This is a genomic window from Actinomadura sp. GTD37, from assembly GCF_041951365.1.
Lineage (GTDB): Bacteria > Actinomycetota > Actinomycetes > Streptosporangiales > Streptosporangiaceae > Spirillospora.
This window is the reverse complement of record NZ_JBGNUS010000001.1, coordinates 2408033-2523375: the sequence shown is the minus strand read 5'-3', so window position 1 is coordinate 2523375 and position 115343 is coordinate 2408033. Positions and strand designations below refer to the sequence as shown.

General features: G+C 73.3%; 100 protein-coding genes, 2 pseudogenes and 1 riboswitch (2 of these 103 running past the window's edge). Of the genes and pseudogenes, 36 read left to right on the top strand and 66 right to left on the bottom strand.

Features of this window, described 5'->3' with window-relative positions; translation table 11 throughout:
* Window positions 1-118, top strand: the final stretch of a protein-coding gene (locus ACA511_RS12075) for a helicase-associated domain-containing protein (protein ID WP_375024231.1). Its footprint begins 1922 nt before the window's first position; 118 of the gene's 2040 nt are visible here — the last part of the coding sequence; its start codon lies off the left edge, out of view; it ends in the stop codon at window positions 116-118.
* A gap of 41 nt (window positions 119-159) precedes the next feature.
* Here the strand turns inward: ACA511_RS12075 and ACA511_RS12070 are convergent, their stop codons facing one another.
* From ACA511_RS12070 to ACA511_RS12040, 7 genes are all read right to left on the bottom strand, one after another.
* Window positions 160-1698 (bottom strand): LCCL domain-containing protein, encoded by a 1539-nt coding sequence (locus ACA511_RS12070; protein WP_375024230.1) that lies wholly within the window; start codon window positions 1696-1698, stop codon window positions 160-162.
* 154 nt (window positions 1699-1852) lie between these two features.
* The gene (locus ACA511_RS12065) at window positions 1853-3295 is read right to left on the bottom strand and encodes an integrin alpha (protein ID WP_375024229.1); all 1443 of its coding nucleotides are present in this window, start codon (window positions 3293-3295) and stop codon (window positions 1853-1855) included.
* A gap of 130 nt (window positions 3296-3425) precedes the next feature.
* The gene (locus tag ACA511_RS12060) at window positions 3426-3932 is read right to left on the bottom strand and encodes a DoxX family protein (protein ID WP_375024228.1); all 507 of its coding nucleotides are present in this window, start codon (window positions 3930-3932) and stop codon (window positions 3426-3428) included.
* Between the two features lie 61 nt (window positions 3933-3993).
* Window positions 3994-4317, bottom strand: coding sequence for a hypothetical protein (locus tag ACA511_RS12055; RefSeq protein ID WP_375024227.1), 324 nt, complete (start codon window positions 4315-4317; stop codon window positions 3994-3996).
* A gap of 9 nt (window positions 4318-4326) precedes the next feature.
* On the bottom strand, window positions 4327-5667 hold the full coding sequence (locus ACA511_RS12050; RefSeq protein WP_375024226.1) for an amidohydrolase family protein: 1341 nt from the start codon (window positions 5665-5667) through the stop codon (window positions 4327-4329).
* Between the two features lie 44 nt (window positions 5668-5711).
* Window positions 5712-6131: a Zn-ribbon domain-containing OB-fold protein gene (locus tag ACA511_RS12045; protein WP_375024225.1), complete on the bottom strand. Its 420-nt coding sequence runs from the start codon at window positions 6129-6131 to the stop codon at window positions 5712-5714.
* On the bottom strand, window positions 6128-7291 hold the full coding sequence (locus ACA511_RS12040) for a thiolase family protein (protein ID WP_375024224.1): 1164 nt from the start codon (window positions 7289-7291) through the stop codon (window positions 6128-6130). Before ACA511_RS12040 ends, ACA511_RS12045 begins: the two co-directional genes overlap by 4 nt.
* Window positions 7292-7585: 294 nt before the next feature.
* On the opposite strand from ACA511_RS12040, the gene ACA511_RS12035 reads away from it, so the two are divergent.
* Window positions 7586-9112, top strand: coding sequence for a class I adenylate-forming enzyme family protein (locus ACA511_RS12035; protein ID WP_375024223.1), 1527 nt, complete (start codon window positions 7586-7588; stop codon window positions 9110-9112).
* 44 nt (window positions 9113-9156) lie between these two features.
* Window positions 9157-9471, top strand: coding sequence for a hypothetical protein (locus ACA511_RS12030; RefSeq protein ID WP_375024222.1), 315 nt, complete (start codon window positions 9157-9159; stop codon window positions 9469-9471).
* A gap of 2 nt (window positions 9472-9473) precedes the next feature.
* Here the strand turns inward: ACA511_RS12030 and ACA511_RS12025 are convergent, their stop codons facing one another.
* From ACA511_RS12025 to ACA511_RS12005, 5 genes are all read right to left on the bottom strand, one after another.
* Window positions 9474-10223, bottom strand: coding sequence for a hypothetical protein (locus tag ACA511_RS12025; protein WP_375024221.1), 750 nt, complete (start codon window positions 10221-10223; stop codon window positions 9474-9476).
* Between the two features lie 145 nt (window positions 10224-10368).
* Window positions 10369-12768 (bottom strand): CoA transferase, encoded by a 2400-nt coding sequence (locus ACA511_RS12020; RefSeq protein WP_375024220.1) that lies wholly within the window; start codon window positions 12766-12768, stop codon window positions 10369-10371.
* A gap of 229 nt (window positions 12769-12997) precedes the next feature.
* Complete coding sequence (locus tag ACA511_RS12015) at window positions 12998-14494, bottom strand: MFS transporter (protein WP_375024219.1); 1497 nt, start codon at window positions 14492-14494, stop codon at window positions 12998-13000.
* A gap of 260 nt (window positions 14495-14754) precedes the next feature.
* Complete coding sequence (locus ACA511_RS12010) at window positions 14755-15810, bottom strand: enoyl-CoA hydratase/isomerase family protein (RefSeq protein WP_375024218.1); 1056 nt, start codon at window positions 15808-15810, stop codon at window positions 14755-14757.
* Between the two features lie 111 nt (window positions 15811-15921).
* On the bottom strand, window positions 15922-16293 hold the full coding sequence (locus ACA511_RS12005; protein WP_375024217.1) for a hypothetical protein: 372 nt from the start codon (window positions 16291-16293) through the stop codon (window positions 15922-15924).
* Between the two features lie 308 nt (window positions 16294-16601).
* On the opposite strand from ACA511_RS12005, the gene ACA511_RS12000 reads away from it, so the two are divergent.
* Both ACA511_RS12000 and ACA511_RS11995 read left to right on the top strand, forming a co-directional pair.
* On the top strand, window positions 16602-17366 hold the full coding sequence (locus tag ACA511_RS12000; protein ID WP_375024216.1) for an ABC transporter ATP-binding protein: 765 nt from the start codon (window positions 16602-16604) through the stop codon (window positions 17364-17366).
* Window positions 17367-17369: 3 nt separating this feature from the next.
* The gene (locus ACA511_RS11995; RefSeq protein ID WP_375024215.1) at window positions 17370-19898 is read left to right on the top strand and encodes an FtsX-like permease family protein; all 2529 of its coding nucleotides are present in this window, start codon (window positions 17370-17372) and stop codon (window positions 19896-19898) included.
* 24 nt (window positions 19899-19922) lie between these two features.
* Here ACA511_RS11995 and ACA511_RS11990 read toward each other — a convergent pair whose 3' ends face one another.
* The 11 genes from ACA511_RS11990 to ACA511_RS11940 form a co-directional block, all read right to left on the bottom strand.
* The gene (locus ACA511_RS11990) at window positions 19923-20576 is read right to left on the bottom strand and encodes a response regulator transcription factor (RefSeq protein ID WP_375024214.1); all 654 of its coding nucleotides are present in this window, start codon (window positions 20574-20576) and stop codon (window positions 19923-19925) included.
* A complete protein-coding gene (locus ACA511_RS11985) occupies window positions 20564-21841 on the bottom strand; it encodes a sensor histidine kinase (protein ID WP_375024213.1) in 1278 nt (425 codons plus the stop codon). Before ACA511_RS11985 ends, ACA511_RS11990 begins: the two co-directional genes overlap by 13 nt.
* A 435-nt stretch (window positions 21842-22276) precedes the next feature.
* Window positions 22277-24805 carry an NACHT domain-containing protein gene (locus ACA511_RS11980; protein WP_375024212.1) on the bottom strand — a complete coding sequence of 843 codons (2529 nt, stop codon included), beginning with the start codon at window positions 24803-24805 and terminating at the stop codon, window positions 22277-22279.
* A 13-nt stretch (window positions 24806-24818) separates the two neighbouring features.
* Entirely contained in the window at window positions 24819-25490 is a 672-nt protein-coding gene (locus tag ACA511_RS11975; protein WP_375024211.1) for a hypothetical protein, read from the bottom strand.
* Window positions 25481-29071 carry an AAA family ATPase gene (locus tag ACA511_RS11970; RefSeq protein ID WP_375024208.1) on the bottom strand — a complete coding sequence of 1197 codons (3591 nt, stop codon included), beginning with the start codon at window positions 29069-29071 and terminating at the stop codon, window positions 25481-25483. Before ACA511_RS11970 ends, ACA511_RS11975 begins: the two co-directional genes overlap by 10 nt.
* Window positions 29072-29103: 32 nt before the next feature.
* Window positions 29104-30012, bottom strand: coding sequence for a BTAD domain-containing putative transcriptional regulator (locus ACA511_RS11965; protein WP_375024207.1), 909 nt, complete (start codon window positions 30010-30012; stop codon window positions 29104-29106).
* Window positions 30013-30183: 171 nt separating this feature from the next.
* Entirely contained in the window at window positions 30184-31017 is an 834-nt protein-coding gene (locus ACA511_RS11960; RefSeq protein ID WP_375024206.1) for an ABC transporter ATP-binding protein, read from the bottom strand.
* Window positions 31014-32078 (bottom strand): FecCD family ABC transporter permease, encoded by a 1065-nt coding sequence (locus tag ACA511_RS11955; RefSeq protein WP_375024205.1) that lies wholly within the window; start codon window positions 32076-32078, stop codon window positions 31014-31016. Before ACA511_RS11955 ends, ACA511_RS11960 begins: the two co-directional genes overlap by 4 nt.
* Window positions 32075-33118, bottom strand: coding sequence for a FecCD family ABC transporter permease (locus ACA511_RS11950; protein WP_375024204.1), 1044 nt, complete (start codon window positions 33116-33118; stop codon window positions 32075-32077). Before ACA511_RS11950 ends, ACA511_RS11955 begins: the two co-directional genes overlap by 4 nt.
* The gene (locus ACA511_RS11945; RefSeq protein WP_375024203.1) at window positions 33115-34149 is read right to left on the bottom strand and encodes an iron-siderophore ABC transporter substrate-binding protein; all 1035 of its coding nucleotides are present in this window, start codon (window positions 34147-34149) and stop codon (window positions 33115-33117) included. Before ACA511_RS11945 ends, ACA511_RS11950 begins: the two co-directional genes overlap by 4 nt.
* Before the next feature lie 146 nt (window positions 34150-34295).
* Window positions 34296-35084 carry a helix-turn-helix domain-containing protein gene (locus ACA511_RS11940; RefSeq protein ID WP_375024202.1) on the bottom strand — a complete coding sequence of 263 codons (789 nt, stop codon included), beginning with the start codon at window positions 35082-35084 and terminating at the stop codon, window positions 34296-34298.
* Window positions 35085-35130: 46 nt separating this feature from the next.
* On the opposite strand from ACA511_RS11940, the gene ACA511_RS11935 reads away from it, so the two are divergent.
* On the top strand, window positions 35131-35763 hold the full coding sequence (locus ACA511_RS11935) for a pyridoxamine 5'-phosphate oxidase family protein (protein ID WP_375024201.1): 633 nt from the start codon (window positions 35131-35133) through the stop codon (window positions 35761-35763).
* 30 nt (window positions 35764-35793) lie between these two features.
* On the opposite strand, the gene ACA511_RS11930 is transcribed toward ACA511_RS11935, so the two are convergent.
* From ACA511_RS11930 to ACA511_RS11915, 4 genes are all read right to left on the bottom strand, one after another.
* The gene (locus tag ACA511_RS11930) at window positions 35794-40593 is read right to left on the bottom strand and encodes a caspase family protein (RefSeq protein WP_375024200.1); all 4800 of its coding nucleotides are present in this window, start codon (window positions 40591-40593) and stop codon (window positions 35794-35796) included.
* A 6-nt stretch (window positions 40594-40599) separates the two neighbouring features.
* Window positions 40600-40872 (bottom strand): hypothetical protein, encoded by a 273-nt coding sequence (locus tag ACA511_RS11925; RefSeq protein WP_375024199.1) that lies wholly within the window; start codon window positions 40870-40872, stop codon window positions 40600-40602.
* Between the two features lie 198 nt (window positions 40873-41070).
* On the bottom strand, window positions 41071-42255 hold the full coding sequence (locus ACA511_RS11920; RefSeq protein WP_375024198.1) for a cytochrome P450: 1185 nt from the start codon (window positions 42253-42255) through the stop codon (window positions 41071-41073).
* Window positions 42255-43064 carry an SAM-dependent methyltransferase gene (locus ACA511_RS11915; protein ID WP_375024197.1) on the bottom strand — a complete coding sequence of 270 codons (810 nt, stop codon included), beginning with the start codon at window positions 43062-43064 and terminating at the stop codon, window positions 42255-42257. The genes ACA511_RS11920 and ACA511_RS11915 overlap by 1 nt, the downstream gene beginning before the upstream one ends.
* A 120-nt stretch (window positions 43065-43184) precedes the next feature.
* Here ACA511_RS11915 and ACA511_RS11910 point away from each other — a divergent pair, with 120 nt between their 5' ends.
* Together ACA511_RS11910 and ACA511_RS11905 are read left to right on the top strand one after the other, a co-directional pair.
* Window positions 43185-43625 (top strand): SRPBCC family protein, encoded by a 441-nt coding sequence (locus ACA511_RS11910; protein WP_375024196.1) that lies wholly within the window; start codon window positions 43185-43187, stop codon window positions 43623-43625.
* A gap of 40 nt (window positions 43626-43665) precedes the next feature.
* Window positions 43666-44205: an NUDIX hydrolase gene (locus ACA511_RS11905; RefSeq protein WP_375024195.1), complete on the top strand. Its 540-nt coding sequence runs from the start codon at window positions 43666-43668 to the stop codon at window positions 44203-44205.
* A gap of 13 nt (window positions 44206-44218) precedes the next feature.
* Here the strand turns inward: ACA511_RS11905 and ACA511_RS11900 are convergent, their stop codons facing one another.
* The 8 genes from ACA511_RS11900 to ACA511_RS11865 form a co-directional block, all read right to left on the bottom strand.
* Window positions 44219-45700, bottom strand: a complete 1482-nt coding sequence (locus ACA511_RS11900; protein ID WP_375024194.1) for an NADH-quinone oxidoreductase subunit C — start codon at window positions 45698-45700, stop codon at window positions 44219-44221.
* The gene (locus ACA511_RS11895) at window positions 45700-47169 is read right to left on the bottom strand and encodes a proton-conducting transporter membrane subunit (protein ID WP_375024192.1); all 1470 of its coding nucleotides are present in this window, start codon (window positions 47167-47169) and stop codon (window positions 45700-45702) included. The genes ACA511_RS11900 and ACA511_RS11895 overlap by 1 nt, the downstream gene beginning before the upstream one ends.
* The gene (locus ACA511_RS11890; RefSeq protein ID WP_375024191.1) at window positions 47169-47828 is read right to left on the bottom strand and encodes a hypothetical protein; all 660 of its coding nucleotides are present in this window, start codon (window positions 47826-47828) and stop codon (window positions 47169-47171) included. The genes ACA511_RS11895 and ACA511_RS11890 overlap by 1 nt, the downstream gene beginning before the upstream one ends.
* Window positions 47825-48769 (bottom strand): respiratory chain complex I subunit 1 family protein, encoded by a 945-nt coding sequence (locus ACA511_RS11885; RefSeq protein ID WP_375024190.1) that lies wholly within the window; start codon window positions 48767-48769, stop codon window positions 47825-47827. The genes ACA511_RS11890 and ACA511_RS11885 overlap by 4 nt, the downstream gene beginning before the upstream one ends.
* Entirely contained in the window at window positions 48766-50781 is a 2016-nt protein-coding gene (locus ACA511_RS11880; protein ID WP_375024189.1) for a proton-conducting transporter membrane subunit, read from the bottom strand. Before ACA511_RS11880 ends, ACA511_RS11885 begins: the two co-directional genes overlap by 4 nt.
* Window positions 50778-51263: an NADH-quinone oxidoreductase subunit B family protein gene (locus tag ACA511_RS11875; RefSeq protein WP_375024188.1), complete on the bottom strand. Its 486-nt coding sequence runs from the start codon at window positions 51261-51263 to the stop codon at window positions 50778-50780. The genes ACA511_RS11880 and ACA511_RS11875 overlap by 4 nt, the downstream gene beginning before the upstream one ends.
* 90 nt (window positions 51264-51353) lie before the next feature.
* Window positions 51354-51710, bottom strand: a complete 357-nt coding sequence (locus ACA511_RS11870; RefSeq protein WP_375024187.1) for an ArsR/SmtB family transcription factor — start codon at window positions 51708-51710, stop codon at window positions 51354-51356.
* Between the two features lie 141 nt (window positions 51711-51851).
* Window positions 51852-52574 (bottom strand): hypothetical protein, encoded by a 723-nt coding sequence (locus ACA511_RS11865; protein WP_375024186.1) that lies wholly within the window; start codon window positions 52572-52574, stop codon window positions 51852-51854.
* Window positions 52575-52723: 149 nt separating this feature from the next.
* On the opposite strand from ACA511_RS11865, the gene ACA511_RS11860 reads away from it, so the two are divergent.
* The 7 genes and pseudogenes from ACA511_RS11860 to ACA511_RS11830 all read left to right on the top strand — a co-directional run.
* Window positions 52724-53005 (top strand): FmdB family zinc ribbon protein, encoded by a 282-nt coding sequence (locus tag ACA511_RS11860; RefSeq protein ID WP_375024185.1) that lies wholly within the window; start codon window positions 52724-52726, stop codon window positions 53003-53005.
* A gap of 35 nt (window positions 53006-53040) precedes the next feature.
* Window positions 53041-54288, top strand: coding sequence for a formamidase (fmdA, locus tag ACA511_RS11855; RefSeq protein ID WP_375024184.1), 1248 nt, complete (start codon window positions 53041-53043; stop codon window positions 54286-54288).
* Between the two features lie 378 nt (window positions 54289-54666).
* Entirely contained in the window at window positions 54667-55056 is a 390-nt protein-coding gene (locus tag ACA511_RS11850) for a hypothetical protein (protein ID WP_375024183.1), read from the top strand.
* Between the two features lie 311 nt (window positions 55057-55367).
* Window positions 55368-56897, top strand: coding sequence for a cellulose binding domain-containing protein (locus ACA511_RS11845; protein ID WP_375024182.1), 1530 nt, complete (start codon window positions 55368-55370; stop codon window positions 56895-56897).
* A gap of 78 nt (window positions 56898-56975) precedes the next feature.
* Complete coding sequence (locus tag ACA511_RS11840) at window positions 56976-58406, top strand: hypothetical protein (RefSeq protein ID WP_375024181.1); 1431 nt, start codon at window positions 56976-56978, stop codon at window positions 58404-58406.
* A 25-nt stretch (window positions 58407-58431) separates the two neighbouring features.
* Entirely contained in the window at window positions 58432-58587 is a 156-nt protein-coding gene (locus tag ACA511_RS11835; protein ID WP_375024180.1) for a hypothetical protein, read from the top strand.
* Window positions 58581-58661, top strand: a pseudogene (locus ACA511_RS11830) (hypothetical protein); the annotation flags it as partial. The gene ACA511_RS11835 and the pseudogene ACA511_RS11830, both read left to right, overlap by 7 nt.
* Window positions 58662-58832: 171 nt before the next feature.
* Here the strand turns inward: ACA511_RS11830 and ACA511_RS11825 are convergent.
* The 11 genes from ACA511_RS11825 to ACA511_RS11775 all read right to left on the bottom strand — a co-directional run bounded on the left by ACA511_RS11825 (window position 58833) and on the right by ACA511_RS11775 (window position 69331).
* Complete coding sequence (locus ACA511_RS11825; RefSeq protein WP_375024179.1) at window positions 58833-59636, bottom strand: hypothetical protein; 804 nt, start codon at window positions 59634-59636, stop codon at window positions 58833-58835.
* A 16-nt stretch (window positions 59637-59652) separates the two neighbouring features.
* Complete coding sequence (locus ACA511_RS11820) at window positions 59653-60951, bottom strand: MCE family protein (RefSeq protein ID WP_375024178.1); 1299 nt, start codon at window positions 60949-60951, stop codon at window positions 59653-59655.
* A complete protein-coding gene (locus tag ACA511_RS11815; protein ID WP_375024177.1) occupies window positions 60948-61949 on the bottom strand; it encodes an MCE family protein in 1002 nt (333 codons plus the stop codon). Before ACA511_RS11815 ends, ACA511_RS11820 begins: the two co-directional genes overlap by 4 nt.
* Complete coding sequence (locus ACA511_RS11810) at window positions 61946-63019, bottom strand: MCE family protein (RefSeq protein ID WP_375024176.1); 1074 nt, start codon at window positions 63017-63019, stop codon at window positions 61946-61948. Before ACA511_RS11810 ends, ACA511_RS11815 begins: the two co-directional genes overlap by 4 nt.
* The gene (locus ACA511_RS11805; protein ID WP_375024174.1) at window positions 63016-64047 is read right to left on the bottom strand and encodes an MCE family protein; all 1032 of its coding nucleotides are present in this window, start codon (window positions 64045-64047) and stop codon (window positions 63016-63018) included. The genes ACA511_RS11810 and ACA511_RS11805 overlap by 4 nt, the downstream gene beginning before the upstream one ends.
* Window positions 64038-65105, bottom strand: a complete 1068-nt coding sequence (locus ACA511_RS11800; RefSeq protein WP_375024173.1) for an MCE family protein — start codon at window positions 65103-65105, stop codon at window positions 64038-64040. The genes ACA511_RS11805 and ACA511_RS11800 overlap by 10 nt, the downstream gene beginning before the upstream one ends.
* Entirely contained in the window at window positions 65105-66133 is a 1029-nt protein-coding gene (locus ACA511_RS11795) for an MlaD family protein (RefSeq protein ID WP_375024172.1), read from the bottom strand. The genes ACA511_RS11800 and ACA511_RS11795 overlap by 1 nt, the downstream gene beginning before the upstream one ends.
* Window positions 66130-66996: an ABC transporter permease gene (locus ACA511_RS11790; protein WP_375024171.1), complete on the bottom strand. Its 867-nt coding sequence runs from the start codon at window positions 66994-66996 to the stop codon at window positions 66130-66132. Before ACA511_RS11790 ends, ACA511_RS11795 begins: the two co-directional genes overlap by 4 nt.
* Window positions 66996-67781 carry an MlaE family ABC transporter permease gene (locus ACA511_RS11785; RefSeq protein WP_375024170.1) on the bottom strand — a complete coding sequence of 262 codons (786 nt, stop codon included), beginning with the start codon at window positions 67779-67781 and terminating at the stop codon, window positions 66996-66998. The genes ACA511_RS11790 and ACA511_RS11785 overlap by 1 nt, the downstream gene beginning before the upstream one ends.
* A gap of 328 nt (window positions 67782-68109) precedes the next feature.
* Window positions 68110-68760 carry a nitroreductase family protein gene (locus ACA511_RS11780; RefSeq protein ID WP_375024169.1) on the bottom strand — a complete coding sequence of 217 codons (651 nt, stop codon included), beginning with the start codon at window positions 68758-68760 and terminating at the stop codon, window positions 68110-68112.
* 28 nt (window positions 68761-68788) lie between these two features.
* Window positions 68789-69331 carry a VOC family protein gene (locus tag ACA511_RS11775; protein WP_375024168.1) on the bottom strand — a complete coding sequence of 181 codons (543 nt, stop codon included), beginning with the start codon at window positions 69329-69331 and terminating at the stop codon, window positions 68789-68791.
* 153 nt (window positions 69332-69484) lie between these two features.
* On the opposite strand from ACA511_RS11775, the gene ACA511_RS11770 reads away from it, so the two are divergent.
* The gene (locus ACA511_RS11770; protein WP_375024167.1) at window positions 69485-70756 is read left to right on the top strand and encodes an acyltransferase family protein; all 1272 of its coding nucleotides are present in this window, start codon (window positions 69485-69487) and stop codon (window positions 70754-70756) included.
* 57 nt (window positions 70757-70813) lie between these two features.
* On the opposite strand, the gene ACA511_RS11765 is transcribed toward ACA511_RS11770, so the two are convergent.
* On the bottom strand, window positions 70814-72232 hold the full coding sequence (locus tag ACA511_RS11765) for an MFS transporter (protein WP_375024166.1): 1419 nt from the start codon (window positions 72230-72232) through the stop codon (window positions 70814-70816).
* Window positions 72233-72528: 296 nt separating this feature from the next.
* On the opposite strand from ACA511_RS11765, the gene ACA511_RS11760 reads away from it, so the two are divergent.
* The 6 genes from ACA511_RS11760 (at window position 72529) to ACA511_RS11735 (ending at window position 82876) form a co-directional block, all read left to right on the top strand.
* A complete protein-coding gene (locus ACA511_RS11760) occupies window positions 72529-72993 on the top strand; it encodes a hypothetical protein (protein WP_375024165.1) in 465 nt (154 codons plus the stop codon).
* Between the two features lie 11 nt (window positions 72994-73004).
* A complete protein-coding gene (locus ACA511_RS11755) occupies window positions 73005-74201 on the top strand; it encodes a hypothetical protein (protein ID WP_375024164.1) in 1197 nt (398 codons plus the stop codon).
* A complete protein-coding gene (locus tag ACA511_RS11750; RefSeq protein WP_375024163.1) occupies window positions 74174-76555 on the top strand; it encodes a lanthionine synthetase LanC family protein in 2382 nt (793 codons plus the stop codon). Before ACA511_RS11755 ends, ACA511_RS11750 begins: the two co-directional genes overlap by 28 nt.
* A 180-nt stretch (window positions 76556-76735) precedes the next feature.
* Window positions 76736-80167, top strand: a complete 3432-nt coding sequence (locus ACA511_RS11745; protein ID WP_375024161.1) for an NACHT domain-containing protein — start codon at window positions 76736-76738, stop codon at window positions 80165-80167.
* A 486-nt stretch (window positions 80168-80653) separates the two neighbouring features.
* Window positions 80654-82162 (top strand): OmpA family protein, encoded by a 1509-nt coding sequence (locus ACA511_RS11740; RefSeq protein WP_375024160.1) that lies wholly within the window; start codon window positions 80654-80656, stop codon window positions 82160-82162.
* A 54-nt stretch (window positions 82163-82216) separates the two neighbouring features.
* Complete coding sequence (locus ACA511_RS11735) at window positions 82217-82876, top strand: hypothetical protein (protein WP_375024159.1); 660 nt, start codon at window positions 82217-82219, stop codon at window positions 82874-82876.
* 260 nt (window positions 82877-83136) lie between these two features.
* On the opposite strand, the gene ACA511_RS11730 is transcribed toward ACA511_RS11735, so the two are convergent.
* The gene (locus ACA511_RS11730) at window positions 83137-83757 is read right to left on the bottom strand and encodes a TetR/AcrR family transcriptional regulator (protein ID WP_375024157.1); all 621 of its coding nucleotides are present in this window, start codon (window positions 83755-83757) and stop codon (window positions 83137-83139) included.
* A 115-nt stretch (window positions 83758-83872) separates the two neighbouring features.
* Here ACA511_RS11730 and ACA511_RS11725 point away from each other — a divergent pair, with 115 nt between their 5' ends.
* On the top strand, window positions 83873-84892 hold the full coding sequence (locus ACA511_RS11725) for a hypothetical protein (RefSeq protein WP_375024156.1): 1020 nt from the start codon (window positions 83873-83875) through the stop codon (window positions 84890-84892).
* A gap of 13 nt (window positions 84893-84905) precedes the next feature.
* On the opposite strand, the gene ACA511_RS11720 is transcribed toward ACA511_RS11725, so the two are convergent.
* Together ACA511_RS11720 and ACA511_RS11715 are read right to left on the bottom strand one after the other, a co-directional pair.
* Window positions 84906-85367: a macro domain-containing protein gene (locus ACA511_RS11720; protein WP_375024155.1), complete on the bottom strand. Its 462-nt coding sequence runs from the start codon at window positions 85365-85367 to the stop codon at window positions 84906-84908.
* 238 nt (window positions 85368-85605) lie between these two features.
* Complete coding sequence (locus ACA511_RS11715) at window positions 85606-86634, bottom strand: helix-turn-helix domain-containing protein (RefSeq protein ID WP_375024154.1); 1029 nt, start codon at window positions 86632-86634, stop codon at window positions 85606-85608.
* Window positions 86635-86730: 96 nt separating this feature from the next.
* On the opposite strand from ACA511_RS11715, the gene ACA511_RS11710 reads away from it, so the two are divergent.
* The gene (locus ACA511_RS11710; RefSeq protein ID WP_375024153.1) at window positions 86731-87660 is read left to right on the top strand and encodes an alpha/beta hydrolase; all 930 of its coding nucleotides are present in this window, start codon (window positions 86731-86733) and stop codon (window positions 87658-87660) included.
* A gap of 62 nt (window positions 87661-87722) precedes the next feature.
* A complete protein-coding gene (locus ACA511_RS11705) occupies window positions 87723-88454 on the top strand; it encodes a class I SAM-dependent methyltransferase (protein WP_375024152.1) in 732 nt (243 codons plus the stop codon).
* Here the strand turns inward: ACA511_RS11705 and ACA511_RS11700 are convergent, their stop codons facing one another.
* The 3 genes and pseudogenes from ACA511_RS11700 to ACA511_RS11690 form a co-directional block, all read right to left on the bottom strand.
* Window positions 88455-88649 (bottom strand): DUF397 domain-containing protein, encoded by a 195-nt coding sequence (locus tag ACA511_RS11700; RefSeq protein WP_375024151.1) that lies wholly within the window; start codon window positions 88647-88649, stop codon window positions 88455-88457.
* Window positions 88646-89212, bottom strand: a complete 567-nt coding sequence (locus ACA511_RS11695) for a DUF5753 domain-containing protein (protein WP_375024729.1) — start codon at window positions 89210-89212, stop codon at window positions 88646-88648. Before ACA511_RS11695 ends, ACA511_RS11700 begins: the two co-directional genes overlap by 4 nt.
* Window positions 89213-89254: 42 nt before the next feature.
* Window positions 89255-89482, bottom strand: a pseudogene (locus ACA511_RS11690) (helix-turn-helix domain-containing protein); the annotation flags it as partial.
* 80 nt (window positions 89483-89562) lie between these two features.
* On the opposite strand from ACA511_RS11690, the gene ACA511_RS11685 reads away from it, so the two are divergent.
* Complete coding sequence (locus tag ACA511_RS11685; protein ID WP_375024150.1) at window positions 89563-89991, top strand: ATP-binding protein; 429 nt, start codon at window positions 89563-89565, stop codon at window positions 89989-89991.
* A gap of 54 nt (window positions 89992-90045) precedes the next feature.
* Here ACA511_RS11685 and ACA511_RS11680 read toward each other — a convergent pair whose 3' ends face one another.
* The 7 genes from ACA511_RS11680 to ACA511_RS11650 form a co-directional block, all read right to left on the bottom strand.
* Entirely contained in the window at window positions 90046-90315 is a 270-nt protein-coding gene (locus ACA511_RS11680) for a hypothetical protein (protein WP_375024149.1), read from the bottom strand.
* Complete coding sequence (locus ACA511_RS11675; protein ID WP_375024148.1) at window positions 90312-91313, bottom strand: hypothetical protein; 1002 nt, start codon at window positions 91311-91313, stop codon at window positions 90312-90314. Before ACA511_RS11675 ends, ACA511_RS11680 begins: the two co-directional genes overlap by 4 nt.
* Before the next feature lie 250 nt (window positions 91314-91563).
* Window positions 91564-92463: an SRPBCC family protein gene (locus tag ACA511_RS11670; protein ID WP_375024147.1), complete on the bottom strand. Its 900-nt coding sequence runs from the start codon at window positions 92461-92463 to the stop codon at window positions 91564-91566.
* A gap of 303 nt (window positions 92464-92766) precedes the next feature.
* Window positions 92767-93660, bottom strand: a complete 894-nt coding sequence (locus tag ACA511_RS11665) for a hypothetical protein (RefSeq protein WP_375024146.1) — start codon at window positions 93658-93660, stop codon at window positions 92767-92769.
* Between the two features lie 170 nt (window positions 93661-93830).
* Window positions 93831-95153, bottom strand: coding sequence for a HEAT repeat domain-containing protein (locus tag ACA511_RS11660; protein WP_375024145.1), 1323 nt, complete (start codon window positions 95151-95153; stop codon window positions 93831-93833).
* Window positions 95154-95169: 16 nt separating this feature from the next.
* On the bottom strand, window positions 95170-97674 hold the full coding sequence (locus ACA511_RS11655; RefSeq protein WP_375024143.1) for a multicopper oxidase domain-containing protein: 2505 nt from the start codon (window positions 97672-97674) through the stop codon (window positions 95170-95172).
* On the bottom strand, window positions 97671-98864 hold the full coding sequence (locus ACA511_RS11650) for a hypothetical protein (RefSeq protein WP_375024141.1): 1194 nt from the start codon (window positions 98862-98864) through the stop codon (window positions 97671-97673). The genes ACA511_RS11655 and ACA511_RS11650 overlap by 4 nt, the downstream gene beginning before the upstream one ends.
* Window positions 98865-98920: 56 nt before the next feature.
* Between ACA511_RS11650 and ACA511_RS11645 the strand changes: the two genes are divergently transcribed.
* Window positions 98921-99709: a DUF2249 domain-containing protein gene (locus tag ACA511_RS11645; protein ID WP_375024140.1), complete on the top strand. Its 789-nt coding sequence runs from the start codon at window positions 98921-98923 to the stop codon at window positions 99707-99709.
* A 67-nt stretch (window positions 99710-99776) separates the two neighbouring features.
* Here the strand turns inward: ACA511_RS11645 and metH are convergent, their stop codons facing one another.
* The gene (gene metH, locus ACA511_RS11640) at window positions 99777-103379 is read right to left on the bottom strand and encodes a methionine synthase (RefSeq protein WP_375024139.1); all 3603 of its coding nucleotides are present in this window, start codon (window positions 103377-103379) and stop codon (window positions 99777-99779) included.
* Between the two features lie 23 nt (window positions 103380-103402).
* Window positions 103403-103483: riboswitch (S-adenosyl-L-homocysteine riboswitch) on the bottom strand.
* 85 nt (window positions 103484-103568) lie between these two features.
* Between metH and ACA511_RS11635 the strand changes: the two genes are divergently transcribed.
* Window positions 103569-104216, top strand: a complete 648-nt coding sequence (locus tag ACA511_RS11635; RefSeq protein ID WP_375024138.1) for a uridine kinase — start codon at window positions 103569-103571, stop codon at window positions 104214-104216.
* Here the strand turns inward: ACA511_RS11635 and ACA511_RS11630 are convergent.
* The 4 genes from ACA511_RS11630 to ACA511_RS11615 form a co-directional block, all read right to left on the bottom strand.
* Window positions 104195-104569 carry a DUF6221 family protein gene (locus ACA511_RS11630; RefSeq protein WP_375024137.1) on the bottom strand — a complete coding sequence of 125 codons (375 nt, stop codon included), beginning with the start codon at window positions 104567-104569 and terminating at the stop codon, window positions 104195-104197. The two genes, ACA511_RS11635 and ACA511_RS11630, sit on opposite strands and share 22 nt — an antisense overlap.
* 59 nt (window positions 104570-104628) lie before the next feature.
* Entirely contained in the window at window positions 104629-105882 is a 1254-nt protein-coding gene (locus ACA511_RS11625; protein ID WP_375024136.1) for a lipase family protein, read from the bottom strand.
* Window positions 105883-106058: 176 nt separating this feature from the next.
* Entirely contained in the window at window positions 106059-106832 is a 774-nt protein-coding gene (locus ACA511_RS11620; RefSeq protein WP_375024135.1) for an SAM-dependent methyltransferase, read from the bottom strand.
* 84 nt (window positions 106833-106916) lie between these two features.
* Window positions 106917-108128 carry a glycosyltransferase gene (locus ACA511_RS11615; RefSeq protein ID WP_375024134.1) on the bottom strand — a complete coding sequence of 404 codons (1212 nt, stop codon included), beginning with the start codon at window positions 108126-108128 and terminating at the stop codon, window positions 106917-106919.
* A 4-nt stretch (window positions 108129-108132) separates the two neighbouring features.
* Between ACA511_RS11615 and ACA511_RS11610 the strand changes: the two genes are divergently transcribed.
* The 8 genes from ACA511_RS11610 to ACA511_RS11575 all read left to right on the top strand — a co-directional run bounded on the left by ACA511_RS11610 (window position 108133) and on the right by ACA511_RS11575 (window position 115285).
* Window positions 108133-109500 carry a type I restriction-modification system subunit M gene (locus ACA511_RS11610; protein ID WP_375024133.1) on the top strand — a complete coding sequence of 456 codons (1368 nt, stop codon included), beginning with the start codon at window positions 108133-108135 and terminating at the stop codon, window positions 109498-109500.
* On the top strand, window positions 109493-110521 hold the full coding sequence (locus ACA511_RS11605; RefSeq protein WP_375024132.1) for a hypothetical protein: 1029 nt from the start codon (window positions 109493-109495) through the stop codon (window positions 110519-110521). Before ACA511_RS11610 ends, ACA511_RS11605 begins: the two co-directional genes overlap by 8 nt.
* Window positions 110522-110656: 135 nt before the next feature.
* Window positions 110657-111076 (top strand): hypothetical protein, encoded by a 420-nt coding sequence (locus ACA511_RS11600; protein WP_375024131.1) that lies wholly within the window; start codon window positions 110657-110659, stop codon window positions 111074-111076.
* 7 nt (window positions 111077-111083) lie between these two features.
* A complete protein-coding gene (locus ACA511_RS11595) occupies window positions 111084-111863 on the top strand; it encodes a methyltransferase domain-containing protein (RefSeq protein WP_375024130.1) in 780 nt (259 codons plus the stop codon).
* A 276-nt stretch (window positions 111864-112139) separates the two neighbouring features.
* Window positions 112140-112625 carry an ATP-binding protein gene (locus ACA511_RS11590; protein ID WP_375024129.1) on the top strand — a complete coding sequence of 162 codons (486 nt, stop codon included), beginning with the start codon at window positions 112140-112142 and terminating at the stop codon, window positions 112623-112625.
* Window positions 112626-112852: 227 nt separating this feature from the next.
* Window positions 112853-113899, top strand: a complete 1047-nt coding sequence (locus ACA511_RS11585; protein ID WP_375024128.1) for a hypothetical protein — start codon at window positions 112853-112855, stop codon at window positions 113897-113899.
* 59 nt (window positions 113900-113958) lie between these two features.
* Complete coding sequence (locus ACA511_RS11580) at window positions 113959-114693, top strand: class I SAM-dependent methyltransferase (RefSeq protein WP_375024127.1); 735 nt, start codon at window positions 113959-113961, stop codon at window positions 114691-114693.
* 10 nt (window positions 114694-114703) lie between these two features.
* Complete coding sequence (locus ACA511_RS11575) at window positions 114704-115285, top strand: methyltransferase domain-containing protein (RefSeq protein ID WP_375024126.1); 582 nt, start codon at window positions 114704-114706, stop codon at window positions 115283-115285.
* Here the strand turns inward: ACA511_RS11575 and ACA511_RS11570 are convergent.
* On the bottom strand, window positions 115282-115343 hold the 3' portion of the coding sequence (locus ACA511_RS11570) for a hypothetical protein (protein ID WP_375024125.1). 67 nt of this gene lie beyond the right edge of the window; only the last 62 of its 129 coding nucleotides appear in the window; its start codon lies beyond the right edge, outside the window; it ends in the stop codon at window positions 115282-115284. The two genes, ACA511_RS11575 and ACA511_RS11570, sit on opposite strands and share 4 nt — an antisense overlap.

The following is a 115343-nucleotide window of genomic DNA, read 5'->3' as shown; positions in this document are numbered from 1 at the left end:
GGGCAAGAAGAAACTGCTCAAGGCGGTCTGCGAATTGCGCAGCGCGGAGGCGGGGCATCCGGAGGAGAGAGCCTTTCACTACTCCCGCATCCTGTCCGTCGCGGCGGCGGACGACTGACCGGACGCCGCGCCACGATCAGGGACGGGCCTGTCATCTGCTCAGGCGATGAACACGAAGCTGCCCGACCAGGGGCCCCAGCGGGAGCTCTTGACGCCGTTGCGTTTCGCGGAGCCGTAATACATCCGTCCGGGGCGGATCTGGATGGTGACGCGGCCACCGTATTCGAAGGTGATGAGGCCGGCGTGGACGGCGGCGAGACCGATCGAGGAGTCGTCGCTGTAAATGCCGTCCCCCCATACTCCTCCGTCGTAGTGGCTTCCGCCGGGCGGCAGGTCGAAGGTGAAGATCTCGTTGTCGCGGCCCCGGAACGCCGCCGCCGTGGCGTTCCAGTTCGCCAGGGGCACGGCGGCCGTCCCCGGCGCCGGGGACGGCCTTCTCAGCTGCTCGGGGAAGACGAAGCTGCCTGACCAGCGTCTCCAGCGGGAGGTGCTGACGCCGTTCCGGCTCGATGCGGCATAGGACCTCTGGCCGGGGCGGATCTCGAAGGTGACGGGGCCGCCGTACTGGAGGGTGATGATTCCTGCGTGGACGGCGGCGAGCCCGACCGACGAGTCGTCGGTGTAGACGCCGTCCCCCCACACGTTCCCGTCGTGGAGGGCTCCTCCCGCCGGGAGCTCGAAAATGAAGACCTGGTTGTCGCGGCCGCGGTAGGCCGACGCCGTTGCGTTCCAGTTCGTCAGGCCGAGGAAGATCGCGTCCGCCGCCTGAAGGGCCGGGGCGTCCGTCGTCGCCAGGCTCGGCGGCGCGGCGGGATGGGGCCGGCCCAGGGCGCGCAGCCGGGCGGCCACCGTGCCGGCGTCCTGCGGGCGCTGGGCGGGAGTCTTCGCCAGCAGTTCCATCAGCAGCGCGTCCAGTGTGGGAGGGATCCCGGCGCGCAGCGAACTCGGCGGGGCGGGCGTCCTGGACAGGTGCCCCGCCAAGATCGCCACGTGGGTCTCTCCGGAGAACGGCGGGCTCCCGGTCAGCAGGTGGTAGAGGGTGCAGCCCAGCGAGTACAGGTCCGCCCGCCCGTCCACCGCCTCGTTCGAGATCTGCTCGGGCGCCGCGTAGGGCAGGGACGCGAACCCCTGCGCGGTCACGCTGGCGGTGGACCCGGCGGCCCGCGCGATCCCGAAGTCGCAGACCTTGACGCGCCGGTCGTCCAGCAGCATCAGGTTCGCGGGCTTGATGTCGCGGTGCACGATGCCCGCGCCGTGCGCCACCGCGAGCGCGTCCGCGACCTGCGCGCCCCACTCGATGACCTCGGCGACGTCCAGCCCCTGCGGGGCGGCGTCCAGGACGGCCGCCAGGCTGCGGCCGGCGAGCAGTTCCATCACCACGAACCGGCAGGACGCGTCGACGCCGACATCGTGCACCACGGTGATCCCCGGATGCGCCAGCCTGGCCCCGAGCTTGGCCTCGCGTTCGAAGAGCCGCGCGGCCCGGCCGTCGCCGTCGACGGCACCGAGCAGGACCTTGACCGCCACCGGGCGTTCGAGGCGCTCGTCCTCGCCGCGCCAGACCTCCCCGAAGCCGCCCGCGCCCAGCCGGTCGACCAGCCGGTACCGTCCCGCCAACACCCGACCCGGCTCGATCATGCGCCACCTTCCGCATCCGGGCCCGAACCGCCCGCCACCGCCCCACGCTAGGACATCCGGCCGGACGTCACGAGCGGCGGCGCGGAGGGCGGTGCGGACGGCGGCCGGGCCCTGGCCGGTGCGGTCCTCGGCACCGGCCAGGGCCCGGCGGAGGTCACCCGGCGGGGTCCGCGGCCACGGCCGAGCCGAACGCCGAGCCCGCCGGGACGCCGTCGCTCCCGGCGAACCAGTTGTCCGCCACCACGGCCGTGCCGAACAGCGCCCGCCACGGGATCGCGTGGGCGGCGCCCTTGCCGTCGTGCCCGGGGGCGCCGACGGCGACGCTCGACGCGCCGGGCCCGAAGGCCAGCGCCGCGCCGAAGCGGGCTCCCGCCCGCGGCCGGCCGCCCAGGCCGTCCGTCTGCTGGCCGACGGTCCCGTCGACCCGCGGGTCGGGCACGACCTGCACGCCGTGCACCCGTCCCGCGTCGGTCAGACCGTCCACGTCCTCGCCGGGCGCGCCGATCGCCACCGACAGCACCGGGCCGGGCGCCGACGCCGACCGGACGGCGCCGGCGGCCACGCTCGCGCCGAACGCGTCGCCGGCCTCGTTGGCCCCCGGGACGCCCGCGGTGCCCTGGTGCAGGGCCAGCAGCTCGGTGACCTGCCGCCCGTCATAGCCGAGGACGGTCACCATCCCCGCGTCCGCCGCCCCGCCGACGTCCTCGCCGGGCGCGCCGACGGCCACGCCCAGCGGCAGGGACGGGTCCCAGGCCGCGGAGACGCTCGCGCCGAACCGGTCGCCGGCCTCGGACGCGCCGCTCACCCCGGCGGAGTCCTGCCCGATGGCCGTCTCCTCGATCGCCACGACCGGGTCCTCCACGATGTGGATCATCCCGGCGTCCTTCTTGGTGGAGATGTCCTCGCCGGGCACCCCGATCACCGCGGTCGGCTTGTCGAACGAGCCGGCCGCGAGCGACGCGCCGAACCGGTCGCCGGCCTCCACGGTGCCGTCGAAGTCCTGCCGGTCCTGGGTCAGCTCGGTGACGCCGCCGACCCGTCCGCCGCTGATCGACACGACGTGGACGGAGCCCGCGTCCGTCTTGGCCTCGTCGTCGCCCAGGTCCTCGCCCGGCGCGCCGACGAGCACCGTGCCGCTCATCGCGGCCACGGCCGATCCGTAGCCGTCGCCCGCCTCGGAGCGGTCGGGAATGCCGCCGCCGCCCTGCCGGAGGACGATCGGCGCGGGCTGCCCGTCGTTCCCCGGGCCGAAGACGACGTGCACCGCGCCGGCGCCCGAGTCCTCGCCGGGCGCGCCGACGATCAGGTCGGGGGCGCCGTTCCGGTCGAGGTCGGCCACGGCGACCGACGCGCCGAACCGGTCGCCCGCCTCGGGCTGGTCGGCGACGCCCGCCGCGCCCTGCCGCACCGTCAGCCACCGGTCGCCGCACCGCACCTGGACCGATCCAGCACCGGCCTGCCCGGCGACCGTCGCGGCGGGGTCGCCCGCCACCGCCCGCAGGTCGCAGCTCTCCGCCGCCTCGGCGATCCCGATCGGCACGGGCGCGAGCAGCGCGGCCGCCGCCACCACTCCCACGGTCCTTCGACGTTTCGTCATATACGCCTCTCCTGCGGGGATTTGCTGGTGAAGCTCGCCTCTACGGTGGGACGCCCGATGACCTTGAACGGATTACCGTGATCTTCCCGCCCGGCCGGTGCGGGACCGCGAGGGCGCGGCGCGTCGGCTCCTACGGGGCGGCCCGGGGGGCGGGGCTGCGCCGGTGGCCGAGGGTCATGAGGGCGAGGCCGGCGGTCAGGCCCGCCAGGACGGCCGCGGCGGCCCACCAGGCTCCCGACAGGTCCAGGCCGAGCAGTTCGTCCGCCGACCAGCCGCCCGGTCCGGTGGCCGCGAGCCCGGCGGCGACCATGGCGATCAGGACGGTGTACTCGCAGCCGCCCTTGAAGACGAAGTAGCCCTTGCCGCGGTGGTCGGTGAGGGCCGCGACGGTCATCAGCCCGACGAACGCCGCGGCCGTGAGGCCGGTCAGGAAGCCCAGCGTCAGCGCGAGCCCGGCGGCGAGCTCGGCGCCCGCCGCGAGCCGGGCGTGCAGCCGGGCGGGGCGGAGGCCGAGGGCCTCGAACCACCGGGCCGTCCCGGCCAGCCCGTCCGGTCCGAAGGTCTTGTTCCAGCCGTGCGCCATCAGCATCGGCCCGAGGGCCAGCCGGATGATCAGGACGCCGATGTCGTGGTCCATGCCCGGTCTCCGCTCCCGTCCCCCGGCGGTGCGCTCGCGGCGCCGCCGGGATCGATGGCCGCTAGTTCTCGTCGGCGACGACGCCCAGGTAGGTGCCGTACACCTCGGCCGGCTCGCCGCCCCGCCGCACCGTCCCCAGCAGCACGGACCGCGCCGTGGGCCGCGCCCCGGGCCGGACGACGTCGAAGCGCACGTCGATCGGCCGCGACGTCTGCGGGTCCGTGATCTCGACGCGGACGACGACCTCGCCGCCGTCGCCGGTCTCGACGCCGGTCACCCGGTGCCGGGACGTCAGCTGCTGCGTCGAGTGGTCGCCGGGCAGCCGCAGCCGGACGGGGGCGCACAGCTCGCCCGGCCTGGGCGGCACGCACAGGCTCAGCGCCATCGGACGGCCTCAGACCGTCTCGCCGAGCTTGTCGGCCCGGTCGGAGATGTCGGCGTTCGCGGTGGCGCCCTGCTGCCCGGCGAACTGCGTCATCCGCGCCCAGGCGTCCAGGTCGCGCTGGCTGGCCTCCCGGCCGACGCGGGTGACGACGTCGACGTCGGCGGCCTGCGCCCGCAGGCGCCCGGCGGTCGCGTCCTCCCGGGGGACGTGCTCGAACGGCGCGAAGGAGTAGGCCTCCATCGCGTTCAAGTGCGTGATCTTGTTGATGAGCGCGTCGTCGAGGTGGCCGAGGTTCTCGGCGACGTCCTCGGGCGCGAACGGCCAGTTGCTGTCGGAGTGCGGGTAGTCCGACTCCCAGCAGACCATGTCGGTGTTGAGCCAGTCGAGCACCCTCGGGCCGACCTTGTCGCTGATGAAGCACGTGTAGACGTGCCGGTTGAACACGTCGGACGGGCCGTCGTAGCCCTTGGGGAAGGTGTGCTTCGTCCAGCCGGAGTGCCGGTTCTGGACGTGCTCGGCGCGCCACAGGAAGTAGGGGATCCAGCCGATGTCGCCCTCGGTGAGGGAGAACCTCAGGTCCGGGAAGTCGCCCCAGAACTCGGCCCACATCAGTTCGAGGACGGTGTAGGCGCTCATCAGCGACGAGCCGGTCATGTTGACGCTCGCCGGGGCGTCGGTGGAGAACATCGGCGCGCGGGACGACGACCCGATGTGGGTGCACAGCACGGTCTTGCACTCGCTGGCGGCCTCGAACAGCGGATACCAGTACTTCGTGTGGATGCTCGGCATCTTGAGCGCCTCGGGGTTCTCCGAGAAGGTGACCGCGTGGCAGCCCTTCGCGGCGAGCCGGCGGATCTCCTTCGCGGCCTCCTGGACGTCGTACAGCGGCAGGATCCCGCAGGGGATGAAGCGGCCGGGGTGGGCCCCGCACCACTCGTCGATGTGCCAGTCGTTGTACGCCTTGATCATGATCAGGTTGAGGTCGCGGTCGGGGCCCTGGTTGAGCACCTGTCCGGAGAAGCCCGTCCAGTTGGGGAAGTTGAGCCCGGCGAGCTGGCCGCCGGCGTTCATGTCGCGGACCCGCTCGTCGACGTTGAAGCAGCCGGGCCGCATCTCGTCGTAGCTGCTGGCGTCGATGTTGTACATCTCGCGGGGCTTGCCGGCGACGGCGTTGAGGCCCATGTTCCGGCCGCGCAGGTCGCCGTAGTACCACTGCTGGACGCCGTCGGGTTCGAGGACGACCCGCGGTGCCCGGTCCCGGTACCTCGCCGGGACGTGGGCCTCGAACATGTCGGCCGGCTCGGCGATGTGGTCGTCGACGCTGATCAGGATCAAGTCGTCCTTGTGCACGGTGAGCCCTTCGCTCGGTGTCGGGGTGGGACGCGTCCAGCGGGTCAGGCGGGGGTGAAGTACGGGAGCCAGGGGCCGGTCCCGGCCCGGTGGAACGACACCCGCACGGGCAGGTCGGCGCGGAGCAGGCCGGGCGAGGTGCCGATGATGTTGGTCAGCATCTGGTAGCCCTCGTCCAGGGTGACCACGGCGGCGGCGTAGGGGGTCTCGAACGCGGGGGTGACCGGCCGGTGGACGATGGTCCAGCTGTAGAGGACCCCGCGTCCGGCGCTCGCCTCCCAGCGCTGCTCGCGGGCCTGGCACTCGCGGCAGTGCTCGCTCGGCGGGAAGGCGGTGGCGGCGCACCGGCCGCACCGCTGGAAGAGCAGCTCGCCCCGGGCGCAGCCCTCCCAGAAGGGCCGGGTGACCGGGCCGGGCACGGCGTGCGGGACGTCCCCGGTCTGGGGGCGCAGCAGAGCGGTCACGGAAGATCGTCTCCCAACAGGGTCACGGTGGTGAACAGGGCGCCCGCCCCGCCGTTCGAGCAGAGCGCCACGCGGGCGCCGGGCACCTGGAGCGGGCCGGCCTCGCCGCGCAGCTGCTGGACGCCGCGGATGACGCGCTGCATCATCTGCGGGTTCGATCCGGCGTGGCTGAAGGACATCAGGCCGCCGTCGGTGGTGATCGGGTGGCTGCCGGACAGCTCGATGCGGCCGTCCTCGACGAAGGCCCCGCCCTCGCCCCGGGGGCAGAACCCGAAGGCCTCCAGCTGGCGGATGATCTCGAAGGAGAAGGGGTCGTAGAGCTCCAGCACGTCGACGTCGTCGCGGTCCAGTCCGGCGTGGCGGAACGCCATGTCGGCGGCGCGGGCGCCGGCCCATCCGTTCGGTGCGCCGTCCCGCCGGCCGCGCAGGTCCCAGCTGGGCGGGTACTGGTAGGACGGCCCGTAGAAGTCGGCCCCGCCGCCGAGGATGTGGACGGGCTTGCGGCGCAGCGAGCGGGCGCGTTCGGCCGTGGTGACGACGGCCGCGCAGCCCCCCTCGGACGTCATCGCGCAGTCGAGGAGGTGGAAGGGGTCGGCTATGGGCCGGGAGGCGGGGATGTCCTCCGGCTTGAAGGGGCCCCGGCCGTGGTAGACGGCCTCGGGATTGCGGTCCCCGTTGTTGCGGATCGTCGCCGCCACCCGTGACAGCTGGTCGCGCGTCGTCCCGAAGACCTCCATGTGCCGGCGCGCGATGAGCGCGAACTCGACGGCGGTGAACATGCCCCACGGGGCGACGAACTCGTTCTCCGGCCGGGTCCACGGCGCGGTCGCGGCATGGTCGGTGTACTCGCCGGCCTGCGCGGCCACCACGACGACGACGTCGGCGAGGCCCCGTTCGACGGCGGCCGCGGCCTCGTCGAACATGCCGATGCCGAACGCGCTGCCCTGCCAGGCGGGGCCGAGGCGCAGGTCGTAGATCAGCGAGGTGCCGTCCGCGCCGGAGCCGACCCCGTCGACGTCGGACAGGTCGAGCCCGGCGTCGTCGAGGGCGCCGCGGACGGCCTGGACCATGAGACTCCGGGAGGTCTCGCCCTCCAGTCGCCGGGCCTGGCGGGTGTTGCACACCCCGGCGATGACGGCCCGGCGATTCGATGCGCCCACTCGTACTCCCATGGGTCGATTCGCTGTGGTGCAGATCACCACCTTGTACGACTATTAGACTTACGAGCCCATCGACTGTCAAGGGGATCGGACGAACAACCGTCCCGCTTGAGATGCGGCACCGACCACAACATGGACCCCGTCCATGCAGGGAAGAATTCGTATACGTCGACTGACCGTCACGTCCTGGCACGGGGAAGCACCCCGGAGGGTCTGGCGCAGATCCGGACAGTATGTGATCCTCGTTATGGACTATTAGTTACATCCACCTGGACAACGGAGCGTGGAGTTCAGATGACCCTCCGCCTGATCTTGGACATGGCCGCGCAGGCCGGGCCCGACCACGCGGCGCTGGTGTCCGGCGCGGACGAGTCGGCGACCACCTTCGGCGGCCTCGCGGCGCTCGCGGACTCCGGAAGCGCGCTGCTGCGGCGCTGGGGCGGCCGGTCCGTGGCCTTCATCGGCGTCAACTCCGAGGCGGTCCCCGCGCTGCTGTTCGCCGCCGCGGGCGCCGGCGTCCCGTTCGCGCCGCTGAACTACCGGCTGCCCGCGCCCGCCCTGCGCGAGCTGATCGCCCGTCTCGACTCGCCGGTGCTGGTCACCGACGCGGCCCACGCCGTGGAACCGCCCGGCAACGCGGTCAGGTCGGTCACCACCCGGGAGTGGTTCGGCCTCCTCGCGGCCCAGGACCCGGACGCGGCGGCCCCGGACGCGGGCGGCGCGCAGGCGACCGAGGAGAGCCCCGCGGTGCTGCTGTTCACCAGCGGCACGACGGCGGAGCCCAAGTGCGCGATCCTCCGCCACTCGCACCTGCTGTCCTACGTCCTCGGGACCGTCGAGTTCGGGGCGGCGTCGCGGGACGACTGCGCCCTGCTCAGCGTCCCGCCGTACCACATCGCCGGGATCGGCTCCGTCCTCACCAACGTCTACTCCGGCCGCCGCGTGGCCTACCTGCCGGACTTCACCCCGGACGGGTGGCTCGACCTGGTCAGGAGGCAGCGGGTCAGCCACGCCATGGTGGTCCCGACGATGCTCGCCCGGATCGTCGAGCACCTGGGGGGCCGCCCGGCGGGCTGCCCGAGCCTGGTGTCGCTCGCCTACGGCGGCGCCCGCATGCCGCTGCCGGTGCTCACCCGGGCACTGGAGGCGTTCCCCTCGACCGGCTTCGTCAACGCCTACGGCCTCACCGAGACCAGCTCCACGATCGCCGTCCTCGGGCCCGACGACCACCGCGCGGCCCTCGCTGCGGGAGAAGCGCACCGCCTCGGCTCGGCGGGCCGGATCGTCCCGGGCGTCGAGGCCCGGATCCGCGACGCGGACGGCGCGGCGCTGCCCGCCGGCGCGACCGGCGAGCTGTGGGTCCGGGGCGCGCAGGTCTCCGGCGAGTACGCGGGCACGGGCTCCGTCCTGGACCCGGACGGCTGGTTCCCCACCCGCGACCGCGCCCGCATCGACGGCGACGGGTACCTGTACATCGAGGGACGCGCCGACGACACGATCATCCGCGGCGGGGAGAACATCGCGCCCGCCGAGATCGAGGACGTCCTGCTCGCGCACGAGGCCGTCCGCCAGGTCGCCGTGGTGGGCAGGCCCGACCCCGACTGGGGCGAGCGCCTGGTCGCCGTCGTGGTCCTCGACGCGGGGGCCCGCTCCGCCGGCGCGGACACGGCCGCCGAGCTGCGCGCCTTCGTCCGCGCCCGGCTGCGCGGGTCCCGCACCCCCGACGAGGTCGTCTTCCGGGACGACCTGCCCTACACGCCGACGGGCAAGCTGCTGCGGCGCGAGGTCGCCGCCGCCCTCGCCTCCCCCGCCCGTCCCTGACGGGCGCCCCCGCCCGACCGTTCCCTCCCGGACAGGAGAAGGATTTGACCGACATCATCAAGCCCGGCATGCGCCTGCACAGCAAGGTGTGCGGCACCGGCGTCATCGTCATCCGGCCGGGCGCGCGGACGTTCGATCTGCGGTGCGGCGGGGTCCCGGTGTCCCCGTCCGGCGACCGGGATCCCGCGAGCGCGCCGCTGAGCCCCTACGACGGCGGATCGCAGCTCGGCAAGCGCTACACCCACCCGGACGACGACACGCTCGAACTGCTGGTGACCAGCCCGGGGGCGGGCACGCTGTCGGACGGCGACACCCCGCTGGTGATCAAGGAGGCCAGGCCGCTTCCCGCCAGCGACTGAGGCTAGGCGCCCTCGCCCTTGTCCTCGCCCTTCTCCTCGCCCTTCTCCCTGTCGCGCTGCGCCCTGCGCCGCAGCTGGGTCGTCGGGTGGTCGCGGTGCCGCTCGTAGGCGTCCCCGATGCCCCAGTCGATCTCGTCGCGCAGCTGCCGGATGATGGCGATCTCGGCGTACAGGGAGCGCAGGGTGTAGTGCGACACCAGCTGCGAGTACTTGCGCGCCGGCTCGCCGAGGAGGCCCAGCTCCCTGCCCCGGGCCTGGCTCCACTGCAGTTCGTCGATCGACTTCTGGACGGTCTCCAGGTAGCGGTCGATGGCCTCCAGGAGCCCGGCCGGCTCGGCGTCCCCGGCGAGCCAGAGCTTCAGCATCAGGGGATGCTTGAGCATCACCGGCTCGTCCCCGGGGAGGGCCTCGGACCAGGCGCGCAGCGCGCGTTCGCCGCGGGGCGTGGCCTCGTAGACCGTCATCTTGCGGCGTCCGACATGGATGGCGCGCTCGACCGCCATGCCGTGCTCGATCAGGCGCGCCAGCTCCCGCCGGATGTGGCTCACGGCGGGCGCCCAGTAGAAGTGGCCGACGGTGTGCTGCGCCCGGACCTTGATCTCGCCCGCGGTGAGCGACTCGTCGGTGACGATGAGCACCCCCAGCACGAGGTACGCCGTCGTCGGCAGCCCCAGCTCGCCGCTGCCGGGCGCGGCCGGATCCCGCTCGGCGGAAGCCTCGCCGCCCGCTTCCCCTGCCGATTCGAATTGCACGCCGTCCCCGTCGATGTCCCCGTCGATGCCCCGTCGATCGCCGTTTCCTCGCGGCCGATCGTAGCCCTCCGGCGCGCGGTTCAGCGTTCCGATACGCCGGGCCGGCGGGACGAGTTCCCGCCCGGCCCGCGCGATCGGGACGCCGTCAGAGCCCGGCGGGACGGGCCGCGATGACGCCGTCCCCCTCCAGGGCCCGGATGTCGCTCTCGCTGAGGCCGATCTCGGCCAGCACCTCGTGGTTGTGCTCGCCGTAGAGCGGCGCCGCGTTCCGCAGCCACCCGTCCCGCACGGCAGGGGTTCTGTAGGGCATGCCCGTTGTGAGGAAGTCGCCCGCGACCGGGTGGCGGATCCGCTCCCAGAAGCCGCGGGCGTGCAGTTGCTCGTCCGCCAGCAGGTCGGCGGGCGGCGTCACCCTGGCGGACGGGACGCCCGCGGCCCGCAGTTCCCGGACGGCGTCCTCGACCGGCACGCCCGCCGCCCACGCCCTGATCGCCTCGTCGATCCGCCCGGCCCGCGCACGACGCGCCCGCCGGGTGGCCAGGCCGGGGTCGCCGGCCAGTTCCGGGCGGCCGATGAGCGAGGCGAGCGCGGGCCACTGCGCGTCGTCCGTCACGGCGATCGCCACCCACTCGTCGCCGGCGGCCGCCGGGTACACGCCCTGGGGCGAGGCGTCCGGTCCGCGGTTGCCGTCGCGGCGCAGCGTGACGTCGCGGACGGTGTGCTCCATCAGCGCCTCCGCCGCCACGTTGAGGGCGGCCTCCACCATGGTGGCCTCGACGTGGACGCCCCGTCCCGTGGCGTCGCGCTCCTCCAGGGCGAGGACGGCCGCGAACGCCGCGTGCAGGCCGGCGATCGGGTCGCAGACGCCGCGCGGGATGACCGGCGGCCCGTCCGCGTGCCCGGTCATCCAGGCCATGCCGCCGGCCTGCTCCATCGTCTGGGCGAACCCGACCCGGTCGCGCCAGGGGCCGTCCAGCCCGAAGGCGGGCATCCGGACCATGCAGGCCCGCGGGTTGGCCCGCGAGACCTGCGGCCACTCCAGCCCGAAGTTCGCCATCACGCGCGGCGAGAAGTTCTCGATGACGACGTCGCTCCGACCGATGATCTTCAAGGCCAGGTCCCGCGCCCGCTCCCGCGCCGCCGGATCGCTCAGCTCCAGGGTGATCCCGCGCTTGCCGGCGTTGCTCGCGAGGAACACCGGGCCCCACTCCCACCACCGGTCGACGCTCGGCGGGCGGCCCCCGGAGAAGCGCATGCCGTCCGGGCGGCGCACGCCCTCGATCTTGACCACGTCGGCGCCGAACGCCGCGAGGAGCTGCGTGGCGGTGGGGCCGGCCCAGAAGGCGGTGAAGTCGGCCACCCGGACCCCGTCCAGCGGCCGCCGGCCCGCCGGAGCGTCCGGCCTGGCCGCGCGCTCGCGTTCCGGCCAGTGCACCCGGCCCGTGTCCCGGCCCAGTTCCGGCACCCTGCCGGGCAGGGGCGCCTCGAACGCGTCCGCCCGGTAGGGGACGCGCGGCTGCAAGTGCCCGAGCGCGTTCTTGACGAAGACGCCGCGCTCCTGGAACTGGTCGATCCCGGCCACGGTCTCCGGCGTCCCGATCGGGGCCACCGGGATCCGCAGGGCGGCCGCGAACTCCACGATCTCCGCCGTGGTGCGCGTGGCGGCCCACGCGTGGACCATCCCCAGGAACTCCTCGCGGCGCCGCGCGCGCCCGGCGAACGAGGCGAGGTCGGCGTCGTCGAGCAGGTCCGGCCGGTCGATGAGGACGAGGAAGTCGGAGAACTGCTGGGCGGTGATGGTGCAGAAGCCGACCAGTCCGTCGGCGGTCGGCACGATCGACGGCATCTCCAGGCTCCGGCCGGGCATCGGCGCGTCATCGCCGAGCACGCTCGCGGTGACGGCGCCGAGACCGCCCATGGTGACGATCATCGCCTCGTAGACCGACAGGTCGAAGACGTCGCCGCGCCCGGTGCGCCGCAGCGCGCGCAGGCCGGCCGCCGCGGCGAGGGCCGCGTACGCGCCCGCCACCCACTCGCCGGGCCTGCCGCCGGCCTGCAGCGGCTCCTCGCCCGGCCAGCCGCGGCTGCCGATCGACCCGCACAGCGCCTGGAGGATGAACTCGTTGGCCTGGACGCCCTCGTCCACGTAGGGCCCTTCGGCGCCGAACGGGCTGATGCCGACGACGACGGTCCGGTCGGCGGCGGCCGTGCGGGACCGCACGGCCGCCAGATCCCAGCCCCCGGTCCCGTCGACGAGCACGACGTCCGCGCCCCGGACCAGGTCTAGGGCCGCGCCGGACGCGACGCCGTCCGCGACGACCGACCGCTTGCCCGCCGCCAGGAACTGGAAGAGCGGCGCGGGCTCCGCCGGGCCGGTCGCGGGGGCGTCCGCCGCGCGCCAGGCGCGCAGCGGGTCGCCGCCCGCCGGCTCCAGCTTCACGACCTCCGCACCGGCGTCGACGAGGAGCTTGCCGCAGTACGCGCCGGGCACGCCCCCGGTGCACTCCAGTACGCGGACATCGGCGAGCGGGAGGGTGGCGGCCATCGGAACCTCGTCTCGTCGATGTGACCTGAGTCTCTCAGTCATGAGACTATTAGACTCATCTGCAAGTGCGGTAGTCAAGACGATGCATGGCATTTACCAGGTTATAGCGCGTTTGCGATGGTGATTCTTGCGAGACTAATAGATCGGTAGTTTGGGCTGCTGTCGCGTTCCGGGATGGTCGACGGCCGAGGCCGGCGCCCCTCGCGCGGGGGCGCCGGCCTCGGGATCCTCAGTCGAGCCGGGCCGCCGGCGCGAGCCCGGCGGGGGCGGGCTCCCCGCCGCGCCCGGCGAGCGTGGACTCGCGGTACCGCGACGCCGCGACGGCGAGCAGGAGCCCGATCACGGACGCGGCGATCGCCACGACCACCGTGGTCCGCAGCCCCTCCTCGCTCAGGAAGGCCAGCTCACCGACCTTGATCTCGCCCCGGGCGAGGAACACTCCCGAGAAGGACGCGGCGACGCCCTGGAACGTCGTCCGCACGACCGCCTGCATGCCCACGGCCGCGCTCGTCTCCTCCTCCGGGACGCACTCGACGATGAGCGTCGGCAGCGCGCCGTAGCAGAAGGTGACGGCGATCGAGCTGACCAGCGTGAAGGCGATGAACCCGCCCACCGTCGTGTGCAGCTGGAGGACGGACCAGAACGCCACCACGGCGACCACGGACCCCAGCAGGACCGTCCGGGCCGCGCCGTACCGCCGCGAGATCCGGCCGGGCAGCGGCGACAGGAGGAACCCGACGAGCGCGCCGAGGCCGCCCACCAGCCCCGCCGCCGTGGCCGTCAGCCCCAGCCCGACCGGCAGGTCGATCGGCGCCCGGCCCGGGACCGGGATCTCCGTCGGGGTGCGCATGACGGCCGTCGGCATGACCTGGCTGAGCCCGAAGACGCCGAAGGCGATGATGACGGTGGCCAGCATCCCGATGGCGAACTTCGGGTTGGCGAACCGCCGGACCTCCATCATCGGGTGCGCGACGCGCAGCTCCCACACCGTCCACAACGCGAGCAGCACGAACCCGGTGCCGATGAAGCCCACCGTCCGCGAGTCGGCCCACGTCCACTCGCTCGACCGGGTGACGCCGAACAGGACGGTGCCGACCGCCGCCGAGAACAGCACGGCGCCCAGGTAGTCGACCTTTCCGCGGTCGGCCGGGTCGGCGGCGGACCGGGGCACGACCGCGCGGACGCCCAGGATCGCCAGCGCGGCCAGCAGCACCGCCGTCCAGAAGATGTACCGCCACTGGAAGTGGTCGAGGATGAAGCCGGACACCAGCATGCCCGAGGCCCCGGCGATCAGCGCGGACGCGCTGACGACCGCGATCCCGACGGTGACCTTCTCCTTCGGCAGGACCTCGCGCGCCAGCCCGATCACCAGCGGCAGCACGGCGCCGGACACGCCCTGGAGGCCGCGGCCCGCGATGACGACCTCCAGGTTGGGGGCCACCGCGCTGACCATGGAGCCGACCGCCGAGACCAGCAGGACGACGTTCAGGACGCGGGTGCGCCCGAACTGGTCCCCGAGGCGGCCGCACACGCCCGTGGCGGCGGCCGCCACCAGCATGTACGCGGTCACGATCCAGGTGAGCTTGCTGATGTCGGTTCCGAAGAAGGGGTTGTTCGCGTACAGCAACTGGACGGCCATCGTCGTCTCGAAGGCCGACACCGTCTCGGCGAGCACCAGCACTGCGATCAGTAGCGCGGCGGGTCTCGCGGACCTCGTTCCGGGCATGGCTGGACCAACTTTCCGCTGGAGGGGGGGTGGAACTGCGTCGGAGTCCCCGCCGGGCGACGCCCCGCGGGAGCGTCGAGAGTCGGAGGGACGGGCCATGCGCGTCGCGTCGGCGCCGGACGCTTCCTCGCGTGGTCTAGATCACATCAGCATGTGACTATTAGATGTTAGTTCTCGGCGACCGTCAATAGCTTGACCAGAGGGCATCGAGGCAGAGGGCCCGCAAGGCTGAGAACTTTAGACTCACACCGATGGCGCCGTCAGCCGTCGATCAGGTGCCACTCCCGGGCGGTGGACGCGCCGATCGCGGAGCCGGTCACGGAGAGGTAGAGCGTGCGCCAGCGCCCGATCCGGCGCGGGACGCTCACCGTCCCGCCCGCTCCGGGGATGAGGCCCATCGACACCTCCGGCAGCCGGAACGTGGCGTCCGGATGGGCGCGCAGCGTCCCCGCGAACGCGGGTATCTCGATGCCCGCGCCCACGCAGGCGCCGTGCACGCGCGCCTCGATCCGGCCGCGCAGCCGGTGCACCAGGCGTCCGGCTCCGCCGCGCGTCCGGACCTGGTGGGCCGTGACGAGGTCGGGCGCGGTCCCGAACTCGTCGAGATCGCCGCCGGCGCAGAACGACGGGCCGGCGCCGTCCAGCAGCACGCGGCCGGCTCCGGGGTCGAGGAGGGCGATCTGGAGCGCGTCGACCAGCGCGTCCCGCACCTGGCGGCCGTAGGCGTTGCGCCGCTCCGGCCGGTTCAACGTGATGTGCAGCCCGGCGTCCCCGGTCCGTTCCACGAGGACCGGGTCGCGGACCTCGGGGGGCAGCGGGCGCGGCCCGCGCGCCGCGAGCCAGCGCGCGAACTCCGGGCCGCCGAGCAGGGTCGAGTAGGCGTAGGACTCGACGTCGAGCGCGGCCTCGACGGGCAGCAGCGGGGTCGTCCTGAGGACGCCGCGCAGCACCAGCGCGGCCTGCGGGTTGCGGGTCACGGCCTCCCACAGGTCGCGGAGCGCCCGCTCGGGGTCGGCGGTGGCGACCGACGGCGGCCCGGCGTCCAGGCCGGGGCCGGTGAAGGTGAGGTCCAGGGCCTCCGTCAGCTCGCGGTGAGGCGGCCGGGCGTCCGCGCCCGGCGGGAGCACGCCGATCAGCAGCCGGTCGGCCGCACGCGCGTGGCGCACCGCCCGCTCCACCGTCGCGCCGTCGGGTTCGCCGCCCAGGTCCACGGCGACGAGCGGGTCGCGCACCGAGCCGTCCTCGCCGAGCAGGGGGACGCCCACGCCGCTGGCGTCGGCGAGGTCGGCCGGTGAGACGCGCGGCGGTCCGCCCATCGCCGCCCTCCCTACGATCGCAGTGTTCCGCGAGGGCGGAGTTTATCGTTCGCGGCCGCCGCCGCGGCCGGGCGCACCGCGCAGAATGGGGGGCCGGGAAATCGGGCGGCCTCAGTTGATGTTCAGGTCGCCCTGGACGTCGCGAAGCTGGACGACCTTTTCGGCGGGCCCGTTGTGGACGTTGACGACACCGTCCCCGGACGCCGTCGCGGCCGTCTGCGCCTGGTTCCAGATCGCCTCCAGACGGGCGCCCCACTCCGGGTCCTCGTCGAGCAGCCGCCGGACGGCCGCCTGGAGCTCCCCGATCCGCCCGTCGTCGGCGATGGCCCCGGCCAGCGCCGCCTCCTCGGCGGGACGCCCGCGGAACCGCTCCCGCACCCGCTGCGCCAGCTCGGCGACGGCCGCCCGCACCGGTTCGCCCGCGACCTCGACGGCTTTGCCCGCCATGGCGGTGGCGATGGCGATGGTCATCGGATCTGCCATGGCAATAGTGGACCACGTCCGTCCCCCAATGGCCAGATCCGCGGCACGGATGGCGCCAAGGGGCGGGCCGTACATGATCAGTGAAATGCGGCCCGCACCGAATAGCGGCGCAGTATGTCTCACAATTTCCGGAAACGCGACCAATTCCTGCCGATGCAGGGACCTCGGCGTCGGGTACCGCCACGGGACGGTCGGCGGTACAGCCTGCACTACCTCGCATGGGCAACTGGCTGCATTGCCGCGGGCCGGCGGCGTTCCTAACGTCGGAAGCCGTCGAATTCGAACGATCTCCCGGAGGACCGCTCCCCATGCCAGTGACCCCGCTCGACGACGTCGTCGTCGTCGAACGCGTCCAGAAGACCTACGGCGACGAGCACCCCGTCGTCGCGCTCGCCGGAATCGACGCGCGGTTCCGCCGAGGGACGATGACGGCCGTGATGGGGCCGTCCGGCTCCGGGAAGAGCACCCTGCTGCACTGCGCGGCGGGGCTGGACCGGCCGACCTCGGGCCGTGTCGTGCTCGGCGGCACGGACCTGTCGTCGATGTCGGAGAAGGAGCTGACCGTGCTGCGCCGCAGCCGGATCGGCTTCGTGTTCCAGGCGTTCAACCTCGTGGGCGCGCTCACCGTGGAGCAGAACATCCTGCTGCCGTCGCGGCTGGCGGGCGCGCGGCCGGATCCGGCGTGGGTCGCCGAGGTGGTCGAGCGGGTCGGGCTGGCGCAGCGGCTCCGGCACCGTCCGGCGGAGCTGTCCGGCGGACAGCAGCAGCGCGTCGCGATCGCCCGCGCGCTCGTCACCCGGCCGGAGGTGATCTTCTGCGACGAGCCGACCGGCGCGCTGGACACGCAGACCGCGGCGGAGGTGCTCGCGCTGCTCGGCTCGGCGGTCGAGCAGTCCGGGCAGACGATCGTCATGGTGACGCACGACCCGGTCGCCGCGTCCTACGCCAACCGCGTCATGGTGCTCGCCGACGGCTCGATCGTGCGGGACATGCCGCAGCCCGGCGCGCCGCGGATCGCCGAGGAGCTGGCGATGCTCGGCCGCCGCCGGCCCGTCGCGAGCCGGGAGGGCTGAGCGGTGCTGCACCTCGCACTGCGGATGCTGCGGTTCCGCAAGGGCAATTTCGTGGCGACGTTCATCGCGCTCTGCGCCGGTGTCGTCGTCCTGACCGTCTGCGGGCTCCTCACGGAGTCCGGGCTGCGCTACAACGGCGTGACCGACCGGTACTCCGCGGCGGTCGCCGTGGTCGCCAAGCGCGACCTCACCGTCGCCGGGCCGGAGAAGTTCGGCGAGAGCGAGCGCACCACGGTGGTGCTGCCGGAGCGCGGCGGCGTGCCGGAGTCGCTCGTCCCGCGGCTCGCCGCGATCCCCGGCGTGCGGAGCGCGGTCGGGGACCGCTCGATCGTGGTCGCCGCGGCGGCCGCGCCGGACGTCCCGGTGACCGGCCACGGCTGGGCCAGCACGGCGCTGGCCGGGCACCGCATGGTGTCCGGCGCGGCGCCGCGGGCCGACGACGAGATCGCCGTCGACGCCCGCCTCGCCGAGGCCGGGCGGCTGAAGCCCGGCGCCGCCGCGCAGCTCCTCACCGGCGGGACCGTCCAGCGGTTCCGGGTGAGCGGGGTCGTCGGGACGGACGGCGCGTCCGGGACGGGGGCCGCGCTGTACTTCACCGACGCGCGGGCGTCCGCGCTCGACCCGCACCGGGGCCGCTTCGACGCGATCGGCGTGCTCGCCGCGCCGGGCGCCGACCGGGACGCCGTGACGGCCGCGGTGCGCCGCGTCGCGGACGGCGCGGACGCGACGGCGTACACCGGCGACGAGCGCGGGCTGGCCGAGGAGCCCGCGGCGGTCGCCGCCAGGGACCTGGCCGTGCAGGCGGGCGGGGCGTTCGCCGGCTACGCCGCGGTGATCATCATCTTCGTGGTCGCCGCCACGGTCGGCCTGTCGGTGCGCCACCGCCGCCGCGACCTCGCGCTGCTGCGGGCCATCGCGGCGACGCCCGGCCAGGTGCGGACGCTCATCCTCGGCGAGGTGGGGCTGCTCGCCGTGCTCGCCGCGGCGGCGGGCATCCCGTCCGGCTTCGCCGCCACCGCCTGGCTCCGGGACGAGCTGGTCGCGCGGGGCTTCGTCCCCGCCTCGTTCACGATGAGCGGCGGCGTCCTCGCCGCGTCGGCGGCGACCGCGTCGGTCGCCGCCGTGGCGCTGCTCTCCGGCTGGATCGCCGCGCGGCGCACCGGCCGCATCCGGCCGACCGAGGCGCTCGGCGAGGCGGCCGTCGAGCGGGGCCTCGGCGGCAGGGTCCGGATCGTGTCCGGCCTGGTGTGCCTCGGCGGCGCGGTGGCCATGATCGGTGTCACCGGAGCCGCCACCGGCCAGACGGCCATGGGCGCCGCGGTCGGCATGCTGTACATGTTCGTGCTGGCGATCGCGCTGCTCGCCCCGTGGATCAACCGGGGCGCCGCGCTGGCCCTCGACCCGGTCGTGCGGCGCGTCTGGGGGAGCAGCGGGTACCTCGCCGCCGCGAACCTGCGGGTGAACGCGCGCGGCATGGTGGCCGTGCTGACCGCGCTCGTCCTGTCCGTGGGGCTGGGCGGCACCGTCTGGTTCCTCCAGGACAACCTGGACCGGCAGACGGTCGCGCAGAGCCGGGACGGCACGATCGCCCAGCACGCGCTGGTCGGCGCCGCCGGGCTGCCCGCGTCGGCGGCGGCGGACGCGCGCCGGATCCCGGGCGTGGTCGCCGCGACCGGCGTCCGCCGCACCTCCGTCGTCACGCCCGCGGACATGGGGGCCATGGCGGTCGTCGCGCAGGGCGTCGACCCGCAGGGCGCCGAGCAGACCATGGACCTCGGCGTCCGGTCCGGGAGGCTGGCCGACCTGCGCGGCGGGACGGTCGCGGTGTCCGCGTCCGCGGCGGACTCGGCGGGCTGGAAGGTCGGGAAGGACGCGAAGCTGTGGCTCGGCGACGGCACGCCGGTCACCCTGCGGGTCGTCGCGATCTACGACCGCAACTTCGGGTTCGGGGACGTCACGCTGGCCAACGAGACGCTCGCCGGGCACACGGCGAGCGGCCTCGACGACCGCGTCCTCATCCGCACGGCGCCGGGCGCGAACGCGGCCGGCGCCCTGGCGGGGCTCGCGGCCGAGTATCCGGCGAGCACCGTGACCGGCACGAGCGAGCTGACCGGCGAACTCGCGCAGGACCTGGCGATCAGCGCCTGGCTGAACAAGATGCTGATCGCCGTCCTGGTCGGCTACGCGGTGCTCGCGGCCGCCAACACCCTGGTCATGGCCGGGCTGTCGCGGACCCGGGAGCTGTCGCTGCTGCGCCTGGTCGGGATGACCCGCGGGCAGGTGCGGCGGATGGCCTACGCCGAGCAGGCGGTCCTGCTGGGCGTGGCGCTCGCCATCGGCGGCGGCATCGCGGCGTTCACCCTCTCCTCGATCGTCAACGCCCTCGTCGGGCAGCGCGTCCCGTACGTCCCGGCGCTCGGCTGGATCACCATCGGCGGCGGCAGCGTCCTGCTCGCGCTGACCGCCGCGGTGCTGCCGGTCGCGCGGCTCCTGCGCACCCCGCCGGTCGAGGGCATCGGCGTCCGCGAGTAGCCGGCCGCCCCCGCCGTCCCGGCCTCACCGCCGGGCGTCCTCCAGGTAGCGGAGGACGGCGGCGACCCTGCGGTCGGCGCGGTCGGCGGGGGCGAGGCCGAGCTTGGCGAAGATGCTGCGGATGTGCTTGTGGACGGCGCCGTGGGTGACGAAGAGCCGCTCGGCGATGGCCGCGTTGCCCAGCCCCTCGGCCATCAGGGCGAGCACGTCGCGCTCGCGGGCGGTCAGCCGCTCCAGCCCGCGGTCGCGGCGGCCGCGCGTGAGCAGCTGCGTGACGACCTCGGGATCGATGGCGGTGCCGCCCTCCGCCACCCGGTGCAGCGCGACGAGGAACTGCTCGACGCGGCCGATCCGCTCCTTCAGCAGGTAGCCGAGCCGGTCGGCGCCGCCGGCGAGCAGCTCCCCGGCGAACGCCCGCTCGACGTGGGCGGACAGCACGAGGACGGCCAGTCCGGGCCGGCGGCGCCGCGCCTCGACCGCCGCCCGGATCCCCTCGTCGGTGTGCGTCGGCGGCATCCGGACGTCGACGATGGCGACGTCGGGCTCGCCGGCGTCCACGGCGTCCAGGAAGGCGTCCGGGGAGCCGGTGGCCGCCACCACGTCCAGGGACTCGGCGCGCAGCAGCAGCGCCATGCCCTCCCGCAGCAGCGGGTCGTCCTCCGCGATCACGATCCGCACGGCAGCTCCATCCGGAGAATCGTCGGCCCGCCGGGCGGGCTGGTCAGGGTGAGCCGGCCGTCGTGCGCCTCGATCCGGCTGCGGATCCCCGCGAGCCCGGAGCCGGCGCGCTCGTCGGCGCCGCCGACGCCGTCGTCCTGGACCCGCAGCAGCAGCCGGTCGCCGCGGCGGCGGACGGTCAGGACGGCGTGCCGGGCCCGGCTGTGCCGGGAGACGTTGGTGAGCGCCTCGGCCATCACGAAGTAGGCGGTCGCCTCGACGGAGACGGCGCAGCGGCCGGGTATGTCGACGTCCGCCCGGCAGGGGACCCCGCAGTCGGCGGCGAGCCCGTCCAGCGCCCCGGCGAGGCCCCGGTCGGCCAGGACGGGCGGCAGGATGCCGCGCACGACCGCGCGCAGCTCGGCCAGGGCCTGCTCCGCGGCGTCCTGGGCGCGGTCCAGCAGCGCCTCGGCGTCGGCGGGGTCGCGGGCCAGCGCGCGGCGGGTCGCGCCGAGCAGCAGGGTGACGCCCACCAGCCGGCTCTGCGCCCCGTCGTGCAGGGAGCGCTCGATGCGGCGCAGTTCGGTCGCGTGGGCGTCCAGCGCCGCGGCGCGGGTGGCGGACAGGTGCGCGACCCGCAGCGACAGGTCGGCGTCGGGCGGCGGGGCGAGCAGGCGCCGGCCGGGCCACGCCTGCAACCGCGCGAGTTCCGGCCCGACGACGGTGAACGCCGCGGCCATCAGGACGCCGAGGGCCGCGACCGCCAGGGCGTCCCGGTCCTCGGTGACACTCCAGAAGACGAGCGTCGGGGCGGCGTCGTCCGGCGGAAGCAGCCGCCACCACAGCGGGTAGGTGACGTTCTGCGCCGCGTTCACCACGAGGGTCGCGCCGACCGCGCCGACGAGCAGGCCGAGCGTGCCGTGCACCGCCAGCCAGCCCAGCTCCCGCCGCAGGGCCCGGTCGCCGAGCACGGCCCGGCCGCGGCCCGGCGCGGGACCCAGCGTGATCATCTCGGGTCCCCACCGGGACAGCCGCGTCCGCTCCCGCTCGGCGATGGCCCGGACGACCCGCGGCAGGGCGGGCGCGAGGACCAGGCCGACGCCCACGGCGCACAGCAGCACGATGAGGAGGACCGACAGCAGCGCGGCGAACGACAGCAGGGCGGTGCCCATCCCCTGGATGAGGTGGTCCAGCGCGTCCAGGACGGCGCGGGCACGCCGGACGGCGACCGTCCTCCGGTTCCGCCGGGGGCCGGCCGCTCCGGGGTCGTCCGCCGGCGTACGCACGCGGTGACACTATGGCACTCAAACGATCTTTGCCGCATGGTTCCGGAGAGCGCGGCCCGTGGACGCCGCCGGCGTGGCGAGGATCACCCCCGCGCGCCGGACGGCGGGGATCGGCGCCAGGCCGTAGTCGTAGGGCGTGCCGGTGACGCGGGTGCTGTTCGTGGGCGGCGTGGACCGGCGTCCCGCGTACCGGCAACGGCCGCTCGGGCGTGGCCGGGAAGGTGTTCCCCTCCCGGGTGGGGCCAGCCAGGAGGGGAACGGTTCCGGGTCCGCGAACCGGGTGTTCCCGGGGCGGCCCGGCCGGGCCAAGCTAACGCCCGGACGCTTCGGATCGGCTTCGCCTCCGCTTCACGCGCGGCGGCGAAGGCCGCGGCGCGTCCTGCGCGGCGGCGCGTCCCGGGCGGCGGGCGGTCATTCGGGCGGGTCAGCGGGCGGTCATTCGGGCGGGGTCAGGAAGTCCTGGAGTTCGCGGTGCCGGAACTGGTAGGTGGCTCCGCTGACGCGCAGCAGCCGGGCCTCGCACGCCCAGTCGAGGAAGATCCAGAGCCGCAGCGGGAGCAGGCCGCGCGCGGCGGCGACGAGCAGGCCGATCATGGCGCGGCACCAGGCGATCGCGCCGAAGGCGAGGCCGAAGGCGACCCCGCCGACGAGCGCGTACGCCAGCGCCGTGCCCGCGTCGCGGTTCAGCGCGAACACCAGGAAGGCGGCGACGCCGCCGGTGAGGCCGAAGGCCGTGCCGATGGCCGGGTTGCGGTGCAGGGCCTCGCGCGGGTGGGCCAGTTCCGCGTCCCGGTTCCAGCCGCCTGTGGTGATCTTGAAAACGACGCCGAGCGCGAAGGCCAGGGCGAACGCCCCCGCGACGCCCAGCGCCAGGAACACCGGGCCGGCGTGGGCGAGCCGCAGCGGCGGCAGCCCGGTGAGCGCGCCGCACAGCCCGAAGCCCAGCAGGGTGAGCGGTTCGGCGCGGACCGCCTCGGCCGCGGTCATGTGCTCGGCCCCCCGCCGCCCGGCGGCGGTCAGCCCGATGACCGCGCCGAGCACCGCGCCGCCGGCCGCCCCCGCGGCGACGGCGTAGCCGGGGCCGAAGACCCGGCCCCCGGTCAGCCCGAGCCCGGCCAGCCCGCCGAGCACCCCGGCCGGGAGGCCCGCCAGGGCGCCGAGCAGGCCGCCGATCGCCCGCCGCCCGCGCGGGACGTTCGCGCGCCCCCCGGCGGCGGACGGCCACGGCGACAGCGACAGGCCGGCGGCGATGCCCACCCAGCCGGCCATGAGCGCCAGGGTGAGGCCCTCGCCGCCGTCGAGGCCGTCGCGCAGATCGCCGGGGCCGTCGACCGCCGACCCCGTCCAGAACGCCAGCATGGCGATGACCGCGAGGACGAGGCAGGCGGCGAAGTGCAGCGCCCGGACCCGGCGCCGCCCGCCGATCGGCCACAGCAGGTGCGGGACGACGTCGATCCCGGTCAGGCCGGGCGGCCGGGCGGGCCCGGCGGCCCCCGGGCCCTGCCGGCGCAGGTGCTCGGCCAGGTGGACCAGCCATGCCCGCACCTGTTCGGGCTGGTACGGGGTGCCGTGGGCGGTGCGCGGGGTGAGCCGCGTCGCCGCCGGGACGTACGTGGCGAGCAGCCGCCGGGCGATCCGGGCCGCGGCCTCGCGAGGGTCGTCGCCCGGGTCCGCGTCCAGCAGGTCGGCGGGACGGGCGCCGGACTCCGCCGCCGTCGCGATCAGCAGCAGCCGCCACGGTGTGGCCAGCGCCATGTGGACGGCCGTCCCCGACGGCCCGGAGAGCGCGGCGCGGACGCCGTCCCGGTGGACGGCGCACGGGTGGCCGTCCGGCCAGCGGGCCCGCAGGTACACGCCGATCTGCTCCCGCGTCAGGTCGCGCAGATGGATCCGGGCGGCGTCCGCCAGGCCGGTCCGGGCCTCGAACAGCTCGGCGTGGCGGTCGGCCCGGCAGGTCACGACGACCGGGCCCGGCCGCCGCCCGGACAGGTCGCTGTACCGGTTGAGCTCGGTCAGCAGCCCGATCGCCCGGCGCGGCGGCCCGGTGGACGGCTCCGGGTCCAGCTCGTCCAGCCCGTCCACCACCGGCAGCACCCGGCGGCCGCGCACCAGCCGCAGCGCGTCCCCGGCCGCGAGCCCGTAGTCCCGCCGCAGCTGCTCGGCCAGCCACGGCTCGAACGGGCTGCCCAGCGTCCACCGGGCGGCGTTGAGGCGCACCGGCACCATCGGCAGGTCCTCGGGGCGCCCGTCGCCGGTCAGGAACGGTTCGAGCAGTTGCAGCACCAGTTCGACGGCGAGGACCGTCTTGCCCGCGCCCGACTCCCCGACGACCATCAGGCGCCGCGGGCGCAGGCCGCGGAAGAACCCGCCGATCGAGTCCAGGTCGCCGCCGGCCTCGCCGCCGGACACGGCGTCCGCGTCCGCGCCGAAGGTGACCGGCGCCATGCGGTAGCCGCCGAGCATCCCCTTGCGCGCCCGGTCCTCCTCCCGCGCCACCCGCCGGGCCAGCAGCTCGACGGCCGGGTCCAGCCCGGGAACGCCGTCGGTGCTCCCGGTTTCGGCCGCGCTCGGCACCTCGGCGAGCGGCGCCGGTTCGTCCGCCGCGTCCGCCGCAGGGGGTTCCGGCGCCCCCGCCAGGGCCGTGCGGGCCGCGCGCCAGCGTTCGAGCTCGCCGGGGATCAGCTCCGCCGGGTGGTCGCAGTAGCGGAGGCAGGCGGTGACGAACGCCTTGACGAAATCCCAGCGCGGCAGCTTGCCGGTCTGCCGCAGGACGTGCGAGACCGTGCTCTTCGGCAGCGCGTCGACCGTCGTCCCGTCCGAGGCCGCGGCCTGGCCGCCGAGGGCGCGGAGCCTGCTCAGGGACGGCTCGCCCGCCCACCGCCTGAGCCGGACCAGCGCCCGCACGAAGTCCTCCGTGCTCCCTGCCCCGGCCGGGCCGGGCGGACGGAGGTCGTCCGCGGTCATCGCCCCGTCCCCATCACTGCCCACTCGAGACCAGCGCCCATGTGAACGCGGTCCTGCCGCGCCGCGGCCACCGGCCGTCCGCGCAGACGCCCTCCAGCGTCTGGACGTGCCGCGCTTCCATCAGGTAGTTGCGCGCCTCGTCCGCCTCGACCAGGTCGCGGCCGACCGCGATGGGGACGAAGCCGTGCCGGGGGATGTAGACCCACCGGCCGCGGTCCCAGTCGTAGGGATCGAACCAGTGGTGGCGGACCGTGCCCGACACCTTCACCTCCCGGCCGGTCCGGGTCAGGACGAACGAGCCCTGCGAGCGCAGCAGGCTCATCCGGCTGACGTAGAACAGCTCCGTGCCGATGAACGCGTTGATCCGCGCGTCCCAGTGGTCGTTCAGCCAGGTGGAGGCGCCGTCCTCCAGCCGGCCCGCCGCGGCCGCGAGCTGCCGCTCGAACCTGCGCTGGTTCTTGCGCTCGGCGCGCCGGATCGCCCGGAACGAGCGCAGCCAGCGGCGCGGCAGCGTGCGGGTCGCCCCGGCGCCGTCCATGAAGTGGTCCAGGAAGTCGGCCGCGACCGGGTGGACCGTCCGGCTCTCGGCGACGATCGAGCGGAACAGCGCGGACAGCTCCGCCGCCGGCCGGCCGGTCCGCCGCCGGAAGCCGCGCAGGAAGCCGCGCAGGAGCATCACGGGCACGTCCGCCGGTAGTCCTCCTGCGGCACGTAGTTCTCCCATTCGTCGCGGGTGAGCGAGCGGCCGGCGTTGGCGCACGCCGCGGCCACCGGGTCGGCGGGCGTCCCGGCGTCCCACAGCCGGGCGGTCCCGTCGCCGGCGACCGTGGCGAGGACGCCGCCGTCCCGGCGGTAGGCGAGCGCCGTCACGCCCCGGGTGTGGCCGGTCATCGGGCCGCCGAGCGGCCGGTGGGCGCGCAGGTCCCACAGCTGCACCTCGTCCTCGGTGGAGCCGGTGGCGATGACCTGGCCGTCCGGGCTGAACGCGAGCGCGGTGATCGCGCCCGTGCGGATGACCAGGGCGAGGCCGACCGGGCGGCGGCGCGGCACGTCCCAGAGCCGGACGGTGGAGTCGGCGGCGGTGAAGGCGAGGGTCCGGCCGCCGGGCCCGAACGCCAGGTCGTTGACGAACCCGCCGCCGGCCCCGGCCCGCGGCGCGGCGAGCTGCCGGCGGGACGCGACGTCGAACAGCCGCACCCGGTTGTCGAAGCCCGCGGTCGCCAGCGTCGCGCCGTCGGGGCTGAGCGCCATCGCCGTGACGACGTCGGTGTGCCCGGGGACGCGGAGCCGCGGCCCGCTCTCCCGGCGGCGCGCCACGTCCCAGAAGGCGATGGCCCCGTCGTGCTGGACGGCGGCGAACCTGCCGTCCGCGCTGAGTTCGGCCGCGCCGCCCAGCGTCGCGTCATGGGCGATCTCCCGGCGGCTCGCGACGTCCCAGAGCCGCAGGCCGTCCGGACCGGCCGTCAGCAGCGTCCGCCCGTCCGGCAGGAAGGCGATCGTGGCGACCGGGCGGCGCGCGCCCTCGGGTTTCAGCGCGGGTCCGGCGGGACGCTGGGAGGCCACGTCCCACAGCCGGACCGCGGGGTCGTCGCCGCCGGGCGCCCCGGCGGCGAGGGTCCGCCCGTCCGGGCTCAGCGCGACGGCGCCCTGCGCGGGCATCGGGGTCCCGATCTGCTGGTGGGTGCGGGGGTCGGCGAGCCGCACCACGCCGTCCCCGCCTGCGGCGGCGAGCAGGCCCCCGTCCGGGCTGAACGCGACGCGCTCGACGGGGCTGACGTTGTCGGAGAGCGCGAACACCTGCTTCCGGGCGGCCGTGTCCCACAGGACGGTGCGGCCGCTGTCCCCGCCGGTGGCGACCCGCGTCCCGTCGGGGCTGAACGCGATCGAGTCGAAGCCGGCGCGGCGGTCCTTGAGGGCGCCCTTCTGCCGCCGCGTCGGGACGTCCCACAGCCGGGCGGTCCTGTCCCAGCTCACGGTCGCGAGGGTGGTGCCGTCCGGGCTGATGGCGACGTCGACGACGTCCTGGGTGTGGCCTTCGAAGGGGGCTCCGAGGGGACGGGACGCGGCGGTGTCCCAGAGCCGCGCGGTCCTGTCCTTGCCCGCGGTGGCCAGCGTCCTCCCGTCCCGGCTGTACGCCACCGCGTGGAGCATGGTCGAGTGCTCCAGCCCGGTGTCGGCGCGGCCCATGGGTGGCCCGTGCGGCCGGTGCGACACCGCGTCCCACTGCCGGACGACACCGCTGAAGTCCCCGGTCGCGAGGGTCTTCCCGGCCGGGTTGTAGGCGAGCGCCGACACGACCCCCTCGGCCTCCAGGGGGGCGCCGACCTCGCGGCGGGTGGCCACGTCCCAGAACCGGACGGTGCCGAGGCACGCGGTCGCCAGCGTCCGGCCGTCGGGGGCGAAGGCCACCTCCCGGACGCCGGACGCGCCCGAGCACTCGTCCCGCGGAGGCTCGATCGGGGCGCCGAGCTGCCGCCGCGACGCCGCGTCCCACAGCCGCGCGACGCGGTCGTGGCCGCCCGTCGCGATGACCGAGCCGTCGGGGCTGAACGCCAGTGCCGTGACGCCGCCCGCATGCCCGGCCAGGGTGCCCCGGCCGGTGCGGGCCGCCGCGGTCAGCACGCGGTTGCGGGCCTCGTCGGTGGGGGCGATCCGCCACGCCGCCACGGCCAGCATCGAGGACAGCGCGGCGTCGCCGGTGGCCTCGCTCTGCGCGGCGAGCTGGCGGGAGACCGCCACGCCGCGCTGCCGGCCGGCGTCGTCCGCCGCGTGGACGGCGACGCCGGCCGCGGCGAGGGCGAGGACCGACAGCGTCGCGAGCCCGGCCTGGACGAGGCGGCGGCGGCGGCCCGCCCGCCGCGCCGCCCGGGACGACGCGGCGAGGAACCCCGCGGCGGTCGGGCCGGTTGGCGGGAAGCTGACGGGGTCGCGGTCCCAGCGCGGCCGGACGTCGTCGACGGCCAGCAGCCGCGCGCCCCGGTAGAGGAAGGCGGAGTCGCGGTGGTGCTCGTCCCACTCCGCGGCGTCCTCGACGAGCGCGTCGTACACGGTCTGCGCGGTGAGGTCGGGTTCGAGCCACTGCCGGAGCGTCGGCCACGCGGTCAGGAGCGCGTCATGGGCGATCTCGACGGCGTCCTCGTGCAGGGTGAGCAGGCGCCGGTCGGCGAACGAGGACAGCAGCGCGTCGACGCGGGCCCGCTCCTGCGCCGAGTCCGCCGACGCGGCGGCGTGGGCCTCCTTCAGGGTCACCCTGCGGCGCGCCACCCGCCCGCCCGCGGTGATCACCGTCATCCGGCGGAGGAGCCTGAGCGCGGTCTTGCGGTCCGCCGGGTCCAGTCGCGCGAGGACGTCGTCGGCGGTGCGCCGCACCGAGTCGTGGACGCCGCCCGCCTCCTCGTACCCCCGGACGGTCAGCCGGCCGTCCTCCCGCCTCTCCCAGGTGTCGCTGAGGGCGTGCGACAGCAGCGGCAGGGCCCCGGCCTCGTAGCGGTCGCCTGCGTCGCGGCCGGCGCGCAGGTCCGCGAGGACGGTCTCGACCAGGGCGGGTTCGATCTCCAGGCCCGCCGCGGCGGCGGGGCCCGCGACGGCCAGCCGGAGGTCCGGCTCCGCCATGGGCTCGACGATGACCTGGCCGTCCTGGATGGCCTCGGCGAACTGGGGGTAGGCGGCGCAGCGGTCCCAGTAGTCCGCCCGCACGCCGACGATCACCGCGGCGCCGCTCGGCCGGCCGGCCATCGCGTGCAGCGCCCGGACGAACGCCTGGCGCTCGTGCTCGTCGGCCACCAGCGTGAACAGTTCCTCGAACTGGTCGACCACGAGGACGAAGCGGCCGGGCGGCGGGACGGCGCCGGCCAGCGCCCCCGGATCGTCGCGCAGCCGCTCCCGCACCCGTTCGGCGTCCCCGCCGAACGCCTTCGCCCATTCGCCGGCGAGCGCCCGTAACGGCTCCGAGGTGGGGCTGACGAGCAGCCGCGGCCACCGCGAGGATCCGTCGACCGGTAGTTCGCCCGCCGCCAGCGCGGGCATCAACCCGGCCCGTAACAGCGACGACTTGCCGACCCCGGAGGCCCCCGAGACCAGCAGGACGGAGCCGCGCTCCCGCAGCCGCGGTGCCAGGCGGTCGAGGAGGTTGCGCGTCGCCGACGCGCGTCCGAAGAACAGGCCGGCCTTCTCGGCCTCGAACGGCACGAGGCCCTGGTACGGGCACACGTCGGACGGCGGCGGGGCATGCGCTCGGCGGCGGCCGCCCACGTCGCCTTCGCCCATGGCCTACATTGTGGCCATCGCGGAGGTCTTGATCAATCGCTGCGGGCGGCCTCCTGGAGACTCGGCGTTCGCCGCGCCAGCAGATCCGCGTGGATCCGCCGGAGCGTCGGATCGGGATCGGCGCCGATCTCGGCGGCGATCCGCACCCGGACCTGCTCGTACCGCGCCAGGGCGTCGGCCTCGCGGCCCGACCGGCACAGGACGATCAGCAGCCGCGCCCACAGCGACTCGCGCAGCGGATACCGCGCGGTCAGCTCGCTCAGCTCCACCACCAGTTCGCCGTGCCGGCCGGCGGAGATGTCCAGGTCGACGCGCCGCTCCAGTGCGGCGAGGTAGCGCTCGACGAGCCAGGGCGTCTCCGACTCCCGCAGCGGGCCGGACGGCACGCCCTCCAGCGGCCGGCCGCGCCACAGGCGCAGCGCCTCCGCGAGCCGCGCGCGCTCGCCGGCGGCGTCCGGCGCGGCCGAGGCGGCGCGCAGGAGGCGGCCGAACCGCAGCGCGTCGACGCGGTCCGGATCGGCGTGCAGGACGTAGCCGGTGGGCCTGGAGCCGATCGACTCCGGGCCGAGCGCGCCGCGCAGCCGCGCGATGTAGGTCTGCACGCTGCGCCGGACGTTGCCCGGCAGCTCCTCGTCCGCCCACACCGCCGCGGCCAGGCGTTCGACCGGCACGACCTGGCCGGCCGACAGCGCCAGCGCCGCCAGCAGGGTGCGCAGCCTGCCCGCCGTCAGCGGGACCGGGCGTCCGTCCACGGACACGTCGAGCGGGCCCAGCAGCCCGATGGACAGCACCGCCCGCCGCGGCCCGTTCCACCGGTCGCCGGACGCCGGTTCCGCGCCGAGCGCCATCGTCCCGTCGCGCGTCACCATCCCGTCGCGCGTCGTCATCCCGTCGCGCGTCGTGGCCCTGCCGCGCGTCGTCGCCCTTCTTCGCGTGATCACATCGCCCCCGTGCTGCCCGTCGCCCCGTGATGCCCGATCCGGCCGGCCGGCGCCCCCGCGCGCCGGCCTCCGCCGAAGTGATCGGCGCCTACATCGAAGGCGCGTCCGAGCCGTCCCGGCAACACCTCGGACGAAAGCGAACGGAATCGGACGCCCGGCGGCGGCCGCCGTTCAGGAGGTCCGCCGCTGAGGCGGGACCCGCTCCGCGCGGACGTGGTGGCGGCCGATGGGGAGCATCAGGGGACGTCCGGAGACGGGGTCCTCGATGATGCGGCTCTCGAGCTCGAAGACCGCCCGGACGACGTCCTCGGTGAGGACGCCGGCGGGGGCGCCGGAGGCGTGGACGCGTCCGCCGGCGAGGGCGATGAGGTGGTCGGCGTAGCGGGCGGCGAGGTTGAGGTCGTGCAGGACCATCACGATGGTGGTGCCGCGCGTCCGGTTCAGGTCGGTCAGCAGGTCGAGCACCTCGATCTGGTGGCTGGCGTCGAGGAAGGTGGTGGGCTCGTCCAGCAGGAGCAGGTCGGTCTGCTGGGCCAGCGCCATGGCGATCCAGACCCGCTGGCGCTGCCCGCCGGACAGCTCGTCGACGGCGCGGTCGGCGAGGTCCGCGGTCCGCGTCGCCTCCAGCGCGGCGGCCACGGCGGCGTCGTCGGCGGCCTTCCACCGGGAGAAGACGCCCTGGTGGGGGTGGCGGCCCCGGCAGACGAGGTCGAGCACGGTGATGCCCTCCGGCGCGATCGGCGACTGGGGCAGCAGCCCGAGCGTGCGGGCCAGTTCCTTGGCGGGCGTGCGGTGGACCTCCCGGCCGTCCAGGACGACGCGGCCCGCGCGGGGCGCGAGCAGCCGGGACAGCGAGCGCAGCAGCGTCGACTTCCCGCAGGCGTTGGCGCCGACGATGGCCGTCATCCCGCCGGGCGGCACGGCCAGGTCGAGGGAGTCGATGACGGAGCGGTCGCCGTAGCCGAGGGTGAGGCGCTCCGCCGCGAGGGTGTGGGACGTGGTCACAGCGAGCCTCCGGCACGGTTGGTGCGGACGATCAGGTAGACGAGGTAGGGGGCGCCGAGGACGCCGGTGACGACGCCGACCGGGTAGCGGGTGCCGAACGCGAACTGGCCGGCGAAGTCGGCGACGAGGACCAGCAGCGCCCCGACGAGCCCCGCGGGCACGAGCAGCGAGCCGCCCGTCCCGGCGAGCCGGGCCGCGATGGGGCCGGACAGGAACGCCGCGAACGCGATCGGCCCCGCCGCCGCGGTGGCGAACGCGATCAGGCCGACGGCGGCGACGATCACCGCGATCCGGGTGCGCTCGACGCGGACGCCGAGCGCGGACGCGGTGTCGTCGCCGAGGCCCAGCGCCGACAGGTCGCGCGCGAGCAGCAGCAGGACGGGCGTGCAGACGGCGAGCGCGGCGAGGGTCGGCAGCACCTGCTCCCAGGTCGTGCCGTTGAGGCTGCCGGTCAGCCACCGCGTGGCCTCTTGCAGGTCCCACTCCCCGGCCCGGGACAGGACGTAGGAGGTGACGCTGTCGCCGATCGCGGCGGTGCCGATGCCGATCAGGATGAGGCGCGTGCCGACGACGCCGTCCCGGAACGCCAGCACGTACATCAGCAGGGCGACGGCGAGGGCGGAGGCGATCGCGAAGACCGACACCTGCGTCCCGCCGAGGGAGAACACGACGATCGCGACGGCCGCGGCGGCGCTCGCCCCGGAGCTGATGCCGATGATGTCGGGGCTGGCGAGGGGGTTGCGGAGCATCGTCTGGAACGTGACGCCGCCCAGCCCGAACGCGAACCCGGCGGCGACGGCGAGGACGGCGCGCGGCAGCCTGAGCCGCCCGACCGTGAAGGACGCCCCGGGGACCTGCTCGCCGAGGACGACGCGGAGCACGTCGCCGGGCGGGTAGAACGTCTGCCCGGCCATCAGCGTGACGGCGAACCCGGCGGCGACGAGCGCCCCGAGCGTCCCGATGATCAGGCGGCGCCGGGCGGCGCGCCCGCGGCGCCCGCGGGCGACGGCCCGGGCCGTCGCCGGCCCGGCGGCGGGGAGGGCGGGGGCGGGCGGGCTCACAGCTCACGCACCTTCTGGCGGCGGACGATGTGGATGAAGAACGGGGCGCCGATGACCGCCGTCACGATGCCCACCTCGATGTCCTCGGGCCGCGCCACCACGCGTCCGACCACGTCGGAGGCGGTGAGCAGCGACGCGCCGGCGAGGACGGACGCCGGGAGCAGCCAGCGGTGGTCGACCCCGACGAGCAGGCGGCAGGCGTGCGGGACGACGAGGCCGACGAAGGCGATCGGCCCCGCGACCGCCGTCGCCGCGCCGCACAGCACGACGGCGCCGAGGGACGCGGTGAGCCGGGTGACGGCGACGCGCTCGCCGAGCCCGGCGGCGACCTCGTCCCCGAGGGCCAGCGAGTTCAGCGCCCGCGCGGACAGCAGGCACACGGCGAACCCCGCGGCGAGGAACGGCAGGACCTGCCCGATGCGCTCGTAGGACGCGCCGCCGACGCCGCCGATCTGCCAGAGCCGGAAGCCCCCGGCGATGTCGTTGCGGGGCAGGACGACGGCGCTGACCAGGGACGCGAACGCCGCCGACGTCGCGGCGCCGGCGAGGGTGACCTTGAGCGGCGTGGGCCCGCCGCGGCCGAGCGCCCCGACGCCGTAGACGAACGCGGCGGCGGCCGCGGCCCCCGCCATCGCGACCCAGATGTACCCGGTCGGCGACGTCAGCCCGAAGTGGGCGACGGCGACGACGATCGCGAGGGACGCGCCCATGTTGACGCCCAGGATGCCGGGGTCGGCCAGCGGGTTGCGGGTCACGCCCTGCATGACGGCGCCGGACAGCGCGAGCGCCGCGCCGATCAGCGCCGCGAGCAGGGTGCGCGGGATCCGCTTGGCGACGGCCGCCTGCCCGAGGGTGTCCTCCGCGCCGCCGAGCGCGGCCCGGACGTCGGACCAGGCGACGTCCCGCGAGCCGAGCGCGACGGAGGCCGCCATGGCGGCGGCCAGCACCGCGACCGCGGCGAGCAGCCACAGCACGCGGACGCGCGCCGGACGCCGCACGAGGGCGGCGTCCGGCGCGCGGTCGGTGTGGACCGCTGTCACTTGACCTTGTCCGCTGCCGCGGCCAGCGCCTTGACGTAGTCGTCCAGCACCCACGAGATCGCCAGCGGGGTCGGGTTGGCGGCGGTGCCCGCCGGCGTCGTGCCGGACATCAGGTACATCGAGCCCCGCTCGACGGCCGGCATCTTCGACAGCAGCGGGTCCTCGCGGATCTGCTCGGCGAGCTTCCCGTCGCCGTAGCCGACGATGATGTCGACGTCGTCGAAGTCGTCGATCTGCTCGGTGCTGCGGGTGAGCGCGAACTTGTCGGTGCCCTTGGACGCCTCGGTGACGCTCTTCGGGAACGCCATCCCGAGGTCCTCGAAGAACAGCGTGCGGGTGTCGTGCGTGGTGTAGAAGCCGATCTTGCTCACGTCGCCCGGGTCGATGTGCGTCATGAACATCGCCGTCTTGCCCTTGAGCTGCGGGTACTTCGCGACGGCCGTCTTGATGCCGCCGTCGAGCCCGGTGATGAGCCGCTCCCCTTCGGCGGCGAGCCCCAGGGGCTTGGCGTTCATCCGGACGACCTCGCGCCACGGCGTCGCCCAGGGGGCGTCCGGGTAGGCCACGACGGGAGCGATCTCGCTCAGGGTGTCGTAGTCCTGCTTGGTCAGGCCGGAGTAGCCGGCCAGGATGACGTCGGGCCTGGTGTCGGCGACGGCCTCGAAGTCGACGCCGTCCGTCTCGTCGAACAGGACGGGCGTCTTGGCGCCGAGCTCCTTCAGGCGCTTCTCGACCCAGGGCAGGACGCCGTCGCCGTTGTCGTCGCCGAAGTTCGCGGCGGCCATGCCGACCGGGACGACGCCGAGCGCGAGCGGCACCTCGTGGTTGGCCCAGTTGACCGTGGCCACCCGCGTCGGCTTCGCCTTGACGGTGGTCGTCCCCAGCGCGTGCTTGATCGTCATCGGGAAGGCGCTCGCCGGGCCGCCGCCCGCGCTCGCCTCCTTGGTCTCCGTCGAGTCGCCGCAGGCCACGATGCCGCCCAGCAGGACGGCCAGCACGGCGAGGAGGCGAAGGCTGTGTGGGCGTTTCAATCCGTACTCCACTGTCAGGGTCCTGCGACGCGGCAAGAGAGTTAGGTAAGGCTTGCCTTGGTCGGAACCCTAGAGCGGATGACCGGAATGTCGCAATCACCCGTTTGGGACATCCGTTATCGAGATCGGGACACGGAAGCGCCGGGTCAGCCCGCCCGGAACGCGCCGGGCGTCAGCCCGGTCGTCCGCCGGAAGGCCGCGCCGAACGCGCTCGCCGACCGGTAACCGACCTCCTCGGCCACGACGTCGATCTCCCAGCCCCGGCCGAGCAGCGCGACCGCGTGCTGGGCGCGCACCGCGGCGACCCACCGCGCGAAACTGGTCCCGGTCTCGGCGTTGAACGCGCGGGTGATCGTCCGCGCGCTGACGCCGAGCCGGGACGCCCAGTCGGCCAGCGTCCGCCGGTCGCCCGGATCGGCGCGCACCGCGTCGGCGATCGGCCGCAGCAGGTCGGAAGCGGGCATCCGCAGCAGCAGTTCGCGCGGGGACGGGACGAGCACGTCGAGCACCATGGCCTCGGTCAGCGTCCGCGAACCGGCCGGGAGCGCGGCGCCCGCGAGCCGCTTCAGCAGCAGCCGGAGCAGCGGGGTGATCTCGACGCCGACGGGCGTGCCGGAGATCGACGGCACCGCGCCGAAGCCGAAGAAGCCGGCGCGGCACCAGGTGCCGGCGGTCGCCGAGCCCGAGTGCAGCGTGCCCGCCGGCATCCACAGCCCGAGCGCCGGGGTGACCGTCCAGACCCGCGGCCCCACCACGGCGGTGGACGCGCCCCGCTCGTTCCAGAGCAGTTCGTGGAAGGGGTGCGAATGCTCGTTCCACGTCGTGTCGCGGGCGAACTCCTCGCTCCAGCCCATGATCGCGTGCGGCATCTCGACCGGCCCGGCCGCGAGGGCGGGCAGCGTGCGCGTCTCCCCCGCGAGCCGCGATTCCGTCACGAGCCTCGATCCCCCCTTGAAGTTAGGCTTACCTTATATTCGGACGATGCATCCTTCTGAGATCCGTGCGGTGCGGACCGAGGCCGAGCTCCGGGAGATCGTCCAGGAGCCGTCGCAGATCATCTGGGACAAGGACATCGCCCGGATCGACGCGCACGCGCGCACGCTCATCGCGCACTCGCCGCTCGTCCTGCTGGCGACCTCCAACCCGGACGGGACCTGCGACGTCTCCCCCAAGGGAGATCCCGCCGGGTCGGTGCTCGTGCTGGACGACCACCGGCTGGCGATCGCCGACCGGCCCGGCAACCACCGGGTCGACAGCTTCCGCAACGTGCTGCGCAACCCCGGCGTCGGCCTGCTGTTCATCGTGCCGGGCATGAACGAGACGCTCCGGGTGAACGGCCGCGCGACGCTCGTGTCGGACGCGCCGTTCTTCGACGACCTCGCGGTCAAGGGCAGGCGCCCGCGCCTCGCCCTCCTCGTCGACGTCGAGGAGCTGTACATGCACTGCGCCAAGGCGTTCCTGCGCTCGTCGCTCTGGCGGCCCGACACCTGGCCGGACCGCGCGTCCCTGCCCACGCTCGGCCGGATCGTCAAGGACCAGATCGGCATCAAGGACTTCTCCGCGGAGCAGATCGACGAGGACCTCGACCGGGACGCCGCAACGAACCGCTACTGACCCCCGGTCGGCCGCCGACAGCCTCCATCCTCAGCCGGGGCGCTCCAACACCTCGGGCAGATCCGCGATATCGGGGACGTCGAACCCGAGGGCGCGCAACCGGTCCGCGGCGGAGGCGACGGAAATACCGGCCTGCACGGCGCCCGCCACCAGGTTCCAGAGCGGCACCGGAGCCTCCTGGTCAAGCCACCAGCCACAGTCGTCGTATTGCCGCATGTAGAGCATCTCGGGTGGAGGAAGGATGGCGAGTTCACGGCTCATCAGGGTGAGATCGATGGAGTCGAAACCTTCATCCGGTAGCGGCGGAATGGTGAACCCGAATTCCTCAAGGCGCCGGGCCACCTCTTCCGGACGGCGGCCGCATCGCCCGGCACCCGTCAGAATGTGCCCCAGCGGTACGACACCGCCGACCGGCCATGGCCAGTTTCCGGTCATGTCCCTGCTGGTCAGCAGCCTGTCCCCAGGTTGCGGGGCACCGAGCCGGGTGAGCCCGGACGGGACGAGGAAACCGAACTGCGACAGGCGCCGTGCGGCCTGGCCGATCGAGCATCCGAGTTTCTCCGCGGCCGTGACGACGTGCCCGGCCGCGACGGGAACGAGGACATCGTCATCGTCCCACTGGCGCAGGGCGAACCCACTCCGCTGCAAGTATCTGGTGAGCAGCAGATCGTCGCCCGGCTGGACGTCCCCGGCGTCGAGGATCGCCTGCGGAAGGTCGAAACCGAGGTCCGCCAGTCTGCGGGCCACATCACCCACCGGGCGCCCGCACTCGATCGCGGCATTGACGACGTGGCGGGAACGGACCCATCCCCGCATGCCCAGCCATGGAGCCTGGCCATCGAAGTTCAGGCTGAGGATTCCCAGATCGCCGGCGTTCCCGCCGGCGAATGCCCCGGGCAGGCGGAAGCCCAGTTCGCCAAGACGGCGCGCGATCTCCTCAACGCCCTTTCCCAGCCGTTCGGAGGCGAAGAGAAGGTGTCCCAGAGGGACGGTCGCCGCTCCGGGGACCATCGGCGGAAGGCCGTTCAAATGCAGACTGAGCAGCCTTCGATCGTCCGGACCGAGCCGACCCTGCACGGGCAGCGGCTCGGGAACCGTGAAGCCGAAGCCCGCCAGGCGATCGGCCACGCGGACGGCGTCGCGGCCGAGTTGTGCCGCCGCCGACATGATGTGGCCCGCCGGGACCGGTACCGGATCACCCTCCTCGTCGAGCGGTCTCAACCAGGGCGGGTTGCCGTCGAGATCCTGGCTGAGCAGGATGCGGTCGGCCGGCTCGGCGATGCCGGCGTCCAGGAGGACGCGCGGCACGGTGAATCCGAGGGCGACGAGCCGCTTGGCCACTCTGGAGATCGGCCGGCCGGTCTGCGCCGCGCCCGCCACGATGTGTCCCGTGTCGACTTCTGCCGCGGCTCCCGCCGAATCGCGCTCGGCCAGCCATGGCCCGACGCCGTCGAGGTCCCGGCTGATGATCAGGATGTCCGCCGGCTCCGCCTCGCCCAGGGTGAGCAGCCCCTGCGGGAGTTCGTATCCCAACTGGGCGAGCCGGTTCGCCACCTCGCCGAGGGAATACCCGGTTCTCGTCGCGGCCTCCACAACCTGGCGGACGGGGACGGGTTCGGAGACGTCCACCCAGCAGTGCTTGCGGCCGGTGCGCATCGCGTACGGTTTCTCCGGATTGCCGTCGAGAATTATCCCGTCGGAGGGCCTCGCTCGATGGTCGGAAGCAGAAGCCCCTGGAGCGCATGACCTCGCCAACCCGTCCATGCGCCATCGCATCAAATGGTCGGTCAGCGGCTCGGCCCCACGGCGTTCCCGACGTTCCTTCAGGCTCCGTATGTAGTACTCCGGTTTCCGATACGAGTCAGCGGGCTGGAGCAGCAGCCGATCGGAAGCCAGCAGACCGAGGCGGGTGAAGTCGAGGCTCCGGCCGTTGAGCTGGAACGAGCGCCCGGCATCCAGCGCCGTCTGGAAGATGAGATCCGCGACGATCGGCTGCTGCTCGGCGAACTCGCAGAGCCAGTCGAACGTCGGCAGCGGGATCTCGGGTGATTCGAAAGCGTCCACGGCGCCTGAGAGCACACGCGTGAGGATCTTCCGGTTCTTGGGGGTATCGAGCACGTCCTTGCGGTCGACCGACAGTTCGGGGACGTTCTCCCCAGTCAGATTGACGATGACCCCGAAACAGGATTCGTTGGTCTTCAGTCCGTCGACCAGGACGGTCCCCTCGCCATCCCACCACCAGACCGGCGAACCGGGGCGGGGATAAAGGGCGACCAGCGGGTTCTCTTTCATCTCGTACGGCCGCCACGTCTCGAAGAAGGCACCGTCTCTGGCCTCGACGTGGAACTCCGAGTACTCCAGTACGTTCCGCAGTGATTGTGTACAGGAGACGGGCTTCTTATCGCCCACGGAGCGCAGGTGGAGCCGCAGTACCGTGCCCGTGTCCGTCCCGGGGCCCAGGGGTTCGATGTGGAAGAGCGTGCCCGGTCCGGCGATCGAGACCTTGAGCCGCTCCCCGGGCCTGCCGTCGCGGCCGAGGCGGCAGGTGGTCACCGTGATGTCGTCGGCGAGCATGAAGTAGCTGAGCACGCCGATGCCGAACTGGCTGTTCGGGTAGAGCTTCACCGGCGGGTCGAGCGATTCCCACTCGGCCTGCTCTTCAAGGAATTCGGGCAGTTCGGCGAACCGGGCGCCGGCCTGCGCGAAGACGTCGCGCAGTTCCCGGACGCCCATTCCGATGCCGTTGTCCTCGCAGTCGATGTAGGGGCGGCCCTGGTCGTCGATGCCCTGGGTGAAGCGGATCCTGCCCTCCCATTCGGGCACCGGCGTTCCCGTGGCGCGCAGGTACTCGGTGCGGGCGCGCCGGAAACGGCAGGCGTCGAGGGCGTTCTGGTAGATCTCGCGGATGGCGAGGTCGGCGTCCCCGTAAAGGTTCTCGCCCATGAGCAGTTCCTGGACGCGGGCCTCGTTCAATTCGAACCGGATCCCCGCCGAGGTGTACGCCGGTCCCCGTTCGGTCTCCGCGGCCCGCACCTGGCTCGGGTCCGCGTACCGGGGGAGCCCTTTCAGCCCCGCGAGGGACGGGTCGTCCGCGTTGCCGAGGTCGGCGAGCAGGCGGTCGAGGGCGCCGACGTGCTCGCGCAGCGCCACCTCCACCGCGGGGTGCGAGCAGGCGGCGCGCAGGGCGCGGCCGGAGCCCCGCGGCTCCCAGCGCGCCTCGCCCACGGACCGCAGCACGTCCTCCGGAACGACGGACTTGGGGATGCCGACATGCTCCACGAGCACGGTGGGCAGCCCGGTCGTCTCGATCGCCATGCGGTGCGCGACCACGAGCAGGTAGGCCACCAGCCGCTCCCGCAGCCCCTGCTCCCCGAGCAGCCCGGGGGCCACCGTGAGCGACGAGGAGAGGCCGTGCGGACGGTCGGTGCGGGCGATGAAGCCCGGGTCGGCGTACAGGAGCCGGACCATCTCGCTGAGCCGCCCGGCGCTCAGCACCTCCCCGGCGAGCGGACTCGCCGGGGCCCATCCCGCCAGCGACTCGACGACCGCGCGCTCGCCGAACATCTCCGCGCTGCCGGTGACGCAGCGGTGCAGGAGCCACCAGCCGATCTGCCCCGCGACCTCGCGGTCGCCCGCGGCGCCCGCCGCCGCGGCGCGGCGCAGCAGCCGGGGACGGCCGCGGGCGAAGGACTCGAATCGCTCGCGTCCGGGCGACGGCGCGGTGGCGGGAGAGAGGTCGAACGGGTCCACGGCGCTGGCGTCGGCGACGGCCCGCGACCAGTGGACGTGATGGACGAAGGGCAGCGCGACGAGCAGCGCCGCCTCCGCGGGCGTGAGGCTGAGGTCGCCGAGGATCGAACCGACGATGAGGCTCATCTGGTCGCACATGCGCAGCGCGAACCGTCCGTCGTGCCAGGGGTCGGACGCGAGATCCGCCTCCGTCGTCACGTGCGCGTCGGCGAGGTGGCGGACGAGGGACGTCACGTCGTCCTTGAGGGACTCGATCCCGTGGACGTCGGCGGCCTTCTCCCACGCGACGTGCTTGGCCGCGGCCGCGACCCAGTCGTCGGCCTCCCGGTCGACGACCGAGCCGGGCAGGACCACGAACCCGTCGCCGTCGAACTCCCCGGCCACTCGCGTCTGCTGGGGGGCGAGGGGGCGCTCCGCCGTCAGCGCGGCCATGTGCTCCGCGATGGCGCCCGCGAAGACCGCCAGCGTCGCCTGCGCGGCGCACCCGCTGATCGTGCGCTCCACGGCGGCGGCGAAGAGGCTGAACGATCGGCCGTCCGGCGCGTCCCGGACGAACTGCGAGACCTGTCCGGGCGTGCAGGGGAAGATCCACGCGACGTTCCGCCGCGCCGACCGGACGATCTTGTCGTGCGACCACCGGGTGCGCGCGCCGATCGACTTGGTGTTCTCCTGGAAGCCCTCCCGGCACGCGTCGACGAGGAAGACGATGCCGCCCGCCCGGCTCGACTCGATCGCCGACCGCCACGTGTTCAGCGGGACGGCCACGTCGGCGAGCGGCAGCCAGCTCGTGTCGGCGTCGCTGGGCAGCAGGTAGTCGACGCCTTCTCCGTGCGCGCCGTGCCCGCTGAGGTAGACCAGCAGCGTGTCGTTCGGCTCGGCGGTGATCAGGAAGCGGCTGACCTCGCTGCGGATCCGCGTCTGCCCCAGTCGGCCGCTGTCGTCCGGGATCTCGGTGGCGTAGCCCCGCGCCTCCAGCGCGGTGGCCACGTTGACGAGATCGTCAGGGACGAACGGCAAGGGCGGGAGCTTGGGATCCTGGTACTCGGCGACGCCGAGGAGCAGCGCCCGGAAACGTCCCACGGGCCCTCACTCGCCGAAGACGAGGATGATGTTCGCCTTGGTGCCGACCTTCGCCGTGCCGATGATCTGGATGCCGCCCTCGGCGGAGACCTCCACCCCGATCTGGGCCTCCTTGAGCCGGAAGCCGTCGGTGCTCATGGCCAGATCGCCCAGCAGGCCGCGCAGCGAATCGGCGGTTCGGCGCAGATTCTCTTTGAGGACGTCCAGCGGTATATGGCGGAGCCGTGCCTCGCCGTCCGAACCGGAGAAGAGCCCCATCGTGTCGCCGTCCTCGCTCACCGAAACGATGAGGGGAAGGGTGTCGCCTTCCCTTCCCGGCGGAATCTCCTGAACCGCGTCCTGACCCACCGTGGATTCTCCCGCCCGTGATCGAGTGAACCGGCACATTCAGCCCAAGATGCTAACGCGTGCCCGCCTTCCGGTGACCGTTTATGTCCAGGATGGGAAACGGTAAAAATCCTCTTCGGCCGTGCGCGCTCAGACGCGGACGGGCAGGGCCTTCAGGCCGCGGACGATGGACCCGGTGCGGTGGTGGCGCAGGTCGGCGGGCGGGACGGCGAGGGCCAGGCCGGGGAACCGGTCGAGCAGCCCGCCGATGGCGATCTGGCCCTCCAGGCGGGCGAGGGGGGCGCCGAGGCAGAAGTGCAGGCCGTGGCCGAAGGCGACGTGCCGCCTCGGGGCGCGGGTCACGTCCAGCCGGTCGGGGGCCTCGAACGCGGCGGGGTCGCGGTCCGCGGCGCCGAGGGAGACGTGCACCCAGGACCCCTTGGGGACGGGCGTCCCGGCGATCTCCATGTCCTCCAGGGCGATGCGCTGGCTCGCCCGCTCCACCGGGCCGTCGTAGCGCAGCAGCTCCTCGATCGCGGACGGCAGCAGCTCGGGCCGCGCCCGCAGGAGGGCGAGCTGGTCGGGCGCCCGGAGCAGGGCCAGCACGCCGTTGCCGATGAGGTTGACCGTCGTCTCGTGCCCGGCGATGAGCAGCAGGGCAATGCCGTTGAGCAGTTCGGCCCCGGTCAGCGCCGCGTCGCCGTCGCGGGCGGTGATCAGGGCGCTGACGAGGTCGTCCGCCGGGGCGGCCCGGCGCTCGGCGATGACCTCGGTGAGGTAGCCGGTGAACGCCTGGGCGGCCTCGCGGCGGCGGGCGCGGGCCTGCGCGGTCAGCGCCGGGACGGTCAGCACGGCCGTCCACTCGCGGAACCGGGCCCGGTCGGACGCCGGGACGCCGAGCAGCTCGCAGATGACCTGGATCGGCAGCGGGACGGCGAGCGCCTCGATCAGGTCGGCCCCGCCGCGCGCCGCGATGCCGTCCAGCAGCGCGTCGGCGATCTCCTGGACGCGGGGCCGCAGCTTCTCGACCCGCCCGGCGGTGAACGCCTTGGCCATCAGCCCGCGCAGCCGGGTGTGGCCGGGCGGGTCCATGGCGAGCATCGTGCCGCCGAAGAACTGCTCCGCGTCGACGGGCAGGGCGCTGTGCGCGGCGTCCTTGGACAGGCGCGGGTCGTTCAGCGCCGCGCGGCCGTGCTCGTGGTCCACGACGAGGAAGGCGGTGGCGCCGCGCGGGAAGTCGATCGGGTGGACGGGCCCGGACGCCCGCAGCTCGGCGTACGCGGTGTAGGGGTCCTCGCTGAACTCCCGGCTGAACAGCAGCTCCAGCGGCAGCATCAGACGACCCGTCCCACGCCGGCGAGGAAGCCGGGCGGGGACATGTCCGACTGGAGCGGTTCGGCGTCCGCGCGCCAGTCGGCCACCTGGACGAGGCCGGGCCCGACCAGTTCGGTGCCCTCGAAGAACGCCATGACCTCGTCGACGCCGCGCGGGATGAGGTCGCCCGCGCCCGTCCTGCCGTAGGCGGACCGCACCTGGTCCTCGACGTCCCGGCTGATCGCGCCCCGGTAGCCGTGCGAGACGGCCAGGTAGCTGCCGGGCGCCAGGCGGGCGCGCAGCCCCGCCACGATCCGCGCCGGACGGTCCTCGTCCGGGATGAAGTGCAGGATGGCCAGCAGCAGGAGGCCCACCGGCTGGTCGAAGTCGATCCGGGACTTGACCTCGGGGTGCCCGAGGACGGCCTCCGGCTCGCGCAGGTCGGCCTGGACGACCGTGGTCAGCGGGTTGTCGGCCAGCAGCGCGCGGGCGTGCGTGAGGACGATCGGGTCGTTGTCGACGTAGATGACGCGGGAGCCGGGGGCGGCGCGCTGGGCCACCTCGTGCACGTTCTCCTGCGTCGGCAGCCCGGAGCCGATGTCGAGGAACTGCCGGACGCCGCGTCCGGCCATCATCGTCACGGCCCGCGACAGCAGGCGGCGGTTGGCGCGGGTGAACTCCAGGACGTTCGGCATCGCCGCCACCACCTGGTCGGCGGCCCGGCGGTCGGCGGCGAAGTTGTCCTTGCCGCCGAGGTAGTAGTCGTACATCCGCGCAACGCTGGGGATCTCGGGATCGATCACCCACTCCGGATGATGCTCACCGCTCACGGGACGGACCTCCCTGCCGGGTACAGACCGGACGATTGTAGGGCGGCCGGCCGGACGATTTCCGATCATTGGCATGGCGCGGCCCGCGCGGGCGCCCGGCACGGTGGGAGGATGAGCGGCATGGGACAAGTCGTGGCCACCGCAGAGAAGACGCTCAACGCCAACCCGGACCAGGTGCTCGCCGCCCTCGGCGACTACACCGGTGTGCGCTCCCGCATGCTGACCGAGCACTTCAGCGAGTACGAGGTGCGCGAGGGCGGCCAGGGCGAGGGCACGCTGGTGCACTGGAAGCTGGCAGCGACCAGCAAGCGGGTGCGCGACTGCCTGTTCACCGTGAGCGCCGAGGGCGCGGACCGGCTCGTCGAGCGGGACGCCAACTCCTCCATGGTCACCACCTGGGCGGTCTCCCCCGCCGCCGGCGGCTCGCGCGTCCAGGTGACGACCACCTGGGACGGGGCGGGCGGCATCGGAGGCTTCTTCGAGCGGATCTTCGCCCCCAAGGGGCTGCGGGCCATCTACGACGAGCAACTGGCCAAGCTGAGCACCGAACTCGGCACGTGAACGGCGGGCACATAGACGGCGGGCGCGTGAAGGCGGGCACGTGAGCGGCACCCCGTCCGGCATCGCGGACGAGCCGGTGCCCGACGGCGGCTACCGGCGGCGCACCGCCCGGATCCTGCTGGTGGACGACGCCGACCGCGTCCTGCTGTTCCGCTGGCCGAGGGTCGCCGGCGAGCCCGGGGCGGGCCACTGCTGGATCACTCCGGGCGGCGGCGTCGAGCAGGGCGAGTCCCTGCGGGCGGCCGCGGCCCGGGAGCTGCGCGAGGAGACCGGCCTGATCGTCTCCCCCGCCGCCCTCGGCCCGCGGGTCGCCCTGTGCTCCGGCCACGCCGACCTCGCCTGGGCCAGCGGCGTGTTCCGGGACGACTTCTTCCTGCACCGCACGGCCGCGCACGACGTCGACACCACCGGCTGCACCGCGTTCGAGCGCGAGCACATCACCGAGCACCGCTGGTGGACGCTCGACGAGCTGGCGGACGCGCGGGAGCCCGTCTACCCGCTGATGCTCGCGGAACTCCTCGCCGACCTGCTCGCCGGACGCACTCCCGCCGAACCCGTCCGCCTCCCCTGGCGCCACTGACGGTCCTACGCTGTCAGAGGTCGTTGCCGGCGTAGGAGAGGTTGAAGCTCTTGTTGACCAGCGGGAAGTCGGGGACGATCGCGCCGGTGAGGGCCACCGGCAGGGCCGGCCAGTTGAAGAAGGACGGGTCGACGATCTTGGCTCGGGCGACCGTCCCGTCCGGGGCGAGTTCGACGCGGTGGGCGATGGCGCCGCGCCACCCCTCGACGATCCCGGTGCCGGCGGCGTGCCCGGTCCGGGCGGTCGGCGGCCACGCGGAGACCAGGCCCGGGTTCGCCGCGTAGGTCAGGTCGCGGACGATCTCCAGGGACGCGGCGATCTCCCGGGCGCGGATCTGGAAGCGGGCCAGCACGTCGCCGGTCGTCGCGGTGGGGACGGTCAGGGCCGGGCGCAGGTCGGTGAACGGGTGGTCGCGGCGGGCGTCGGCGTCCAGTCCGCTGGCCCGCGCGACCGGCCCGAGGACGCCGAGGTCGCGGGCGGCGCCGGCGGGCAGGGGCGCGGTGCCGGTGAAGCGGTCGGCGACGACGGTGTGCCCGAGGGCGAGGTCGACGAGTTCGGCGACGTCGGCCCCGATCGCCTCGAACGCGGCGCGGTCGGGCAGGGTGCGCAGGACGGCGCCGCCGAGCAGGACGCCGCCGCGCAGCAGCCGATGGCCGGTGACGTCGGCGTTGAGGCGCAGGAGTTGCTCGCGGATGCGGCCGAACTGGGCGTTCAGGACGGAGTGGCCGACGTCGTTGCAGAGCGCGCCGAGGTCGGTGACGTGGTTGTAGAGCCGTTCGAGTTCGAGCAGGACGGCCCGCATGCGCTGCGCGCCGGGCGACACGACGCACCCGGCGGCGTCCTCGACGGCGAGGCAGTAGGCGAGGGTGTGGCCGACGGTCGTGTCGCCGCTGACGCGTTCGGCGAGGTGCAGCGCGTCGCCCGGCACCCGTCCCTGGAACAGCTTCTCCAGCCCCCGGTGGACGAACCAGAGCCGCGCCTTCAGCTTGAGGATGCTCTCCCCGACGACGGAGAACCGGAAGTGCCCCGGCTCGATCATGCCCGCGTGCACCGGGCCGACCGGGATCTCGTACACGCCGGGCCCCTCGACCTGGACGAACGGGTAGGGGCCCTCGGGGTCGCCGAACGGGGGCGGCGGACCGGCGTCGGCGCGCATCGGGTACCAGCCGCGCGGCCAGTGGTGGTGCCGGACGAGCCGGCGCGGCAGCGGGTGGTCCACCGGGACGATCCCGTACAGGTCGCGCATCTCCCGTTCGAACCGTCCGGCGGGGAAGCTGAGCGCGGCCAGGCTCGGCACGGCCGGGTCGTCCCGGTCGAGGCGGACGTGCAGTTCGGCGCGGCGGTCGGGGGCGCCCGCGGTGAACAGGTAGACGACGCGGAGGCCGTCCGGGTCGTCGTGGGCGGCGGCGAGGGCGAGGCGGTGCCCGGCGCCCAGCAGGGCGGCGGCGTGCTCGGGCAGCCGGGCGGCGGCGACGTCGCGGACGGTCGTGGTCATCAGCGCGCTCCGAGGACGGCGGCGGCGTCGAGGAGGAGGGAGTGCAGGGGGCCGAGGCCGACGCCGAGCGCGGCGCAGCCCGCGAGCCCGAGCAGCAGCGCGGCGGCCGCGCCGATCGGCGGGCGGGACGGGATCGTCGCGGCGCCGGGCCCGGGGTGCGGGTCGCCGAGCAGCATCCGGGCCGTCCCGGCGGCGACGGCGGCGGTGGCGACCAGCAGCAGGGCGAGCGCGGCGGCGACGGCCCAGCCGAGCCCGGCGGCGAACCCGGCGCGGAACACGGCGAGTTCGGCGGCGAACAGGGTGAACGGGGGGAAGCCGAGCAGCGCGAGCACGGCGGCGCCGAACGCGCCGCCGACCAGCGGCGAGCGGGCCGCGAAGCCCCGCACGGCGCTGATCCGGCTGGTGCCCGTGGCCTGCTGGACGAACCCGGACGCGAGGAACGCGACCGACTTGGCGAGGCCGTGCCCGAGCACGTGCAGCAGGACGCCGGCCATGGCGAGCGGCGTCCCGATCGCGGCGCCGAGGGCGAGCAGCCCCATGTGCTCGATGCTGGAGTAGGCGAGCATCCGCTTGTAGTCGCGCTGGGCGAGCAGCAGGGCCGCCGCGAGCGCGAGGGACGCGAGCGCGACGCCCAGCAGCAGCGCGCGGACGAACCCGCCGCCGAGCGCCGCGTCCGCGATCACCTTGACGCGCAGCACGGCGTAGAACGCGACCGACAGCAGGACGCCGGACATCAGCGCGGACACGGGCGCGGGCGCCTGGCTGTGCGCGTCCGGCAGCCACGCGTGCAGCGGCGCGAGCCCGGCCTTGGCACCGAACCCGAGGACGAGGAGCGCGACGGCGATGCGCGTGACGTCGGGGTCGAGGCGTCCGGCGTGGGCGGCGAGTTCCGTCCAGTCCAGGGCGCCGGAGGACGGGACGTGGGCGTGCCGGGCGGCGAAGTGCAGCAGCACGACGCCGAGGAGCGCCAGCGCGATCCCGGCCGAGCAGATCACGACGTACTTCCAGGCCGCCTCGGTCGCGTTGCGGGTGCGGCGGTGCCCGACGAGGAACGCGGTCAGGATCGTCGTCGCCTCGATCGCGACCCACAGCAGGCCGAGGCTCGCGGCGAGGACGGCGAACGCCATCGCGGCGACGAACGCCTGGGTGAGGACGCCGTACCGGCGCGCGTCGCGGGCCGTCGCGTGCCCGGCGGCCTCCTCGGCGGCCAGATAGGCGGGGCTCGCGAGCATGGCGAGCAGCGCGACCGCGCCGATCACGATGAGCATGTAGGCGCTGAGCGCGTCGGCGCGCAGCAGCCCGGCCGGGCCGGTGCGCGGTCCGGCGGCGGCGAGCGCGGCGCCCGCCGCGAGCACCGCCGCGGCGGCCGCGGCGCCGAGCCAGCACGTGCCGCGCCGCCAGCCCAGCACGGCGTAGCCGGCGGCCGCCAGCAGCGGCGCCCCGATCGGGGCGATCAGCAGCAGGGTCATCAGTCGCGCAACTCCCGCAGGTCGTCCAGGTCGGTGTCGCCGAACGCGGCGCGCATCCGCGCGGTCAGCACCTGGAGCACCAGGACCGCGAGCAGCACGTCGAGGGACACGCCGAGTTCCACGATGAGCGGCACTCCGGAGGTGGTGAGGAACGCCACGGCGGTGATGCCGTTGTCCATGAGCAGGAACCCGACGATCTGCGACAGGGCGCGCCGCCGCGTCACGAGGACGAACAGCCCGATGAGCACGACGGTCAGCGCGATCGGGACGGCGTGGGTCGCGGGCGTCGGGTCCAGCCGCACGACGGGCCGGGTGACGGCGTAGGACAGCAGGCCGAGGAGCGCCGCGACGGTGAGCGAGGCCGCCACGTTGACCAGGGGCCGCGTCTCCCGTCCCGGCCCGCCCGCGGTCATGGCGCGGCGCAGCAGCCACGGCAGGACGGCCGCGCGCAGCACCCCGATCCCGGCGGCCAGCGCGACGACCCCGGCGTCCCCCTCGTGGACGCCGAGGACCGCGATGAGCAGCGCCAGCGCCCCGCCCTGCAGCGCGAACAGCCGCACGATCGCGGCGAGGTCGCGGCGCCACAGCACCAGCACGCCGGCGAGCAGGAACGCGCCGCACGCGACGTCGAGCAGCTGGACGTAGGCGGTGTGGTTCACGGCGCCACCAGGAAGAAGGACGAGGCGACGGCGAACAGCGCGAGGACGAACGAGCCGGCGAGCAGCTCCGGCACCCGGAACATGCGCAGCTTGGCCATGAAGACCTCGGCGGCGGCCAGCGCGGCGCCGGCGACCGCGACCTTCACGGCGATCGCCGCGGCCCCGGCGGGCAGCGCGGCGAGGGAGTCCCCGGCGACGCCCCAGGGGACGAACAGGTTGGAGAGCAGGCCGAGCAGCACCGTCAGCCGCATCGCCGACGCCCACTCGACGAGCGCGAGGTCGGGCCCGGCGTACTCCAGCACCATCGCCTCGTGGATCATCGTCAGCTCCAGGTGGGTGGACGGGTTGTCCACCGGCATGCGGCCCGCCTCGGCGATGACGACGACCACGAGCGCGACGAGGGCGAGCAGGCTCGCGGGGAACACGGCCCGCTGCGGGTCGTCCAGCGTGGCGGTGACGATCGCGCCGAGGTTCGTGGAGCCGGCCCGCACCGACAGCGCGAACGTCGACAGCAGGATGGTGGGCTCCACCAGCGCCAGCACGACCATCTCGCGGCTCGCGCCCATGCCGCCGAAGGCGGTGCCGGTGTCGAGCCCGGCGAGCGCGAGCGCGACCGTGCCGAGCGCGAGCAGCGCGGTCACGGCGAACAGGTCGGCGGCGCCGTCCAGCGGGGAGGACGTCGTGACGATCGGGACGACGGCGGCGGCCACGAGCGTCGTGCCCGCGAGCACGAGCGGCGCCGTCCGGAACAGGGGGCCCGTCCCGTGCGGGGTGATCGGCTCCTTGCGCATGAGCTTGCGCAGGTCGCGCCAGGGTTGCAGGACGCCCGCGCCGGCCCGTCCCTCCGCCCTGGCGCGGATCTGGCGCATCAGCCCGACGAGCAGCGGCGCGCCGGCCGCCACGAGGACGACCTGGAGCACCGTCCCGAGGATCCCGCTCACCGGACCACCGCCAGGGCGATCAGCAGGCCGGCGACGGTGTAGAAGCCGTAGCCGACGTACCGGTGCACGCTGCCGTTGGCCAGGCCGCGCGCCGCCTCGCCGGCGCGTGCGGCGGCCGTGAGGACGGGACGGTACAGCCGGTGCTCGACCCGGTCGCCCACCCGCGTCCGGTAGGTCACGCTGTCCACGAGGTAGGCCGACTCCTTCAGCGGTGTGACGTCCAGGTCGGTCTCGGGGGCGAGCACGTCGTCGAAGACCCGTTGCAGCGGCTCGGCGAACGACGTGGCGGTGTACTCCATGCGCGCGGTCATGGGGCCGGCGCCGCAGTCCCAGAGCCGGGCGCGGCGGCGGGACGCCCGGCGGGTCGCGGCGACGCGCACGAGCCCGAGCAGCCCGACCACGGCGACGAGCAGGAACGCGGCGATGAGCAGCGGCGACACGGTCCCGGCCGTACCGGCGAGGTGGAGGGTCACCGGGCCCGTCACGGCGTCCGGCCCCGGCACGGCGACGGCCACGGACCGGGCCACGACGGGCAGGACCAGCCCGGGGGACAGCGCCAGGACGACGCAGCACGCGGCGGCCGCGGCCATCCCGGCGAGCATCGGCGCCGGGGCCTCCCGCGCGCGTTCCGCCCCCGGGCCGCGCGCCCGCGCCAGGAACCCGACGCCGAACGCCTTCACGAACGTCGCGATCGCGAGGCCCGCCGACAGCGCCACCGCGGCGACGGCGAGCGGCATCGTGACCGCCGTCGTCGTCCCGCCGGACGGGAGGGCGTGGACGAGGCTCTGCAGCAGCAGCCATTCGCTGACGAACGCGCTGCCGAGCGGGAGCGCGGAGGCCATCAGCGCGCCGGCGCCGAACAGCGCCGTGGTGGCGGGCATCCGGGTCCGCAGGCCGCCGAGGGCGTCCAGGTCGCGGGTGCCGGTGGCGTCCAGGACGGACCCCGCCGCCAGGAACAGCAGCGTCTTGAACCCCGCATGGTTGGCCACGTGCAGCAGCGCGGCGGTCAGCGCCAGCGCGGCCAGCGCGCGGTCGCCGGACGCCGCGAACAGCCCGGCCGCTCCGACGCCGACCAGCACCAGGCCCATGTTCTCGCAGGTCGAATAGGCCAGCAGCCGTTTGAGGTCGCGCGCCACCGCCGCCTGGAGGATGCCGTAGAGCGCGGACGCGCCGCCCATCGCCAGGACGATCAGCCACCACCAGGCCGTCCCGCCGCCGAGCAGGTCGAAGCCGACCCGGACGATCCCGTACACGCCGAGGTTCACCATGGCCGCGCTCATCAGCGCCGACACGTGGCTCGGCGCCTCCGGATGGGCGCGCGGCAGCCACACGTGCAGCGGCGCGATCCCGGCCTTGGACGCGAAACCGGCGAAGACCGCCAGGAAGACGGCGGCGCGCCCGGCGTCGGGGAGCCCGTCCGCCGCCGCGCGGAGCCGCTCGAACGACTCGCCGTGCGCCGCCGCCGCGAACCCGGCCAGCCCGGCGAGGATCACCACCAGCCCCAGATGCGTCATGACCGCGTACCAGAGGCCCGCCGTCCGGACCTCGTCCCGGCGGCGGTGCTCGGCCACGACCAGCAGCAGCGACGCGAGCGCCATCAGCTCCCACGCCAGCAGGAACGTGCTCACGCTCGCCGCCGCGGGGACGAGTGCCATCGCCGCCAGGAAAACGGGCGCCATCGCCTGGGGGACGCGTCCGTCCAGGCCGCCGTGCCGGGTGTAGCCGATCCCGTAGACGGCGGCGCACACGGCCACCGCTCCGGTGACCGCGAGGAAGAGGCCGCCGAGCGGGTCCAGCGCGAGCCGGACGCCCGCGAGCGGCAGCAGGCCGGGCAGGTGGACGCTCCAGCCGCCGCCCCGCAGCGCCGCCGCTCCGGCGACGACGGCCGCCGCGCCCCCGGCCGCCGTGAGCGTCCCGGCCGCCGCCCGCCTGGGCCCGCGCGGCAGGACGAGCGCGGCGACCGCGGCGGCGAGGTTCAGGACGAGGACGGCCGTGAACGCGACGGGCGTCATCGCCCGGTCAGTCCGCGCAGCGCCGCCACGATCGCCTCCGGCGCGGGCGGGCATCCGGGGACCTCGACGTCCACCGGGACCACGTCCCCGACCGCGCCCACGACGCCGTACGCCTCGGCGAAGAGGCCGCAGTTCCGCGCGCAGTCGCCCAGCGCGATGACGACCTTGGGCTCGGGGACGGCCTCATGAGTGCGGCGGAGCGCCATCTCCATGTTGCGCGTGACCGGCCCCGTCACGAGGAGCGCGTCCGCGTGCCGGGGCGAGGCGACCTGCCGGACGCCGTAGCGCTCCGCGTCGTACACGGGCCCGAACGCCGAGGCGATCTCCACCTCGCAGCCGTTGCAGGAGCCCGCGTCCACATGCCGGATCTGGAGCGATCCGCGAAGGTCGCGGGCGCGCTCCGGAAGCGCCGGCGCGGGCGCCCCGGGAGCGTCCTCCGCGACGCGCCCGGTCTTGCGGATCTTGCGGAACAGGTCTCTCACACGGGTCCCCGGACTCGATATCGACATGCGCAATTGCCGATTTTAGCAACTCATAAGGATGCAAGAGCCGTCGACCGAGGAGAAGACCGGTCAGCCGCCGCCCGCCCGCCCGGACGCGGACCCGGAGGCGCGCATCTCGTCCAGCAGCTCCACCTGCCCGGACAGCACCCCGGTCAGGATCTCCCGGGCCACCGCCAGCAGCTCCGCCACGCGCGGGCTGGTCAGCGAGTAGATGACCGTCGCCCCCTCCTTGCGGGAGACGACGAGGCCGGCCCGGCGCAGCACCGCGAGCTGCTGCGACAGATGCGCCGGCTCGATCCCCACCTCCGGCAGCATCTCGGCCACCGCGTGGTCGCGCTCGCTCAGCAGCTCCAGCACCCGGATCCGCGCCGGATGCCCCAGCGTCTTGAAGAACTCGGCCTTCAACTGGTACAACGGCGCGCTCACCGCGCCCACCCACCGGCCATCCGCGGCACCATCCTCCCGGTACTCCGGAGTAGCGACATTGGCAATTGCCGAGATTAGCAACTCCGGCGCGGCCGGACGCCGGGCCCCGCGGCGGCCCGGGGACCGCCGCGGGGCTTCAGGTCAGCGGACGTCGATGTAGTCGTCGCGCGACTTCTGCCTGTCGAAGTTGCTCGTGCCGGGGAAGTAGGCGCGCCAGGTGCCGTCCCGCTTGGCCGTGAACGCCTTGCGGAAGCGTCCGTCCCGGGCGGTCTTGGTCGACCCCATGTACGTCCAGGTCTTGGCGCCCTTGAGGCGGAAGTAGACCCGCATGGTCTTGCCCGAGTACGACGTGTAGCCGGCGCCGAGGTTGTTCACCCGGATGAGGCGTCCCGACAGCGTGAGGGCGCGGCCCTTGCGGATCGGCTCGGGCGCCGCGTTGAAGCCCTGGACGGCGGTGTCGAACTTCTCGTACCAGTAGTCCTCGCGGCTGCCGAGCGCCTTCTTGTTCCGGTCGTAGGCGACGACGCGGACGCGCCACTTGCCCAGGTCGGACGTGGTGGAGGCGCATCCGACGCCCCAGCCGACCTGCGCGCCCGGCAGGACGCGCTTGTAGACCGGCCCCGTCTCGCCCTCGGGGGAGATCAGGTACGCCTGCGAATAGGCGACGCCCGGCCCGTCGGTGCCCCACACCCACACGTCCATGGCGCAGGACTTGCCGTACTCGCCCTTGCTGACCGACAGGTGCCGCGGAACCTCGATGTGGAACTGCGGAGCGGCGGCGGCGCCGGCGGTCGCGACGCCGCCGACGAGCACGCCCCCGGCGACCGCCAGCGCGGCGACGCCGGAGATAAATCTGGAATGCATCGACATATCGTCCTTTTCTCTAGTGCGGGACGATCATGCCAGTGGAATGTGGAAACTTCCAGCGGATTGCGGGGTGCGCCCGTTCCGTGACTCCCGTTTATCGGCGGATCCCGGCGGAATGGTCCGGCACGGAAGCATTGGAGGCTGCCATGGCCATCTACCAGTACCGCTGCGCGGAATGCGGACCGTTCGACGTCTCCCGGCCGATCGGCACGGCCGGACCCGCGGAGCCCTGCGCGGCCTGCGGCGGCGCGGCGCCCCGCGCCTTCACCCCGCCGCTCGTCGCCCGCACGTCCCGTCCGCTCGCGCGGGCCCTCGACGCCCAGGCGGCGAGCGCCCACGAACCCCGGGTGGTCGGGCGCGTCCCCGCGGCGCCGCGCCGGGCGGCGCCGCCCGCCGATCCCCGGCACGCGCTGCTCCCCCGTCCCTGACCGGGACGGAACCCAGGAACTCTCGGAGGAAGACAATGCCCGATGTCGTGTTCAGCGTCGACCAGTCGAAGTCCATGCGCGACCAGGAGGTGCCCGGCCACAACCGGTGGCACCCCGACATCCCGCCCGCCGTCACCGTGCGCCCGGGGTCGCAGATCCGCGTCGAATCCCGGGAATGGATGGACGGGCAGGTCGGGAACAACGACTCGGCCAACGACATCCGGGACCTGAACCTGAACGTCAACCACATGCTGAGCGGACCGATCGCGGTGGAGGGCGCCGAGCCCGGCGACCTTCTCGTCGTCGACATCCTCGATATCGGCCCCGTCCCGCAGGAGCCGGGCGGCGTCGCCGGCCAGGGCTGGGGCTACACCGGCATCTTCGCCCGCGACAACGGCGGCGGATTCCTCACCGACTGGTTCCCCGACGCGTACAAGGCCGTCTGGGACTTCCACGGCCAGGCGGCCTCGTCCCGGCACATCCCCGGTGTCCGCTTCACCGGCATCACGCATCCCGGACTGTTCGGCACCGCGCCGTCCGCCGGCATGCTGGGCCGCTGGAACGCGCGCGAGCAGGCGCTCATCGACACCGACCCCGGCCGGGTGCCGCCGCTCGCGCTGCCGCCGGAGCCGCGGGAGGTCCTCGCGGGCCACCTCGCCGGCGCCGACCTGGAGCGCATCGGACGCGAGGGCGCGCGGACCGTCCCGCCCCGCGAGAACGGCGGCAACCAGGACATCAAGAACTTCAGCCGCGGGTCACGGGTCTTCTTCCCCGTGTACGTCCCGGGCGCGCTGCTGTCCGGCGGGGACCTGCACTTCAGCCAGGGCGACGGCGAGATCACGTTCTGCGGCGCCATCGAGATGGGCGGCTTCGTCGACCTGCACATCGACCTCATCAAGGGCGGAATGGAGAAGTACGGGGTCACGACCAACCCGATCTTCATGCCCGGCAACGTCGAACCCCGGTACGACCAGTTCATCTCCTTCATCGGCATCTCGGTCGACCACGAGACCGACACCAACCATTTCACCGACGCCACCCTCGCCTACCGGAACGCCTGCCTGAACGCCATCGAGTACCTGAAGAAGTTCGGTTACACCGGCGAGCAGGCGTACCTCCTGCTGGGCGCCGCGCCGATCGAGGGACGGCTCAGCGGGGTCGTCGACATTCCGAACGCCTGCTGCTCCCTCTACCTGCCGACCGCCATCTTCGACTTCGACGTCCGTCCCACCGCCGAGGGCCCGCGCCGCGCAGACCGCGGCCAATGCGCGGTCACGTCCTGACGGACGAACCGCTCCGGGGCCGGACGCCGAAACGCGCCCGGTCCCTCGCCGAGCGCCCGGCGCGATCCGGCCGTCCCATTCCGCCGTTCTCGGGGGCTTTGACAGCTACTGTTATGTGCCATGACTCCGCCGCCCGCCCCCGGCGCGCCAGGCCCCTTCCAGAACGGCCCGACGCCGCCCCAGTGGCGCGGCCCGATGCCCAGGCCGCCCACGCCGGGACCTGGAGCGGGCATGCCGCCCACGCCGGGACAAGGGCCGTGGCCGGGCCCGGGGCCAGGACAGGCACCGGGGACGGGCGGGCCGCCCATGGGGCCGTACCGGCCGCCGTTCCAGCCGCGGCGGGGCAGGTCGCGGGCTCGGCTGCTCCCTCTGCTGGCCGTGCCCGCCGTGCTCCTCGTCATCGTGATCTGGACGATCTACTACTTCTCCACGTCCAAGCCGAACCAGTACATGGAGGACTGGTACGCGAGCCTGGGCACGCCCGACACGCTGATCCCGACGATCGCGGGTGTGCAGGGGAAAGAGGCGCACCTCAGGCTTGAGCAGCTGTGCACCCCGGCGAACCACTGCAACCCGTCCCCCGCGAAGGACATGTCCGACTGGATCTCCCGCGGCATCGGCCACTTCACCGAGGACGAGGCCGCCGACTGCTTCCGCGACAGCTGCCAGCGCGTCTTCGACCACGAGGGCCACACCGCCGTCGTCGAGTTCGAGAAGGTCCTCCCCAACAGCTGGAATTTCGTCGTCGAGGTCGACCTGAAGTGGTGACGCGCGTTCCCGGAGGCTGAGCCGCGGGCGCGTCCCAAGATTTTCCGGAGTTCCGCACGACTGGTCCGGTCCGTCAGCCGGGGTGGTCGGGCAGGGCGCGTGCGCCCTCCCGGCAAGGGCGGCGGAAGGGGTTGCCAGCGCGCCGCACGCCGGTTACCGTTCAGGCGATTTATAGGAAAGTTTCCTATCAGAAGGTCGCCCGCATGCCGCGCCCGCCTCCCGCCGCGCACTGAGCGCACCACGCACTGAAAGCACGACCCACTCGGGGTTCGGGGGATTCCCGCTCATCCGTCTCCTTCCCGGGAGTGACCTTGCGAAGAACACTTCTCCCCGGCTTCCTGCTCACCGCCCTCTGCTCCCTCGTCCTCGCGCTGCTCGTGCCGGTCGCGGCCGGCGCGGCGTCGGTGACCGCGACGTTCGCCAAGTCGTCCGACTGGGGTTCGGGCTACGAGGGCAAGTACACGATCAAGAACGAGACCGGCTCGGCGATCTCGTCGTGGAAGGTCGAGTTCGACCTCCCGTCCGGCTCCTCGGCCGGGACGTACTGGGACGCGCTGCTCACGACGTCCGGGCAGCACGCGACGTTCACCAACCGCGAGTACAACGGCGCCGTCGCCGCCGGGTCCTCCGCCTCGTTCGGCTTCGTCGTCAGCGGCTCCGGGACGCCCCAGGGCTGCGAGCTGAACGGCGGCCCCTGCGACGGCGGCTCGACCCAGCCCGGGACGCCCTCGGCGCCCGGCGCGGCGACCGTGACCGGAAGGACCGACACGTCCCTGACGCTGTCGTGGTCCGCCTCGTCCGGCGACGTCACCGGCTACCGCGTCTACGAGGGCGCCGCCGCCAAGGCCACGGCGACCGGCACGAGCACCACGATCAGCGGGCTGGCCAAGTGCTCGGACCACACCTACACGGTGAAGGCGTACAACCCGGTCGGCGAGTCCGCGGCGGGCGCCTCCGTCTCGGCCACCACCACCGGCTGCACGACGCCGTCCGCAGGCAGGCACGCCGCGCCCTACCTCTACCTCGGCTGGGGCAACCCGCCGGACCCGGCCACCGTGATGAACGCGTCCGGGATCAAGTGGTTCACGATGGCGTTCATCCTGTCCGGCGGCGGCTGCTCCCCGGCGTGGGACAGCAGCCGTCCCCTCAAGGGCGGGGCGGACGAGCAGGCCATCGCCGAGATCCGCGCGGCCGGCGGTGACGTGATGCCGTCCATCGGCGGCTGGTCGGGCAACAAGCTCGGCCCGAACTGCGCCACCCCCGAGGCCCTCGCGGGCGCCTACCAGCAGGTCATCGACGCCTACGGCCTCAAGGCCATCGACGTCGACATCGAGAACGGCGACGAGTTCGAGAACGCGGCCGTCCAGGACCGCATCCTGAACGCGCTGAAGATCATCGAGGGGAACAACCCCGGCATCCAGACGATCCTGACGATGCCGACCCTCACCACCGGACCGAACTACTGGGGCACCCGCCTCATCGACCGCGCGGCCGAACTCCAGGTCCCGGTGGACATCTTCTCGATCATGCCGTTCAACTTCGGCGGCGGCGGCGACATGTACGGCAGCACCGTCCAGGCGTCCGAGGGCCTCAAGTCCGCGCTGACGTCGGCGTTCGGCTGGTCCGACGCCACCGCCTACGCCCACATGGGCATCTCGGGCATGAACGGCGGCTCGGACCAGGGCGAGATCACGACCACCGCGATCTGGACGCAGATCCGCGACTGGGCCACGTCCCACGGCCTGACCCGGTTCACCTTCTGGTCGGTCAACCGCGACCGCCCCGGCAGCGGCACCGACCAGACCGACTGGCAGTTCACCAAGATCACCGCCGGCTTCTGACCCGTCCCCGACCCGCGGCCCGCGCCCCCTCCCGGACGCGGGCCGCCTCGCGGCCGGGGATGCGGGATCATGAGGGGCATGGCCCGTTACCGGAAGCATGCCGAGGTTGAGCCGTTTCCGCGCGAATTGCTGGACCAGGTCGTGCGTGCGCTGCTGGACGCGGTGGAGGAGGCGCCCGTCACCGAGCGCGGGTTCGAGTTCGGGGACGAGGTCATCGGCGATGTGCGGCTGGTGGAGGGACGGCACCTCGCCGCCGGGGCCCGCTACCGGGGCGAGGGAGAAGGGCTCGTCATCGAGGCGCACGTCCCGGCCTGGAACCGGGCCGGCGAGTCGCGGATCGAGGTCACGGGCGTCTCCGGCGGTCATACGGTCGATCTGCGGCTGGATCTGCGCATGTCCGGCCGGCGGCTCCACTCCGTTCGCGTCACGGGCGGCTACCGGGGGCCGAAGCCGTTCCGCGGGTTGCGGCGCGCACGGTGGGAAGGCGAACTGCGGGTCGACGAGTGGTGGTCCTCGCACGGTTCGAAGACGTCTCCGCTCTCGCTGCGGGTCGTCCATCCGTTCGCCTTCGCCGATCTGCGGGTCGCGCGGCGCAAGGACGGGAATGGACGCTGGTCCGTCCAGACGACGGCGCGGTTCGGTGGGCGTTCCCTTCTGCGTCCGCTGGCGGCGGTGGGGCTCGCCGTCAAGCGGAAGCACATTCGGCGCATCCTGGACGAGGGCATCGGCAGGGCGGTATCCGGGTGGAACGCCGAAGTGCCCGGCGTGGCGAAGCGCGGCATGCGGGAACGTCTCGACTTCGAGCATCGGGTAACGCTCAAGGCCGTGTCCCGGGAGTGGGTCGAGGAATATGCGGGCGCCCTTCATCAGGGGATCGAAAAGTTGGACTTCGAGAGCCGCGAACTCGTCAAAAGTCCTGAGAGTGCTTACAGCGTGCGGCTTCTCAAGGGGAAGCACATCGGGCCGGGCACCCGGTACCGCATCGCCCTCGGCCCGGACGACGAGGTGGAGCCGCTCGATGTGAACGTCGCGGCATGGGATTTCGGCGGGCCCAACCGCATCGAGGTCAGCAGCCCGGACGACGTGCAGACGGGGTGGGCCGAGATCGACAGCGCCCGCGAACCGCGCGTCGTCCGCGCCGGGTTCGCGGGCCTCTTCGAGGACATGCCCGTCACTGCGACGGCCGAAGCGGATCTCGGACGCTGGTGGAGTGCGGGCTCGCTGCTCAGCGGCTCCGCCGAGATCCCGGTGGGCGCGGCCGCATTGGCCGTCGAGCGAGTCGCGGACGCGGACGGGGAATGGACGGTGGACGTCTCCGCCACCATTGAAGGCCGGGCATGGGCCCGTCACCTGATCGCGGTCGCCGGGGTGCTGTCCGGACCGGCCATGACGCGATCGTTCCGCGAGAGCGCGGACGCGTTCGCCGAGAAATGGAACCGTGCCGTTCCGGGAACCGGCCCTGCGGAAGTGGCCGCCGATTCCACGATCCGGGCCGTCCTCGGCCATTAGGGATTTCAGGCGCCGACTGGGGTTGATGCAGCGGCGGCTGCGCGGCTGGCGGCGTCCCCTGCGGGCGGACCCGGGCGGGCACGCGGCGCACGGCGGGATGCCGCGGACCACCGACGCCGAACTGAAGGCGCTGGAGCGGACGTCCCCGGCCGTTTCGAGCGCGAGTTCCTCAACCTGCTGATCGCCCACCAGGACGACGCCGTCCAGCCGGCGCGGCTGGAGACCGGCAAGGGCGAGGACGTGTGGACGAGGCGACTGGCCGAGCGCGTCCACCGCTCCCGATCGGCGCAGATCGAGCGGATGCCGGCGCTCCTCGGCTCCCCGACCCAGAAGAAGCTCCCCAGAATCCCGTCCCCGATCCCAGGGCCGGCGTCGCTTCCCCCGCGCGCGGCGCCGGCCCTGTTCCAAGCCCGCTCCATCCCCGAGTCAGGGGCTCTTCTCCGGGGCGGGGGCCTCCTGCCCGAGGTTCTGCTGCTTGCCCTGCGGGTCGGTCATGCTCTCGTTCGCCGCGCCGATCGAGGTGACGTCGGTGACCTTCCACTCGCCGCCCCGGCGGACGAGCCGCATGTCGAGGTAGGAGCCGCGGACGCGGCGGGTGCCCGCCGTGCTGTGCACCTCGGAGTCCATGACGACGACGGCCTTCGCCGTCCCCTCCTCGACCTTCTGCAGGTACACGCCCTGAACGGTCGCCGTCGCGTCCGCCTTCAGCTTCGTGATGACGCCCTCCAGGCCGCCGGTGAACGCCTCGTCGTAGGTCTTGGCGAAGTCGTCGGACGCCAGCGCGAGGACGTGGTGCCGGGCGGCCTGCAGCTTGGTGTGGTCGTAGCTGAGCAGCGCCTGCCCGAACTCGGCGGCGCTGGCCCTGATCCGGTCCCGCTCCGCGTCCCGCTGGGCCGCCTGGTCGGCCGCGTGCCACTGGAGCCCCGCCGTGACGGACGATCCGGCGAGCGCCACCACGACCGTCGCCCGGACCAGCCACGCCTTCGCCGGGACGCCCCGCCACGACCGCCGTCCGCGCACGGCCTTCTTCCAGTTCCCCGCAGTCTTCTTGAGGTTCTCGGTCTGCTTCGGGTCAACGGTCTTCTTCGACTTCTCGGCCTTCGGCTCCTCCGCCTCGGGCTCCGCGTCCTGCTCCGCCGCCACGGGCTCCTCGGAGTCGGCCGCCGGGTCCTCGGTGGCCGGGTCCTCGGCTTCGGGGGCGTCCTTCGGGCGGGTCTCGGTCTTGCTCACGGGGTCCTCCAAGGGGCTATCGGGAACGGCGGCGCAGGGCGGCGCGGAGTGTGCTGAGGACGGCGACGACGACGATGAGGCCGCCGAGCACGGGCGGCAGCAGGGGCAGCCAGCGGGAGTCCGGGCGGTCGCCGGTCGCGTTCACCGGCCGCATGTCGCCGTCCGGCGACGTGCCGGCGGGCGCGTCCCCGGCGGTCGCGCCGCCGGACCCCGGTGCGGGCCCGGCCTTCCCGGCGGCCTTCCCGGCCTGCCGGCCGGTGGGCCCGTCGGCCTTGCAGAAGGTGAGGTTCGGGGCGGCGGGCCTGGGCGCCGGGCCGGTGTACTCGGTCGCCGCCTTGGCCGGGCCGGTGAGCGTGATGACGGGCGTGACCCGCAGGTACTTGCCGCTCGGCTCGGTGGCGGTGATGTCCGCGACGAGGGCCTGGAGCGTCGGGACGAGCCGCAGCACGTGTTCGATCTTCCGCTGGGTGGCGGGCGTCAGCAGCGGCGCGGTGGGCGCCGAGGCGGCGGCGAGCAGGCAGTCGAGCCCCGGCCTGGCGTCCTGGAGCAGCCCGTGCAGGTTCCGCATGGCGCCGGGGCCCTCGGCGAGGACGGTGTCGAGGTCGCGGGTCGACTGCCGCAGGGACGCGGTGAGCAGCGCGAGGTCGTCGACGCCGGACGCGATGTCGCCGCGGTGGGCGGAGAGCGTCGCGGTGAGGCGGGTGAGTTCGCCGGCCAGCGCGTCGAGCGTGCCGGCGTCGGCGGCGAGCGTGCCGGTCAGCCGGTGCGCGTCCGAGATCATGTCGTGCAGGTCGTCGCCGCGCCCGCCGAGGCCGGTGGCCAGTTCGTGGACGAGCGTCCGGGTGTCGCGCGGGTCGACGGCGTCCAGGGTGCGGCTGAGGCCGTCGAACAGCTGCTTGTAGTCGGTCGTCCCGGCGGTGCGGGCGAGCGGGATGTGGTCGCCGGCGCGGAGCGTCGCGGACCCGTCCGCCGGGGCCGCCGCCGGGGTCAGCTCGATGTACGGCTCGCCGATCGCGGACTTGCGCAGGACGCGCGCCCCCACGTCGGCGGGGATCCGCGCGCCCCGGTCGAGGTTGAGGCCGACGGCGACGTGGTCGCCGCGCAGCCGCACGGTCCCGACCTCGCCGACGCGGACGCCCCGGTGGGTGACCTCCAGGTCGCCGTGCAGCCCGGGTGAGGACGCGAAGTCGGCGGTGACGGTGAAGGGCCGTTCGAGCGCCTCGATGTGGATCACGCTGCGGACCGCCCAGACCGCGAGGGCGACGCCGAGCACGGCGAAGAAGACGAGGTTGACGGCGACGCGGGGATATCTCATGGGCGCGGCCCCAGCAGTCCTTCGAGGTTCCTGCCCTTGGACGGCGCCGCGGCGGCGGCGCCGGGGTGCGGCAGGAAGCCCTTGATCCACAGGAAGAGGAGGGACTGCCCGCTGAACGACACCGAGGGCCCGTTGAGGAAGTTCAGCACCGTCCCGGCGAGGGCCTTCAGCTCGTCGCGGCCGCGCAGCGCGGCGGCGAGCAGGCCGTCCGCGCGCTTGAGCAGCACGGCGAGCCGCTTGGCGTGGCGCTGCTGCACCTTGGCGTTGACGGAGGTCGCGAGCTTGAGCAGCGCCTGGATGGTGCGCTTGAGGTTGTCGCGGTCGTCCTGGAGCCGCCGGGTGGCGAGTTCGACGCTGCCGGGCAGCCGGTCGATCTCCTTCGAGCCCTTGCTGAGCGAGCGCCCGAGCCGTCCGAGCGAGTCCAGGGCGCGGCCCAGGTCGGCGCTGGCGGCGGCGTACTGGTCGCCGACGTCGGCGGCGCGGGCGATGAGCGTGTTCAGCTCGGGCCCCTTGCCGTCCAGCGCGGTCGCGGACTCGGCGCTGATGGTGGCGATGTCCTGGCCGCCGAGCGCGGCGAGGAGGGGGCCGATCTTCTCGCTGATCTGCTCCAGGTCGGGCTGGACGGACGTGCGCCCGATCGTGGCGCCGGACGCCAGGAAGGGGCCGGTGTCCAGGCGGGCCCCGGCGGGCGGGACGAGCCGCACGTAGTTCTCGCCGAGCAGCGACGACTTGGCGATCGTCGCCGTCGTCCCGGCGGGGACACGCTCGCGCAGCGACATGGTGACGCGGGCGCGGTAGCCGGCCAGCCGGATGCCGGTGACGGTGCCGACGCGGATGTCGGCGACCTGGACGCTGTGCCCGACGACGAGGCTCTGCACGTCGTCGAACGTGGCGTTCAGGGTCACGTCGCCGCGCGGGGCGCCGGCCGTCCGCAGCGAGCAGCCGCCGGCCCCCGCGACGAGCGCGCACACGAGCACACAGGTCAGGATCGTTCTCATCGCCGCCCTCCCGGTGGTGGCTGGCAGTCGGCGAGGGCCGGGTCGTCCTTGACGCACGGGACGGTCCCCCAGCCCATCGCGGTGAACAGCGGCTGGAGCCAGGCCCGCACGGTCCCGTGGACGACGACGCGGATGGTGGCGACGTGGTTGCGGCGGTCCCACGCCTGGACGGCGACGTCCGCGAACCGGCCGAGGCTGTCGATGGCCTGGGTGAGCCCGCCGACGTTGCCCTTGAGGCTGAGCACGATGTTGGACAGGTCCGCGACCGTGGACGGCAGCGTCTCCCGGTAGGCGGTGATGAGCACGTCGCTCTTGCGGATGGCCGCCGCGAGCCCCGCCACGAAGTCGCGCAGCTGCGCGCGTTCGTCGGCGAGCGTCCGGCTGGTCGAGGCGAACGAGTCGAGCAGGCCCGACAGCTGCCTGTCGCGTCCGTTGAGGTCGGCGGCGAGGCTGTGCAGGCCCTTCGCCAGCGACACGATCTTCTTGTCCTGCGCCGCGAGCGAGCCGGTCAGCTCGGACGTGTTGTGCAGGGCGTCGTTGATGCCCTCCCCGCGTCCGCGCACGGACCCGGCGGCGCGGTGGATCGCGGGCCCGAGCGCGCCCGCGTCGATCGAGTCGTTGAGCTTGGCGAACGCGGCGAGCGCGTCGTCGATCTCCACCGGCAGCTCGGTGCGCTCCTGCGGGACGACCGCGCCGGGCCCGGCCTTCGGCATGCCCGGCTTCCACACCGGGTGCAGGGTCACGAACCGCTCGCCGAGCGCGTCGGACGAGTCGACGGCGGCGTGCACCCCGGCCGGGACGGGCACGGACCGTTTGACCTCGATGTCCACGCGGACGCGGTTCCGCTCGTCCTTGACGGACGTGATCGTCCCGGCGTCGGCGCCCATCACCTTCACCTGCGACCGCGCGTAGAGGGACGGCGCCTTCGCGAAGTAGACGGTCATCGGGTAGGTGGGCTCGGACGCGATGCCGCAGCCGCCGAGCGCCGCGGTCAGCGCGAGCACGGCCGCCGCCGCGACGGGACGTGCGCCCGCGGGACGTGTGCCCGCAAGACGTGCTCGGGGGTTCATCGCCGGGCCTCCTTCGGTGCGGCGCGGGCGAGTTCGGCGAGGTCCTTCGGGGACAGCGGGCCGAGCCCGGTGGCGAGGACGTCCAGCCACGGCCCCCGCCCGCCGGTGCCGGCGAGGCCGGACAGCGTGGGCCCGGCCCAGGCGAGCAGCTGGTTGAAGTCGCCGGTCACCGGGCGGAGGGTGCCGAGGGTGCCGCGCAGGTCGGCGACGAGGGTCAGCAGCTTCGCCTGCCGGTCGTCGATGAGCTTGGTGAGGCTCGCCACCGTCCGGTTGCCGCCGCCGAGGAACGCGGCCAGCTCGGTGCGGCGGCGGCGCAGCTCGTCCAGCATGGCCTGGACGTTGGTGAGCAGCCGGGACAGTTCGGCGTCCTTGGCGTGCGCGAGCTTGAGGACGCGGTCGCCGCTGTCGAGCAGCTTCTCGATCTGCGGGTCGGCGTCGTTGACCGTCTCGGCGAGGCCCGCGAGGTTGGTCAGCGCGCGGCCGAGCCGGCCCCGGTCGTCGTCGCCGATCCCGTTCAGCTCGGCGACGAGCTTGTTGATGGCCCGGGTGTCGAGCTTGGAGATCGTGCGGGTGGACGTGTCCAGCACGTCGTTGATCGTCGTCGGCACCTGGGTGCGGTCCAGCGGGATGCGCCGCCGGTCCTCGGGGAGGTCGGCCAGGTGCGGGGCGGCGACCGGGCCGGACAGCCGCAGGTAGCGCCCGCCCAGCACGTTGGCGACCTTGATCTCGGCGCGGGTGTCCGGGCCGAGGTCGACGCCGCCGTCGACCTTCCAGGAGACGACCACGTACCCGTGCCGGTGGTCGGGCCGGACGGAGCCGACCTCGCCGACCCGGACCCCCGCGACCCGGACCTCGTCCCCGGAGCGCAGCCCGCCCGTCGCGGCGAACGTGCCGGTGATCGTGTAGCGGTCCTTGAGCAGCCCGCGCGTCCCGACCAGGTACACCGAGACGACCAGCGCGAGGAGCGTGCCCGCCGACACCAGGCCGACCGCGATCCTGTTGCGGTCGCGGAAGGATCTCATCCCCATCGCGTCCCCCCGACCATCAGGTTCTCCAGCTTCTCGGGCGTGTCGACGGGGCCCTCGCGGGGGCCGGGCAGCCGCGTCGGGTACGGGCAGGGCGGCGCGGCGAGCGACAGGCAGGGGATCGCGGCCTCCACGTACGTCCCGTTGTCGACGGCGGCGAAGATGTGCTGGAGCTTCGGCGTCACCGACCGCAGGACCTTGCGGAGCGCCCCGCTGTTGCGGTTCACCCCGGACGAGAACACCGAGAGCTCGTCCACGACCCGGCCGAGTTCGCGCTCGTTGCCCGCGAGCACCGAGTCGGACGTCCGGGCGAGGGCGGCGAGCTGGACGAGCGTGCCGTCGATCAGCTTCCGGTTGCCGGTGAACGCCTCGCTCAGGCTGACGAGGTCGTCGACGGCGGAGCCGATCTGCCTGTCGCGGCGGGCGATGATGCCGGTGACGGTCGCGTAGTCGTCCAGCATCTGCCGCAGCATCGTGCGCCGCTTCGCGATCGCGGCCGACAGCGTGTCGATGTCGCCGATCAGCCGGTCGACGTTCCCGGCGTTCCCGTCCAGTGCCTCCGACAGCGACACCAGCACCGTGTTGACCTGCTTCGGGTCCAGGCTGCGGACGAGCGGTCCGAGCTGGTCGAGCAGGGCGCTGCCGTCCACCGCGGAACGCGTCCGCCGGATGTGCGCGCCGTGCCGCATCTTCGCCGGGCTCTTGCCGGGCACCAGGTAGACGACGCGGCGGCCCATGGCGTCGCGCCAGCGGATCGACGCCTCGCTGTCGGCGGGGATCTCCACCGAGTGGCGGACGGTGAGGCCGACGCGGGCCTTGCCGTCGACGACCTCGACCTCGTCCACCCGGCCGACCGGCGCCCCGGCGATCTTCACCTCGTCGCCCTCCATCAGGCCGCTGGCGTCGTCGAAGGTGGCGGTCAGGCGCCAGCCTCCGCCGGTGTCCACCCGGGCGATCTGCATCCCGATGAGCGCGGTGAGGACGCCGGTGACGGCGACGAACGAGGCGAGCCGGACGGCGAGGCCGATGCGGGCGCGCCGCGACAGCGCCGACGCCGCCATCACCGGCCCCCGGCCGTGCCGCCGTAGGGGCCGCACAGCCCGAGCAGCAGCCCGCACGGGTCGGTCGGCAGGTACCCCTGGGTGCGGATGTAGTTCTTGCCGCCGGTCCCCTTCATGGAGGTCAGCTCGCCGTAGAGGGGCAGCAGCCTGTTCCCGGTCCGGACGGCGTCGCCGACGAGCCCGAGCTGGGAGTAGATGATCCAGGCGGTGCGCTCGGACGACCGGAACGCCGCGCCGAGCTGCCCGCCGCGCTTGTCGAACCCGTGCGAGACGAGCAGCGACACGTCCGTCAGGCCGTCGGCGAAGCCGGCCAGCCGGCCGCGCCCCCGCCCCGCCGTCCCGATCAGCGCGTTGGCGTCCCCGGAGATCGCCACCAGCTCGTCGCCGCTGCCGGCCAGCGCGCCCGACAGGTCTGCGGCGTCCCCGACGAACCGGCGGGCGTTCGCGCGGTTCTCGTACGCGACGTTCAGCAGGACGCCGGTCTGGTCGATGGTCTGCCGCAGCCGCGCGCCCTGCCCGTGGAGGCCGGTCGCGACCGTGTGCACGATCGTGCCGACCTCCTCGGCGTTCACCGCGCCGAGGCCGGCGTCGGCGCGGGCGAGCAGGTCCGACAGGTCGCGCGGGTCGGACGTCCGCGCGATCCGCGCCCCGGACGCCAGGTAGGGCCCGGCGGCGGCGTGCGCGCCGGGGACGAGGTCGACGAACTTGGGGCCGAACGCCGACGCGGGCTCGATGGACGCGGTGACGGTGTCGGGGACCCGCGTGCCCGCGTCCAGCCGCAGGGAGACGCGGGCCCGGCCGCCGCCGGTCAGCCCGACGTCCGACACCGTCCCGACCGTCACGCCGCGGATCTTCACGGGGGCGCCGGAGCCGAGGCCCTGCCCGGCGCGGCCGAACTCGGCGGTCAGCACCGTCCCCTCGTCCCGTCCGGGCCGGGCGACCAGCACGTACAGCAGCCCCGCCAGCACGGCCAGCGTCGCCGCGCTGATCAGCAGCCGGCGGGGCAGCGGGATCTCCTCGTTGATCATCCGGTGAGCCTCACGGTCGCGCCGCTGCCCCAGAACACGTAGGACAGCAGCAGGTTCAGGGCGACGATCACGATGATGGACAGCCTGATCGCGCGGCCGGCCGCGCGGCCCACCCCGGCCGGTCCGCCGGTCGCGTAGTAGCCGTAGTAGCAGTGGATGGTGATCACCGCGAAGGCGAAGACCGCGACCTTGATCGCGCTGTAGACGAGGTCGATGGTCGGCAGGTACAGCCGGAAGTAGTAGTCGTAGACGCCGGGCGCCAGGTCGAAGAAGCCGGTGCTGATCAGCCGGGTCGCGAAGAAGCTGGCGAACAGCGCGATCAGGTAGAGCGGCACCAGCGCGATCAGCGCGGCGACGACCCGGGTGCACACCAGGTAGGCGAACGACCCGATGCCCATGACCTCCAGGGCGTCGATCTCCTCGGAGATGCGCATCGCGCCGAGCTCGGCGGTGAACGCCGACCCGCACTGCGCGGCGAGCGCCACCGCGGCGATCACCGGGGTGATCTCCCGGACGTTCGCGAACGACCCGACCAGGCCCATGAACGACTGCGCGCCGATCGACTGGAGCCCGGTGTAGCCCTGGAGGCCGACCTCGGTGCCGACGAAGAACGCCATCGTGAAGATCACGAAGATCATGCCGCCGCCGACGACGCTGGCGCCGACCCCCACCACCACGTCCGACACGTGCCGGGCGACGGTCTTGGTGTACTTGCGGCGCAGGATCAGGTCGCGCACCGAGTACAGCAGGATCCGGTAGACGAACACGGGCCACTGGGCGAGGTCCCCGGAGCGCTGGAGGGCCGCCGTCCCGGCCCGGACGGCGCGCGGCGCGATCCTCTCGATCGTCGTGAGGGCGGCCATCAGATCCTCGGCGGGAACGCGACGAAGTACACCGTCGTGATCACGTAGTTGAGCGCGAACACCAGCATGAACGCGACGACGATCGCGCGGTTGACGGCGCGTCCGACGCCGACCGGGCTCGCCGCGCAGGTCATCCCCATGTAGCAGGCCACGACCGCCGCGACGACGCCGAACAGCCAGGACTTCAGCAGCGTCACCACCAGGTCGGACGTCTGGAGCAGGGACACGGCGCCGTCGAAGTAGGCGCCCGGCGTGACGTCCTGCAGCAGCACGTTGAACACGAACCCGCCGGCCGCCCCCGCCACGATGACCAGCGAGGCGAGCAGCGTCGAGACGAGGCTGGCCGCCCACAGCCGGGGCGTGACGAGCCGGTGCACGGGGTTGACCGCCATCGCCTCCATCGCCGACAGCTCGTCCCGGATGCGGCGGGCGCCCATGTCGGCGGTCATCGCCGACCCGCCCGCCCCCGCGATGATCAGCGCGGCGGCGATCGGCGCGACCTCGCGGACCAGCCCGACGACGACCGCGCCGCCGGTCGCGGACTGCGCGCCGAGCTGCGCGGCGAGCTGCCCGACCTGGAGCGCGACGGTCGCGCCGAGCGGCAGCGACACGAGGATCACCGGGATGCTCGTCACCCGGGCGAGGAACCACGCCTGTTCGGCGAACTCCCACGCCCAGGTCCGGACGTCCCACGTCCGGCGGACGGCCTCCAGGGCGATGACGAACAGCTCGCCGATCTCGCCCAGCAGGCCGTGGACACGGCGCGGAACCTGGATCGCGGACACCGGTGGGTCGCCTCCTCGTTCGGGTCGAGTTGGGTCGGGCCGGGCCGGCCGGCCCCGCGTGCGTCTGGCGCGAAGACGTGGATCACGCGGGCCGGCCGGTGCTCGGGCGGTCGGGGGGCTGGTGGTCGCGGATCGCCGAGGGCGGTTCCCTTCCGCCTCGGGTCCCCCCGGGTGCACACGGCACACTAGAACACTTATTGGCGATCTGACAATAGGCTATTGGCGGTGCGCCAATAAGAGGTCGTGCGAGGCCCCTCCCCAGGTGGCACGCGGCGTCCGGGGCAGCACCTCACGCGGGCGCGGCCGGGCCCGCGCTAGGAGGTCCCGGTCACCAGCGGTCGAGGTGGAGGACGTCGTCCAGCGGGACGCGGGCGGCAGGGCGGAACGTGTCGCCGGTGTAGTAGGCGGTCGGGAGCAGCGCGCCCTGCCGGACGTCCTCGGGCAGGCCGAGCAGTTCCGCGACCTCCCGCTCGTACACCAGGTGCAGGGACGTCCAGGCGGTGCCGAGCCCGCGGGCCCGCGCGGCGAGCGCGTAGTTCCAGGCGGCGGGGAGCAGCGAGCCCCAGAGTCCGGCCTGGTTGCCGCCCGGCAGCTTCCCGCCCTCCACCCGCAGGCACGGGATCACCAGGACGGGCACGTCGCCCATCCGCTCGGCCAGGTAGGACGCGCTGTCGCCGACGCGGCGCTGCACCTCGGCGCGGCCGGGATCGTCCTTGTAGAGGACGGCGGCCGACTCCTTCGACCCGGCGTAGGCCGCGAACGCGCGCCGGTAGTGCTCGCCGATCGCCGCGCGCTGCCCGGGGTCGGTGACGACGATCCACTGCCAGCCCTGCCGGTTGCTCCCGCTCGGCGCCTGCAAGGCGATCTCCAGGCATTCGCGGACGAGGTCGAGCGGCACGGGTCGGTCGAGGTCGAGGCGCTTGCGCACGGTGCGGGTCGTGGTCAGCAGTTCGTCCGGGCTCAGTGGCGGTGTCGTCATGCGCCCATCGTGCCCCAGCCGTCCCGCGTCAGTCGGCGCCGAGCTCCGGGTCGTCGAGGACGGGGTTGAGGAAGACCTCCTTGGCCTCCTGCTGGGTGATGCCGGTACGGCCGGTGAGGTCGTTGCGCGGGTCGGCGAAGCGGAACCGGTAGCCGCGCGGCGGCAGGTGGCCGATCTCCCACCAGTTGCCGTCGAGGTCCTTGAGGTAGAACGAGTAGACGCCGTGCTGGCGGACGGGCTTGTTCAGCTCTTTCACGCCGTACTCGCCGGCCACCTCCGCGATCCGCCGGTACGCCTCGTCCACCTCGCCGTCGCTGCCCACGTCGAGGCCGTTGTGGTAGAGGAGCGGCATGTCGGGACGGTCCGGTCGGGACTCCACGCACACGTAGGTGTGGTCGCCGCCGAGCCGGACGTAGAGCGCCGCCATCATCGGCTGGACGACTTCGAGCCCGAGGACCTCCTCGTAGAAGCGGCGGGTGGCCGCCACATCGGTGATCTTCAGCGTCCCGTGCGAAAGGAAGCGGGACTTGATCGCGGGTTCTTTGGCCGAGCGGTGCGTGATCGCGGGCATGGACCCTCCAATTCGGCGCGCTCGCGGTGTCCTGCGGCAGCGGAGCAGGCGGCGGAACAGCAGCCATCTCTCCCTATTTCACGGCAATTTTCCGGTTCATGGAAGGGTTAGGTTTTGCGGTGCACTTGAGACAGGAGCGACTAGTCTGTCGGAATGGCTGCCACTTCGGGCGTTTCCTCCGCTACGTCCAGGCTTGGGTGGCTTGACGCGTTGCGCGGCGGGGCGGCCCTGGCGGTGGCCCTGCACCACGCGAGCTATGTGTACCTACCTCGGCTACGGGTCTGGCTGGCCGACTGGTTCGATCCCGGCCTCTTCGGCGTGCTCGTCTTCTTCCTCGTCAGCGGATACATCGTCCCGGCGTCGCTGGAGCGGCGGGGCAGCGTGCGCGGCTTCTGGGTCGGCCGCTTCTTCCGCATCTACCCCCTGGTCGCGGTCACCTGCCTGCTCGCGGTGCTGCCGTTCCTGCTGGGCGTGCTCGGGCTGCGCGCCGGGCTGGAGCAGTACTCCCCCGCGACGGCCGTCCTCGCGCACATGACGATGCTGCAGGACCTCCTGAACGTCCCCAACGCGATGAACGTGCTGTGGACGCTGTCCTACGAGATGGCGTTCTACCTGCTGATCGTCGCGCTGTTCGTGGTGGGCGGGCACCGGAGGTCGGCCCCCGCCGCCGTCGTCCTCACGGTGGTCGCGCTGGTCGCCGTCACGCTGACGGCGGGCGGGCTGCTGACCGGCGCGTACGCGCCCGCCGCGCTGCTCTCCCGGACGGCGGGGACGGGACCGGTCGTCGCGGTGACCGCCGCGGGGCTGGTGGTCGCGATCGCGGCGGCGGTGTCCCGGCGTCCCGCGACGCGGACCGTGGGCGGGCTCCTCGGCGGGTTCCTCGCCCTCGTGCTGGTCTCGGCGAACGGCCGCATCAGCGCGTGGGAGGGCCTCATCATGCTCGCGACCATGTTCGCGGGCACCGCCGTCCACCGCGCCGAGCGCGGCCAGATCTCCTGGCGGGCCTGCGCGGCGGCGGGCGGCGCCGTCCTCGCGGGCGCGCTCGCCGCCGGGCTGTGGCACGCCGCGCCCTACGGCGGCAACGCCCAGCTCGTCTGGTGCGGCGCGGTGCTGGCGGCGCCGCTGACGTTCGCGGTCGCGTGGCGGCTGCGGAACCGCCGGTTCCCCGCGTGGGCGACCGGCCTCGGGACCATCAGCTTCTCCCTCTATCTGCTGCACCCGCTGCTGCTGATGGTCGCGGCGCAGTTCCTCGGCGCGTCCGGGCGCGAGGACGCGGCCGGGCTGGCCGTCTTCCTGCTGGTGCTGATCGGGGCGAGCTGGGCGTCGCAGCGCTGGATCGAGGCCCCCGCCCAGCGCCTGGGCCGCCGCTTCTCCGGCGCGCCCGCGCCGGAGCCCGCCCGGCAGCCGCACATCGTCACGTCGTGACCTCGACGGCTCCTCCGGAGCGGGGCGCGCGGGCCGGCCGCACCGGGCGGCCGGGCGTCAGGCCGCCGCCTCGGCCTCGACGTCCCGGTTCGGCCGCGGCAGGAACGGGACGACTGCCGTCCCGGCGGCGGTGATGACGGCCGCGGTGAGGAAGGCCGCCGAATAGCCGTCCACGAGGTCCGGGCCGGCGTTCGCGGCGGCCGCGCCGAGGACGGTGAGCCCGATCGTCCCGCCGATCGTGCGGGACGTGTTGACGACGCCCGCCACCGTGCCCGCCTCCGAGTCGTCCGCGCCGCTCGTCGCCACCTCGACCAGCGGCGTCATCAGGAGGCCGAAGCCGAGCGCCATGGTCGCGCCGGGCCCGAGGATCGCGGTGAGGAACGTGCCATCGGCGTCCAGCGCCACGCTCTGCCACGCGAACCCGGCGGCGGCCATGAGCCCGCCGACGCCCGCGAGGACGCGTGCGTCCATGCGGGCCATGAGGGCCGGCGCGAGCCGCGACCCGATGATGATGCCGCCGGTGTGCGGGAGGAACGACAGGCCGGTCCGGACGGCGCTGTAGTGCAGGACGTTCTGCATGTAGAGCGACAGGAAGTACCAGAGCGCGAAACCCGCCATCGTCATGACGAGGGTCGCGAGGTTGCCGACCGCGACGCCGCGCCGCCGGAACATCCGCGGCCGGACGAGCGGCTGCGCGGTCCGCGCCTCCACCGCGACGAACAGGCCGAGCAGCGCGAGCCCGGCGGTGAGCGGGATCAGCGACGTCCAGCCGTCGTCCTCGATCCGCCCGATGCCGAAGGCGAGCAGGCCCACGCCCGCGGTGACGAGGACGGCGCCGGGCAGGTCGAGCCGGGCGCGCCCGGCGGTGCTCCGGTCGTCGCGCAGCCAGCGCGCGGCCACCACGGCGACGGCGGCGCCGACCGGGACGTTGATCAGCAGCACCCAGCGCCAGTTCAGGTAGTCGGTCAGCAGCCCGCCGACGAGGCCGCCGGTGGCGCCGCCCGCGGTGCCGACGGCCGTCCACAGGGCGATCGCCCGCGTCCGGGCGGGCCCGGCCGGGAACGTCGCGGTGATCAGCGACAGCGTGACCGGCGCGAGGACCGCGGCGCCGAGCCCCTGCACGGCGCGGGCGCCGATCAGCATGGCGCCGTCCTGCGCGAACCCGCCCGCGAGGCTCGCGGCGACGACCAGGCCGAGGCCCGCCAGGAAGACCCGCTTGCGCCCGTAGAGGTCGGCGGCGCGGCCGCCCAGCAGGAGGAACCCGGCGAACGTCAGCGAGTAGGCGTTGACGACCCATTGCAGCCCGGTCGGGCCGAGGCCCAGACCTTCGCGCATGTGGGGCAGGGCGACGTTGACGACGGAGATGTCCAGGACGACGAGGAACTGGCCGATGGACGCGGCGAGCAGCGCGGCCCAGCCCGGCGTGCTCCCGGGCCGGCGGGCCGTCCTCCCGTCCGCGAGGTCGATGGCGGTCATGCCGTTCATGCTGCCGCCGGCCCGGTTCCGCCGCGTCGGGCAACGGGACCAGACGACCACGTCCGATCGGCCTAGGACCCGCGCCCGCCCGGCGGGCGCCTTTCCCGTCCGGGACGCGCCCCGGCGCGCGATTTCCCGCTTTATGATCGCCGTCGAGATCTGTTTCAAGATCTGCGCTTATGACCCCGGAGAGAATCTGTGGACAGCGGTGGAGGCAGGCCATAGAATCACCGGTCGTCGGGGCCGGGGAAAAGATCTACAAAAGGATCTACCCGGGCCCTCCCCGGAGGGGCGCCATGACGTTCCAGGCGAGGAAATTACGCGTCCAGCTGCCGTGCGCGGTCGAAGGTTCGCTCATCGAACTCGACGACGGGGAGGGCGGGCGGCAGCAGCCGGTTCCGGCCAACGCGCGCTTCTTCGGCAACACCTGCTACCTGTCGGCTCCCTTCGACATCTGCCACTGCTCCGTCCTGCCGCCGACGCCCGGATGCCAGCCGTCCGGCCCGCCGCCGTGCATCGACGAGACCCTGCGGAGCCTGCCCCAGATGGTCCTGGCCGAGTCGGCGGAACTCCTCGTCGACCTCGACCTCCTGCCATTGCTGAAGAAGCAGCTGGAGAACCGGCTGGCCGAATTGGAGCTGGCCGCGGACGCCGCCCGCGAACGCCTGCGGGCGCGGCTCACCGATATCGGGACCGCCGAAGAGGCATTGCGCGAACGGCGGGAACCGCACCGGAAAGCGGAACCGGAGCCCGGCGAGTAGGCGGCACGGCCGTGGACCTCGCCGACCACTGGACATTTCGAGCCAATCCCCATTACCGGCCGGTTCCGGCCGAACGGCTGACGGACGCCGAGCGCGGCCTCCTCGGCGACCAGGACGGCCTGTACGGAATGCTGCGGCCGGCGCGCGGCTCCGGCCTCGACCCGCGGTCCTGCTCGGCCGACACCGCGCTGCTCTTCTTCACGCTCGCCGAACCCGGGCCCGTGCCCGCCTTCGCCCGCGCGGGCCTCGGGCCGTCCGCCGGACGGGTCCTCGCCCGCCTCGTGGTCGACGGCGTCCTCGAAGTGTCGGCGGGCGACGGGTGCTTCCGGTCCGGTCCGCAGGCTGCGTCCCTGCTGCTTCCGGGCCGGTCGGCCGCGGGCCGGGGGCGCGTCGCCGAACTGTCGGTCGCGGCGCTCCGGCACGCCCAGGCGCTGCCGGGCGCGTCCGCCGACGCCCTCGCGGTCCGCCTGTACCGCTACGGCCGCCGGCCCGTCTCGTCGCGGCTGCGGCGCCGGCTGCCCGACGAGGCGGCCGTCGACTCCTATCTCGGCCTCGCCCCGGGCGGCCCCGCCGCACGCGTGTTCGGCGCCGCCTGGACGGAGCGGTCCGCGGCGTCCCCGGCGCCGTGGCGGTACTGGGCGCGCCGCGGCGAGTCCGAGCCGGGGCTGACGTACAAGCTCTACGTCAGCCCCGCGTTCGCGGAGACCCCCGCGGCGCTCGCGGCGGCCGCGGGCGTGCTCGGCGGCACGCGCGGGGTGACCGGGTTCAAGGCCGCGCGCGACCTCGGCGGGCTGTGCCGCCCGGACAAGCTCGTCGCGTACTTCGGCCGGCTGGACGACCTGCGGGCCGCGGCGGCGCGGCTCACCGGCGAGATCGGCGGGATGCCGGCCCAGGGCGTCCCGTTCACGGCGGCGGTGGGCCTCGACGGGCTCCTCTCCTGGGGGGCCGACCCGCCGCCCGGCCCCGCCGGCCCGGCGAGCTGGCGGACGTGGGTGACCGGCCGCCTCGCCGACTACCTGCTCGCCGCACGCGACGCGGACGGCCCGGCACGCGACGCCGGCGGCCCGGCAGTCCCCGCGCGCGACGCCGGCGGCCCTGCGCCCGAGCCCTGGCGGTTCGCCCTCGAACGCCTGCGCCTCACCGGCGTGGACACCGACACCTGGGTGCCGAAGAGCGGCCTGTGGCACGACGCGCCGGCCGCGGGCTGACCGTGGAGGAGACCGGGATGACCCTGTCGGGGCCCTTGGTGCTGCCGGGCGACGTGGCCCTCACCCCCGTCGAGCGGCTGCCGCCCGACCTGCGGAGCCGCTTCGAGCACGGGCCGGGCGACCACTGCGTGACCCGCCCGGGGACCCGCGTCCCCAGCCGCGTCGTCGACCCGGGGACCGCGTCGCTGCTCGCCCTCTTCCGGCAGCCGGCCACGATCGTCGACGCCGTCATCGCCTACAGCTCCGCCGCCGGGCTGGAGCCGCGGCGGACGCTGGACGACGCCTTCCCCGTCCTCGCCGGCTTCATCCGGGACGGCCTGCTCCTGCCCGCCGGTTCGCCGCTGGCGCGCCCCGTCGCGTCGTCGCTGCGGACCGGGGACGCCGTCGGCGGCGCGGAGGTCGTCGAGCCCGTCCAGGTGCTGGTGGACACCGAGGTCTACCGGGTCCGGCTCCCCGACGGCACGCCCGCCGCCTTGAAGATCACCGAGGCCGGTTCCGCGTCCGGGCCGCGCCGCGAGGAGACCGTCCTGCGCGCCCTCGACGGCCGGCACAACCCCGGGTTGCTCGCCGCCGGAGACCATGGCGGCCGGCCGTTCCTGCTGCTGTCCTGGGTCGCCGGGGTGGACGTCCACCACGCCGCGGCCGAGGCGCGCGGGCTGCCCGCCAACGCCGCGCCGCTCGATCTGGCCGAGCGGGTCGTCGCGGCCTTCGCGCACCTCCACGCGCAGGACGTGCTGCACGGCGACGTCCACCCGCGCAACGTGCTGGTCGGCCCCGACCAGCGGGTCGTCCTGCTGGACTTCGGCCTCGCCGCCGGTCCCGGGGCGCCGCCGCCCGCCCGTCGCGGCGGCGTCGACTTCTTCCTCGAACCGGAGGCCGCCGACGCGCCGGCGCACGCCCGGCCGGTGACGGCGCGGGGCGAGCAGTACTCCGTCGCCGCCCTCGTCTACCTGGTGCTGACCGGCGCGCACACCCACGCGTTCTCGCTCCACCCCGAGGACATGCTGCGCCAGTTGCGCGACGAGCCGCCGCTCCCGTTCGCGGCGCACTCCGCGCCGCGCCTTCCGGCGGTCGAGCGCGTCCTGCGGCGCGCCCTCGCCAAGGACCCCGCCGCCCGGTACGCGTCGCTCGCGACGCTGCTGCGGTCGTTCCGCGCCGCGGCGGCGTCCGACCGGGCGGCGGGCCCGGACGCGCGCCGCGCCCCCGGACCCGCGCGGCGGCTGCTCGACGACGTGCTCGCCCGCCTGTCGGTGTCGGGGCCGCTGCTGGACGGCGGGCTCGCCGCGCCGACCGCGTCGCTCATGAACGGCGGCGCCGGCTTCGGCTACGCGCTCTCGCGCATGGCCCAGTGCCGCGACGACGAGCGCCTTCTCGCGCTCGCCGACGTGTGGACGGCGCGGGCCGTGTCCGCGTCGGGCGGCGGCGACGCCTTCGTGAGCGAGGACCTCGGCATGGTCCCCGAGGTCATCGGCGAGAACTCGCTCTACCACCACGGCGCCGGCGTGCACTGCGTCCAGGCCCTGGTCGCGCAGGCCGCGTGCGACGAGGGGGCGCGCGAGACCGCGATCGACGCGTTCCTGCGCGAGGCGGCGGCCCCCTGCCCCGAACTCGACGTCGCGTTCGGACGCTCCGGCCTCCTCCTGGGGTGCGCGACCCTGCTGGAGGAGTGCGGCGACTCGCCGCGCGCCGCCGGACTCCGCGCCGCGGGCGACCGGCTGCGCGACTCCGTCTGGTCGGACATCGCCGAGACCCCGGTCGCGGCGGACGCCCGGCGGCGCGTCCTCGGCGCCGCCCACGGGTGGACCGGCTACCTCTTCGCGCTCCTGCGCTGGGCGCGGGCGTCGGCCTCGGAGCCGCCCGGCGGCGCGGCCGGCCGGCTGGACGAGCTGGGCGCGCTCGCCCACCCCGCCGGCCGCGGCCTGCTCTGGCCGTTCGAGGCCGACGGCCCCCGGCCCTCCTCGGTGATGGGCGCGAGCTGGTGCAACGGCGCGGCCGGCCAGGTCCACCTGTGGTGGCTCGCGCACGCGCTGCTCGGCGAGCCGCGGTACGAGCGGTGGGCGCGCGGCGCCGCCTGGGGCGCCTACGAGGGCCCCGGTGCCGCGCCGGGCGACCTGTGCTGCGGCCTCGCCGGACGCTCCTACGCCCTGCTCGACCACCACGCCGTGACCGGGGAGCCCGTCTGGCTGGCCCGCGCCCGCGTCCTCGCCGACCGGGCGGCGGTGAGCGTGGCGGCCGAGTCGCAGCGTGCGGACAGCCTCTACAAGGGCGAGATCGGCACGGCCCTGCTCCTCTGCGAACTGGAGACCCCCGACCCGGGCCGCATGCCCCTCTACGCCCCCGAGACCCGCCCCTGACCAGCCCGCCGTCCCCGCGTGCGGCGCAGAGCCCGCGATCGGACCACTCCACCGAGGTCCCGTATGACGACCGCCCCGGACCCCTCGGCCGCCCGCAGGGATCGGCGGCAGACCCAGCGGCCGGGCGTTATGGCGGGTTAGATGTCACTCGTCGTGTCTCATGCGTCGGGATGGGCTGCCATGCGAATGCTGAAGTACCTGGGACGTGCTCTGATCGCGGCGTCGTTATCGGTCGCGGCGGGCGTGGCGGTCAACCAGATCCTGAGCAACGGGAAGCTGAGCTGGAGCTGGGGGTATCTGGCCCTCGTCCTCACGGTGCTGGGCGGGCTGGTGGAGGCCGCGCCGCAGGCCGCCCGGCCCGGCCCGGAGAGCACGCCGCCGCCCGCGCGGAGCACGGGGTCGCGGCGCGCCTACCTGCGGCGGATGCGCTCGGCGGTCGACCAGTTGGAGACGATCGGGCTGGTCACGCAGGCGGAGTTCGTGCTGCGGACCCGGCAGGTCTACGTCGACGTCATGCTCCAGCCGAGGACGGTGACCGACGTCGTGACCGACTCCGGCATCGGGCCGGGCGCGCCCGCGGGGGCCGCCCGGCGGGCGTCGCTGGCGTCGTTCCTCGCCGGGGGGCGGATGCTGGCGGTCCTGGGCGCGGCGGGCTCCGGGAAGACGACGCTGGCCCGCTACACGGCACTGGAGATGGTGGAGCGCCGGCGGCGGCTCGGCCGGCGGCGCGGCGGGCGGCTCCCGGTGCTGCTGTACCTGCGCGACCACGCGGCGGACATCCAGGGCGACGAGCCCGGCGGGCTCGCGCAGATCGCGGCGGCCGCGCCCTGGCTGAACGGCGCCGTCTCCGCCGAGTGGCTGGAGCGGCGGCTCGCGCGGGGCCGGTGCGTCGTCCTGCTGGACGGCCTGGACGAGGTCGCCGACGCCCGCGACCGCGGCCGCGTGGTGCAGTGGGTGGAGGACCAGTACAGCCGCTACCCGGACAACGCGTTCGTCGTCACCTCCCGGCCCGGAGGGTACGAGGGCAACCGGCTGTCCCGCGCGGACGTCCTGCATGTGCAGCGGTTCACCGGCCGGCAGATGCGGGACTTCCTGCACGCCTGGTACCGGGCGATCGAGCACCGCTCCCGGGACGGCGACGCGCGGGAGATCGACCGGATCGCCGCCCGGTCCGCCGACGACCTGCTCCACCGGATCAGCGGCCGTCCGACGCTCCACGACATGGCCGCCAACCCGCTGCTGCTCACCATGATCGCCAACGTGCACCGGTACCGCGGCAGCCTGCCGGGCAGCCGGGCCGCCCTGTACGAGGAGGTCTGCCAGGTCCTCCTCCACCGGCGCCAGGAGGCCAAGAACCTCGCCGACGCCGAGGTGGAGGGGCTGAGCGGCGACAGGAAGGAGCGGATCGTCCAGGAGCTGGCCTGGTACATGATGCGGCGCAAGCTCCGGGACGTCCCCGCCGAGGAGGCCGAGCGGGCGATCCGCGGCGTGCTTCGACGCACCGCGCCCGATGTCCCGCCGGAGGTGTTCCTCCGCTACGTCAGGCGCAGCGGCCTGCTCCTGGAGCACCGGTACCGGCACTACGGCTTCGCGCACCTGACCTTGCAGGAGTATCTGGCGGCGGCCCTCGTACCCGGGCACGCGTCCCGCCGCCAACTGCTCGTGGACAACGTCAGCGATCCCGCTTGGCGCGAGACCACGCTGCTGTGGGCGGCCCGCGCCGACGCCAGTCCCGTCGTGGAGGCGTGCCTGGAGGCGCGCACGGTGACGGCTCTCAGCCTGGCCTACGCCTGCCTGGACGAGGCCCGCGAAGTCGATCCCGCGCTGCGCGCCCGGCTCGACGAACTGCTGAACACGACCTCCGATGACCCCGACCAGATCCGGCTGCTGGACGGAGTCGCCGCCGCGCGCGCTCTGCAGGACACCCACGCCCTCGACGACACCGGCACCCGCATCTGCGCGCACCCCGTTCCCGAAGAGCTGTGGGCCCGTTACGCGTCGCACGCAGGCGACGACGCCAACGTCCCCGAGCCGGGGGCCGACCTCTGGATCGCCGACGTCGAAGGGTTCCTCGACTGGCTCAACAGCCTTTTCGGCGACGGCACCAGCTACCACCTGCCCACCCCGTCCGAAGCGAGCCGCGCGCTCGGCGGCGACCTCTACCCCGCCGACCGGACGAGCCTCTACGCGGCGGACGGCGACCGCATGAGCGACCAGAGCAGGACGCGGTTCGTCACGGCCGACCCCGGCCTGCATCCCCACCGGCCCGCCGCGTGGCAGATCGCCGCCTACCCCGAGCTGATCCTCGACCACACGCACTTCATCATCCGGCTGCTCGTCCCGTTCTCCGGCCTGCGGTTCTGGCATCTCGCCGCGTACGCCGGAGACCGGAGTCTCACGGCGCCGGAGCCGCGGCTCCTGCACACCGTCGACCTCGCCCTCGATCTCGCCTTCAGCCGCGAGCCCGCCCATGGCCTCACCCGCGACCGCGCCTTGGAGAAGGCCCGCGACCTCGGCATCGACCTCGGCCTCGGCGACCGTCTCAGCGCCCCGCGCGCCTCCGACGTGGAGCTCTACCGCGCCATCGTCCGCGCCCTCGACCTTGCTCGCGACCTCCACCGCGGGCTCGACGTCTCCTTCGCCGACGACGGCGACTTCACCCCGGTCAAGATCGAGGCCCTCTCCCTCGTCCTCGACTCCCTGCTGGCGCTCGACGCCGGCCGCCGCGGCCTGCCCGCCGGCGCCAACCCGGGTTCCGACTCCGTCCCCCTGATCACCGCCGCGCTCGCGGAGACCGCGCGCCATGTCCCCGTCCACGAACTGAACCGCGCCCTCGACCGCGCTCTCGACCGGGCATTGGGGCTCGCCCAAGAGGCCGGGGACTGGTCTCCCAGCAACGGCATCGCCGTTCCGGCCCGCGACCTCCCCCGTGCCCTGGAGCGCGCCCGCCGCGATGACGCCTCGGTCCCCGGCTCCGCCGTTCCCGCACTGGTCCTGGCGCGCGATCTCGTCCTCGCGCAGGCCCGCGCCGTCGACTACGACCCGGGCGGCGAGCGGCCACACGCCGACTACGTCGCCCGCGACCTCGCCTTCGCCCAGCTCGGCGCCTCAAGCGGTCTCTCGACCCAGGGGGTGGTCGCCATGGGGCTCGCCTGCGCGCAGTTGACGCACTGCTTCGCGGCGGACGCGTTCGGGGACGGCGGTCCGCGGCGCCGCCGGAGGGAAGAGGACGCGTCGCTGTCGCGGTACCTGCGCAAGCTGCTGGATGCCGAGGCCCTCGCGACGGTGCCGCCCTCCGACGACCCGGCGGTGACGCTGGGACGGGCCCGGCTCCTCGCGCAGCGACGGAACGAGCCGGCCCTCGGGGCGCTGGTCGCGAACGCGTCCGTGCTGGCCGCCCCGCTGTGGGACCCGGCCCGCCCGGCGCGGCAGGAGGACCTCGTGTGGGCGGCGACGTCGGTCCTGGCCGCGCTCACCCTCGTCGGCGACGAGGAGTTGGCGGAGGTACTCCGCAGCGTCCTGTGCACGCTGATCGCGCTGACACCCCGCGTCCGCGGCTACGGCGAGCCCGAGCCCCGGGCGGTCAAGCAGCTGGTCCTGGTACGGGGCTGAGCGCAGGGATTCGTGATCGTCCGCCGGAGAGGTGCCCTGCGGTCGGGGCGCGGAAGATCAACTCCAGGCGGGCGAGGACGGCTGGGCGCTGGCGCAGTCCGGCCTGCTCGGCCTGCTCGGCCTGCTCGGCCTGCTCGGCGACGACACCGCCCGCAGGCTGGCCCCGGTGATCCGGGGACCTCGCGCCCGCCGCCCAGCAGCGCTTCACCGCGCTGAAGACAACCGAAATCACCGAAACGGCGTCCTGAATCCCGGCCCGGGCACGTCCAATCCAAAGATCATCTATCGCCGAATAGAGCGGCCGCGCGGGCCGATCCCGCGGTCCTGGGGCTTCGCGCCATTTCCCGACCCGGCGGAAAGGCGGCTCTTGTACGCTGGCCGCCGTATCCTGCCGAGCCGAATGCGTCACATCCGGAGGAAGCCGTGAATCGTCGAACGGGGGCGGGGAAGCGCACCGCGGGCTTAGCCGCAGGTCTGACGGCCGGCGTGCTCGTTCTCGCCGGGTGCTCCGACGGCGGGAAGGCAGACCCCGGCGAATCCGCGGCGCAGTCGCCGCCGGCGGTGCCGGCGGCGCCGCCCGGTGAACTCAAGGCGATCGCATCGGTGCCGCTGGAGCACCAGGACGGGCCCGCCCGCGTCGAACTGCTCGCGCTGAGCCGGACGGCGGCGAACACGGTCACCGGCCGTTTCCGGATCGTCAACGAAGGCAAGAACCCGATCAACCTCGCGACCAGTCTCGGCGAACTCGGGCCGTCGCTCGACCCGAATCTCGGGGACGCCCTCGCCGCCAGCGGCATCGGATTGGTGGACGCCCGGAACGACAAGGTCTTCTTCCCGATCCGGACGCCGGACGAAGAGAACAAGTGCGCCTGCACATGGCTGCACGACAATCCCGTGAAGCCCGGCGGGTACATCAACGTCTACGCGACGTTCCCGAGCCCGCCCGCCGCCGTCCGGCGGGTCACGGTCATGGTCCCGCTCGCGGTTCCGTTCCAGGACGTGCCGATCACCGACGCGCCGGTGAAGCCGCTCGACGGCCAGGTCGACCCGGCGAAGGTGCGGCTGGGCGAGCCCAGGGTCCTCGCCCTCCGCAGCCTCGCCGAGGGCGCCGAGCAGTCGGTGTCCGACGATGCGGCCGGGCGGTCGGTGCTGCTGTCCGCCGACACCCTGTTCGCGGTCGACAAGGCCGACCTGACGCCGCGCGCCGACCAGTTGCTGCGGCAGGTCGCCGGGCAGATCGACGCGTCCGAGGGCGGCACGGTCAAGATCGACGGCTATGCGGACTCGACGGGCGGCGACGCGATCAACCGGCCCCTGTCCGAGCGGCGCGCGAAGGCCGTCGCCGACCGGCTGAAGAGCCTCGTCACCCGGCAGGCCGTGACCTACCAGGCCGCCGGTCACGGCTCGAAGGACCCCGTGGCCACCAACGACACCGCCGAGGGCCGCAGGAAGAACCGGCGGGTCACGGTGACGTTCGCCCGTCCGCGGCCGTCCGCCGCGGCGCCGGCGACCGGTGGAGGCCGTCCGTACGAGCGCGGCTCGTCCACCACGCTGGGCTCGGCCGCCTTCCAGTCGCCCGGGGCCGGCGGGCTCAAGGCCGAGGTCAACAGCGTGCACCGCGACCCGTCCGGGCTGGTCGTCCTGGTGTGGACGCTCCGCAACACCGGACAGGTGAAGCGGAACTTCGCCCAGAAGTTCGAGAAGACGGCACTGTTCCACGGCAGCAATCCACGTCCGATGAGGCTGGGGACGACCGGCGGCGTGCTGCTGGCCGACCCCGCCGCCCAGGTCCGCTACAACCCGCTGAGCGTCGAGACGGGCCCGTGCGTGTGCAGCCTCGTGGGGTTCCATGAGGCGCAGCAGATCGTCGCGCCCGGCGAAAGCGTCGTCCTGTGGGACGCCTACAAGACCCCGGCCGATACGGCGAGCCTGGAATTGCAGATCCCCTGGGACAAGGGCGCCGACGGCGTGGTCCACGGCCTCAAGATCAACTGACGGCACCAACACCAATCCCGCCGGAGCATGCGGACACGCACAGGAGGAAGGGCCGTGAAACTCAACCTGCTGTGGATCGTCCCTCTGGGAATTCTGCTGGCCGTGGCCGCGGAGTGGGCCTTGCTGGCGAATCCTGGAGGACGCCTCATCGGGCTGGTCGTGCTGGCCTTATCGCTGGGTTTCGCCGGCATGTTCACGCTGGCGCCGATCACCGTCGCGGTCGGCGCCGCGGCCGACCGGTGGGGAAACGCGACGGCGCTGTTCCTGGTCGGGGCGTGCCTGTCGGTGGCAGTTCTGGCGATCATCGGCTCCATCGAGCGCGCCAAGCCCGGATACACCTGGAAATACGGCACGCTGACCAGCGTCGCCATTCCCTACGACTGGACCTGCACATTGTCCGGGTACAAATGTGCGGGCTCGTGGACGTCCGGCGGAAAGACGGTGCACGGGGCGGTCACCATGTCAGCGGCCGAGCACCGCACCCTCCGCTCGCCCATGGCGACGGCCGCGGACGGCGCATACCACCTGGACGCGCACGTCCTGGGAAATCGTGCGAGCACCGCCGGGCTGCACATAGACCCCGCGACCTCCGTCGCCCTCGGCAAAGTCCCCGAATGGACGGGCTGGACGGCAGGCACGATCGCCTTCGGCGCCGCCCTGTTCGCAATCTTCTTCCCCCGGCACACGTCCAGGAGCACCCCCGAGCCACGGTGACCGGCCGCCCGATATCCAGCCGAGCCGGTCGGCCTCTACCCGCCCCAGCATCCGGACGGCCAGATCAGCACGCCGCACTCACCACCGCTCTCCCGCCCGAACCCCCGTCGCGTCCTCATCGCGGACGAACCGGTGCCCTCGCCCGACACCGGGCTCTGGCCACTCCCAGGCGACCAGGTCAGCGGCAGTGGAGGAACTGGGCCCGCAGAAATTCGACGACGACGCGACCGGACGTCCGCCTTCTCAGGCCGCCCGGGGAGTCAGCCGGACGGTGTGCCGCGCCGGCTGACCAGGGGGAGGTAGACCTCGTCGACGATTTCGACGAGCACCTCGTCCGGGGCGGTAGGGACGCCGCGCATCACGAATTCGTTGCGCAGCAGGACGATCGCCACGGTCGCGACGCGGGGGTGGAGCGCCTCCGGGGCCGCTTCGCCGCGCGCGACGGCGCGTCCGAGGATGGTCAGCCAGGACGCGGCCACGGCGTCGGCCGACTGGTCCGGTAGTTGCGCCAGGAGTTCCGACGCCCCGCCGGCCGCCGCGAGGAGGTCGCGCAGGACCGAGCCGAGCGGCGAACTCCAGTGGCGGTTCGCCCGGCGGAGCTGCTCAAGGACGTCGTCGCGCAGGCCGCCCGTGTCGGGCGGCTGGACGGTCGTGGCCAGCCGCCGGTAGGCGGCGATGCCGAGCGCGAGACGGTTCGGCCAGCGGCGGTAGATGGCGTTCTTGTTGGTGCGGGCGCGCTCGGCGACCCGGTCCATGGTCAGCCCGGAGAATCCGGACTCGGTGAGCTCCTCGACGGCGGCGTCGAGGATCGCCTCCTCCAGGACGGCGCCACGGCGCCGCGTCTGCCCTTCCGCTGGCCGCCTCGCCGGATCGTCCGCCATGCCCTCGTCCCGTATTCGGTACCGACCGTCCCTCGCCAAGGTTGGCGTCGCCCACGCACACGCGGCAACTAAGGTACGGTCAGTACTCTAAATTGGAGAGAGAGGACACCTCCCCATGCGCGCCAAGGGCATTACGTACGACACCGGCTTCGTCCGCGACGGACGGAACTCGCGCGAACGCTTCGATCCGGCACTGGCCGAGCGCGAACTGCGCATCATCCGGGACGACCTGCACTGCAACGCCGTCCGCGTCACCGGCGGCGACCCCGACCGGCTCGAAATGGCCGCCACGCTGGCCGCCGACCTGGGCCTTGAGGTCTGGTTCTCGCCGTACCCGCTGGAGCTGACCACCGAGGAGATGCTGACGCTCTTCGCCGACTGCGCCGAACGCGCCGAGCGGCTCCGGCGGCGGGGCGCGGAGGTCGTGTTCGTGACGGGCGCCGAGCTGAGCCTGATGAACAAGGGCTTCCTCCCCGGCGACTCCCTGGACGAGCGCGTCGAACTGCTCAGCCGCCCGGAGCGGCTGCGCGAACTGGTCACCGAGGCCAGTGGCCGCGTGAACGCCTTTCTCGGCGACGCCGTGACGCTCGTCCGCGAACGGTTCGGCGGCCGGATCACCTACGCCGCCGTCCAACTCGACTTCGTGGACTGGACGCCCTTCGACATCATCTCCATGGACCTCTACCGCTCGGCCGACATCGCGGACCAGTTCACCGAGGGCGTCCGCGCACTCGTCGCGCAGGGGAAGCCGGTCGCGATCACCGAGTTCGGCTCCTCCTGCTTCCGCGGCGCGGGCGACGTGGGCGCACGCGGCCTGGAGATCGTCGAGTACGACGAGGACACCGGCGCACCCGTCCGGCTGAACGGCGAGTACACCCGCGACGAGGCCGGCCAGGCCGCGTACCTGGGCGAACTATTGGACGTCTTCGAGGCTGAAGGCGTCGACAGCGCCTTCGTGTTCATCTTCGCGCTCTACGACCACCCGCACCGGCCCGGCGGCGACCCCCGCGACGACCTGGACCTGGCCAGCTACGGCATCGTCAAGGTCCTCGAAAACGGCCACGGCACCACCTACCCCGACATGCCCTGGGAACCGAAAGCCGCCTTCAACACCCTCGCCGCCCACTACCGCTGACACACACCGACGTTCAGACCGCCTCGGTCGAACGCGTTTCGGGCACGAAGAGCCGAACCTCCAGGTCGAGCGAGCCGAGCCGGTCGGTGATCAGAGGATGAACGGCGCCCCAGGCCAGACCCCCATGGCCGCATCCGAGGGGCGGGACGGCCACGCTGCTGATGTCCAACTCGGTCAGGGTGCGGGAGAGGTCGCTCAGGCCGGCCTCGATGTCTTCCAAGCGGGACGCGCTCCGCCAATGACGCTTGGTCGGGAAGTTGATGACCCACCGCTCGTCACCGATCTGAACGGCCAGGACCTTGCCGGGCCGCAGACGACCATCTGCGCAGGCTTCGGCATAGGAGGTGAAGTTAGCGGGGAAGGCGCGCTTGAACTGAAGCGCGAGCCCCTTCCCCATCACCCCGGCCGTGTTGACGGGGTTGACGAGCGCCTGCGCATCGTCCCGCAGAAGGTCCCCGCTCCGCTCAATGATCACGCTTCCCCCGCACCGGCTAGACACGGACGAGAGTAGCTACGACCACCGACAGTCAGCCCCCGGCCGAGGGGCGTTCAGCCATATTGCCGCCGACGACCTCGGCCTGTATCCGATTACTAGGCCGTGCCGGGTCCGTTCTCCTCTCCCTTCCGCATCAGGCCGAACCGCTGGAAGCCGGCGTCCGGTATGGGACGCGTGTCGCGCGCGTGGACCTGATCCGTCACCGGGAAGGCGGTCCTCAGTTGTTCAGCAGGTGCACGGCGGTCAGGGCGAGCCGGGCCCGGGTCAGGCCGGTGGGGGTCGTCAGGTCGGCGGCCAGGGTCCTGCCGATCTGGTCGAGGCGGCGGGCGATGCTGCTGTGGTGCCGGTGGAGGACGTCGGCGGCGCGGCGCAGGGACCCGGTGGTGCAGTAGGCGTCCAAGATCTCCAAATCCTCGGCCGACAGGCGGGCGATCGCGGCGACGTCGGCGTTGTCGCGCATGGCGTCCACAGGGATCTGGGCGAGCAGCGCCATCGCGCCCAGGTCATCGTGGTGGACGACGGGACGCCGTGGTCCCGTGAAGCGAAGGGCGATAAGGGCCTGGCGCCAAGACTGGTCGGCGCTCCCGCCGCCGCCGATGCCCGCGCGCACGTCCGGCGGGAAGCCGGACGGGTCGATGGCGGCGGCCATGATGACGCCCACGCCGTCGAGTGGTGCCGACTTGACCGGACGGGACGGGCACACCAGCCCGGCGATCTGGTCGAGGGGCCGCGCCGACCGCACCGCGGTCACGCAGAGCGGCGACGAGGCGGCGAAGCCCAGCAGGCGCAGCGCCCGAGCCCTGGCCGCCCGGTCGCCGTCGGCACTGATCGCCAACTCCACGAGGGCGGGGTCGGCCATGGTGGTGCGGGCAGGCCCGTAACGTTCGAGGACGGCCGCGGCGGCAATGGCGAGCCGGTCCAGCAGCACCTCGTCCAGCGGGACGGGCGGGCCGGGACGTTCCAGCCACACCGTGCCGATCTCCTCCTCATCGAGGGTGATCTGCACCGTGCTGGACGCGGCCGCGGACGCGCCGCGTAGCGGCGTACCGTCGGACGCGGCACGGACGACCTGCCCCGTCCCATGGATCCGGATGCCGGCCGCGCACTCTGCCAAGCCTGCCGAGGCCCGCGCGAGCGCCGGGAGATCCACCCGCCGGCGCATCAGCGTGTCGTAAAAGGCGACGACGCGGATCGCGCCCTCGGCGTGCGAGTCCAGTCCTGATAACCGGACGGCCAGAGCCTCCATATCTGGAGGATAAGGCCACGGTCGTCGCGCGCCCCGGGCCGAATGCGCGACGGACGGCGGATGATCCCGGCGCCCGCCGTCGTGAGGATGGACGTCATGGATCCCGAACTCGACGCGTTCCTCCCGTTCATCCCGAAGGCCGACCTGACCGATCCGGTCGCCGCGCGCAAGCGCCTCGCCGAAGTGGCCGCCGCGGCCCCGGCCGAGGTCACCGCGGCGGCGGCCCCGGGCACGGAGGGCATGGAAGTCGAGGACCGCACGGTGCCCGCTGCCCCGGACGTCCCCGTGCGGATCTACCGCCCGAGCCGCGCCCACGGCGCCATCGTCTGGCTGCGCGGCGGCGGATGGGTCGTCGGCAGCCTGGACACCGAGCACCCGACCGCCGCCCGGCTCGCCGGAGCGTCCGGCGCGGTCGTGGTCTCGGTGGACTACCGCCAGGCCCCCGAACACCGGTTCCCGGCCGCGCTCGACGACGTCTACGCCGTCCTGGAGTGGACGGCGGAGAACGCGTCCGACCTCGGAATCGCCCCGGACCGGATCGCGGTCGGCGGGCACAGCGCCGGCGCGGGCCTCGCGGCCGGAGCGGCGTTGAGGGCACGCGACGAGCAGGGGCCGCCGATCCGCTTCCAGTTGCTCAACCAGCCCGCGCTGGACGACCGGCAGGAGACGTGGTCGCAGCGCAATTTCACGGACACCCCCTGGCAGGACCGCGACAGCCTCACCACGGTGTGGCGGCACTACCTGGGAGAAGCTCCCGCGACCCCGTACGCCGCCCCTGCCCGCGCCGACGACCTGTCCGGCCTGCCACCGGCGTACGTGTCCGCCGCGGAGTTCGACCCGCTCCGCGACGAGGACATCGGCTACGCGCTACGCCTGCTACAGGCGGGCGTCACGGTCGAACTGCACCAGTGGCCGGGGACGTTCCACGGCTCGCACGCGATCCTGTCCGCCGACGTGTCGCAGCGGCAGATCGCCGAACTCGGCGCCGTCCTGCGCCGCGCCCTGGCCGAGGGAGGCGACCGGTGAGCGGCGTCCGGCCGGATCTGAGCCGACGCCGAGGCGATTACGGCATCGACGGAGACTTCCGCGTGATCCCCCCGCGCGGGCACGCCATCATCCTCGCCCTGATCGGCTTCGTGCTGGTCACGTTGGCCGTCCGCAGCGCCGCGACCGGTGCCGTCACCGCAGCCGCGGTGTTCGGCTTGTCAGCGCTCGCCTTCGTGCTGTTCGTGAGCTCGTACCTGCGGACGACCCGCGTCGGCAAGTTCGAAGTGTGGGCGTACGTCCTCGGCGACCTGCGGCTGCGCGGCGACGAGCACGTCCTGGACCTGGGCTGCGGACGCGGCGCCCTGCTCATGACGGCCGCCAGGCTGCTCCCCTGCGGACGCGCGGTCGGCATCGACCTGTGGCGCGCCGACCAGAGCGGCAACAGCCCGGACGCCACCCTCCGCAATGCCGAACTCGAAGGCGTCGCCGACCGGACCGAGGTGGAAACCGGTGACATGACACGGCTGCCGTTCGCCGACGAGACCTTCGACCTGGTCATCAGCAACTGGGCCGTGCACAACATCCCGTCCGCCGAAGGACGGCGGGCCGCCGTCGATGAGGCCGTCCGCGTCCTCCGCCCCGGCGGACGACTCGCCATCGCCGACCTGCTGCACACGAACCGGCACCGCGCCCGCCTGCACGACCTCGGCCTGACCGACGTCCAACGGCACAACCTCGGCTGGCGCATGTGGTGCGGCGCGCCCTTCTTCCCCACGAGGCTCGTCACAGCGACCAAGCCCACCCCGCCCGCGGCCCAGGGCCGGACGGGATGATCAGCGGGTCGGGTGCCGCTTGAACTGCTCGACCAGACCCGCGAACTGCGCAACGGACAAGGCGAGGCGCCCCCCAGCCGGGTCCTTGCTGTCCCGCACTCCAATGCCGTCCCCCGGCGCAAGTCGTCCCAGCTCAACGCAGTGCTCGTCGTTCGCTCCGCCGCTGTGAGTGCTCTTACGCCACTGCACGATCATTCGTAGCTCCTCAAGTACTGCTTGATGATCTCGCGAGAGCCCTCCTCAGAGAGCGCCTTCGCGCCGATACGATCGAACATAATCGGCAGTTCACGCACTTCGCCAGGCGTCTCGATCAGACGCCCACCGTTTTGGGCACCCGAATAGGCGATGTCTCGGCTCTCCAGACTGAGTACCTGCAGCGGCCCGTCAACGCCCACATGCGCGCCCGACTTGAACGGAACGATGCGGATACTGAACTGCGGCAAGTTGGTCATCGCGAGCAGGTGTTCAAGTTGGGCCTTCATCGCCTCCGGCCCACCGACTTCCCGCGCCAAGACGCTCTCGTCGAGCGTCGCCCACATCTCGACATCATTCCCCCTGTCGAAGAAGGACTCCTTACGAGCGGTCCTTCTTTCCAGCGCGGCGTCGAAGTCCTTGCGAGCGCCGGTCTGGACGTAGGCCCGGGTATATTCGTCGGTCTGGAGGGCGAGGGGGATGACCTGGCCGTGGTAGGTCTTGATCAAGGTCGCCTCGTGCTCGTACTTGACGAGCTGCTTTCCCCAGTTGGGGTCGTGAGCCATTCGGGCAAACCAGAGCAAGAGCTGAAATAGCAGGCCCGTACCGAAGTGCCGGTCAAGCGCACGGACATGGTCGTCCTGCAGTCGCCGTCTCCCCGCCTCGAAGTTGGATACAGTCCCCCGCGTCACTCCCATGATTTCGCCGCACTGAGTCAGTGACAGCCCCCTGCTTCTCTCGCCAAAACCGCAGGTAGAAGGCCAGAAAATACCACATCGAGATCTTGGGATCGAGCGGCTCGCGGACGATCGGCATTGCGTCCTCCTTGTATCCAACTTCAGTGGCTACAGGAAAACGTAGGACATCGCGGCGACCCTTGTCACAGGAAATTGGAATCTCGGGCAAGGACGGCACGATGACGATGACGGCGAACACGGAACCGATCACGTCCCTTATGGGCACGCCTTCCGCAGTGGGGCTGGCGCGCGCTTTCGCGGAGACGAGAATCCGTAAATGGGACTACTCGCACATTCTCGACAGCGCGCTTCTCATCGTCTCGGAACTCGTCACCAACGCGGCCCGCCAGACGCCGGACGAGGAGATCCGGCTCCAGCTCAGCCGGGACGCCTACGGGATCATCATCGCCGTCTGGGACAGAGGCCACGAAATGCCCCAGGCCAAGCCGAAGAGCGAACTCACCCTCGAAGACCTCGACCTCTCCGAGGAGGCGTTCGACGACAACGGCGGCTGGGGCCTGCACATCGTCCAGGCCATGTCCGCCAAATGCGGCGTCACCGCCGACCCGACCGGCGGCAAGTGGGTCTGGTGCCGGATCCGTCCGTGACGGGCCCGGGACCACGTATTAGCCCCACGAGAAGGATCCGAGAAGGCCGGAGCGTCAGCCGGAACTGTCTTCGTCGTCCGGGGACAGTTTTGCTGCGATTGCGTACTGGATGTGCACATCGCGGTAGGTGACGTGTTTCTCCGCCTTGTCCGGCAGGTTGGTGCGAGCGCTGCCCGAGGCGGTCTCGTTGGATGCGTCGCCGGTGAACTCCACCGAGACCTCCGGGACGACTTCGAAGCGCAGTTCTCTGGCTTTCACCTCGGCGGTGAAGAGGATGTCGGCCGTCTGCCGGAGTTCCTCGTCCGGACGTTCATCGCCGCTCATGATCGCGGACCGGAGGATCCGGAGAGCATGCGGAGGAGTGCCCGGCCCAGGTCGCGAACGGACTCCTCGGTCTCCCGAAGGGCGTCCTCCATCGGGCTTGCCTCCTCCTCCTTTTGCTGCTCGTCGTCGTCCGGCTCGGCCTTGCCGTCAGCCTTTTGCTGCTCGTCGTTCGGTTCGGCCTTGCGGTCAGCCTTTTGCTGCTCGCCGTTGTTGGGCTCTTCCTCGCGGTCAGCGTTCTGCTGCTCGTCGTCGCGTGGCTCGGTTTGGCGGTCAGACTCTTGCTGGTCGTCGTCGCTGGGTTCGGCCTTGCGGGTGGTCTCCGCCTTTGGGGCGGGCTCGGCCGCGTCGTCGTCCTCGGTATCGGTGGCCTTCGGTTGCGTCGTGGGCTTGGGGCCGCCTGCCGCTACGCCTTGTGCGGCGGTTCCTGCGGCATGTCCGGTGCCTTCGACTACGTCACCTGCGCCCTTGCCGACGTCACGAACCGCGTCACCGGCGCCCATGCCAACATCCTGGACAGCTCCGCCCGCGCCCGAGCCGACATCGGCGACCGCACCGCCCGCACCGCGGCCTACGTCTTGGACGGCGCCACCCGCGCCCCGGCCTACTGCGTCTACGGCCGTGCCGGCGCCTCTGCCGACGTCTCTCACCGCGCCGCCCGCGCCCCTGCCCACCTCGCCCACAGCGGTGCCTGCACCCGAGCCGATGTCGCGCGCCGCTGCCTCCACGCCGCGTCCGACATGCTGAAGGATCTCCGGGTTTCGGTCGAGCGTGGTCAGGACCCGGTCGACGATGACGGCCACGTTGTCGAGCCGGACGTCGAGCCGCGCCTGCGCCTCGACTCCCTTGATCTCCAGCTTCACTCTGCCGAGGAACACGTCCGCGCCGACGTTCAGCCTGAGCAGGTCGAGGACCTGGGCGACGAGCGAGACGTGCGCCTCCAGGTTCTCCACCTCAAGGGAGATCTCCTCCACTTCGAGCTGCGGGACGTCGAGGTGCACGTCCGGCCCGTCACGGAAGTTCGGTCGGCCGGGCGGAGGAGCGCCCTCGGCCCGCCGCTCCGCCGCGCCCTCGGCCCGGTGCTCTGCCGCGCGAGCCGAGTCGTTCTGCCTCTTGCCGGGCTCTGGCCTGCCAGACGCGCCGCTGTCCATCGATCCCCCTGAGCCTCGGCCGGTCCCAGATTCCGTGTCACGACCCGCTACCCCACGCCGACCAGCGAAAACGTCGGTAGCCGCACCCTGGTCGCGGAGGTCAGGCACTGCTACTCCCCGCCTTCTCCTTGGCGTCGGCCTCTTCATCCTGGAGGGCGTCCTCGTGGGTCTTGACCACCTCTCCGTCGCGGATCTCGCCGCGCCAGCCCTCGGTCTCGGCCTGGTTGAGGAGCGTCTGCGTCATCATGTGCCGTTTGATGTGCTTGAAGTCGAGGCGGAGGCGGCGTCCCTGGGCGCGCCACAGGTTCGCGGTCTTCTCTAGGAAGCCGTCCGGGTGGTATTCGGCCACGATCAGGACGCGCGTCATGGTGGGGGCGAGCTCGTGGAACGTCACGGCGCCGTCCACGTATCCCTTGGCCCCTTTGGACTTCCAGACGATCCGCTCGTCAGGGATCTGCTCGATGATCGTGGACTCCCAGCTGCGATGGGACAGGAAGATCTGCGCCCGCCAGTTGATCTTCTCGTCCGACTCCTGCTCGACGCTCTCGACCTTCTTGGTAAAGCTCGGGAAGTCGGCGAACTGCGTCCACTGGTCGTAGGCGACCCGCCTCGGCAGGCCCACGTCGAACTCCTCGACGATGTTGACGACCTTGGCGCTGCCCTTGCCCTTTCCCTTGCCGCCGTCGCCGTCACCGGCGCCCACGGCCTTCTTCACCTTCTCCTTCGCGCCGTTCACACCCGCGCCGATGCCCGCCTTGAGTGGAGAGTCACCTTGGACGATCTTCTTCACGCCGGTGGCCGCCATCTTGGCTCCGGCCCCGCCGCCGTCGTCCGCGGCATCGTTCAGCCGCTGGGTCAGACCCTCAACCTGGCTGCTGGCCTTCGTCAGCGTCCGCACCATGAGCGCCTGGCCGAGGTCCCGGACGGCGTCCTTGAGCTGCTCGACCGGGAGCTCCTGCGCCTTGCCGTTGCCTCCGGTGTCCGTTCCCGTCACGGTCACCACTTCGCTTCCTGTCGTTGTCCCTTGACACGGAGGGACATAGCCGAAGAAACCGCCGCAAAACGAGGCGAGGCGCCATCTACCAGCGAAAACGAAAGATCTACCACCCGCAGAGGTCGGCGATGCCCGCACCTTGCCCGTCCCACGGACGACGTCGGCAACAACCCGCTGCCCTCGGCATGGGTCTGGTGCGGTGGGCCTTGGCGAAGTCCGATATCCGCTGTTGGACAGGGAGCGGCCTGGAGATGGACCGTGAAGGGGCGCAGCCCCGCCCACCAGCGCGGACGGGGCCGGGAGGGGTCGTCAGTCGAAGAGGTCTTCGGCCTTCTCGATGGCGCCGGCGCGCTTCGCCCAGCGCTCAAGCTGGTCGGTGTCGGTGCAGTTCATGACCCGCTCACGGACGCTGTTGGAAACAGTGATCCCGCGGCCCTCCAGCATGAGCAGGAACATCTTCGCCTCGCCTTCGACGCGGCCTTCGACGCGGCCTTCGACGCGGCCCTCGGCGCGGTGGGCCTTGGCGAAGTCCGACTTCCACTCGTAGTCGGCAGTCTTCACGATCTCCTCCAGGAGCTTGCGGGCAGCTTCGGAGAGCTGGTCCAACAGGTAGTCATAGTACAGCGGGCCGGATTCGGCCGCCTTGCCTTGCAGGGCGGCGATCGCGGTTGCCACGCTGGTCAGGACGGCTTCGGCGTCCGGGCCGTCGGCGTGGACGGTGGCGCTGAGCAGCGTCAGTTGGGGGCATTCGCCGGCCTGGGCGGGGTCGGTGACGGCGGGAAGCATCCCCGGATGGAAGGCCAGGGGCCTCAGCACCCACTCGGGGTGGCCCAGGTCGATCGGCTCGGCGCAGGCGCGGGCGACGGTCGGGTTGGGGCAGAAGACCAGCAGGGTCACCGGGCACTTGTGCCGCTCCCGTAGGAGAGCGAGATACGCGGGCCAGCTGTAGGTCTTGTCCATGTCGAAACGCCGCTGCGATTCCACGATGACGCCGTGGCTGGGCTTCTCGGGGCCGCCCAGGAGGATGGTGGCGTCGCAGCGCAACTCGGCCGGGTTCAGACCCGTGAAGGCCTCCGAGGTCGCCATGGCCTTCTCGTCGTCGCCGGGTAGGTCCAGCCCGAAGACGGTCCGCAATATCGTCGGGATGAGCTGCGGCTGGTCGCGGACCATCTGCAGCGGCACCTCGTGTTGGGATGTCGGCATGACCGGCAAACTATCGGTAACCGACTCCTCTCATAGCGTTAAAGCCGCTTGCGCGCGGATCATCTGACCAGTTAGTCAGCGCGGGCCGTTTTTACTGGTCAGAGGGGGTAGTGCGGAGTGGCTGGTTTGCCGGTTAGGTGGGGGTTGCTGTGACTGGTCGGGGGCGGCGGCTAGATGGTCAGGGCGCCTTGGGGGTGGCCTTGTTCTCGGCCGCAGGCGGTCAGTGCCAGAACGCCGTGGCCCTGGACGTCCGTTTCGGGGCCCAGGGTGGACGGGTCTACGGAGGCACGGGCGGCGAACGTCGTGGCGTGGCAGTCGTCGGGGATGTCCAGTTCCGCTTTCAGCTGGGTGTAGCGGGCGTGGAAGGCTTCACTGTCGCCGATGTCGATGCCGTCGAAGGCGTCGTCGGGGAAGGCGTCGAGGTGCGGAAGGACGTAGCCCTCCTCGGCGGGGTGGGGCGGGCCGATCTGGTCGTCCTCCTCGAAGATGTCGTAGAAGCGGACGATCTCGCCCTGTTCGGCGACGCACCAGGCCGTCCAGGCGTCGCCGCAGCTCGCGCCGTACCAGTGCGCCGCGCCGAAGCGGGTGCTCAGGGTGCGGCAGTGGTCCATGAGCTCTTCGGCGTCGAGTTCGTCGCCGGTGTGGAAGGGAGTGCCGAAGACGAGCGTCCAGCCGTCCAGGCGCGGTGACACGTAGACGCGGGAGCAGGACATGTGGTCGGCGCCCCAGCCGTGCTTGTCGTTGTTCCAGGCGGACTCGCCGAGCCACATCGTGACCGGTTCGGGGTCGGACAGGCCGAACGCGTCCAGGACGGCCCGCTGGTCGCCGGTCGGCAGCGCGAACCAGACGCCGCACAGGTGCATCGGCTCGGGCGTCTCGGTCGCCTGCTTGATCCGGATCAGGCGGCGGACGGCGGCGAGGTCGCGGTCGTCCAGGCCGGCCGGACCGGCCACTTCGGCGAGCGCCTCCAGCGCCGGACGGCGGAGCCGGCCCGCCGTGGAGGAGCGGCGGACGTCCCGCAGTAGCGGCACCGCGCCGGGGCCGAGTTCCTTGAGCGCCCAGATGGCGCGCTGCCGGACGTCGGGGTCCGGGTCGTCCAGGATGGCGATCAGGTCGGGCGCGTGCGGGAGAGCCGCGGCCCCCTTGAGCTGCAGGAAGTAGGCGCTGCCGGCGCGCACCTTCGGGCTCGGGTGGCGCAGCCCGGGAACGAACGCCGAAAGGTCGTCGATCTTGAGGCCGCAGTGGGCCCAGCCGCAACGGCGGGCCACCTCGGCGGTGGGGGCCGCGGCCATGGCCGCTACGAGCGGGTCCAGCGCGGGGCGTCCGACGCGGCGCAGGACGGTGGCGCTCGTGCTCCAGTCGACCGGGGACTCCTCGTCGCAGAGGACGTCCAATACCGGGCCTATGGCCGGGGCACCGATCTCCACGAGCGCATCGCTCGCGGCCTTCTGATCGGGTCCGGCCAGTTGCTGTATGAGTGCCTCTATTTCCACGGGCAGGATGATCGCATCAATCGGTGACATTCAGGATGCCGTGGGCGCCGGTTTCGGCGTGGCGCATGTCGTGGTCGACGAACGGATAATGCCCGGATTCAGGGACGACGGTCTCGACGAAGCCGCCCTGACCCGGTGCCAGGTCGAGGATCTGCGCGCCGCCCGGATCATCCCTGCGCAACCGGTAGGCGCCTTCCTTGTAAACGGTGTCGAACTGGGCGCCGACGATATGGAACGCCGTGCCGTCGGACGGGCCCGCGTCCACCACCCACACCCGCACCCGATCACCCGCACGCGCCACCAACGGTGCATGGTCGTAACCGGCGGCGGTCCCGTTGAACATCCACCCGTCCGGACGCCCCTCGCGCATCCTGGCCACCTGCCCCACAGAACCCGGCGCACCCAGATACAACTCGCCCTGCACCAGCACGTACTCACGGTCCACGCGGGGCAGATCGGGCGGGTCGATGACGACCGCGCCGTACATACCGTTCGCGATGTGCTGCAACATCGGCATCGTCGAGCAGTGATACAACCACGCCCCCGCATGCTCGGCCGTGAACCGATACGTCAACCGCTCCCCCGGCCCGATCGTCCGCATCGGCACATCCGGCGCCAACGTCGAAGCATGAAAATCAATCCCATGACCCATACCGGCGTCATTGACCAACGTGATCACAAACACGTCCCCGACCCTGCCGCGCAGCACCGGACCCGGCACCGAACCACCGAACGTCCACATCGCCTGCCGCACCCCCGGCGCCACCTCCAACACCCCATCGGCCGCCCGCAACTCCACCCGATGCTCCCTACCACCCGGCGCAGGCTTGAGCACCGCGTCATAGGGCTTCCAACCCGGGGAAGGGTGCGCGGACAGATCGAGTTGGCCCGAACCCATCGCCTGGTGGTCCATCGACGGTGACGCCGACGGTGACGCGCCCGCGGGTTTGATCTGCATCGTCATCCCGGCGGCGCGGTGGCCCGGCACCGTGCACCAGCCATCGATCACGCCCACCACCGAGGGCACCGTCAACGTCGCCGACTCACCCGCATCCAGCATCGGCGTCGCCTGACCCGACGCCAACCGCAGATCATGACGCATCGCATCCTTGTTCGTCACCCGCAGCACCAGACGCGTCCCCGGCGCAGCCTCGATCGTCCCCGGACGAATCCGCATCCCCGACAACGACACCTCCACCACTCGCGTCCCCGACGCCGCCACCGTCTGCGAGGACGAGTCGCCGCCGCTCGCCGTCACACCCACGGCCAAGGCGGTGAGGAGAACTCCGGCCGTGATGCCCGCGACGGCCGGTGACGGGCGGTGGGTGCGGAGGATCGTCGCGACGGCCAGCAGGACGAAGGCGGCCAGCGCGGCGAGGACGGCGATCCATCCGGCCCGGTCGGCCCATGCGGGGACCGGGAGGACGAGCAGCGGCACCGCGAGGTTGATCGCCGCCACCCGCACCGGCCACGCGCGCTCGATCAGCGTGGCGTTGGCCTTCAGGGCGGCCGGTCCGCCGCCCAGGACGACGGGCAGCAGGAACGTCAGGGCGCCGAGGAGCGTCTGCCCCACGAAACCGACCAGTACCAGCGGAAGCAGCCCCGTGAGGCTCTGCCGGGACGCGTCGGCGAGCAGGGCGACCGCGAACCAGGTCGTCGCGGCGGCGAGCATCCAGGACGCGGGGGTGTGCGGGCGGCGCTGCCGCAGTGTCCGGACGAACGGGACGAGCGCCAGCGCGGCGGCGCCGGCGTACACCAGCAGGCCGGCCGCGACGATCCAGCGCAGGTCGGCGAGCAGCCCGGCGACCGCGAGCCCGAGCCCGGGGACCGCGAAGCGCAGGGACCAGCGCGCGATGCGCCCCGCTCCGTCCACCATGCGGGTGCGCAGCACGGTCGGCCACAGTGTGAACAGCGTGCCGAGCACCGCGAACCCGATCCAGCCCAGGAGGTTGACCTGCGCGTGCGCCGCGTGCAGCCGCTCGTGCCAGCCGGACGGCACGTGCCCGGACGCCATCAGCCCGCCCAGCGTCCCGCCGACGATCAGCGCCGCTCCGGCCCACAGGTACCAGGCGACGACGTGCGCGAACCGCCCGGCCAGGGCGCCGCGCCCGCGCAGGGCCAGCACGGCGATGTGCGCGGCGACGACGCCGACGACCGCCGCCGCGCCGCCGACCGCGACCCACGGGAACCCCTCCGCGACCCCGCACAGCACCGCGACGATCCCCGCGTTCAGGGCCGCCAGCCGCGTCACCGGCCACCAGTCCGGGGGCGGCGGGACGCGCAGCAGCGCCGACGCGAAGTGCTCCGTCCAGGTCACGATGGCGTTGGTGACGGCGCCCAGCAGGAACAGGTGGACGAGCAGCCATTGCGGCACGGGCAGCTCGTGCCGGACGAGCGCGGCGACGACGGTCAGCGCCAGCCACACCAGCACCGCCCCGTTGGCGACGGCGTGCCACACGGACCGGGAGCGGCGGGGCGAAGGGGACGGCCCCGCCTTCGGGCGCACACCGATGGACGTCATGACCGTTCCCTTCCGGCCGCCCGCGATGGCGTTCGTCCGACCGGCCGCGAGGCGGCCCTGTCGACCGGCCGCGAGGCGCCCCTGTCGACCAGCCGCGAGGCGGCGAAGGCGCAGCCGCCGAACAGCAGGAGGGCCACCTCGCCGAGCACGCCCCCGGTCGCCCGCGCGGCGGAGACCCCCGCCAGGTCGCCAACGACCCGGACGACGAGCGACACGTGCAGCAGTACGAGCGGCGCGTACAGGACGGGGTGGTACGGCAGCCGGACCCGCAGCACGGCGGGCAGGATCACCGGCGCGTGCCCGAACACCATCGAGATCACGAAGCCGAGGAACACCGCGTGCAGGGCGGCGTCGTAGAAGCCCGTGGAGGCGGGGCGTCCGGCGGCGAGCCAGATGGCGCCGGCGACGGCCAGCCAGGCGTACCCGGCGAGGAGGCAGGCGGCGGCGAAGCGGGGCAGGCCCGTCCCGCGGACGGTGCGGCGCGCGATGTCGTGGACGGCGAGCCAGCCGGCCAGCGCGACCATGCCGAACCCGGTGAGGCGCCAGCCGGGCTCCGGCCACCAGACGGAGACGGCGGCGCCCGCGCCGACGAGCGCCGCCGCGGCGACGAGGCCGTCGGAGGCGCGGCGGCCGAGGAAGGCGACGCGGGCGAGTTCGAGGCGCTCCCCCGCGATCGTGAGGATGAGGAACGCGGCGAGCCACGGGACGATCTCGCCGACCGTCCGGCCGCCGATCCACAGCAGGCCGCCGGCGTACCAGGCGACGGCGCCCGCGGTCTGGACGGCGAGGTCGCGTCCCGTCCGGCGGCCGAGGACCGCGATGTAGACGGCGACGAGCCACCCGCCGGCGGCGGTGAGCAGCAGCCGTCCGGGGGCGGCGAACCCGGCGGCGGTGAGGAGGCCGCCGGCCGCGGCGAGCGCGGGGGACGCGTAGGCCCAGGGGCGGCCGAGGGCGACGGAGCGTTCGAGGGAGATCAGGGTGCCGAGGAACCCGAGGGCCATCAGCGGTCCGTGCTGCTGCGCGAAGGACGTGCGCGGCAGCGGGACGTCGAGGTCCAGCAGGCCGAGGGCGCCCCAGAGGGCGGTGAGAAGGGACAGCAGCGCGCCGGCGAGCAGCGGGAGCCGGCGCGCCGCCAGACGGGGTGCGGCCCGGGGGTGACGGCCGCGTACCCCTGTGACCTGATTCTCCATGACCGCTATTATAAATACAAGTAGTGTTGTGAAAAACAGGGGACTGAGGAGTGCTCATGACCACATCGACCGCGAGCCCGCAGCAGGAGACGGTGCGGGCCATCCTCGACCACCACGAGCGCCTCGGCCGGACCATGGCCGACCACACGCTCACCATCGCGCGCGCCGCCGACCAGCTCACCGCGCCCTACGACCGGCGCGACAAGCTCGTCGCGTTCTGCGCGGACGAGATCATCCCGCACGCCGAGGCCGAGGAGCGGACCCTCTACAAGGCCGCCGAGGACCTGCCGGAGGCCCGCCTGCTGCTGCGCGCGATGCTGCGCGAGCACGTGGTCCTGCGGGAGAAGGTGGCGGAACTCGCGGCGGCCCGGACGCCGGCGGAGGCGGTCGGCGCGGCGGCCGCGGTCAACGCCCTGTTCCAGTCGCACCTGGCGAAGGAGAACGACCTGATCCTGCCCGCGCTCGTCGACGCGGGCGTGAACCTCGGCGCCCTCCTGGACGGCATGCACGAGATCCTCGGCGGGCACGCGGCCGAGGGCGCGGCCGCCGACGACGGCCACCACTGCACCTGCGGCGGGCACGACGCCCACCCCGGCGTGCCGGGCGCGACCGCCGAGGTGGCGGAGGGCGAACTCGACGTGCGGGTCCTCGCGCACGGGCAGCGCCACGGGCAGATCTTCGCGACGTTCGAGGCGCTGGCGCCGGGAACGGCGTTCGTCCTGGTCAACGACCACGACCCGAAGCCGCTCTACTACCAGTTCGCCTCCCAGTACCCCGGCGAGTTCGGCTGGGAGTACGAGGAGTCGGGCCCGGAGGTCTGGCGCGTCCGCATCGGCCGCCCCTGACCGTCCCCGGAAGCACGCCTGACGGCCGCGGCGCGGTGGCCGTCAGGCGTTCTCCGTACCCGGACGCCTACCGGGGGTCGTAGGCGAGGTTCGGGGCGAGCCAGCGCTCCGTCTCGGCCACCGGCAGGCCGCAGCGGGCCGCGTAGTCCTCGATCTGGTCCCTGCCGACGCGGCCGACCGTGAAGTAGCGGGCCGCCGGGTGCGCGAAGATCAGGCCGCTGACGCTGGCGGCGGGCGCCATCGCGAACGACTCGGTGAGCTTCATGCCGAGGCGGCCGGCGTCCAGCAGGTCGAACAGCGTCCGCTTCAGGCTGTGGTCGGGGCTCGCCGGGTAGCCGAGCGCCGGGCGGATGCCGCGGAAGCGCTCGGCGTGCAGGTCCGCGAGGTCGGGCACGGCGCCCGGCTCGAACCAGGCGCGGCGGGCCTCCAGGTGGATGTACTCGGCGAACGCCTCGGCGAGCCGGTCGGCGAGGGCCTTCACCATGATCGCCTTGTAGTCGTCCTTCTCCTCCTCGTACTTCGCGGCGAGGTCCTCGGCGCCGAGGATCGTCACCGCGAAGCCGCCGAGGTGGTCGCCGGACGGGGCGATGTAGTCGGCGAGGCACCGGTTCGGGCGCCCCTCCGGCTTGGACGTCTGCTGCCGCAGCATCGGGAACCGGACGTCCGGCAGGACGATGTCGTCGCCCTCGGAGTGCGCGGGCCAGAACGCGTAGGCGCCGGACGCCTCGAACGAGCCGTCCGCGACGATCTGGTCGAGCAGCTCGTTGCCCTCGTCGAACAGCTCGCGCGCGACGGGCTGGTCGAGGATCGCCGGGTACTTGCCCTTCAGCTCCCAGGCGAGGAAGAAGAACTGCCAGTCGATCATCTCGCGGAGCGCGGCGATCTCCGGCTGGACGATCCGGGCGCCGGTGAAGTCCGGCACCGGCAGGTCGCCGAAGTCGACCGTCTCGCGGTTGGCGCGCGCCTTCCCGATGGTGAGCAGGGGGCGGCGCTGCTTGGTCTCGTGCAGCTCGCGGAGCCGGGCCTGCTCCTTCAGGTTGGCGGTGTGGAGCGCGGCGGCGCGGTCGTCGTCGAGGAGGTCGGAGACGACGCCGACGACGCGGGACGCGTCCAGGACGTGCACGGTCGTCGCCTCGTAGGCGGGCGCGATCTTCACGGCGGTGTGCTGGCGGGAGGTGGTCGCGCCGCCGATGAGCAGCGGCAGCCGCATGCCGCGGCGCTCCATCTCGGCGGCGACGGAGACCATCTCGTCCAGCGACGGGGTGATCAGCCCGGACAGCCCGACCGCGTCGGCGTTCTCGGCGATCGCGGCGTCCAGGATCCTGGCGGCGGGGACCATGACGCCGAGGTCGATGACGTCGTAGTTGTTGCAGCCGAGGACGACGCCGACGATGTTCTTGCCGATGTCGTGCACGTCGCCCTTCACCGTCGCGAGGACGATCTTGCCCTGGCCGCGGTCCTCGGTGACGCGGCCGGCGCGGAGGGCCTCCGCCTTCTCCTCCTCCATGAAGGGCTCCAGGTAGGCGACCGACCGCTTCATCGCGCGGGCGCTCTTCACCACCTGCGGCAGGAACATCTTGCCGGACCCGAACAGGTCGCCGACGACCTTCATGCCGTCCATCAGCGGGCCCTCGATGACGTCGAGCGGACGGGCGGCCTTCTGCCGGGCCTCCTCGGTGTCCTCCTCGATGAAGTCGACGATGCCGTGCACGAGGGCGTGCGAGAGCCGCTGCTCGACCGGCGCGTCGCGCCAGGACAGGTCGACCTCCCGGACGGTGCCCTTGCCCTTGACGGTCTCGGCGAACGACACGAGCCGGTCGGTGGCGTCCGGGCGGCGGTCGAACAGGACGTCCTCGACCAGTTCGAGCAGGTCGGCGGGGATGTCCTCGTAGACGGCGAGCTGCCCGGCGTTGACGATGCCCATGTCGAGCCCGGCCCGGACGGCGTGGAGCAGGAACGCCGAGTGCATCGCCTCGCGGACGACCTCGTTGCCCCGGAACGAGAACGACAGGTTGGAGATGCCGCCGCTGGTGCGGGCGCCGGGGCAGCGCTCCTTGATCCTCGGCAGCGCGTCGATGAACGCCTTCGCGTAGCCGTTGTGCTCCTCGATGCCGGTCGCGACGGCGAGGACGTTCGGGTCGAAGATGATGTCCTCGGCGGGGAAGCCGATCTTCTGCGTGAGCAGGTCGTAGGCGCGCCCGCAGATCTCGACCTTGCGGTCGGCGGTGTCGGCCTGGCCCGTCTCGTCGAACGCCATGACGACGACGCCGGCGCCGAAGTCGCGGACCCGGCGGGCCTGCGCGAGGAACGGCTCCTCGCCCTCCTTGAGGCTGATCGAGTTGACGACGCCCTTGCCCTGGACGGTCTTCAGCCCAGCCTCCAGCACCGTCCACCGCGAGCTGTCCACCATGATCGGGATGCGGGCCGCCTCGGGCTCGGTCGCGATCAGGTTCAGGAACGTCGTCATCTCCCGCTCGCTTTCGAGCAGGTCGGCGTCCATGTTGACGTCGAGGAGGTTCGCGCCGCCGCGCACCTGCTCCATCGCCACGTCCACCGCGGCCTGGTGGTCGCCGGCCTCGATGAGCTTGCGGAACCGCTTGGAGCCGGTGACGTTGGTGCGCTCGCCGATCATGATGAAGCCGGTGTCGGCGCCGATCTCGAACGGCTCCAGGCCGCTGAACCGGCTGGCCTTCGCGGGCCGCGCCACCTCGCGCGGCGCGAGCCCGCGCACCGCCTCGGCGATCTTCGCGATGTGCGCGGGACCCGTCCCGCAGCAGCCGCCGACCAGGTTGACCAGGCCGGACTCGGCGAAGTCGCGCAGCAGGGCGCCGGTCTCCTCGGGCGTCTGGTCGTAGCCGCCGAACGCGTTGGGCAGGCCCGCGTTCGGGTGGCTGGCGACGTAGGTGCCGGCGATCCGCGCGAGATCCTCCACGTGGGGGCGCATCTCCGTCGCGCCGAGGGAGCAGTTCACCCCGACGGCCAGCGGCTCGGCGTGCTCGATCGACCGCCAGAACGCCTCGACGGTCTGCCCGGACAGCGTCCGCCCGCTCAGGTCGACGATCGTCACCGAGATCCACAGCGGCAGCTCGGGGGCGACCTCGCGGGCGGCGGCGATCGCGGCCTTCGCGTTCAGCGTGTCGAAGATCGTCTCGATCAGCAGCAGGTCGGCGCCGCCCTCGGCCAGGCCCGCGATCTGTCCCGCGTAGGCGTCCTTGACCTGGTCGAACGTGACGGCGCGGTAGGCCGGGTCCTCGACGCGGGGGGACAGCGACAGGGTCACGTTGAGCGGCCCGACGGAGCCGGCGACGAACCGGCCCCCGTACTCGTCGGCCGCCTGGCGGGCGAGGCGGGCGCCCTGCACGTTCATCTCGTGCACCAGGCTCTCCAGGCCGTAGTCGGCCTGGCCGATGCTGGTCGCGGTGAACGTGTTGGTCGTGGTGATGTCGGCGCCGGCGTCGAGGTACTGCCGGTGGACGTCGAGGACCACGTCCGGGCGGGTCAGGTTCAGCAGGTCGGGGTCGCCGGTGACGTCCTTCGGGTGGTCGCCGCCGACGCGGTCGCCGCGGTAGTCCTCGGGCTTCAGGCCCGCGCCCTGGAGCATCGTGCCCCAGGCGCCGTCCAGCACCGCGATCCGCTGCTCCAGCAGCTCGCGCAGATTCGTGTGGGTCATGGTTTTCGAGCACCTCCCAGTTCATATGGGAGGCGCCCTTGCTTGAGTCTGTGTCTCGGGCCGAGCGTGGCGGACTCTCGCCCGTTGCAGCGCCTCTCGGCCTGTACCGAGATTACCTTCCCGGGATCCGGTGTGTCAGTCGCGTCCCACGATGCGGGAAGGATCGGGCGACGCGGGAAGGATCAAGGCATGCGAGTACGACCGATCTCGCCCTCGCGCGCGGTCGCCGAGCTGTCCGAGCGGATCGCCGCGGCGGGGCGCGGGTCATGGCTGCGGGTCGCGGTCGACGGCGCGCCGCCTGCGGCTCCGTGGGATCTCGCCGACGCGCTCGTCGCGCCGCTGCGCGCCCTCGGACGGGACGTCGTCCGCGTCTCGGCGCGCGACTTCCTGCGTCCGGCGTCGCTGCGCTACGAGTTCGGACGGGACGACCCGGACGTCTTCTACGACGCGTGGCTCGACGTGAACGGGCTGGTCAGGGAGGTGCTGGCGCCGCTCGCGCCGGGCGGCACCGGGAAGGTGCTGCCGAGCCTGTGGGACGCGGCGCGCGACCGCGCGACTCGGGCGCGGTACGTGTCCCTCCAGCCCGGCGGGGTCTGCCTGCTCGACGGATCACTGCTGCTCAATCGGGGTCTGCCGGTCGACGTGACCGTCCATCTGGCCCTCTCTCCCGGCGCCCTGGCCCGCCGCATGCCGGATGACCGGATCTGGACGCTGCCCGCCTACGCGCGCTACGAGACCGAGGCGGACCCGCTCCGCAGCGCCGACATCGTCCTGAAGATGGACGACCCGGACCGTCCGGCGCTGGTCACCGACGTTCAGGGCCGCCACTCCTCCTGATAGGCGGGGTGCGTCGCGTACGGGAGGGCGAGGAGCCGGAGCACCGATTCGCGGACGGACTGCGCCGCTTCGAGGTCCGGCGTGCGGCCGCCCTGGCCGAGGATCCAGGCGGTCTTCTCGTAGTCGTCGACGATCTGGCGGCGGGCGGCCGCCTCGGCGAGCGTCCGGGCCGGGTCGTGGCGGGCGATGTGCTCGGCGTAGGCGTCGTTCTCCGCCTTCGCGACGTGGGCCGGGTCGCCCGTGTCGACGCCGACCGTCCCGGAGGGCGCGGCCCGCCAGGGGGCGGACGCGCAGTCGCGGGCGATCTGCTCGTCCCTGGCCAGCCGGGCGCGGAGGAACTCCACCAAGTCCATGGGGCCATCCTGCCCTCTGCGAGAGCGGGACGGCCCCGACGGTTCCGCGGCGACCGGAATCAGGCGGCGCAGTTGCCGGTGACGGGCTTGCCGGCGAACCGGTCGGCGAGGAACGTCATCGCGTCCGGCTCGCTCCAGAGCATGCCGGTGGCGTGCTCGGCGAACGTGTAGGTCTTCCAGGTCACGTTCGCGCCCTTCGCGCACCACGCCTTGTGCAGCGTGTCGGCCTGCCCGAACGGGATGATCTCGTCGTAGACGGCCTGCGTCTGCAGCACCGGGACGGCCGGGGCCGTCCCGCCGAGCTTGTTCGCGTTCAGCCGCTGCTGCCACTCGGGCGTGCTCAGCGGGTCGCTGGACGTGTAGTCGCTGATCTTCTTGAAGAGCGTCCCGGCGAGCGTGCCGATGCCGTCGACGCTGACCAGGCAGAGGTGCTCGGCCTTCCGCAGCAGCTCGCGGCCGCTGTCGTTCAGGTACTTCTCCAGGTCCAGCTCGGGGTAGGCCGCGTCGTAGCCGACGGCCGCCATGAACATCAGGCCGACGAACGGGGAGCCGTCCAGGCCCTTGGCGACGGCGAGGAGGTCCGCCGGGACGCCGCCCGCGAAGACGCCCTTGAGGTCGAGGTCGGGGGCGTACGTCTGCGCCAGCTCGGCCGCCCAGCCCGTGGACGTCCCGCCCTGCGAGTAGCCCCAGAGGCCGACCGGCGCGCCGCCGAGGCCCGCGTCCGGGAGCCGCTGCGCGGCCCGCGCCATGTTCAGCACGGCCTTGCCCTGCGACCCGCCCACCTCGTAGGTGTGCTGGCCGGGCGTGCCGAGGCCCTCCATGTCGGTGACGGCGACGGCCCAGCCGCGGCTGAGCGCGTCGGCGACGAAGAACTCCTCGTAGTCCATGCCCTGGGTGAGGGTGTAGGACGGGGCGCACGCGTCGCCCAGGCCCCGCGTCCCGACGCCGTAGGAGACGAGCGGGCGCTTGCCCTGGCCCGTCCACGCCTCGGTCGGGACGAGCACCGTGCCGGACACGGCGGTCGGCCGGCCCTGCACCGTCTCCGACCGGTAGAGGACCTGCCACGACTTGACGCCCTCGTACGGCGAGTGGTTGACCGGGTCCATGGTGAACACGGACGGCCGCGACCGGATGACGTCGCCGGGAGCGCCCGCCGGGAGCGGCTCGGGCGGCGTGTAGAACGGATCCTCGGCCGGGGGTCTGCTGTCCTGCGGCGCTGCTGCGGCGGTGCCCTGCAAGGCGGCCGCCGCCATGGCGATCCCGAGGCAGGACGCCGCCGCGGCGCGCATGACCCGGCGGACGGAGATGGACATGGCGGGTAACCCTTCGTCGTCGCACCTGCCGTCGGCGTGACGGCTACCCGACCGTAACGTAATTGGACACTTACTCCAATGAGGCTCGGGATACATCGGAGCGGCCGGTTTTGTCTCCACCTGACAAAACAGCGCCCGACAAAACGGCACCTGACGAAGCGGCTCGGCCGGGGCCGCTACTTGGCCCCCACGCCGCACAGGTAGTAGCCGCCGCCGGCGCCGATGGTCCCCGTGGACGGCTCCGGGCGCCACTCGTCCAGCCGGACGAGACCGGGCTCCAGGAGCGTCCAGCCGTCGAAGAAGGCGAGCAGGCGGTCGCGGGAGCGGTGCGTCATGCCCGTATTGGCCCTGCCGTAGACGCTGACGGAGTTGTCGGTCACGTCGTCGTCGCCGGTGATGTGGGAGATCACGACATGGCTGCCGGGCGCGAGCGCGTCGCGCAGCGCGGCGACCGCCGCGTACGGGTCCTCGTCGTCGCCGAGGCAGTGCAGCATCGACAGCAGCATCAGGCCGACCGGCTCGCCGAGGTCGATGGCGTCGCGGAGGGCGGGGTCGGCGAGCAGCGCGCCGGTGTCGCGCATGTCGTGCCGCAGGACGATCGTCGCGTCGTCGGTGGCCGTCAGCGCGCGGCCGTGCGCGGCGACGACCGGGTCGTTGTCCACGTAGACGACCCGCGCGTCCGGGACCAGCGGCCGGACGACCTCGTGGACGTTCCCCTGGGTCGGGAGCCCGGTGCCGATGTCGAGGAACTGCCGGATCCCGGACAGGGCGAGGTGGCGGGCCGCCCGCTGCATGAACCGGCGGTTGTGCCTGGCCAGGACGGGCGTGAACGGCGCGGCGTGCAGGATCTTCTCGGCGGCCTCGCGGTCGGCGGCGTAATTGTCCTTGCCGCCGAGGTAGTAGTCGTACATCCGCGCGACGTTCGGTATCGAGGGGTTCAGCTCGTCCACAGGGCTCCCTTTGGTCCGAGTCGCATTATGCCGCGCGGCCACTGCCGCCGTAGGGGACGTTTCCGCATTGCGGCCCGCGGTGTTTCACGGCGAGGGGGCGGCCGTCGTGCGGCCTTTCCAGGCGCCGCCGCGGCCGGCGCGGTGGCGGCGCGCGGAGTCGACCGTCATCGCGGCGTACATCAGCGCGATCGCGGGCAGGGCGACGGCCCGCAGCGGCGACAGGCGGTAGAAGCGCAGCATGGGGACGAAGGTGAGCGTCATGATCGTCCAGGCGAGGGCGGCGGCGGTGAGCGCGACCGGTGCGGGGCCGGCGACGGCCGCCGCGAGCGTTGCGGCGGGCGGGACCGCGTAGAGGAGGAGCAGGCCGAGGACCGTGCCCGCCAGCAGGGCCGGGGAGTAGCGCAGCTGGTGGTAGGCGCTGCGGACGATCATCGTCCACAGGTCGGCGAGGCGGGGGTAGGGGCGGCGGCTGACCACGTCCCGGCTCAGGTCGAGGCGGCAGCGCCCGCCGGCGCGCTTGACCAGGCGCCCCATCGCCACGTCGTCGATCAGCGCGCCGCGGATGGCGGCGACGCCGCCCGCCCCCTCCAGCGCGGCGCGGCGGACGAGCATGCAGCCGCCGGCCGCGGCGGCGGTGCGCGACCCGTCGCGGGTGACGCGGCGGAACGGGTAGAGCTGCGCGAAGAAGTACACGAAGGCGGGGACGATCACCCGTTCCCACCCCGTGCGGACGCTCAGCGTCGCCATCTGCGACACGAGGTCGCGGCGGCCGGCGACGGCCTCGGCGACGAGCCGCCTCACGGTGCCGGGCGCGTAGGCGATGTCGGCGTCGGTGAAGAGGTAGTAGTCGGGTTCGCCGGCCGCCCGGACGCCCTCCGACATGGCCCACACCTTGCCCGCCCACCCGTCGGGGCGGTCCCGCGCGGAGACGACGTGCCCCGTCAGGCGGCCGGCGGTCTCGGCGGTGCCGTCGCCGCTCTGGTCGTCGACGACGACCACGCGGAAGGCGCCCGGATACTCCTGGGCGAGCAGCGTCGGCAGGGTCTCGGGGAGGACGGCCGCCTCGTTGCGGGCCGGGACGACCGCCGCGACCTCCGGCCATTCGAGTGGATCGTCCTGTTCCGGCAGGCCGGGTCCGGTTCGCCAGAAAGCGCCGTGGGCGAGGGCCAGATACAGCCATCCGGCCAGTGCCGCCAGCGCCAGAACGTCCACGATCACCACGGTCCGCAGCGTCGCACCGCGCCGGGGCGGCCGTCCACCGGCCACGTCGGGCGGCGCGCCGAACGCTAAAGTCACGCGGATGGACGATGTCCTCTGGAAGGCCGCCGACAAGCTGCGGGGGGCGGTCGACGCGGCGCAGTACAAGGACTTCGTTCTCGGGCTGGTGTTCCTCAAGTACGTCTCCGACTCGTCCGGCGACGGTGGCTTCGTCGTGCCGGCCGGTGCGCGCTGGGCGGACCTCGCCGGAACGTCCGGGGGCCTCGGCGGGCGGATCGACGCCGCCATGGACGCGGTCATGCGGGCCAATCCCCCGCTCGACGGCGCGCTTCCGAAGATCTTCGGCGGCGTGGACGAGCGGCGGCTCGGCGAACTCGTCGGACTGATCGGGGAGGTCAGTTTCGGCGGGAGGGCCGCGCGGGACGTGCTGGGCGAGGTCTACGAGTACTTCCTGGACAAATTCGCCCGCGCCGAAGGGAAACGCGGCGGCGAGTTCTATACGCCGCCCAGTGTGGTGAAGCTGCTCGTCGAGATCCTGGAGCCTTTCAAAGGACGGGTGTACGACCCTTGCTGCGGTTCCGGCGGCATGTTCGTCCAGGCGGAGAAGTTCGTCCTGAGCCATCGGGGGCGGCTGGACGACATCGCCGTGTACGGGCAGGAGGCGAACGAGCGCACATGGCGGCTCGCGAAGATGAACCTCGCCGTCCACGAAATCGCGGGTGACATTCGCCGCTCGGACACCTTCCACGCGGACGCCCATCCCGGTCTCCAGGCCGACTACGTGCTGGCCAATCCCCCGTTCAACATGTCGGACTGGTATCGCGACATCGGTGACCCGCGCTGGCGGCACGGCGTCCCGCCCGCGGGGAACGCCAATTTCGCGTGGCTCCAGCACATCATCTCCAAGCTCGGTCCCGGCGGCCGCGCGGGCGTCGTGATGGCGAACGGCTCGATGTCGTCCCGGCAGTCGGGCGAGGGCGCAATCCGCGCGGCGCTGGTGGAGGCGGGCCTGGTGTCGTGCATGGTCGCGCTGCCGGACCGCCTTTTCCGCAGCACCCCCATTCCGGCGTGCCTCTGGTTCTTCGACCGCGCCCCGCAGGACCGGGTGCTCTTCATCGACGCCCGGAGCATGGGGACGATGGTCGACCGCACCGAACGCGTCCTCACCGGCGACGACATCGCCCGGATCGCCGGGGCGTACCGTTCCTGGCGGGGCCCCGGCTACGCGGACGTCCCGGGTTTCTGCCATTCGGCCGGCCTCGGCGAACTCCGGGCCAACGACCACGTCCTGACGCCCGGCCGGTATGTCGGCCAGGCCCGCGAGGACCCCGGCGGCGAACCGGCGGCCGCGACGGTCGAGCGCCTCACCGCGGAGCTCTTCGCTCATTTCGAGGAGTCGGCGCGTCTCGACCAGGTCGTCCGGACGGAACTGGGCCGCCTGAATGGCTGACGTGACGCTCGGCGAGATCGTCGCCTTCTCGAACGGGAAGTCGCGCCCCGCCGAGGGCTCCGCCTACCGGACGTACGGAGCCAACGGCGTCATCGGCACGGCCGGCGATTTCAACGCGGGCCCCGACAGCACCGTTGTCGGGCGCGTGGGTTCCTATTGCGGGGCCGTCCATTACACCACCGAACCCTGCTGGGTCACCGACAACGCCATCATCGCGGCCCCGAAAGAGGGGGTGAATCCGCGCTACGTCTACTACCTCCTGAAAAGGCTCGCGCTGAACCGCCATCGCATCGGCTCCGGGCAGCCCCTCCTCACCCACGGGATCCTGAACCGCCTCACCACCGCCCGCCGCACCAGGGCGGAGCAGGATTCGGCGGCGGCCGTGCTCGGTGCCCTCGACGACAAGATCGCGGTGAACGACCGCATCGCCGCCGGCGCCGACGCGCTGATCCGCGCCCGCTACGCGACGTTCGCCGCCCGCCCCGCGGCGCGGGTCGGCGACATCGGCGAACTCGTCCGCCGCCACGTCCCTCCCGGGCAGATCGGGAACGCGAACTACATCGCGCTGGAGCACATGCCGAAACGCCGCATGTGGCTGCCGACGTGGACCGACGCGTCCGGCGTCACCAGCGCGAAGGGACGCTTCGCGGCGGGCGACATCCTCTTCGGCAAGCTCCGCCCCTACTTCCACAAGGCCGGGCTGGCGTTCGTGGACGGCGTCGCGTCGACCGACATCCTCGTCGTCCGGCCGAAGGACCCCGGCCACCGCGGCTGGCTCCTCGCCGCCCTCGCGAGCGACGAGATGATCGCCCACGCGTCCGCGGTCAGCGACGGCACCCGCATGCCGCGCGCCGGCTGGTCCGACATCGCCGCCTTCGAGGTCCCCTGGCCGGGAGACGCCGGGGCCCGGGAGTTCACCGCGTTCGTCGCCCCCCTCGCCGCCCGCGTGCGAGCCGCCGCGGCCGAGACCGCGACCTTGGCCGCCCTCCGCGAGACCCTCCTCCCCCGCTTGATTCCCTGAGAAGACAAATCGGGATACGAACGGCAAGGGTGCGCACTTGATTCCTCGTGCGGACGCGGCGGATCTTCCGCGGCCTCGAAACCTACGGCGAGGGGCTCCGTCCGCGAACGCGCCGCCGTCCCCGCCCGCTGCCGGGTGAGCCCCAACCTCGGCACCGGGATCATCTGGGGGCACGCCATGGCGCACGCGGACCTCGAATTCGTCCGCCGCCCCACGCAACGCGACATGGACCAGCGCCTCGCCGCCGGCTGGCGGTCCCCCTGGAAGGGGGGCCCGCAGCTGCGCGTCCGGGTATCGGACGGGTCATGGCGCGAATTCCGGTCGGCCTGCGCCGAGCCGCCCGTCCTCTACACCCGGGAAGGCGACCGGATCCGCCTCTTCGCGGGCGCGGGCCAATGGGAGCTCAGCGCGGGCGACGGCACCCTGAAAGCGGCCGGGCGGGCCGAGAGGCCCGCGTCCGAACTGCTGGAGACGTGGCTCTCGTCCCGGCGCCGCAGGGACCCGCCCGCGGTTTCTGCCCCGCCGTCGTCCAGCGCGGCTGAAACCGGTGCATGATCGAAGGGTGGAATATCTGCTCAGCAACCGGCAGGTCGAGGCCGGGACGCGGTTCGCGGCGATCTCGGAGCTGTTCGACGCCTGGACGTTCCGGCACATGGACGACATCGGGGTCGGCCCCGGCTGGAGGTGCTGGGAGGTCGGCGCGGGCGGGCCGTCCGTCCCCGCCTGGCTCGCCGGACGCGTCGGCGCGTCCGGCCGCGTGCTGGCGACCGACATCGACGTGTCGTGGCTCGGCGACGCGCCGGTCGACGTCCGGCGGCACGACATCGTGCGGGACGAACCGCCCGAGGGGCCGTTCGACCTCGTCCACGCGCGGCTGGTCCTGGTGCACCTGGCCGACCGGGACGCGGCGCTGCGGACGATGGCCCGCAGCCTGCGCCCCGGCGGGTTCCTGCTCGTCGAGGACGCCGATCCGGAGCTCCAGCCGCTCGCCTGCCCCGACGAGCGCGGGCCCGCAGAGCGGCTCGCCAACAGCGTCCGGCGGGGCTTCCGCGCACTGCTCGCCGAGCGCGGCGCGGACCTCGCCTACGCCCGCAGGCTCCCCCGCCTGCTGCGCGACGCGGGCCTGACCGGCGTCCGCGCCGACGCGTACTTCCCGATCGCGTCCCCAGCGTGCGGGGTGCTGGAGACCGCGACCATCCTCCAGGTCCGGGACCGGCTCATCTCCGGCGGCCACGCCACCGGCGACGAACTCGACCGCCTCCTCACCGCGATCGCCGAAGGCGACCTGGGCCTGACCCTGGCCCCCCTCATCTCCGCCTGGGGCCGCACCCCCACCGCCTGACCCATGGCCGAGTCTGGGACGGCCTCCCGCACTCGGCTGCCGACGCCGGACGCGGCCCGTGGCGTCACGGAGCGTCATGGGCGCTGGGTGGGGGGAGGGGCTTGCGTGCGTGCAAGGGGCGGTGACTCGGGTGCGCGGGGTGCGTCAGAGTCTGAGTTGTTGAACTCCACGTCCGACTTCGATTTGGCCTGAGAACTCATGTTCGCTTACAGCCCGACACGGAGACGTGAAACCGACGCAGCCATGAACACTTCTGACGCGTCGCCCGGAGGAGCCGTGCTGGTTCCGGAACCTTCCCTCGAACTCGGCGTCCCCGCCGCCTGGAACGCCAACGGCAAGTCGTCCGGGCGGCTCATCGGGGAGATCGAACTCGCCGCGACGCCGCCGGCCGTGCGGCTCGCGCGGTCCTACGTGCGCGAACTCGTGGGGCAGCACTTCGGCGCCGACCGGTCCGACCTCGGCGACCTCGAACTGCTGACCAGCGAGGCGGTCACCGGCTCGGTGCTGCACGCGCGGCCGCGCCGGGACGGGACGATCATGCTGTCCGTCCTGCACCTCGACCGGTACGTGCGGGTCGAGGTCACCGACGGCGGGTCCCCGGCCGGGCAGCCGCGGCCGGCGGAGGAGCACCTGCCCGTCCACGGGCGCGGTCTCCTGCTGCTGCAGACGCTCGCCGCCGACTTCGGCGCCCACCGGGGCGGGGACGGGACGTCCACGTTCTGGTTCGGGATGGGCGTCCGGGACGGGTGGCGGCTGCCGTGACGCCGGGGCCGGCGTGCCGGGCGCGGGTGCGGGACGTCCAGGTGCGCAGGGGCTTCCTGGATCTCGCCGGCGCCGCGCCCGCCGCCCCGGGATGACGGGCCGCCATGGCCTCCGCCGCGCTCGCCGCCACCGGTGGCGGAACGGAAACCTCCCTTGATCGCCAACGACCGGCGGCCGGCGCCTCGCTAGGATCGGAGCGCCGACCAACGCCGCATCGAGGGCGAGTGATGACAGCGGACGGTACGCCGAAGTCCCTCTCCGACATCACCCGCGACATGGGCCTGAACATGTCCGATGTGGCGGCGTTCTCCGGGCTCGACGAGAGCACCATCTTCCGCCTGTGGGACAACGTCGAATGGCTCGACCGGATCAGCGGGCGGTCCTTGCAGAGCCTCATGTCGTCCGTTCCGGGGATCGCCGAGTACGCGATGGCGCACGCCGTCCGGAAAAGGCGCGACGGGCTCATCGGCGACCTGCACGCCGAAGGGCTCACCGTCGACCTGCACACCCTGGAGAACTCGGCCGTGGCGCAGCAGCACCTGCTGAACGCGCTGGAGGCGGCGCTGCACATCGTGCGGGGGCAGGCGACGCAGAAGACGTCCTCCTTCATCGCCCGGTTCTGGGGCCGCGAGCAGGACCGCGCCCTCGAGTCGATCTACTCCACCGAACCCGGCCGCGGGCTCCTGCGGGACCCGGGCAAACTCTTCGACGCGTCCATCGACCTGGCGCCCCGGCTGAACCGCAGGAGCTACTCGTTCCACTCGATCCTGGCGCTCAACATCCTCACCCACCAGGTCAGCAAGGTCACCGGGAGGCTGGAGGCCGACCTCGGCTTCGAAGTGCCCGGACGGCAGAGCGCGTTCATGATGCGCGGCGTCGTCATGGGGTCCCTGATCAGCTCGGACGACTTCGACCTCGCCGAGCGGTACCGCAGGGAACTGGGCGCCACGCCCGTCTACGCGGCGCTGGAGGAATGGTCATTCCCGACTTACACCAGAGACGGCCGGATCAGCAGCGACTTCACACTTCCGAGCTCCCTGTCGCTGCACAACACGGCCACCGAGGTGCTGCGCGAGATAGCGGTCTACAACGACGCCTACCTTTACTACCTGGTGTCGACGTACATCCCGCTGGCGCTGAAACGCGATCCCGCGTTCGGCGGCAAGGTCCGCGAGCTGATCCAGGCGCTGGAACTGCGCGCGGCCGACTGCCGGGACAGGACGACCAGACAGACGTGCAACACGCTGGTGCGGCGGCTGAAGGGCGTCGCCTGAGCCGGGTGCGGCACGGAGCATGGAGAGATGGGGAGCCGGTGGAGGACGCGGCGCAAGCCATGGCGAATCTGACGCGTGAAAGGTGGGAGGCCAACGCGCATTACTGGGTCAAGATCATCAGGGAGCGGCGCGACCGGTACCGGACCGAGCTGACCGACGCCGCCGTCCTCGACGCCATCGGCCCGTGCGCCGGCCTGCGCGTCCTGGACGCCGGGTGCGGCGAGGGCTACTTCTCCCGCCGGCTCTCCGGCATGGGCGCGGACGTCACCGGAGTGGACGACGCGCAGGGCCTCATCGACGCCGCCTCGTCGCACCCGTCCTGCGAGGCCGCCTTCACCCGCGCCAGCGTGTACGACCTCCCCATGGGCGACGCCCAGTTCGACCTCGTCCTCTGCAACCACCTGTTCAGCCACCTGCACGACCCGACCCGCGCGATCGGCGAGTTCGCGCGGGTGCTGAAGAGCGGCGGGCGGCTGATCCTGCTGACGCTGCACCCGTGCTTCTACATCGAGAACTCCGAGCACGGCGCGATGAACAGCGTGCCGGCGGCGCAGTACTTCGTCCCCCGGGGCATCGACCAGCGGTTCGAGGTGGACGGCCTGGAGTCCCCGTCGCTGATCACGAGCTGGCTCCGGCCGCTGGAGTACTACGCTGGAACGCTCCGAGACGCCGGGTTCGTCATCGCGGACCTGCGCGAACCGCATCCGACGGAGGAGCAGCTCCGGGAGGATCCGTGGTGGCGCAAGGGCTTCCCCACGGCGATGTTCATGCTGCTGATCGCGGAGCGCCGCTAGGGTCGTCCCCATGGACGACGTGCCGCCCGGCCTGGCCGAGCATCCGGACAGGCTCCGGTGGAACGCCAAGTACGGGGACGCTCCGGCCCTGTCGTCCGCCCATCCGCTGGCGGAGCGGGCGCTGGCCCTGCCGCTGCCGGACGGCGGGGTGCTCGATCTCGCGTCCGGGCCGTCCGGCAGCGCCCTGCTGGCCGCCGCCGCCGGACGCCGCGTGACGGCCGTCGACATCTCCGAGATCGCCCTCGACCGGCTCGGCGCGGAGGCGCGGCGGCACGGCCTCGACTCGCTGATCACGCCCGTCCAGTCGGACCTGGGGGCCTGGCTGCCGGAGCCGCCCGGGTACGCGCTCGTCCTGTGCACCGGGTTCTGGGACCGGAGCGTGTTCGAGCGTGCGGCGCGGGCGGTGCTGCCCGGCGGCCTGCTGGGCTGGGAGGCGTTCACCGAGGACGTCCGCCGGGATCGTCCGCGCATCCCCGCCGAATGGTGCCTCGCACCCGGCGAGCCCGCCTCCCTGCTGCCGGACGGCTTCACCGTCCTCCACGAGGCCGACGACCCCCGCACCGCCAAGCGCCGCCTCCTCGCCCGCCGCTAATCCAGGTCGACGACGACCGGCGCGTGGTCGGACGGCCCCTTCCCCTTGCGCGCCTCCC

What these genes read in the sequence shown, in the direction of transcription:
- ACA511_RS12070 (WP_375024230.1), bottom strand. Translation starts at nt 1,698, where the DNA reads ATGATCGAGCCGGGTCGGGTGTTGGCGGGACGGTACCGGCTGGTCGAC.
- ACA511_RS12065 (WP_375024229.1), bottom strand. Translation starts at nt 3,295, where the DNA reads ATGACGAAACGTCGAAGGACCGTGGGAGTGGTGGCGGCGGCCGCGCTG.
- ACA511_RS12060 (WP_375024228.1), bottom strand. Translation starts at nt 3,932, where the DNA reads ATGGACCACGACATCGGCGTCCTGATCATCCGGCTGGCCCTCGGGCCG.
- ACA511_RS12055 (WP_375024227.1), bottom strand. Translation starts at nt 4,317, where the DNA reads ATGGCGCTGAGCCTGTGCGTGCCGCCCAGGCCGGGCGAGCTGTGCGCC.
- ACA511_RS12035 (WP_375024223.1), top strand. Translation starts at nt 7,586, where the DNA reads ATGACCCTCCGCCTGATCTTGGACATGGCCGCGCAGGCCGGGCCCGAC.
- ACA511_RS12020 (WP_375024220.1), bottom strand. Translation starts at nt 12,768, where the DNA reads ATGGCCGCCACCCTCCCGCTCGCCGATGTCCGCGTACTGGAGTGCACC.
- ACA511_RS12015 (WP_375024219.1), bottom strand. Translation starts at nt 14,494, where the DNA reads ATGCCCGGAACGAGGTCCGCGAGACCCGCCGCGCTACTGATCGCAGTG.
- ACA511_RS12010 (WP_375024218.1), bottom strand. Translation starts at nt 15,810, where the DNA reads ATGGGCGGACCGCCGCGCGTCTCACCGGCCGACCTCGCCGACGCCAGC.
- ACA511_RS12005 (WP_375024217.1), bottom strand. Translation starts at nt 16,293, where the DNA reads ATGGCAGATCCGATGACCATCGCCATCGCCACCGCCATGGCGGGCAAA.
- ACA511_RS12000 (WP_375024216.1), top strand. Translation starts at nt 16,602, where the DNA reads ATGCCAGTGACCCCGCTCGACGACGTCGTCGTCGTCGAACGCGTCCAG.
- ACA511_RS11980 (WP_375024212.1), bottom strand. Translation starts at nt 24,805, where the DNA reads ATGACCGCGGACGACCTCCGTCCGCCCGGCCCGGCCGGGGCAGGGAGC.
- ACA511_RS11970 (WP_375024208.1), bottom strand. Translation starts at nt 29,071, where the DNA reads ATGGGCGAAGGCGACGTGGGCGGCCGCCGCCGAGCGCATGCCCCGCCG.
- ACA511_RS11935 (WP_375024201.1), top strand. Translation starts at nt 35,131, where the DNA reads ATGCATCCTTCTGAGATCCGTGCGGTGCGGACCGAGGCCGAGCTCCGG.
- ACA511_RS11920 (WP_375024198.1), bottom strand. Translation starts at nt 42,255, where the DNA reads ATGCTGCCGCTGGAGCTGCTGTTCAGCCGGGAGTTCAGCGAGGACCCC.
- ACA511_RS11910 (WP_375024196.1), top strand. Translation starts at nt 43,185, where the DNA reads ATGGGACAAGTCGTGGCCACCGCAGAGAAGACGCTCAACGCCAACCCG.
- ACA511_RS11900 (WP_375024194.1), bottom strand. Translation starts at nt 45,700, where the DNA reads ATGACCACGACCGTCCGCGACGTCGCCGCCGCCCGGCTGCCCGAGCAC.
- ACA511_RS11895 (WP_375024192.1), bottom strand. Translation starts at nt 47,169, where the DNA reads ATGACCCTGCTGCTGATCGCCCCGATCGGGGCGCCGCTGCTGGCGGCC.
- ACA511_RS11880 (WP_375024189.1), bottom strand. Translation starts at nt 50,781, where the DNA reads ATGACGCCCGTCGCGTTCACGGCCGTCCTCGTCCTGAACCTCGCCGCC.
- ACA511_RS11865 (WP_375024186.1), bottom strand. Translation starts at nt 52,574, where the DNA reads ATGCATTCCAGATTTATCTCCGGCGTCGCCGCGCTGGCGGTCGCCGGG.
- ACA511_RS11860 (WP_375024185.1), top strand. Translation starts at nt 52,724, where the DNA reads ATGGCCATCTACCAGTACCGCTGCGCGGAATGCGGACCGTTCGACGTC.
- fmdA (WP_375024184.1), top strand. Translation starts at nt 53,041, where the DNA reads ATGCCCGATGTCGTGTTCAGCGTCGACCAGTCGAAGTCCATGCGCGAC.
- ACA511_RS11840 (WP_375024181.1), top strand. Translation starts at nt 56,976, where the DNA reads ATGGCCCGTTACCGGAAGCATGCCGAGGTTGAGCCGTTTCCGCGCGAA.
- ACA511_RS11835 (WP_375024180.1), top strand. Translation starts at nt 58,432, where the DNA reads ATGCAGCGGCGGCTGCGCGGCTGGCGGCGTCCCCTGCGGGCGGACCCG.
- ACA511_RS11820 (WP_375024178.1), bottom strand. Translation starts at nt 60,951, where the DNA reads ATGAGATATCCCCGCGTCGCCGTCAACCTCGTCTTCTTCGCCGTGCTC.
- ACA511_RS11815 (WP_375024177.1), bottom strand. Translation starts at nt 61,949, where the DNA reads ATGAGAACGATCCTGACCTGTGTGCTCGTGTGCGCGCTCGTCGCGGGG.
- ACA511_RS11810 (WP_375024176.1), bottom strand. Translation starts at nt 63,019, where the DNA reads ATGAACCCCCGAGCACGTCTTGCGGGCACACGTCCCGCGGGCGCACGT.
- ACA511_RS11805 (WP_375024174.1), bottom strand. Translation starts at nt 64,047, where the DNA reads ATGGGGATGAGATCCTTCCGCGACCGCAACAGGATCGCGGTCGGCCTG.
- ACA511_RS11800 (WP_375024173.1), bottom strand. Translation starts at nt 65,105, where the DNA reads ATGGCGGCGTCGGCGCTGTCGCGGCGCGCCCGCATCGGCCTCGCCGTC.
- ACA511_RS11795 (WP_375024172.1), bottom strand. Translation starts at nt 66,133, where the DNA reads ATGATCAACGAGGAGATCCCGCTGCCCCGCCGGCTGCTGATCAGCGCG.
- ACA511_RS11790 (WP_375024171.1), bottom strand. Translation starts at nt 66,996, where the DNA reads ATGGCCGCCCTCACGACGATCGAGAGGATCGCGCCGCGCGCCGTCCGG.
- ACA511_RS11780 (WP_375024169.1), bottom strand. Translation starts at nt 68,760, where the DNA reads ATGACGACACCGCCACTGAGCCCGGACGAACTGCTGACCACGACCCGC.
- ACA511_RS11775 (WP_375024168.1), bottom strand. Translation starts at nt 69,331, where the DNA reads ATGCCCGCGATCACGCACCGCTCGGCCAAAGAACCCGCGATCAAGTCC.
- ACA511_RS11770 (WP_375024167.1), top strand. Translation starts at nt 69,485, where the DNA reads ATGGCTGCCACTTCGGGCGTTTCCTCCGCTACGTCCAGGCTTGGGTGG.
- ACA511_RS11765 (WP_375024166.1), bottom strand. Translation starts at nt 72,232, where the DNA reads ATGACCGCCATCGACCTCGCGGACGGGAGGACGGCCCGCCGGCCCGGG.
- ACA511_RS11760 (WP_375024165.1), top strand. Translation starts at nt 72,529, where the DNA reads ATGACGTTCCAGGCGAGGAAATTACGCGTCCAGCTGCCGTGCGCGGTC.
- ACA511_RS11745 (WP_375024161.1), top strand. Translation starts at nt 76,736, where the DNA reads ATGCGAATGCTGAAGTACCTGGGACGTGCTCTGATCGCGGCGTCGTTA.
- ACA511_RS11730 (WP_375024157.1), bottom strand. Translation starts at nt 83,757, where the DNA reads ATGGCGGACGATCCGGCGAGGCGGCCAGCGGAAGGGCAGACGCGGCGC.
- ACA511_RS11725 (WP_375024156.1), top strand. Translation starts at nt 83,873, where the DNA reads ATGCGCGCCAAGGGCATTACGTACGACACCGGCTTCGTCCGCGACGGA.
- ACA511_RS11715 (WP_375024154.1), bottom strand. Translation starts at nt 86,634, where the DNA reads ATGGAGGCTCTGGCCGTCCGGTTATCAGGACTGGACTCGCACGCCGAG.
- ACA511_RS11710 (WP_375024153.1), top strand. Translation starts at nt 86,731, where the DNA reads ATGGATCCCGAACTCGACGCGTTCCTCCCGTTCATCCCGAAGGCCGAC.
- ACA511_RS11700 (WP_375024151.1), bottom strand. Translation starts at nt 88,649, where the DNA reads ATGATCGTGCAGTGGCGTAAGAGCACTCACAGCGGCGGAGCGAACGAC.
- ACA511_RS11695 (WP_375024729.1), bottom strand. Translation starts at nt 89,212, where the DNA reads ATGGCTCACGACCCCAACTGGGGAAAGCAGCTCGTCAAGTACGAGCAC.
- ACA511_RS11685 (WP_375024150.1), top strand. Translation starts at nt 89,563, where the DNA reads ATGACGATGACGGCGAACACGGAACCGATCACGTCCCTTATGGGCACG.
- ACA511_RS11680 (WP_375024149.1), bottom strand. Translation starts at nt 90,315, where the DNA reads ATGAGCGGCGATGAACGTCCGGACGAGGAACTCCGGCAGACGGCCGAC.
- ACA511_RS11665 (WP_375024146.1), bottom strand. Translation starts at nt 93,660, where the DNA reads ATGCCGACATCCCAACACGAGGTGCCGCTGCAGATGGTCCGCGACCAG.
- ACA511_RS11655 (WP_375024143.1), bottom strand. Translation starts at nt 97,674, where the DNA reads ATGACGTCCATCGGTGTGCGCCCGAAGGCGGGGCCGTCCCCTTCGCCC.
- ACA511_RS11650 (WP_375024141.1), bottom strand. Translation starts at nt 98,864, where the DNA reads ATGGAGAATCAGGTCACAGGGGTACGCGGCCGTCACCCCCGGGCCGCA.
- ACA511_RS11645 (WP_375024140.1), top strand. Translation starts at nt 98,921, where the DNA reads ATGACCACATCGACCGCGAGCCCGCAGCAGGAGACGGTGCGGGCCATC.
- metH (WP_375024139.1), bottom strand. Translation starts at nt 103,379, where the DNA reads ATGACCCACACGAATCTGCGCGAGCTGCTGGAGCAGCGGATCGCGGTG.
- ACA511_RS11635 (WP_375024138.1), top strand. Translation starts at nt 103,569, where the DNA reads ATGCGAGTACGACCGATCTCGCCCTCGCGCGCGGTCGCCGAGCTGTCC.
- ACA511_RS11630 (WP_375024137.1), bottom strand. Translation starts at nt 104,569, where the DNA reads ATGGACTTGGTGGAGTTCCTCCGCGCCCGGCTGGCCAGGGACGAGCAG.
- ACA511_RS11625 (WP_375024136.1), bottom strand. Translation starts at nt 105,882, where the DNA reads ATGTCCATCTCCGTCCGCCGGGTCATGCGCGCCGCGGCGGCGTCCTGC.
- ACA511_RS11610 (WP_375024133.1), top strand. Translation starts at nt 108,133, where the DNA reads ATGGACGATGTCCTCTGGAAGGCCGCCGACAAGCTGCGGGGGGCGGTC.
- ACA511_RS11605 (WP_375024132.1), top strand. Translation starts at nt 109,493, where the DNA reads ATGGCTGACGTGACGCTCGGCGAGATCGTCGCCTTCTCGAACGGGAAG.
- ACA511_RS11585 (WP_375024128.1), top strand. Translation starts at nt 112,853, where the DNA reads ATGACAGCGGACGGTACGCCGAAGTCCCTCTCCGACATCACCCGCGAC.
- ACA511_RS11580 (WP_375024127.1), top strand. Translation starts at nt 113,959, where the DNA reads ATGGCGAATCTGACGCGTGAAAGGTGGGAGGCCAACGCGCATTACTGG.
- ACA511_RS11575 (WP_375024126.1), top strand. Translation starts at nt 114,704, where the DNA reads ATGGACGACGTGCCGCCCGGCCTGGCCGAGCATCCGGACAGGCTCCGG.